At 57.8% G+C, this 115,343-nt stretch carries 102 protein-coding genes, 4 tRNA genes, 2 rRNA genes and 2 pseudogenes (2 of these 110 running past the window's edge); 83 read left to right on the forward strand and 27 right to left on the reverse strand.

The window, feature by feature from the left end:
• The 51 genes from BLR63_RS25565 to bfr all read left to right on the forward strand — a co-directional run.
• Nucleotides 1-507, forward strand: a 23S ribosomal RNA gene (locus tag BLR63_RS25565); it begins 2,385 nt to the left of the window's first position.
• A gap of 169 nt (nt 508-676) precedes the next feature.
• A 5S ribosomal RNA gene (rrf, locus tag BLR63_RS25570) occupies nt 677-792 on the forward strand.
• A 168-nt stretch (nt 793-960) separates the two neighbouring features.
• Nucleotides 961-1,920 carry a bifunctional biotin--[acetyl-CoA-carboxylase] ligase/biotin operon repressor BirA gene (birA, locus tag BLR63_RS25575; protein WP_010566862.1) on the forward strand — a complete coding sequence of 320 codons (960 nt, stop codon included), beginning with the start codon at nt 961-963 and terminating at the stop codon, nt 1,918-1,920.
• A complete protein-coding gene (locus BLR63_RS25580; RefSeq protein WP_010566861.1) occupies nt 1,910-2,659 on the forward strand; it encodes a pantothenate kinase in 750 nt (249 codons plus the stop codon). Before birA ends, BLR63_RS25580 begins: the two co-directional genes overlap by 11 nt.
• Before the next feature lie 7 nt (nt 2,660-2,666).
• Nucleotides 2,667-3,113 carry a hypothetical protein gene (locus tag BLR63_RS25585; RefSeq protein ID WP_010566860.1) on the forward strand — a complete coding sequence of 149 codons (447 nt, stop codon included), beginning with the start codon at nt 2,667-2,669 and terminating at the stop codon, nt 3,111-3,113.
• A gap of 142 nt (nt 3,114-3,255) precedes the next feature.
• A tRNA-Tyr gene (locus BLR63_RS25590) sits at nt 3,256-3,340 on the forward strand.
• 24 nt (nt 3,341-3,364) lie between these two features.
• Nucleotides 3,365-3,438: transfer RNA gene (locus BLR63_RS25595), tRNA-Gly, on the forward strand.
• A 26-nt stretch (nt 3,439-3,464) separates the two neighbouring features.
• Nucleotides 3,465-3,540 (forward strand) — tRNA-Thr (locus tag BLR63_RS25600).
• 161 nt (nt 3,541-3,701) lie between these two features.
• A tRNA-Trp gene (locus BLR63_RS25605) sits at nt 3,702-3,777 on the forward strand.
• Between the two features lie 45 nt (nt 3,778-3,822).
• The gene (gene secE, locus BLR63_RS25610; protein WP_010566859.1) at nt 3,823-4,191 is read left to right on the forward strand and encodes a preprotein translocase subunit SecE; all 369 of its coding nucleotides are present in this window, start codon (nt 3,823-3,825) and stop codon (nt 4,189-4,191) included.
• Nucleotides 4,192-4,200: 9 nt separating this feature from the next.
• Nucleotides 4,201-4,734 carry a transcription termination/antitermination protein NusG gene (gene nusG / locus BLR63_RS25615; protein ID WP_003176436.1) on the forward strand — a complete coding sequence of 178 codons (534 nt, stop codon included), beginning with the start codon at nt 4,201-4,203 and terminating at the stop codon, nt 4,732-4,734.
• 117 nt (nt 4,735-4,851) lie between these two features.
• The gene (gene rplK / locus BLR63_RS25620) at nt 4,852-5,283 is read left to right on the forward strand and encodes a 50S ribosomal protein L11 (RefSeq protein WP_003176435.1); all 432 of its coding nucleotides are present in this window, start codon (nt 4,852-4,854) and stop codon (nt 5,281-5,283) included.
• Nucleotides 5,283-5,978: a 50S ribosomal protein L1 gene (gene rplA / locus BLR63_RS25625; RefSeq protein ID WP_003232403.1), complete on the forward strand. Its 696-nt coding sequence runs from the start codon at nt 5,283-5,285 to the stop codon at nt 5,976-5,978. The genes rplK and rplA overlap by 1 nt, the downstream gene beginning before the upstream one ends.
• Before the next feature lie 198 nt (nt 5,979-6,176).
• Complete coding sequence (rplJ, locus tag BLR63_RS25630) at nt 6,177-6,677, forward strand: 50S ribosomal protein L10 (protein ID WP_010174464.1); 501 nt, start codon at nt 6,177-6,179, stop codon at nt 6,675-6,677.
• Nucleotides 6,678-6,755: 78 nt separating this feature from the next.
• On the forward strand, nt 6,756-7,121 hold the full coding sequence (gene rplL / locus BLR63_RS25635; RefSeq protein ID WP_010566858.1) for a 50S ribosomal protein L7/L12: 366 nt from the start codon (nt 6,756-6,758) through the stop codon (nt 7,119-7,121).
• Nucleotides 7,122-7,340: 219 nt separating this feature from the next.
• On the forward strand, nt 7,341-11,414 hold the full coding sequence (gene rpoB, locus BLR63_RS25640) for a DNA-directed RNA polymerase subunit beta (protein ID WP_010566857.1): 4,074 nt from the start codon (nt 7,341-7,343) through the stop codon (nt 11,412-11,414).
• 64 nt (nt 11,415-11,478) lie between these two features.
• Entirely contained in the window at nt 11,479-15,678 is a 4,200-nt protein-coding gene (rpoC, locus tag BLR63_RS25645; protein ID WP_010566856.1) for a DNA-directed RNA polymerase subunit beta', read from the forward strand.
• 217 nt (nt 15,679-15,895) lie between these two features.
• A complete protein-coding gene (gene rpsL / locus BLR63_RS25650) occupies nt 15,896-16,267 on the forward strand; it encodes a 30S ribosomal protein S12 (protein WP_002555494.1) in 372 nt (123 codons plus the stop codon).
• A 118-nt stretch (nt 16,268-16,385) separates the two neighbouring features.
• Nucleotides 16,386-16,856: a 30S ribosomal protein S7 gene (gene rpsG / locus BLR63_RS25655; RefSeq protein WP_002555493.1), complete on the forward strand. Its 471-nt coding sequence runs from the start codon at nt 16,386-16,388 to the stop codon at nt 16,854-16,856.
• Between the two features lie 30 nt (nt 16,857-16,886).
• The gene (gene fusA, locus BLR63_RS25660) at nt 16,887-18,992 is read left to right on the forward strand and encodes an elongation factor G (protein ID WP_010566855.1); all 2,106 of its coding nucleotides are present in this window, start codon (nt 16,887-16,889) and stop codon (nt 18,990-18,992) included.
• A 30-nt stretch (nt 18,993-19,022) separates the two neighbouring features.
• A complete protein-coding gene (gene tuf / locus BLR63_RS25665; RefSeq protein WP_010566854.1) occupies nt 19,023-20,216 on the forward strand; it encodes an elongation factor Tu in 1,194 nt (397 codons plus the stop codon).
• A gap of 157 nt (nt 20,217-20,373) precedes the next feature.
• Nucleotides 20,374-20,685, forward strand: a complete 312-nt coding sequence (rpsJ, locus tag BLR63_RS25670) for a 30S ribosomal protein S10 (protein WP_003186070.1) — start codon at nt 20,374-20,376, stop codon at nt 20,683-20,685.
• Between the two features lie 81 nt (nt 20,686-20,766).
• The gene (rplC, locus tag BLR63_RS25675) at nt 20,767-21,402 is read left to right on the forward strand and encodes a 50S ribosomal protein L3 (RefSeq protein ID WP_007253310.1); all 636 of its coding nucleotides are present in this window, start codon (nt 20,767-20,769) and stop codon (nt 21,400-21,402) included.
• 12 nt (nt 21,403-21,414) lie between these two features.
• Nucleotides 21,415-22,017, forward strand: a complete 603-nt coding sequence (rplD, locus tag BLR63_RS25680; protein WP_003210082.1) for a 50S ribosomal protein L4 — start codon at nt 21,415-21,417, stop codon at nt 22,015-22,017.
• Nucleotides 22,014-22,313: a 50S ribosomal protein L23 gene (rplW, locus tag BLR63_RS25685; protein WP_002555488.1), complete on the forward strand. Its 300-nt coding sequence runs from the start codon at nt 22,014-22,016 to the stop codon at nt 22,311-22,313. The genes rplD and rplW overlap by 4 nt, the downstream gene beginning before the upstream one ends.
• 14 nt (nt 22,314-22,327) lie before the next feature.
• Nucleotides 22,328-23,152, forward strand: a complete 825-nt coding sequence (gene rplB, locus BLR63_RS25690) for a 50S ribosomal protein L2 (protein ID WP_003210080.1) — start codon at nt 22,328-22,330, stop codon at nt 23,150-23,152.
• A gap of 16 nt (nt 23,153-23,168) precedes the next feature.
• Nucleotides 23,169-23,444, forward strand: a complete 276-nt coding sequence (rpsS, locus tag BLR63_RS25695; protein ID WP_002555486.1) for a 30S ribosomal protein S19 — start codon at nt 23,169-23,171, stop codon at nt 23,442-23,444.
• A gap of 11 nt (nt 23,445-23,455) precedes the next feature.
• On the forward strand, nt 23,456-23,788 hold the full coding sequence (rplV, locus tag BLR63_RS25700) for a 50S ribosomal protein L22 (RefSeq protein WP_003103908.1): 333 nt from the start codon (nt 23,456-23,458) through the stop codon (nt 23,786-23,788).
• Nucleotides 23,789-23,801: 13 nt separating this feature from the next.
• Nucleotides 23,802-24,488, forward strand: a complete 687-nt coding sequence (gene rpsC, locus BLR63_RS25705; protein WP_003176422.1) for a 30S ribosomal protein S3 — start codon at nt 23,802-23,804, stop codon at nt 24,486-24,488.
• A 12-nt stretch (nt 24,489-24,500) separates the two neighbouring features.
• Nucleotides 24,501-24,914 (forward strand): 50S ribosomal protein L16, encoded by a 414-nt coding sequence (rplP, locus tag BLR63_RS25710; RefSeq protein ID WP_003232424.1) that lies wholly within the window; start codon nt 24,501-24,503, stop codon nt 24,912-24,914.
• Nucleotides 24,914-25,105 carry a 50S ribosomal protein L29 gene (gene rpmC, locus BLR63_RS25715; RefSeq protein WP_002555481.1) on the forward strand — a complete coding sequence of 64 codons (192 nt, stop codon included), beginning with the start codon at nt 24,914-24,916 and terminating at the stop codon, nt 25,103-25,105. Before rplP ends, rpmC begins: the two co-directional genes overlap by 1 nt.
• Before the next feature lie 2 nt (nt 25,106-25,107).
• On the forward strand, nt 25,108-25,374 hold the full coding sequence (gene rpsQ / locus BLR63_RS25720) for a 30S ribosomal protein S17 (RefSeq protein ID WP_003176419.1): 267 nt from the start codon (nt 25,108-25,110) through the stop codon (nt 25,372-25,374).
• 23 nt (nt 25,375-25,397) lie between these two features.
• The gene (rplN, locus tag BLR63_RS25725) at nt 25,398-25,766 is read left to right on the forward strand and encodes a 50S ribosomal protein L14 (RefSeq protein ID WP_002555479.1); all 369 of its coding nucleotides are present in this window, start codon (nt 25,398-25,400) and stop codon (nt 25,764-25,766) included.
• Nucleotides 25,767-25,777: 11 nt separating this feature from the next.
• A complete protein-coding gene (gene rplX / locus BLR63_RS25730; RefSeq protein ID WP_007896770.1) occupies nt 25,778-26,092 on the forward strand; it encodes a 50S ribosomal protein L24 in 315 nt (104 codons plus the stop codon).
• A gap of 22 nt (nt 26,093-26,114) precedes the next feature.
• Nucleotides 26,115-26,654, forward strand: coding sequence for a 50S ribosomal protein L5 (gene rplE, locus BLR63_RS25735; protein WP_003194642.1), 540 nt, complete (start codon nt 26,115-26,117; stop codon nt 26,652-26,654).
• Between the two features lie 13 nt (nt 26,655-26,667).
• Complete coding sequence (gene rpsN / locus BLR63_RS25740) at nt 26,668-26,973, forward strand: 30S ribosomal protein S14 (protein ID WP_003176414.1); 306 nt, start codon at nt 26,668-26,670, stop codon at nt 26,971-26,973.
• A gap of 208 nt (nt 26,974-27,181) precedes the next feature.
• A complete protein-coding gene (gene rpsH, locus BLR63_RS25745; protein ID WP_010566853.1) occupies nt 27,182-27,574 on the forward strand; it encodes a 30S ribosomal protein S8 in 393 nt (130 codons plus the stop codon).
• 12 nt (nt 27,575-27,586) lie between these two features.
• The gene (rplF, locus tag BLR63_RS25750; protein ID WP_003176412.1) at nt 27,587-28,120 is read left to right on the forward strand and encodes a 50S ribosomal protein L6; all 534 of its coding nucleotides are present in this window, start codon (nt 27,587-27,589) and stop codon (nt 28,118-28,120) included.
• Between the two features lie 10 nt (nt 28,121-28,130).
• Complete coding sequence (gene rplR, locus BLR63_RS25755; protein WP_003186037.1) at nt 28,131-28,481, forward strand: 50S ribosomal protein L18; 351 nt, start codon at nt 28,131-28,133, stop codon at nt 28,479-28,481.
• A 3-nt stretch (nt 28,482-28,484) separates the two neighbouring features.
• A complete protein-coding gene (gene rpsE / locus BLR63_RS25760) occupies nt 28,485-28,985 on the forward strand; it encodes a 30S ribosomal protein S5 (RefSeq protein WP_010566852.1) in 501 nt (166 codons plus the stop codon).
• Nucleotides 28,986-28,987: 2 nt separating this feature from the next.
• A complete protein-coding gene (gene rpmD / locus BLR63_RS25765) occupies nt 28,988-29,164 on the forward strand; it encodes a 50S ribosomal protein L30 (protein ID WP_003176408.1) in 177 nt (58 codons plus the stop codon).
• A 3-nt stretch (nt 29,165-29,167) separates the two neighbouring features.
• Nucleotides 29,168-29,605 (forward strand): 50S ribosomal protein L15, encoded by a 438-nt coding sequence (gene rplO, locus BLR63_RS25770; RefSeq protein ID WP_010566851.1) that lies wholly within the window; start codon nt 29,168-29,170, stop codon nt 29,603-29,605.
• Entirely contained in the window at nt 29,606-30,934 is a 1,329-nt protein-coding gene (gene secY / locus BLR63_RS25775) for a preprotein translocase subunit SecY (RefSeq protein WP_003176406.1), read from the forward strand. It begins immediately after the preceding gene.
• A gap of 27 nt (nt 30,935-30,961) precedes the next feature.
• Entirely contained in the window at nt 30,962-31,078 is a 117-nt protein-coding gene (gene rpmJ, locus BLR63_RS25780) for a 50S ribosomal protein L36 (RefSeq protein WP_002555468.1), read from the forward strand.
• A gap of 129 nt (nt 31,079-31,207) precedes the next feature.
• On the forward strand, nt 31,208-31,564 hold the full coding sequence (rpsM, locus tag BLR63_RS25785; protein WP_010566850.1) for a 30S ribosomal protein S13: 357 nt from the start codon (nt 31,208-31,210) through the stop codon (nt 31,562-31,564).
• Nucleotides 31,565-31,594: 30 nt separating this feature from the next.
• Nucleotides 31,595-31,984: a 30S ribosomal protein S11 gene (gene rpsK / locus BLR63_RS25790; RefSeq protein WP_002555466.1), complete on the forward strand. Its 390-nt coding sequence runs from the start codon at nt 31,595-31,597 to the stop codon at nt 31,982-31,984.
• 18 nt (nt 31,985-32,002) lie between these two features.
• Nucleotides 32,003-32,623 (forward strand): 30S ribosomal protein S4, encoded by a 621-nt coding sequence (gene rpsD / locus BLR63_RS25795; protein ID WP_003176404.1) that lies wholly within the window; start codon nt 32,003-32,005, stop codon nt 32,621-32,623.
• A gap of 22 nt (nt 32,624-32,645) precedes the next feature.
• On the forward strand, nt 32,646-33,647 hold the full coding sequence (locus BLR63_RS25800) for a DNA-directed RNA polymerase subunit alpha (RefSeq protein WP_003176403.1): 1,002 nt from the start codon (nt 32,646-32,648) through the stop codon (nt 33,645-33,647).
• 41 nt (nt 33,648-33,688) lie between these two features.
• On the forward strand, nt 33,689-34,075 hold the full coding sequence (rplQ, locus tag BLR63_RS25805) for a 50S ribosomal protein L17 (protein WP_003176402.1): 387 nt from the start codon (nt 33,689-33,691) through the stop codon (nt 34,073-34,075).
• A gap of 245 nt (nt 34,076-34,320) precedes the next feature.
• Nucleotides 34,321-35,769: a catalase gene (locus BLR63_RS25810; protein WP_010566849.1), complete on the forward strand. Its 1,449-nt coding sequence runs from the start codon at nt 34,321-34,323 to the stop codon at nt 35,767-35,769.
• A 155-nt stretch (nt 35,770-35,924) separates the two neighbouring features.
• Complete coding sequence (bfr, locus tag BLR63_RS25815) at nt 35,925-36,389, forward strand: bacterioferritin (RefSeq protein ID WP_010566848.1); 465 nt, start codon at nt 35,925-35,927, stop codon at nt 36,387-36,389.
• Nucleotides 36,390-36,455: 66 nt separating this feature from the next.
• On the opposite strand, the gene uvrA is transcribed toward bfr, so the two are convergent.
• On the reverse strand, nt 36,456-39,290 hold the full coding sequence (gene uvrA / locus BLR63_RS25820) for an excinuclease ABC subunit UvrA (protein WP_010566847.1): 2,835 nt from the start codon (nt 39,288-39,290) through the stop codon (nt 36,456-36,458).
• Between the two features lie 178 nt (nt 39,291-39,468).
• Between uvrA and BLR63_RS25825 the strand changes: the two genes are divergently transcribed.
• The 3 genes from BLR63_RS25825 to tam all read left to right on the forward strand — a co-directional run bounded on the left by BLR63_RS25825 (nt 39,469) and on the right by tam (nt 42,326).
• The gene (locus tag BLR63_RS25825) at nt 39,469-40,863 is read left to right on the forward strand and encodes an MFS transporter (RefSeq protein ID WP_010566846.1); all 1,395 of its coding nucleotides are present in this window, start codon (nt 39,469-39,471) and stop codon (nt 40,861-40,863) included.
• Nucleotides 40,864-40,872: 9 nt separating this feature from the next.
• On the forward strand, nt 40,873-41,388 hold the full coding sequence (locus BLR63_RS25830) for a single-stranded DNA-binding protein (RefSeq protein WP_010566845.1): 516 nt from the start codon (nt 40,873-40,875) through the stop codon (nt 41,386-41,388).
• A gap of 176 nt (nt 41,389-41,564) precedes the next feature.
• Entirely contained in the window at nt 41,565-42,326 is a 762-nt protein-coding gene (tam, locus tag BLR63_RS25835; RefSeq protein WP_010566844.1) for a trans-aconitate 2-methyltransferase, read from the forward strand.
• A 21-nt stretch (nt 42,327-42,347) separates the two neighbouring features.
• On the opposite strand, the gene BLR63_RS25840 is transcribed toward tam, so the two are convergent.
• Complete coding sequence (locus tag BLR63_RS25840; protein WP_010566843.1) at nt 42,348-42,911, reverse strand: cysteine hydrolase family protein; 564 nt, start codon at nt 42,909-42,911, stop codon at nt 42,348-42,350.
• 96 nt (nt 42,912-43,007) lie between these two features.
• On the opposite strand from BLR63_RS25840, the gene BLR63_RS25845 reads away from it, so the two are divergent.
• Together BLR63_RS25845 and BLR63_RS25850 are read left to right on the forward strand one after the other, a co-directional pair.
• Nucleotides 43,008-43,979, forward strand: coding sequence for a GlxA family transcriptional regulator (locus BLR63_RS25845; protein ID WP_010566842.1), 972 nt, complete (start codon nt 43,008-43,010; stop codon nt 43,977-43,979).
• Between the two features lie 183 nt (nt 43,980-44,162).
• Entirely contained in the window at nt 44,163-46,268 is a 2,106-nt protein-coding gene (locus BLR63_RS25850) for a mechanosensitive ion channel family protein (protein WP_010566841.1), read from the forward strand.
• A 137-nt stretch (nt 46,269-46,405) separates the two neighbouring features.
• Here the strand turns inward: BLR63_RS25850 and BLR63_RS25855 are convergent, their stop codons facing one another.
• Entirely contained in the window at nt 46,406-50,662 is a 4,257-nt protein-coding gene (locus BLR63_RS25855) for a DEAD/DEAH box helicase (protein ID WP_010566840.1), read from the reverse strand.
• A 167-nt stretch (nt 50,663-50,829) separates the two neighbouring features.
• Between BLR63_RS25855 and BLR63_RS25860 the strand changes: the two genes are divergently transcribed.
• Entirely contained in the window at nt 50,830-51,714 is an 885-nt protein-coding gene (locus BLR63_RS25860) for a sugar nucleotide-binding protein (RefSeq protein WP_010566839.1), read from the forward strand.
• A 138-nt stretch (nt 51,715-51,852) separates the two neighbouring features.
• On the opposite strand, the gene BLR63_RS25865 is transcribed toward BLR63_RS25860, so the two are convergent.
• The 5 genes from BLR63_RS25865 to BLR63_RS25885 form a co-directional block, all read right to left on the reverse strand.
• Complete coding sequence (locus tag BLR63_RS25865; protein WP_010566838.1) at nt 51,853-52,551, reverse strand: OmpW/AlkL family protein; 699 nt, start codon at nt 52,549-52,551, stop codon at nt 51,853-51,855.
• 94 nt (nt 52,552-52,645) lie between these two features.
• Nucleotides 52,646-53,161, reverse strand: a complete 516-nt coding sequence (locus BLR63_RS25870) for a DUF3299 domain-containing protein (protein ID WP_010566837.1) — start codon at nt 53,159-53,161, stop codon at nt 52,646-52,648.
• A gap of 11 nt (nt 53,162-53,172) precedes the next feature.
• Nucleotides 53,173-54,438 carry an ABC transporter permease gene (locus tag BLR63_RS25875; protein ID WP_010566836.1) on the reverse strand — a complete coding sequence of 422 codons (1,266 nt, stop codon included), beginning with the start codon at nt 54,436-54,438 and terminating at the stop codon, nt 53,173-53,175.
• 1 nt (nt 54,439) lies between these two features.
• A complete protein-coding gene (locus BLR63_RS25880) occupies nt 54,440-55,150 on the reverse strand; it encodes an ABC transporter ATP-binding protein (RefSeq protein ID WP_010566835.1) in 711 nt (236 codons plus the stop codon).
• A gap of 6 nt (nt 55,151-55,156) precedes the next feature.
• Nucleotides 55,157-55,756: a DUF2796 domain-containing protein gene (locus tag BLR63_RS25885; RefSeq protein ID WP_010566834.1), complete on the reverse strand. Its 600-nt coding sequence runs from the start codon at nt 55,754-55,756 to the stop codon at nt 55,157-55,159.
• 131 nt (nt 55,757-55,887) lie between these two features.
• Between BLR63_RS25885 and BLR63_RS25890 the strand changes: the two genes are divergently transcribed.
• Entirely contained in the window at nt 55,888-56,238 is a 351-nt protein-coding gene (locus BLR63_RS25890) for a hypothetical protein (RefSeq protein ID WP_010566833.1), read from the forward strand.
• Nucleotides 56,239-56,339: 101 nt separating this feature from the next.
• Here BLR63_RS25890 and trxA read toward each other — a convergent pair whose 3' ends face one another.
• From trxA to BLR63_RS25905, 3 genes are read right to left on the reverse strand one after another with little or no spacing between them, the layout of a single operon-like run.
• Nucleotides 56,340-57,212: a thioredoxin gene (gene trxA / locus BLR63_RS25895; protein WP_010566832.1), complete on the reverse strand. Its 873-nt coding sequence runs from the start codon at nt 57,210-57,212 to the stop codon at nt 56,340-56,342.
• 33 nt (nt 57,213-57,245) lie between these two features.
• Nucleotides 57,246-57,908: a class I SAM-dependent methyltransferase gene (locus tag BLR63_RS25900; protein WP_010566831.1), complete on the reverse strand. Its 663-nt coding sequence runs from the start codon at nt 57,906-57,908 to the stop codon at nt 57,246-57,248.
• On the reverse strand, nt 57,905-58,360 hold the full coding sequence (locus BLR63_RS25905) for a YbaY family lipoprotein (protein ID WP_010566830.1): 456 nt from the start codon (nt 58,358-58,360) through the stop codon (nt 57,905-57,907). Before BLR63_RS25905 ends, BLR63_RS25900 begins: the two co-directional genes overlap by 4 nt.
• A 139-nt stretch (nt 58,361-58,499) precedes the next feature.
• On the opposite strand from BLR63_RS25905, the gene nrdR reads away from it, so the two are divergent.
• The 10 genes from nrdR (at nt 58,500) to BLR63_RS25955 (ending at nt 65,905) form a co-directional block, all read left to right on the forward strand.
• Complete coding sequence (gene nrdR, locus BLR63_RS25910) at nt 58,500-58,964, forward strand: transcriptional regulator NrdR (RefSeq protein ID WP_010566829.1); 465 nt, start codon at nt 58,500-58,502, stop codon at nt 58,962-58,964.
• The gene (gene ribD, locus BLR63_RS25915; RefSeq protein WP_010566828.1) at nt 58,961-60,097 is read left to right on the forward strand and encodes a bifunctional diaminohydroxyphosphoribosylaminopyrimidine deaminase/5-amino-6-(5-phosphoribosylamino)uracil reductase RibD; all 1,137 of its coding nucleotides are present in this window, start codon (nt 58,961-58,963) and stop codon (nt 60,095-60,097) included. Before nrdR ends, ribD begins: the two co-directional genes overlap by 4 nt.
• A 46-nt stretch (nt 60,098-60,143) precedes the next feature.
• The gene (locus BLR63_RS25920; protein WP_010566827.1) at nt 60,144-60,806 is read left to right on the forward strand and encodes a riboflavin synthase; all 663 of its coding nucleotides are present in this window, start codon (nt 60,144-60,146) and stop codon (nt 60,804-60,806) included.
• 15 nt (nt 60,807-60,821) lie between these two features.
• Complete coding sequence (ribBA, locus tag BLR63_RS25925) at nt 60,822-61,913, forward strand: bifunctional 3,4-dihydroxy-2-butanone-4-phosphate synthase/GTP cyclohydrolase II (RefSeq protein WP_010566826.1); 1,092 nt, start codon at nt 60,822-60,824, stop codon at nt 61,911-61,913.
• Nucleotides 61,914-62,002: 89 nt separating this feature from the next.
• A complete protein-coding gene (gene ribH / locus BLR63_RS25930) occupies nt 62,003-62,479 on the forward strand; it encodes a 6,7-dimethyl-8-ribityllumazine synthase (RefSeq protein ID WP_003209986.1) in 477 nt (158 codons plus the stop codon).
• A complete protein-coding gene (gene nusB / locus BLR63_RS25935) occupies nt 62,476-62,976 on the forward strand; it encodes a transcription antitermination factor NusB (protein ID WP_010566825.1) in 501 nt (166 codons plus the stop codon). The genes ribH and nusB overlap by 4 nt, the downstream gene beginning before the upstream one ends.
• A gap of 18 nt (nt 62,977-62,994) precedes the next feature.
• Nucleotides 62,995-63,960 carry a thiamine-phosphate kinase gene (gene thiL, locus BLR63_RS25940; RefSeq protein ID WP_010566824.1) on the forward strand — a complete coding sequence of 322 codons (966 nt, stop codon included), beginning with the start codon at nt 62,995-62,997 and terminating at the stop codon, nt 63,958-63,960.
• A 129-nt stretch (nt 63,961-64,089) separates the two neighbouring features.
• Nucleotides 64,090-64,707 carry a GTP cyclohydrolase II gene (ribA, locus tag BLR63_RS25945; protein ID WP_010566823.1) on the forward strand — a complete coding sequence of 206 codons (618 nt, stop codon included), beginning with the start codon at nt 64,090-64,092 and terminating at the stop codon, nt 64,705-64,707.
• Complete coding sequence (locus tag BLR63_RS25950; RefSeq protein WP_010566822.1) at nt 64,704-65,123, forward strand: nuclear FMR1 interacting 1 family protein; 420 nt, start codon at nt 64,704-64,706, stop codon at nt 65,121-65,123. Before ribA ends, BLR63_RS25950 begins: the two co-directional genes overlap by 4 nt.
• Nucleotides 65,120-65,905: a cobalamin-binding protein gene (locus BLR63_RS25955; RefSeq protein WP_010566821.1), complete on the forward strand. Its 786-nt coding sequence runs from the start codon at nt 65,120-65,122 to the stop codon at nt 65,903-65,905. Before BLR63_RS25950 ends, BLR63_RS25955 begins: the two co-directional genes overlap by 4 nt.
• A 90-nt stretch (nt 65,906-65,995) precedes the next feature.
• Here BLR63_RS25955 and BLR63_RS25960 read toward each other — a convergent pair whose 3' ends face one another.
• The 9 genes from BLR63_RS25960 to ycaC form a co-directional block, all read right to left on the reverse strand.
• Nucleotides 65,996-67,885 carry a TonB-dependent receptor domain-containing protein gene (locus BLR63_RS25960; protein WP_010566820.1) on the reverse strand — a complete coding sequence of 630 codons (1,890 nt, stop codon included), beginning with the start codon at nt 67,883-67,885 and terminating at the stop codon, nt 65,996-65,998.
• A gap of 132 nt (nt 67,886-68,017) precedes the next feature.
• Nucleotides 68,018-69,913, reverse strand: coding sequence for a 1-deoxy-D-xylulose-5-phosphate synthase (dxs, locus tag BLR63_RS25965; protein ID WP_010566819.1), 1,896 nt, complete (start codon nt 69,911-69,913; stop codon nt 68,018-68,020).
• A gap of 110 nt (nt 69,914-70,023) precedes the next feature.
• Nucleotides 70,024-70,911 (reverse strand): (2E,6E)-farnesyl diphosphate synthase, encoded by an 888-nt coding sequence (ispA, locus tag BLR63_RS25970; protein ID WP_010566818.1) that lies wholly within the window; start codon nt 70,909-70,911, stop codon nt 70,024-70,026.
• Nucleotides 70,908-71,150 (reverse strand): exodeoxyribonuclease VII small subunit, encoded by a 243-nt coding sequence (locus BLR63_RS25975; RefSeq protein WP_003176346.1) that lies wholly within the window; start codon nt 71,148-71,150, stop codon nt 70,908-70,910. Before BLR63_RS25975 ends, ispA begins: the two co-directional genes overlap by 4 nt.
• Before the next feature lie 364 nt (nt 71,151-71,514).
• On the reverse strand, nt 71,515-71,829 hold the full coding sequence (locus BLR63_RS25980; protein WP_010566817.1) for a hypothetical protein: 315 nt from the start codon (nt 71,827-71,829) through the stop codon (nt 71,515-71,517).
• A 1-nt stretch (nt 71,830) separates the two neighbouring features.
• Nucleotides 71,831-76,453, reverse strand: coding sequence for an RHS repeat-associated core domain-containing protein (locus tag BLR63_RS25985; protein ID WP_083365974.1), 4,623 nt, complete (start codon nt 76,451-76,453; stop codon nt 71,831-71,833).
• A 135-nt stretch (nt 76,454-76,588) separates the two neighbouring features.
• Entirely contained in the window at nt 76,589-76,969 is a 381-nt protein-coding gene (locus BLR63_RS25990; RefSeq protein WP_042946270.1) for a MerR family transcriptional regulator, read from the reverse strand.
• Nucleotides 76,908-77,552 carry an NAD(P)H-dependent oxidoreductase gene (locus tag BLR63_RS25995; RefSeq protein WP_010562346.1) on the reverse strand — a complete coding sequence of 215 codons (645 nt, stop codon included), beginning with the start codon at nt 77,550-77,552 and terminating at the stop codon, nt 76,908-76,910. Before BLR63_RS25995 ends, BLR63_RS25990 begins: the two co-directional genes overlap by 62 nt.
• Nucleotides 77,553-77,675: 123 nt before the next feature.
• Nucleotides 77,676-78,308 carry an isochorismate family cysteine hydrolase YcaC gene (gene ycaC / locus BLR63_RS26000; protein WP_010562347.1) on the reverse strand — a complete coding sequence of 211 codons (633 nt, stop codon included), beginning with the start codon at nt 78,306-78,308 and terminating at the stop codon, nt 77,676-77,678.
• A 499-nt stretch (nt 78,309-78,807) separates the two neighbouring features.
• Between ycaC and BLR63_RS26005 the strand changes: the two genes are divergently transcribed.
• Nucleotides 78,808-79,044 carry a hypothetical protein gene (locus BLR63_RS26005; protein WP_010562348.1) on the forward strand — a complete coding sequence of 79 codons (237 nt, stop codon included), beginning with the start codon at nt 78,808-78,810 and terminating at the stop codon, nt 79,042-79,044.
• Nucleotides 79,045-79,444: 400 nt separating this feature from the next.
• Here BLR63_RS26005 and darG read toward each other — a convergent pair whose 3' ends face one another.
• Genes darG through BLR63_RS32225 form a run of 5 tightly spaced genes read right to left on the reverse strand, consistent with a single transcriptional unit; the run spans nt 79,445 to nt 82,295 of the window.
• Nucleotides 79,445-80,533, reverse strand: coding sequence for a type II toxin-antitoxin system antitoxin DNA ADP-ribosyl glycohydrolase DarG (gene darG / locus BLR63_RS26010; protein WP_010562349.1), 1,089 nt, complete (start codon nt 80,531-80,533; stop codon nt 79,445-79,447).
• Nucleotides 80,530-81,174: a type II toxin-antitoxin system toxin DNA ADP-ribosyl transferase DarT gene (gene darT / locus BLR63_RS26015; RefSeq protein ID WP_010562350.1), complete on the reverse strand. Its 645-nt coding sequence runs from the start codon at nt 81,172-81,174 to the stop codon at nt 80,530-80,532. Before darT ends, darG begins: the two co-directional genes overlap by 4 nt.
• Nucleotides 81,175-81,996, reverse strand: a complete 822-nt coding sequence (locus BLR63_RS32215; protein ID WP_373419524.1) for a DarT ssDNA thymidine ADP-ribosyltransferase family protein — start codon at nt 81,994-81,996, stop codon at nt 81,175-81,177.
• Nucleotides 81,997-82,038: 42 nt separating this feature from the next.
• Complete coding sequence (locus tag BLR63_RS32220) at nt 82,039-82,152, reverse strand: integrase arm-type DNA-binding domain-containing protein (RefSeq protein WP_308700945.1); 114 nt, start codon at nt 82,150-82,152, stop codon at nt 82,039-82,041.
• Nucleotides 82,143-82,295, reverse strand: coding sequence for a DUF4102 domain-containing protein (locus BLR63_RS32225; protein WP_205884626.1), 153 nt, complete (start codon nt 82,293-82,295; stop codon nt 82,143-82,145). The genes BLR63_RS32220 and BLR63_RS32225 overlap by 10 nt, the downstream gene beginning before the upstream one ends.
• A 647-nt stretch (nt 82,296-82,942) precedes the next feature.
• On the opposite strand from BLR63_RS32225, the gene BLR63_RS26025 reads away from it, so the two are divergent.
• Complete coding sequence (locus tag BLR63_RS26025; RefSeq protein ID WP_010562353.1) at nt 82,943-84,670, forward strand: ATP-dependent nuclease; 1,728 nt, start codon at nt 82,943-82,945, stop codon at nt 84,668-84,670.
• On the forward strand, nt 84,660-86,087 hold the full coding sequence (locus tag BLR63_RS26030; RefSeq protein ID WP_010562354.1) for a UvrD-helicase domain-containing protein: 1,428 nt from the start codon (nt 84,660-84,662) through the stop codon (nt 86,085-86,087). The genes BLR63_RS26025 and BLR63_RS26030 overlap by 11 nt, the downstream gene beginning before the upstream one ends.
• Here the strand turns inward: BLR63_RS26030 and BLR63_RS31995 are convergent.
• Nucleotides 86,006-86,230, reverse strand: coding sequence for a helicase-related protein (locus BLR63_RS31995; RefSeq protein WP_231998196.1), 225 nt, complete (start codon nt 86,228-86,230; stop codon nt 86,006-86,008). The genes BLR63_RS26030 and BLR63_RS31995 overlap by 82 nt on opposite strands.
• A 51-nt stretch (nt 86,231-86,281) precedes the next feature.
• Here BLR63_RS31995 and BLR63_RS32000 point away from each other — a divergent pair.
• The 11 genes and pseudogenes from BLR63_RS32000 to BLR63_RS26085 form a co-directional block, all read left to right on the forward strand.
• Nucleotides 86,282-86,380 (forward strand): annotated as a pseudogene (locus tag BLR63_RS32000) (AlpA family transcriptional regulator); the annotation flags it as partial.
• 337 nt (nt 86,381-86,717) lie between these two features.
• Nucleotides 86,718-87,665, forward strand: a complete 948-nt coding sequence (locus BLR63_RS26040; protein ID WP_010562355.1) for a YagK/YfjJ domain-containing protein — start codon at nt 86,718-86,720, stop codon at nt 87,663-87,665.
• Nucleotides 87,666-87,826: 161 nt separating this feature from the next.
• Nucleotides 87,827-89,752 carry a type I restriction-modification system subunit M gene (locus BLR63_RS26045; RefSeq protein WP_010562356.1) on the forward strand — a complete coding sequence of 642 codons (1,926 nt, stop codon included), beginning with the start codon at nt 87,827-87,829 and terminating at the stop codon, nt 89,750-89,752.
• Nucleotides 89,749-91,083 carry a restriction endonuclease subunit S gene (locus tag BLR63_RS26050; RefSeq protein ID WP_130926027.1) on the forward strand — a complete coding sequence of 445 codons (1,335 nt, stop codon included), beginning with the start codon at nt 89,749-89,751 and terminating at the stop codon, nt 91,081-91,083. Before BLR63_RS26045 ends, BLR63_RS26050 begins: the two co-directional genes overlap by 4 nt.
• Nucleotides 91,080-92,027, forward strand: coding sequence for a GIY-YIG nuclease family protein (locus BLR63_RS26055; protein WP_010562358.1), 948 nt, complete (start codon nt 91,080-91,082; stop codon nt 92,025-92,027). Before BLR63_RS26050 ends, BLR63_RS26055 begins: the two co-directional genes overlap by 4 nt.
• 70 nt (nt 92,028-92,097) lie before the next feature.
• Nucleotides 92,098-93,564: an ATP-binding protein gene (locus tag BLR63_RS26060; RefSeq protein WP_010562359.1), complete on the forward strand. Its 1,467-nt coding sequence runs from the start codon at nt 92,098-92,100 to the stop codon at nt 93,562-93,564.
• A gap of 229 nt (nt 93,565-93,793) precedes the next feature.
• Entirely contained in the window at nt 93,794-96,982 is a 3,189-nt protein-coding gene (locus BLR63_RS26065; protein ID WP_010562360.1) for a type I restriction endonuclease subunit R, read from the forward strand.
• 68 nt (nt 96,983-97,050) lie between these two features.
• On the forward strand, nt 97,051-100,350 hold the full coding sequence (locus tag BLR63_RS26070; protein WP_010562361.1) for an STY4851/ECs_5259 family protein: 3,300 nt from the start codon (nt 97,051-97,053) through the stop codon (nt 100,348-100,350).
• Nucleotides 100,351-100,359: 9 nt separating this feature from the next.
• Nucleotides 100,360-106,623 (forward strand): DEAD/DEAH box helicase, encoded by a 6,264-nt coding sequence (locus BLR63_RS26075; protein ID WP_010562362.1) that lies wholly within the window; start codon nt 100,360-100,362, stop codon nt 106,621-106,623.
• A gap of 437 nt (nt 106,624-107,060) precedes the next feature.
• On the forward strand, nt 107,061-112,097 hold the full coding sequence (locus BLR63_RS26080) for an AAA domain-containing protein (RefSeq protein WP_010562363.1): 5,037 nt from the start codon (nt 107,061-107,063) through the stop codon (nt 112,095-112,097).
• Nucleotides 112,097-113,536 (forward strand): hypothetical protein, encoded by a 1,440-nt coding sequence (locus BLR63_RS26085; RefSeq protein ID WP_010562364.1) that lies wholly within the window; start codon nt 112,097-112,099, stop codon nt 113,534-113,536. The genes BLR63_RS26080 and BLR63_RS26085 overlap by 1 nt, the downstream gene beginning before the upstream one ends.
• Before the next feature lie 406 nt (nt 113,537-113,942).
• On the opposite strand, the pseudogene BLR63_RS26090 reads toward BLR63_RS26085, so the two are convergent.
• Nucleotides 113,943-114,206, reverse strand: a pseudogene (locus BLR63_RS26090) (ATP-binding protein); the annotation flags it as partial.
• A 156-nt stretch (nt 114,207-114,362) separates the two neighbouring features.
• On the opposite strand from BLR63_RS26090, the gene BLR63_RS31380 reads away from it, so the two are divergent.
• Nucleotides 114,363-115,343, forward strand: partial view of a tyrosine-type recombinase/integrase gene (locus BLR63_RS31380; protein WP_042946276.1) — the 5' portion only. The gene runs 252 nt beyond the window's last position; 981 of the gene's 1,233 nt are visible here — the first part of the coding sequence; its start codon is at nt 114,363-114,365; its stop codon lies beyond the right edge, outside the window.

The raw sequence follows: 115,343 nt of genomic DNA on the forward strand, positions 1-115,343 counted from the left end.
TGGTTCTGTATGGAAGGGCCATCGCTCAACGGATAAAAGGTACTCCGGGGATAACAGGCTGATACCGCCCAAGAGTTCATATCGACGGCGGTGTTTGGCACCTCGATGTCGGCTCATCACATCCTGGGGCTGAAGCCGGTCCCAAGGGTATGGCTGTTCGCCATTTAAAGTGGTACGCGAGCTGGGTTTAGAACGTCGTGAGACAGTTCGGTCCCTATCTGCCGTGGACGTTTGAGATTTGAGAGGGGCTGCTCCTAGTACGAGAGGACCGGAGTGGACGAACCTCTGGTGTTCCGGTTGTCACGCCAGTGGCATTGCCGGGTAGCTATGTTCGGAATAGATAACCGCTGAAAGCATCTAAGCGGGAAACTAGCCTCAAGATGAGATCTCACTGGGACCTTGAGTCCCCTGAAGGGCCGTCGAAGACTACGACGTTGATAGGTTGGGTGTGTAAGCGCTGTGAGGCGTTGAGCTAACCAATACTAATTGCCCGTGAGGCTTGACCATATAACACCCAAGCAATTTGCTTGCTTCGAGCTGAAAAGCGAAAGAGCACCAGATTGCGGTGTGTGAAGACGAAACGAACCGAAAGTTCGAATCTCACAAAACACCAAAGCTATCACATACCCAATTTGCTGAAGCGAGGCCATGAGGTCACGAGTCAGTACCCGAATTTCTTGACGACCATAGAGCATTGGAACCACCTGATCCCATCCCGAACTCAGTAGTGAAACGATGCATCGCCGATGGTAGTGTGGGGTTTCCCCATGTGAGAGTAGGTCATCGTCAAGATTAAATTCCAGAACCCCTGTTTGCTCACGCAGACAGGGGTTTTGTTTTGGGCGCTCGGAAAGTACGAAGAGGCTCATCGCGGCGGTCTTCAGTGCAAAGGCCCGGCGTTTCTATGCAATGACCCTAGGCATGGCTATGATGCGTGCCTCATTGTGAGGCGATACTTGCATGCTGACGTTGTTAAAACTTCTGAAAGATGGTCGATTCCACTCTGGGGAAGCGCTGGGTGCTGTCTTGGGCGTCAGTCGCAGTGCTGTATGGAAGCAGCTTCAGCATCTTGAGGCTGAGTTAAACTTGCCCATCCACAAAGTCCGTGGCAAGGGGTATCAGTTGGCATCGCCCCTGGTGTTCTTGGATGCTGAAGAAATTACGCTGAAGGCCCCTTCTTTGGCATGGCCCGTCTACATATCTGACTCTATTGACTCCACCAACGCTGAAGCGCTGCGCCTTGTCGATGCGGGGGGCGTGGCGCCATTTCTAGTGCTCGCAGAACAACAAACTGCCGGAAGAGGCCGAAGAGGGCGCAAATGGGTCAGTCCGTTCGCTCAGAATGTGTATTACAGCCTTGTGCTACGCATTGAAGGCGGTCTGCGGCAACTAGAGGGGCTTAGCCTAGTTGTGGGGCTGGCAGTCATGCAGGCCCTGCGCGAGTCGGGCGTGCCGGGGGCTGCGTTGAAATGGCCAAACGATGTCTTGGTGGGGCAAAAAAAAATTGCCGGCATCCTGCTTGAGTTGGTGGGCGATCCTGCTGATATCTGTCACGTTGTTCTTGGTATTGGCATAAACGTAAATATGCAAAAAGTTGCTGAGGTTGATCAGCAGTGGACGTCAGTGCAGTTGGTAACCGGCTCTCCTATGGATCGTAATCTACTTGTGGCGCGGCTGGGTGTGCAGCTGCAGCGTTACCTGACCCAACATGCAGCTAGCGGCTTTGCGGCGCTTCAAGAAGAGTGGGAGCGGAATCACTTATGGCAGGGTAGGGCGGCATCTCTCATTGCTGGTGTCAATCAGGTTGATGGGGTGGTTCTGGGTGTCGACCGTCAGGGTGCATTACGTTTAAGCGTCGATGGTGTTGAAAAAATATACAGTGGTGGTGAGTTAAGCCTGAGGCTGCGTGATGATTCTTGAGCTCGACTGTGGGAACAGCTTTATCAAATGGCGTGTACTTGAATCTGATCAAGCGAAAGCTTCTGCCGAAGGTGTTGTCGGTTCGGATCTCGTCTTGATTGAACGTCTGGCAGCGTTGCCTGGCCTATCGTTGACACATTGCCGTTTGGTGAGTGTTCGAGCTTCAGAGGAGACCAGTAAATTGGTCGAGGCTTTGCGGGGCGCTTTCGGTGTTACCGTATCCTGTGCTGCACCAGCGCGCGAGATGGCCGGAGTGCGCAATGGCTACCAAGACTTCGAGCGCCTTGGTCTTGACCGCTGGTTAGCGATGCTGGGTGGCTTCAAGCTGGCTTCGGGTGCGTGCCTGGTCCTCGATTTTGGTACCGCGGCCACCGCCGATTTCGTCGCCGCAGATGGCGAGCACCTGGGAGGCTTCATTTGCCCCGGCATGCCGTTAATGCGCAATCAGTTGCGCACGCATACTCGCAAGATACGCTATGACGACGCGGCGGCCGAGCTTGCTCTGGAGCGGCTCTCCCCTGGGCGTACGACTGCGGAGGCTGTCGAGCGTGGTTGTACGCTGATGCTCAGGGGGTTCGTTTTGACTCAGCTCGAGTTGGCGCGAAGCTACTGGGGTGATGATTTCACCGTATTCCTCACGGGGGGGGATGCTGATCTCGTCTTGGGTGTCATACCGCAGGCACGGCTGGTTCCTGACCTGGTTTTCGTTGGTCTGGCCATGGCGTGTCCTTTGTCCTGAGGTGTTTATGCGTTGGCTGTTTTTGCTTTTACTCGTTCTCAATGCTTTTTATTACGTTTGGCATCAACAGGAGGCTCCGTTGCGCGCCAAGGATGTCACGCCGTTGAGTCTGTATCGTGGCTCTCAGCAGGATATCCGACTGTTGAGTGAGTCCTCTGACGCGGTGGCTCGGCGTGACAAGGCAAAAGCGTCCGATGCGCAGAGTACCTGCTTATACATCGGCGGCTTTAACGACCAGCGCAAGGCTCAGGCTGTTGAGCAGCGTCTCACGAGTCTGGATATAAAGGTCAAGATTCAACTTTTGAACATGCCTGAGGCTTCCGGTTACTGGCTTCGTGTGGCTCCTGAAAGCCGCCAACTGGCTGAGGATCTGCCGTTTGAAAACCTTGCCAATGAATTCAATGAGTTAAAACATAAAATAATGCTGTGCGAAGGCATTGCAACTCTCGAATAGTTTGCATAGAATGGCGCCCGCTTCGCAGTGAAGACCTTTAAGGTCTAAAGTGCAAAGCAAAGGTCAACGCAGCTAACCTCATATTTTTAATGAGAAAATGCTTGACAGAAGGTCGGCGTGATGTAGAATGCCGGCTCGCTTAGGAGGGGTTCCCGAGCGGCCAAAGGGATCAGACTGTAAATCTGACGTCTACGACTTCGAAGGTTCGAATCCTTCCCCCTCCACCATTTTTAGCGTGAGCTGCAAGCTCCGCGGGTATAGTTTAGTGGTAGAACCTCAGCCTTCCAAGCTGATGATGCGGGTTCGATTCCCGCTACCCGCTCCAAGTTTGCAGGTTGTGCGGCGTGTTTTGCTCTTGTAGCTCAGTTGGTAGAGCACACCCTTGGTAAGGGTGAGGTCAGCGGTTCAAATCCGCTCAAGAGCTCCATATAACAAGGCAGATATGAAAATATCTGCCTTTGTTTTAACGGCTGTCTCGGCTTGATTCTGTTGTAGCTGGCTTTTTTGCCGGGTGGTATCAGGTCTCTTGGGGTTGGCTGTTGTAAAGTCTTTTTCAGGCCTGCATAATGGCCGGCCTGATTTTGTTTTAGGTCAGTAGCTCAATTGGCAGAGCGACGGTCTCCAAAACCGTAGGTTGGGGGTTCGATTCCCTCCTGACCTGCCAGATTCACGCGGTGTGTCTGGCTTTCTTTTCACAGGATCTTCATAGATGACTCCTAAGGCTGAAGCTCAAAGCTCTCGTTTCGATCTAGTCAAGTGGCTTGCTGTCGTCGCATTGGTGGTCGTAGGCGTTGTTGGCAATCAGTACTATTCTGCTTCGCCGATCCTGTACCGTGTACTCGCTTTGCTCGCCCTTGCTGCTGTAGCTGCCTTTGTAGGCCTGCAGACTGCCAAAGGCAAGTCTTTCGCGGTCCTGGTAAAGGAAGCTCGCGTCGAAATTCGTAAAGTCGTTTGGCCGACTCGCCAAGAAACCACGCAGACCACGTTGATTGTAGTGGCTGTTGTTCTGGTTATGGCGTTGCTGTTGTGGGGGCTTGATTCCCTGCTCGGCTGGCTTGTTTCCTTGATTGTTGGCTAAGGGTGTCCCGTGGCTAAGCGTTGGTACGTTGTGCATGCTTACTCGGGTTACGAGAAGCATGTTATGCGCTCTTTGCTGGAGCGCGTAAAGCTGGCAGGCATGGAAGATGGCTTCGGCGAAATTCTGGTTCCCACTGAAGAAGTGGTTGAAATGCGGAATGGTCAGAAGCGTAAGAGTGAGCGCAAGTTCTTCCCTGGCTACGTGCTGGTTCAGATGGACATGAATGAAGGTACTTGGCACTTGGTCAAGGATACCCCTCGTGTCATGGGCTTCATTGGTGGTACGGCCGATAAGCCTGCTCCGATCACCGACAAAGAAGCAGAAGCGATTCTGCGTCGTGTTGCTGACGGTAGCGACAAGCCCAAGCCGAAGACGTTGTTCGAGCCGGGAGAGGTTGTTCGTGTCACCGATGGTCCGTTTGCTGATTTTAACGGCACCGTCGAAGAAGTTAACTACGAAAAGAGCCGGATCCAAGTGGCGGTGCTCATTTTCGGACGCTCTACTCCGGTAGAGTTGGAGTTCAGCCAGGTCGAGAAGGTCTAGCTGGAAAAGTATCCCAACCCCGCAGCCTTAGGCTGTGGGGTTTTGTCGTCACTGGGATAAACGCGCAAGTAACCGGGGAGCCTTTCGAGGCGTTTGAACCCGTAATTGGAGTGCCTCATGGCCAAGAAGATTACCGCTTACATCAAGCTGCAAGTGAAGGCCGCTCAGGCCAACCCTAGCCCACCCGTCGGTCCAGCTCTGGGTCAGCACGGCGTGAACATCATGGAATTCTGCAAGGCCTTCAACGCCCGTACTCAGGGTCTTGAGCCAGGTCTGCCGACTCCAGTGATCATCACTGTATACAGCGACCGTAGCTTCACCTTCGAAACCAAGTCGACCCCGGCTTCGGTTCTGTTGAAGAAAGCTGCTGGTCTGACAAGCGGTTCCGCTCGTCCTAACACCGTTAAGGTTGGCACCGTGACTCGTGCTCAGCTGGAAGAAATCGCGAAAACCAAAAACGCGGATCTGACTGCAGCTGATATGGATGCAGCCGTGCGTACCATCGCCGGTTCTGCTCGTAGCATGGGCCTTAACGTGGAGGGTGTGTAATGGCTAAGCTGACCAAGCGCCAAAAGGCTATCGCTGGCAAAATCGAAGCAGGAAAGGCCTACAACTTTGTAGACGCTGCTGCCCTGCTGACCGAGCTGTCGACTGTCAAGTTCAGCGAGTCCGTTGACGTTGCTGTAAACCTGGGTGTTGACCCACGTAAATCCGACCAGGTCGTTCGTAGCGCTACTGTGCTGCCACACGGTACTGGCAAGACCGTACGTGTTGCTGTCTTCACCCAAGGCCCAGCAGCTGAAGCTGCTCTGGCTGCCGGCGCGGATCGCGTTGGCATGGACGACCTGGCTGCCGAAATGAAAGGCGGCGACTTGAACTATGACGTCGTTATTGCTTCCCCGGATGCAATGCGCGTTGTGGGTCAGTTGGGTCAGATCCTCGGTCCACGTGGCCTGATGCCTAACCCGAAAGTCGGCACCGTAACTCCAGACGTCGCTACTGCGGTTAAAAACGCCAAAGCTGGTCAGGTTCGTTATCGCACCGACAAAAACGGCATCATTCACACTTCCGTTGGCAAAGTCGGCTTCGATGCCGTCAAGCTGAAGGAAAACGTTGAAGCCCTGATCGCTGATCTGAAGCGTATCAAGCCAGCTTCTTCGAAAGGTATCTACGTCAAGCGCGTTACCCTGAGCACCACTATGGGCCCAGGTCTGGTCATCGACCAAGGCTCGCTGGACGTATAAGACACAAATTGGCGTGAGCGATCACGCCAATTGAAAAATTGGGGTCCCTGCCTGGCGGGGGCTATCCAAGACCGTAGGCGACGTAAGTCTTAAACCTCAAGCCTACGCAGATGGTGCTCCCGGTTCCTTACCGAATCAGACACCAAAACGACATCCGGCTTCGGCCAGATGAAACGGTAACAAGCAGGAGTTAAACCCGTGGCAATTAATCTCGAAGACAAGAAGGCCATCGTCGCTGAAGTCAACGAGGCTGCCAAAGCTGCTCTGTCCGCTGTCGTGGCTGATGCCCGTGGTGTGACAGTTGGCGCTATGACCGGACTCCGTAAAGAGGCTCGTGAAGCTGGCGTATACGTACGTGTTGTACGTAACACCCTGCTCAAGCGCGCTGTTGCTGACACTGAATACAGTGTCCTCAACGACGTGTTCACCGGCCCGACTCTCATCGCGTTCTCCAAAGAACATCCAGGTGCTGCTGCCCGTTTGTTCAAAGAATTCGCCAAGAGTCAGGATAAGTTCGAGATCAAGGCAGCTGCGTTCGAGGGCAAGTTCCTCGCAGCTAACCAAATCGACGTACTGGCAACACTGCCGACCCGTAACGAAGCTATTTCGCAGTTGATGAGCGTGATTCAAGGCGCCACCAGCAAGCTGGCTCGTACTCTGGCTGCAGTTCGCGAGCAAAAAGAAGCTGCCGCAGCCTAAGGCTGAGCATTTTCTCTCGCGTATTTTTGTTTATTTCGATGGCCGCGTAGGCCGTCCCCCAATTCAGGAAATACAGTAATGTCTATCTCCCAAGAAGATATCCTCAACGCCGTAGCTGAAATGTCGGTTCTGCAGGTTGTTGAGCTGATCAAAGCTTTCGAAGAAAAATTCGGCGTTTCTGCTGCCGCTGCTTCTGCTGGTCCAGCTGTTGCTGCTGTTGCTGCTGAAGAGCAAACCGAATTCAACGTCATGCTGTTGGAAGCTGGCGAGAAGAAAGTAAACGTGATCAAGGCAGTTCGTGAACTGACCGGTCTGGGCCTGAAAGAAGCCAAGGCTGTAGTTGACGGTGCTCCAGCCCAGGTTCTGGAAGCTGTGTCGAAAGACGCTGCTGACAAAGCCAAAGCTGTTCTGGAAGAAGCAGGCGCTAAAGTCGAGCTGAAGTAAGCATCGACTTTGCGTCTCCAGCCCAAGCGTTAAGCTGAAGGCTGATGGCTGGTGGCTCTTGCCACCGGCCTTTTTCCGTTCTTGGCTGCCGACTCGGTCGCCGCCATTGACGCGCTGTAACCACCCGGTGTGGTGGTGCAAACCAAGGGGTTTGCAAGATTTTCTGGCTGCTCCCGTCGGGAGGGCCAAACAAGCAGGTGACCAAGCTGGGGAACGCTGATGGCTTACTCATATACTGAGAAAAAACGTATCCGCAAGGACTTTAGCAAGTTGCCGGACGTCATGGATGTCCCGTACCTTCTGGCTATCCAGCTGGATTCGTATCGTGAATTCTTGCAGGCGGGAGCGACCAAAGATCAGTTCCGCGACGTGGGCCTGCATGCGGCCTTCAAATCCGTTTTCCCGATCATCAGCTACTCTGGCAATGCTGCGCTGGAGTACGTCGGTTATCGCCTGGGCGAACCGGCATTTGATGTCAAAGAATGCGTGTTGCGCGGTGTTACGTACGCCGTACCTTTACGGGTAAAAGTCCGTCTGATCATTTTCGACAAAGAATCGTCGAACAAGGCGATCAAGGACATCAAAGAGCAAGAAGTCTACATGGGCGAAATCCCACTGATGACGGAAAACGGTACCTTCGTTATCAACGGTACCGAGCGTGTTATCGTTTCCCAGCTGCACCGTTCCCCGGGCGTGTTCTTCGACCACGACCGAGGCAAGACGCACAGCTCCGGCAAGCTCCTGTACTCCGCGCGGATCATTCCGTACCGTGGTTCGTGGTTGGACTTCGAGTTCGACCCGAAAGACTGCGTGTTCGTGCGTATTGACCGTCGTCGCAAGCTGCCGGCCTCGGTACTGCTGCGCGCGCTCGGCTATACCACTGAGCAAGTGCTTGATGCTTTCTACACCACCAACGTGTTCAGCCTGAAGGATGAAACCCTCAGTCTGGAGCTTATTGCTTCGCGTCTGCGTGGTGAAATTGCTGTCCTGGATATCCAGGACGAAAATGGCAAGGTCATCGTTGAAGCCGGTCGCCGTATCACCGCGCGCCACATCAACCAGATCGAAAAAGCCGGTATCAAGTCGCTGGAAGTGCCTCTGGACTACGTCCTGGGTCGCACTACCGCCAAGGTCATCGTTCACCCGGCCACAGGCGAAATCCTGGCAGAGTGCAACACCGAGCTGAATACCGAAATCCTGGCAAAAATCGCCAAGGCCCAGGTTGTTCGCATCGAGACCCTGTACACCAACGATATCGACTGCGGTCCGTTCGTCTCCGACACCTTGAAGATCGACTCCACCAGCAACCAATTGGAAGCGCTGGTCGAGATCTATCGCATGATGCGTCCTGGCGAGCCACCGACCAAAGACGCTGCGGAAACCCTGTTCAACAACCTGTTCTTCAGTCCTGAGCGCTATGACCTGTCTGCGGTCGGCCGGATGAAGTTCAACCGTCGTATCGGTCGTACCGAGATCGAAGGTTCGGGCGTGCTGTGCAAGGAAGACATCGTTGCGGTCCTGAAGACCCTGGTCGACATCCGTAACGGCAAAGGCATCGTCGATGACATCGACCACCTGGGTAACCGTCGTGTTCGCTGCGTAGGCGAAATGGCCGAGAACCAGTTCCGCGTTGGCCTGGTACGTGTTGAGCGTGCGGTCAAAGAGCGTCTGTCGATGGCTGAAAGCGAAGGCCTGATGCCGCAAGACCTGATCAACGCCAAGCCAGTGGCTGCGGCGGTGAAAGAGTTCTTCGGTTCCAGCCAGCTCTCTCAGTTCATGGACCAGAACAACCCGCTCTCCGAGATCACCCACAAACGCCGTGTATCCGCACTGGGCCCGGGCGGTCTGACCCGTGAGCGTGCAGGCTTCGAAGTTCGTGACGTACACCCAACGCACTACGGTCGTGTTTGCCCGATCGAAACGCCGGAAGGTCCGAACATCGGTCTGATCAACTCCTTGGCCGCTTATGCGCGCACCAACCAGTATGGCTTCCTTGAGAGCCCGTACCGTGTGGTGAAAGATGCTCTGGTCACCGACGAGATCGTGTTCCTGTCTGCCATCGAAGAAGCCGATCATGTGATCGCTCAGGCTTCGGCCACGATGAACGAGAAGAAAGTCCTTGTCGACGAGCTGGTAGCTGTTCGTCACTTGAACGAGTTCACTGTCAAGGCGCCGGAAGACGTTACCTTGATGGACGTATCGCCCAAGCAGGTAGTTTCGGTCGCTGCGTCGCTGATCCCGTTCCTGGAGCACGATGACGCCAACCGTGCGTTGATGGGTTCCAACATGCAGCGTCAAGCTGTACCGACCCTGCGTGCTGACAAGCCGCTGGTAGGTACCGGCATGGAGCGTAACGTAGCCCGTGACTCCGGCGTTTGCGTCGTGGCTCGTCGTGGCGGCGTGATCGACTCCGTTGATGCCAGCCGTATCGTGGTACGTGTTGCTGATGACGAAGTTGAAACTGGCGAAGCCGGTGTCGACATCTACAACCTGACCAAATACACCCGCTCGAACCAGAACACCTGCATCAACCAGCGTCCGCTGGTGCGTAAGGGTGATCGCGTTCAGCGCAGCGACATCATGGCTGACGGCCCGTCCACCGACATGGGTGAGCTGGCGCTGGGCCAGAACATGCGTATCGCGTTCATGGCGTGGAACGGCTTCAACTTCGAAGACTCCATCTGCCTGTCCGAGCGTGTGGTTCAAGAAGATCGCTTCACCACGATCCACATCCAGGAACTGACCTGTGTGGCGCGTGACACCAAGCTTGGGCCAGAGGAAATCACTGCGGACATCCCGAACGTGGGTGAGGCTGCACTGAACAAGCTGGACGAAGCCGGTATCGTTTACGTAGGTGCTGAAGTTGGCGCAGGCGACATCCTGGTCGGTAAGGTCACTCCGAAAGGCGAGACCCAACTGACTCCGGAAGAGAAGCTGTTGCGTGCCATCTTCGGTGAAAAAGCCAGCGACGTTAAAGACACCTCCCTGCGCGTACCGACTGGTACCAAAGGTACTGTCATCGACGTACAGGTCTTCACTCGTGACGGGGTTGAGCGTGATGCTCGTGCACTGTCGATCGAGAAGACCCAGCTCGACGAGATCCGCAAGGACCTGAACGAAGAGTTCCGTATCGTTGAAGGTGCGACCTTCGAGCGTCTGCGTTCCGCTCTGGTAGGCCATAAGGCCGAAGGCGGCGCCGGCCTGAAGAAAGGTCAGGACATCACCGACGAAGTACTCGACGGTCTTGAGCACGGCCAGTGGTTCAAGCTGCGCATGGCTGAAGACGCTCTGAACGAGCAGCTCGAGAAGGCTCAGGCCTACATCGTTGATCGCCGCCGTCTGCTGGACGATAAGTTCGAAGACAAGAAGCGCAAGCTGCAGCAGGGCGATGACCTGGCTCCAGGCGTGCTGAAAATCGTCAAGGTTTACCTGGCAATCCGTCGCCGCATCCAACCGGGCGACAAGATGGCCGGTCGTCACGGTAACAAGGGTGTGGTCTCCGTGATCATGCCGGTTGAAGACATGCCGCACGATGCCAATGGCACCCCGGTCGATGTCGTTCTCAACCCGTTGGGCGTACCTTCGCGTATGAACGTTGGTCAGATCCTTGAAACCCACCTGGGCCTCGCGGCCAAAGGTCTGGGCGAGAAGATCAACCGTATGATCGAAGAGCAGCGCAAGGTTGCTGACCTGCGCAAGTTCCTGCACGAGATCTACAACGAAATCGGCGGCCGCAAAGAAGAGCTGGATACCTTCACCGACCAGGAAATCCTGGATCTGGCGAAGAACCTGCGCGGCGGCGTTCCAATGGCTACCCCGGTGTTCGACGGTGCCAAGGAAAGCGAAATCAAGGCCATGCTGAAACTGGCAGACTTGCCGGAAAGCGGCCAGATGCAGCTGTTCGACGGCCGTACCGGCAACAAGTTCGAGCGTCCGGTTACGGTTGGCTACATGTACATGCTGAAGCTGAACCACTTGGTAGACGACAAGATGCACGCTCGTTCTACCGGTTCGTACAGCCTGGTTACCCAGCAGCCGCTGGGTGGTAAGGCTCAGTTCGGTGGTCAGCGTTTCGGGGAGATGGAGGTCTGGGCACTGGAGGCATACGGTGCTGCTTACACTCTGCAAGAAATGCTCACAGTGAAGTCGGACGATGTGAACGGTCGTACCAAGATGTACAAAAACATCGTGGACGGCGATCACCGTATGGAGCCGGGCATGCCCGAGTCCTTCAACGTGTTGATCAAAGAAATTCGTTCCCTCGGCATCGATATCGATCTGGAAACCGAATAACACGTGACGCGAATCGAGAGCGGGGCTGTTTGGCCCGCTCTCTGCTCCGCCAGGAGGAAAGGCCTTGAAAGACCTACTGAATTTGCTGAAAAACCAGGGTCAAGTCGAAGAGTTCGACGCCATCCGTATTGGGTTGGCATCGCCTGAGATGATCCGTTCGTGGTCGTTCGGTGAAGTTAAAAAGCCGGAAACCATCAACTACCGTACGTTCAAACCTGAGCGTGACGGCCTGTTCTGCGCCAAGATCTTTGGCCCGGTAAAGGATTACGAGTGCCTGTGCGGTAAGTACAAGCGCTTGAAGCACCGTGGTGTTATCTGCGAGAAGTGCGGCGTTGAAGTTGCACTGGCCAAGGTTCGTCGTGAGCGCATGGCGCACATCGAACTGGCTTCGCCGGTTGCCCATATCTGGTTCCTGAAGTCGCTGCCGTCCCGTATCGGCTTGCTGATGGATATGACCCTGCGTGATATCGAACGCGTTCTCTACTTCGAGAGCTATGTCGTTATCGATCCAGGCATGACCACCCTTGAAAAAGGTCAGTTGCTGAACGACGAGCAATACTTCGAAGCGCTGGAAGAGTTCGGCGACGATTTCGATGCCCGCATGGGTGCTGAAGCTGTCCGCGAACTGCTGCACGCTATCGATCTGGAACATGAGATTGGCCGCCTGCGTGAAGAGATTCCGCAAACCAACTCTGAAACCAAAATCAAGAAGCTGTCCAAGCGTCTGAAGTTGATGGAGGCCTTCCAAGGTTCCGGCAACTTGCCTGAGTGGATGGTGCTGACCGTTCTGCCGGTTCTGCCGCCAGACCTGCGTCCGCTGGTACCGTTGGATGGTGGTCGTTTCGCGACGTCCGACCTCAACGACCTGTACCGCCGCGTGATCAACCGTAACAACCGCTTGAAGCGCCTGCTCGATCTGTCCGCTCCGGACATCATCGTGCGCAACGAAAAGCGTATGTTGCAAGAAGCCGTCGATGCCCTGCTCGACAACGGCCGTCGTGGCCGCGCTATCACCGGTTCGAACAAGCGTCCTCTGAAATCCTTGGCTGACATGATCAAGGGTAAGCAAGGTCGTTTCCGTCAGAACTTGCTCGGTAAGCGCGTTGACTACTCCGGTCGTTCGGTAATTACCGTAGGCCCGACCCTGCGTCTGCACCAGTGCGGTCTGCCTAAGAAGATGGCCCTTGAGCTGTTCAAGCCGTTCATCTTCGGCAAGCTGGAAATGCGCGGTCTCGCGACCACCATCAAAGCGGCCAAGAAAATGGTCGAGCGCGAACTGCCAGAGGTTTGGGACGTTCTCGCCGAAGTGATTCGTGAACACCCGGTTCTCCTCAACCGTGCACCGACCCTTCACCGTCTGGGTATCCAGGCGTTTGAACCGGTACTGATCGAAGGTAAGGCTATCCAGCTGCATCCTCTGGTCTGTGCTGCGTACAACGCCGACTTCGACGGCGACCAAATGGCCGTGCACGTTCCGCTGACACTGGAAGCCCAGTTGGAAGCGCGTGCGTTGATGATGTCGACCAACAACATCCTGTCGCCAGCTAACGGTGAGCCAATCATCGTTCCGTCCCAGGACGTTGTATTGGGTCTATACTACATGACCCGTGAAGCGATCAACGCCAAGGGCGAAGGTCGTGTGTTCGCTGACCTGCAGGAAGTTGACCGTGTGTTCCGTGCCGGCGAAGCCGCACTGCACGCCAAGGTCAAAGTGCGGATTCACGAGACCGTGAACGACCGTGACGGCGGCAGCGTGAGCAATGTCCGTATCGTCGACACCACTGTCGGCCGTGCGCTGTTGTATCAGGTTGTGCCAAAAGGTTTGTCTTACGACGTCGTCAACCTGCCGATGAAGAAAAAGGCGATCTCCAAGCTGATCAACCAGTGCTACCGCGTGGTTGGTCTGAAAGAGACCGTGATCTTCGCTGACCAGTTGATGTACACCGGTTTTGCCTATTCGACCATTTCCGGCGTTTCCATTGGTGTTAACGACTTCGTTATCCCGGATGAAAAAGCCCGCATCATCAGCGCTGCTACTGATGAAGTGAAAGAGATCGAAAGCCAGTACGCCTCCGGCCTGGTAACCCAGGGCGAGAAGTACAACAAAGTGATCGACCTTTGGTCCAAGGCCAACGACGAAGTGTCGAAGGCGATGATGGCTAACCTCTCGAAAGAGAAGGTTATCGACCGTCATGGCGTAGAAGTCGATCAAGAGTCTTTCAACTCGATGTACATGATGGCCGACTCGGGCGCGCGGGGTTCTGCTGCGCAGATCCGTCAGCTCGCCGGTATGCGTGGCCTGATGGCCAAGCCGGACGGTTCCATCATCGAAACGCCGATTACTGCGAACTTCCGTGAAGGTTTGAGCGTACTTCAGTACTTCATCTCCACTCACGGTGCACGTAAAGGTCTGGCGGATACCGCGTTGAAAACCGCTAACTCCGGTTACCTGACTCGTCGTCTGGTAGACGTTGCACAAGATCTGGTTGTAACCGAGATCGATTGCGGCACCGAGCACGGTCTATTGATGACGCCGCACATTGAAGGCGGTGACGTTGTAGAGCCGCTGGGTGAGCGCGTATTGGGTCGTGTTATTGCCCGTGACGTATTCAAGCCAGGTACCGAGGAAATTATCGTTCCTGCTGGCACTTTGGTTGACGAAAAGTGGGTCGAGTTCATCGAGCTCAACAGCATCGACGAAGTGATCGTTCGCTCGCCGATCAGCTGCGAAACCCGCTACGGTATTTGCGCCAAGTGCTATGGTCGTGATTTGGCTCGTGGTCACCAGGTGAACATCGGTGAAGCGGTCGGCGTTATCGCTGCCCAGTCCATCGGTGAGCCGGGTACCCAGCTGACCATGCGTACATTCCACATTGGTGGTGCGGCAAGCCGGACCTCCGCAGCTGACAGTGTTCAGGTGAAGAATGGCGGTACTGTCCGCCTGCACAACCTGAAGCACGTTGAGCGAGTGGATGGTTGCCTGGTTGCTGTGTCCCGTTCCGGTGAGCTGGCAATCGCTGATGACTACGGTCGTGAGCGTGAGCGCTACAAGCTGCCGTATGGTGCTGTGATTTCGGTTAAAGAAGGTGACAAGGTCGACGCTGGCGCAATCGTGGCCAAGTGGGATCCGCACACTCACCCAATCGTTACCGAAATGAAAGGTACCGTGACCTACGTGGGCATGGAAGAAGGCATCACGATCAAGCGTCAGACTGACGAATTGACCGGTATGACCAACATTGAAGTCCTCGACGCGAAAGATCGTCCAGCTGCCGGTAAGGACATCCGTCCTGCGGTGAAGATGGTCGATGACAACGGCAAGGATCTGTTGCTGCCAGGCACTGACGTAATCGCTCAGTACTTCCTGCCAGCCAACGCCCTGGTCGGTGTAGCGGATGGTGCGAAGATCGCGATCGGTGACGTTATCGCGCGTATCCCGCAAGAGACTTCGAAGACCCGTGACATCACTGGTGGTCTGCCGCGTGTTGCCGACTTGTTCGAGGCTCGTCGTCCGAAAGAAGCGTCGATTCTGGCTGAAGTCAGCGGCACCATCGCGTTCGGTAAAGAGACCAAGGGCAAACGCCGTCTGGTCATTACTCCGAACGACGGTAGCGATCCGTATGAAGAGCTGATTCCGAAGTGGCGTCACCTGAACGTGTTCGAAGGCGAACAGGTAAACCGCGGCGAAGTTATCTCCGACGGTCCGAGCGATCCACATGACATCCTGCGTCTGCTGGGTGTGAGTGCGCTGGCCAAGTACATTGTTAACGAGATCCAGGACGTTTACCGTCTGCAAGGCGTGAAAATCAACGATAAGCACATCGAGACCATCCTGCGTCAGATGCTGCGTAAAGTTGAGATCGCTGAATCCGGCGATTCCAGTTTCATCAAGGGCGACCAGATGGAACTGACTCACGTGCTGGTAGAAAACGAACGTCTGGCAGCGGACGAGAAATTTGTTTCCAAGTTCACTCGTGTGCTGTTGGGTATCACCAAGGCGTCGTTGTCCACTGAGTCGTTCATCTCGGCGGCCTCCTTCCAGGAGACCACTCGCGTACTGACCGAAGCAGCGGTAACCGGCAAGCGCGATTATCTGCGCGGCCTGAAAGAAAACGTGGTTGTGGGTCGTCTGATCCCAGCCGGTACCGGTTTGGCTTACCACAGCGAGCGTAAGCGCCGCCGTGATGCTGACAAGCCGTTGCGCGTAAGCGCCAGTGAAGTGGAAGCTGCACTGACCGAAGCGCTGAACTCAAGCGGTAACTGAGTTCTGCGATAAATAAGTCCGGGCCCTGGCAGCCCCCATTCGTCGGATCGAGGCAGTTTTGCCCCGGTTCGTTGAGAGGGGAGGTCGGGGCCTTGCCTTGACTGGGGGCAAGATCCTCTTTAGACTCTTGTACCCCTAAATTTGGCGGGAATTCGTTCCTGCCATTTTGCTTTTCTTGCAAGACAATAGCGTCGCAAGACAACAGTGGAGCTAGTAGATGGCAACTATCAACCAGCTGGTACGTCAGCCGCGTAAGCGTATCGTCGAGAAATCCGACGTACCTGCGCTGCAGAACTGCCCGCAACGTCGTGGCGTATGCACTCGCGTGTATACCACTACGCCGAAAAAACCTAACTCGGCACTGCGTAAAGTATGCCGTGTGCGTCTGACCAACGGTTTCGAGGTTTCCTCGTACATCGGCGGTGAAGGCCACAACCTGCAAGAACACAGCGTGGTACTGATCCGCGGCGGTCGTGTAAAAGACTTGCCGGGTGTTCGTTACCACACCGTACGCGGCTCCTTGGATACTTCCGGCGTTAAAGGTCGTAACCAGGGTCGTTCGAAGTACGGTACCAAGAAGCCTAAGTAGTAGCGGCTTTTTGTAAAACTGAATCATCTTATTTTCTGAGTCGATAAGAGTAAGGTCGGAGGCGTCCCGAAAGGGCACCGATTCCGAGCGAACCTGAAGACCGTTTGAGGGCTTATCCATGCCAAGAAGACGCGTAGCAGCCAAGCGCGAAGTGCTTGACGATCCAAAATACGGAAGCCAAATCCTGGCCAAGTTCATGAACCACGTGATGGAAAGCGGTAAAAAAGCCGTTGCCGAGCGTATCGTTTATGGCGCGCTGGAAAAGGTTAAAGAACGCAAGAACAGCGACCCCCTGGAAATCTTCGAGAAAGCTCTCGACGCCATCGCTCCGCTGGTCGAAGTGAAGTCGCGCCGTGTAGGCGGTGCTACTTACCAGGTTCCGGTTGAAGTTCGTCCGTCCCGTCGTAACGCCCTGGCAATGCGCTGGTTGGTAGACTTCGCCCGTAAGCGTGGCGAGAAGTCTATGGCTCTGCGTTTGGCTGGCGAACTGTTGGACGCTGCTGAAGGTAAAGGCGCTGCTGTTAAGAAGCGTGAAGACGTGCACCGTATGGCTGAAGCTAACAAGGCTTTCTCGCACTACCGCTTCTAAATCCAGCGTCACTCAATTTGCGAGGGCTTTATGGCTCGTACTACACCGATTAATCGCTACCGTAACATTGGTATCGTTGCTCACGTGGATGCTGGTAAAACCACGACCACCGAGCGCGTCCTTTTTTACACCGGCAAAAGTCACAAGATGGGCGAGGTGCATGACGGCGCCGCGACCACAGACTGGATGGTTCAGGAGCAGGAGCGTGGTATTACCATTACTTCTGCTGCTATTACCGCCTTCTGGAAAGGTTCCGAGAAGCAGTACAAGGACGAGCACCGCTTCAACGTTATCGATACCCCGGGCCACGTAGACTTCACTATTGAAGTTGAGCGTTCCCTGCGTGTGCTCGACGGCGCTGTCGTTGTGTTCTGCGGTACCTCGGGTGTTGAGCCTCAGTCGGAAACCGTATGGCGCCAAGCCAACAAATACGGCGTTCCGCGTCTTGTTTACGTAAACAAGATGGACCGTGCTGGTGCCAACTTCCTGCGCGTGATCGGTCAGATCAAGCAGCGTTTGGGTCATACTCCGGTGCCAATTCAATTGGCAATCGGTTCCGAAGATAACTTCCAGGGTCAGATCGATCTGATCGCTATGGAAGCTGTCTACTGGAATGACGCCGACAAAGGTATGGTTCCTGTTCGTAAGCCTATCCCTGCTGAGCTGCAGGAACTGGCTGACGAGTGGCGCAACAATATGGTCGAGGCTGCTGCCGAAGCCAGCGAAGAGCTGATGAACAAGTACCTCGAAGGTGAAGAGCTCACCAACGCGGAAATCAAGGCTGCTCTGCGTCAGCGTACTATCGCTGGTGAGATCGTCTTGGCTGTTTGTGGTTCTTCCTTCAAGAACAAGGGTGTTCCCCTGGTTCTCGACGCCGTTATCGACTACCTGCCTGCTCCAACCGACATTCCTGCTATCAAGGGTACCAACCCTGATAACGAGGAAGAAGAGATGGAGCGTCACGCCGATGATGGCGAGCCGTTCTCGGCTCTGGCGTTCAAGATCGCTACCGACCCATTCGTGGGTACCTTGACTTTCGTCCGCGTTTACTCGGGCGTGTTGGCTTCCGGTGACGGTGTGGTCAACTCGGTTAAGGGTAAGAAAGAGCGTGTGGGTCGTATGGTGCAAATGCACGCAAACGCCCGTGAAGAGATCAAGGAAGTGCGCGCTGGTGACATCGCGGCCCTGATCGGCATGAAGGATGTCACCACTGGTGAGACTTTGTGCGACGCTGCTAAGCCAATCATCCTGGTTCGCATGGACTTCCCGGAACCGGTTATTTCGGTTGCCGTAGAGCCTAAGACCAAGGATGACCAGGAAAAAATGGGTATCGCTCTGGGCAAACTCGCTCAGGAAGATCCATCTTTCCGCGTCAAGACTGATGAAGAGACTGGTCAAACGATCATCTCCGGCATGGGCGAGTTGCACCTGGACATCCTGGTTGACCGGATGCGCCGTGAGTTCAACGTCGAAGCCAACATCGGTAAGCCTCAGGTTTCCTATCGTGAGCGCATCACGAAGAACTGTGAAATCGAAGGCAAGTTCGTTCGTCAGTCCGGCGGTCGTGGTCAGTTCGGTCACTGCTGGATCCGTTTTGCTCCTGCTGACGAAGGTCAGGAAGGTCTGCAATTCGTGAACGAAGTAGTGGGTGGTGTTGTTCCTAAGGAATACATCCCTGCTATCCAGAAGGGTATCGAAGAGCAGATGAAGAACGGTGTTGTTGCCGGCTATCCGCTGATCGGCCTGAAAGCAACCGTTTTTGACGGTTCTTACCATGACGTCGACTCCAACGAGATGGCGTTCAAGGTGGCTGCTTCCATGGCAACCAAGCAACTGGCCCAGAAGGGCGGTGGTGAGTTGCTTGAGCCAATCATGGCGGTAGAGGTTGTTACACCTGAAGACTATATGGGTGATGTCATGGGCGACCTTAACCGTCGTCGCGGCATGATCTTGGGTATGGAAGACACGGTTTCCGGCAAAGTGATTCGCGCCGAGGTTCCGTTGGGTGAGATGTTCGGTTATGCGACCGACGTTCGCTCCATGTCCCAGGGTCGCGCAAGCTACTCTATGGAATTCAAAAAATACAACACAGCTCCGGCGCACATCGCTGAAACTGTATCCAAAAAACAAGGCTGATTCAGTCCTTTAGGCAAGGAGTTAATTGTCGTGGCTAAAGAAAAATTTGATCGTTCCCTACCGCACGTCAACGTTGGCACCATCGGTCACGTTGACCACGGTAAAACCACTCTGACTGCTGCTCTGACTCGCGTTTGCTCCGAAGTATTCGGTTCCGCAATCGTTGATTTCGATAAGATCGACAGCGCACCAGAAGAAAAAGCTCGTGGTATCACCATCAACACCGCGCACGTTGAGTACAACTCTTCGATCCGTCACTACGCTCACGTTGACTGCCCAGGTCACGCTGACTATGTGAAGAACATGATCACCGGTGCTGCCCAGATGGACGGCGCGATCCTGGTTTGCTCGGCCGCTGATGGTCCGATGCCACAAACCCGTGAGCACATCCTGCTGTCCCGTCAGGTTGGCGTTCCGTACATCGTGGTTTACCTGAACAAGGCTGACCTGGTAGACGACGCTGAACTGCTGGAACTGGTTGAGATGGAAGTGCGCGATCTGCTGAGCACTTACGACTTCCCAGGCGACGACACTCCGATCATCATCGGTTCTGCTCGTATGGCTCTGGAAGGCAAAGACGACAACGAAATGGGCACCACGTCCGTTAAGAAACTGGTTGAGACTCTGGACAGCTACATCCCAGATCCAGTTCGCGTTATCGACAAGCCGTTCCTGATGCCAATCGAAGACGTATTCTCGATCTCCGGTCGTGGTACTGTTGTTACCGGTCGTATCGAGCGCGGTATCGTTAAGGTTCAAGATCCACTGGAAATCGTTGGTCTGCGTGACACTACCGTCACCACCTGCACCGGTGTTGAAATGTTCCGTAAGCTGCTCGACGAAGGTCGTGCTGGCGAGAACTGCGGCGTTCTGCTGCGTGGTACCAAGCGTGACGACGTTGAGCGTGGCCAGGTTCTGGTTAAGCCAGGTTCGGTTAAGCCGCACACCAAGTTCGAAGCTGAAGTGTACGTGCTGAGCAAAGAAGAAGGCGGTCGTCACACTCCGTTCTTCAAAGGCTACCGTCCACAGTTCTACTTCCGTACTACTGACGTGACTGGTAACTGCGAACTGCCGGAAGGCGTTGAAATGGTAATGCCAGGCGACAACATCAAGATGGTTGTCACCCTGATCAAGACCATCGCAATGGAAGACGGTCTGCGCTTCGCTATTCGTGAAGGCGGCCGTACCGTTGGTGCTGGTGTTGTAGCTAAAATCATCGAGTAAGCTCTTTTTGAGTTAGCTTCGAGGTTTTGAAAAAGCCCCCGCTCAGCGGGGGCTTTTTTTATTGGGTTGACACCTATCTGGGGCGTCTATAGAATTGCGCCTCCTTTTAACGGGCGTATTGCGCTCGCTGGGAATAGCAGCCGGAGTCTGAAATCCAATGCAAAATCAGCAAATCCGTATCAGGTTGAAGGCTTTTGACCATCGCCTGATCGACCAATCCACCCAGGAAATCGTGGAAACCGCGAAACGTACTGGTGCTCAAGTGCGTGGTCCAATTCCACTGCCTACCCGTAAAGAACGGTTTACCGTTCTGGTCTCCCCGCACGTCAACAAAGACGCGCGTGACCAGTACGAGATCCGTACTCATAAGCGCGTACTGGACATCGTCCAGCCAACGGATAAAACCGTTGATGCTCTTATGAAGCTTGATCTGGCGGCCGGTGTGGAAGTACAGATCAGCCTCGGCTAAGACTTGGGTCTTAGTCGTGTAACGCTCTGAAATGGGCGGCCATAGCGGGTGAAAGCCCCGTACACTCATGAGGTTTACAACATGACTATTGGTGTAGTCGGTCGTAAATGCGGTATGACCCGTATTTTCACCGAAGAAGGTGTCTCCATTCCGGTCACGGTCATTGAGATCGAGCCGAATCGCGTCACCCAGTTCAAAACTGAAGAAACCGATGGCTATCGTGCAGTGCAAGTCACTGTCGGCGAGCGTCGTGCTTCGCGTGTGACTGCTGCTCAAGCAGGTCACTTCGCTAAAGCAAACGTTGCAGCTGGTCGCACTGTTATGGAGTTCCGTCTTGAAGAAGGCGACTACCAGGCTGGCGATCTGATCAACGCTGAAATCTTCGCCGCTGGTCAACTGGTTGATGTAACCGGTCAGTCCAAGGGTAAAGGCTTTCAGGGTACGATCAAGCGTTGGAATTTCCGTGGCCAAGACAACACTCACGGTAACTCCGTTTCCCACCGCGTCCCGGGCTCTATTGGCCAGTGCCAGACTCCTGGTCGTGTATTCAAGGGCAAAAAAATGTCCGGTCATATGGGCGCTGAGCGCGTGACCGTGCAGTCCCTCGAAGTAGTGCGCGTCGACGCTGAACGCAATCTGTTGTTGGTCAAGGGTGCTGTTCCTGGCGCTACTGGCGGCAACCTGGTTGTACGTCCAGCGGCCAAGGCTCGCGGTTAAGGGGAAGCTGACATGCAATTAAATGTAAATGACGCTCAAGCGATCGAAGTTTCCGAACTGACATTTGGCGGCGAATTCAACGAGACGCTCGTTCACCAAGCAGTCGTGGCCTACATGGCCGGCGGCCGTCAAGGTAGCAAGCAGCAAAAGACCCGTTCCGACGTTCGTGGTGGCGGTAAGCGCCCTTGGCGTCAGAAAGGTACTGGCCGTGCTCGTGCCGGTACTATCCGTAGCCCAATCTGGCGTGGCGGCGGTACCACTTTCGCAGCTCGTCCACAGGATCACACTCAGAAGCTCAACAAGAAGATGTATCGCGCAGCACTGCGCTCCATCCTTGCTGAGCTCGTGCGTACTGATCGTCTGGTCGTGGTTCAGGACTTCGCTGTTGAAGCACCGAAAACCAAAGATCTGCTGAACAAGCTGAACGGCATGGGCCTGACTGATGTCTTGATCGTGTCTGAAGCTGTTGATCAGAACCTGTACCTGGCTGCTCGCAACCTGCCACACGTTGATGTACGTGACGTGCAAGGTTCCGATCCAGTTAGTCTGATCGCATACGACAAGGTGTTGATCACCGTGTCGGCCGTGAAGAAATTCGAGGAGCTGCTGGGATGAACCAGGAACGCGTATTTAAAGTTCTGCTTGGCCCGCACGTTTCCGAAAAGGCTACGGTTCTGGCTGACAAGAAAGGCCAGTTCGTTTTCAAGGTTGCAACTGACGCAACCAAGCTGGAAATCAAGAAGGCCGTCGAAAGCCTGTTCAGCGTGAAAGTAGAGCGTGTTACTACCCTGAATGTTCTGGGTAAGAGCAAGCGCACTGCTCGCGGTCTGGGCAAGCGTAATGACTGGAAGAAGGCGGTTATCTCCCTTCAGCCAGGCCAAGATCTCGATTTCAGCAGCAGTGCTGAGTAAGGAAGGGGTGCATCATGGCAATCGTTAAATGCAAACCGACTTCCCCTGGCCGCCGTTTTGTGGTCAAGGTGGTCAACCAGGAGCTGCATAAAGGCGCTCCTCACGCACCGCTGCTCGAGAAGAAATCGAAGACTGGTGGTCGTAACAACAATGGTCGCATTACCACTCGTCACATCGGTGGTGGCCATAAGCAGCATTATCGTCTGGTCGACTTCCGTCGCAACGACAAAGATGGCATCGCTGCCACTGTCGAGCGTATCGAATACGATCCAAACCGTACTGCTCACATCGCTCTGCTGCTGTACGCAGATGGCGAGCGTCGCTACATCATCGCCCCTAAAGGCGTGAGTGCTGGTGACCAGCTGATCGCAGGTGCTCTGGCACCGATCAAGCCGGGCAACGCTCTGCAACTACGTAACATTCCAGTTGGTAGCACCGTACACGGCATCGAATTGAAGCCAGGTAAAGGCGCGCAAATCGCTCGTTCCGCTGGTGCTTCGGCTCAGCTGATCGCTCGTGAAGGTGTCTACGTGACCCTGCGTCTGCGTTCTGGTGAGATGCGTAAAGTGCTGGCTGAATGCCGCGCGACCCTGGGTGAAGTCTCGAACTCCGAGCACAGCCTGCGTTCGCTGGGTAAAGCTGGTGCCAAACGCTGGCGTGGCGTTCGCCCAACCGTTCGTGGTGTTGCCATGAACCCGGTTGACCACCCACATGGTGGTGGTGAAGGTCGTACCTCTGGTGGTCGTCATCCGGTATCGCCATGGGGCTTCCCGACTAAGGGCGCGAAGACTCGTGGTAATAAGCGTACCGACAAAATGATCGTCCGTCGTCGCAAGTAAATAGAGGGATACGACAGTGCCACGTTCTCTGAAAAAAGGTCCTTTTATTGATCTTCACCTACTGAAGAAGATCGAAGTGGCGGCGGAAAAGAACGATCGCAAACCAGTTAAGACCTGGTCGCGTCGTTCCATGATCCTGCCACAAATGGTCGGTCTGACCATCGCAGTACACAACGGTCGTCAACACGTCCCGGTTCTCGTTAACGAAGACATGGTCGGCCACAAACTAGGCGAGTTTGCCGGTACCCGCACTTATCGTGGGCACGTGGCAGACAAGAAAGCCAAGCGTTAAGGGGTAAGGAAATGGAAGTAGCCGCTAAGTTGTCGGGCGCTCGAATCTCCGCCCAGAAAGCCCGCTTGGTCGCCGACCAGATCCGCGGGAAGAAGGTGGGCGAAGCGCTCAACCTGTTGGCTTTCAGCAGTAAGAAAGCCGCCGAGATCATGAAGAAAGTGCTGGAGTCGGCCGTAGCCAACGCCGAGCATAACGAAGGCGCAGACGTTGATGACCTGAAGGTCAGCACCGTTTTCGTCAACGAAGGGCGTTCGCTGAAGCGTATCATGCCGCGTGCCAAAGGCCGTGCTGATCGCATCGTCAAGCGGTCTTGCCATATCACTGTCAAGGTTGCTGACAAGTAACGGAGTCGAAGAGATGGGTCAGAAAGTACATCCCATTGGCATTCGCCTGGGAATCGTCAAGGAGCACACCTCCGTCTGGTACGCAGACGGTCGGACTTATGCGGACTATTTGTTCGCTGATCTGAAGGTGCGTGAGTATCTCCAAGACAAACTAAAAAGCGCGTCCGTAAGCCGTATCGATATCCATCGTCCGGCACAAACTGCACGTATCACCATCCACACCGCTCGTCCAGGTATCGTTATCGGGAAGAAAGGTGAAGATGTTGAGAAACTGCGTCAGGACCTGACCAAGCAAATGGGTGTGCCTGTGCACATCAATATCGAAGAGATCCGCAAGCCGGAGCTCGACGGTATGCTGGTTGCGCAGAGCGTAGCTCAGCAGCTGGAGCGTCGCGTCATGTTCCGTCGCGCTATGAAGCGCGCCGTACAGAACGCCATGCGCATTGGTGCCAAAGGCATCAAAATCCAAGTGAGCGGTCGTCTCGGCGGTGCTGAAATCGCACGTACTGAATGGTATCGCGAAGGTCGTGTGCCATTGCACACCCTGCGTGCCGACATCGACTATGCCAACTACGAAGCTCACACCACTTACGGTGTGATCGGTGTAAAGGTTTGGATCTTCAAAGGCGAAGTAATTGGTGGTCGCCAAGAAGAACTGAAACCACAAGCACCAGCGCCTCGTAAAAAAGCTGCTAAGTAAGGGGTACGCCAAATGTTGCAACCAAAGCGTACGAAGTTCCGCAAGCAGATGACAGGCCACAACCGTGGTCTGGCTCAGCGCGGTAGCAAAGTCAGCTTCGGCGAGTTCGCGCTGAAGTCTGTAGCTCGTGGTCGTCTCACCGCTCGTCAGATCGAGTCAGCGCGTCGTGCTCTGACCCGTCACGTAAAACGTGGCGGCAAGATCTGGATCCGTGTATTCCCGGACAAGCCTATCTCCAAAAAGCCCCTCGAAGTTCGGATGGGTAAAGGTAAGGGTAACGTGGAATACTGGGTTGCCCAGATTCAGCCAGGTAAAGTCCTGTATGAAATCGAGGGTGTAACTGAAGAGCTGGCGCGTGAGGCTTTTGCCCTGGCTGCTGCAAAGCTGCCGCTCGCCACCGCCTTTGTTAAACGGACGGTGATGTGATGAAAGCGAATGAACTTCGTGAAAAATCCGCACAGCAGCTGAACGAGCAACTGCTCGGCCTGCTGCGCGACCAGTTCAATCTGCGTATGCAGAAAGCAACTGGCCAGTTGGGGCAGTCTCATCTGCTCTCGCAAGTTAAGCGTGACATCGCTCGCGTGAAGACTGTGCTCAACCAGCAGGCAGGTAAGTGATCATGGCTGAAGCCGAAAAGACTGTCCGTACGCTGACTGGCCGTGTTGTCAGCGACAAGATGGACAAAACCATCACCGTTCTGATCGAGCGTCGCGTTAAGCACCCGATCTACGGTAAATATGTTAAGCGTTCGACTAAGCTGCACGCGCACGACGAAACCAATCAGTGCCACATCGGCGACAAAGTCACTATTCGTGAAACTCGTCCGTTGGCCAAGACTAAGTCTTGGGCATTGGTTGATGTTCTCGAACGCGCTGTGGAAGTCTAAGGACTAGGGGTCGGAGAAATTATATGATTCAGACTCAATCCATGCTCGATGTGGCCGATAACAGCGGCGCTCGCCGTGTTATGTGCATCAAGGTGCTGGGTGGCTCCCATCGTCGTTACGCTGGTATCGGTGACATCATCAAAGTTACCGTGAAGGAAGCAATTCCTCGCGGTAAAGTGAAAAAAGGCCAAGTGATGACTGCTGTTGTAGTCCGCACTCGTCACGGCGTTCGCCGTGCAGATGGCTCCATTATCCGCTTTGATGGCAACGCTGCTGTTCTTCTGAACAACAAGCAAGAGCCTATCGGCACCCGTATCTTTGGGCCAGTGACCCGTGAGCTTCGTACTGAGAAGTTCATGAAGATCGTCTCGCTCGCCCCAGAAGTGCTGTAAGGAGATCCGACATGCAAAAGATTCGTCGTGACGACGAGATCATCGTGATCGCCGGCAAAGACAAAGGTAAGCGCGGTAAGGTGCTGAAGGTTCTCGCTGACGACCGTCTGGTCGTGGGTGGTCTGAACCTGGTCAAGCGTCATACCAAGCCTAACCCTATGTCGGGCGTACAAGGCGGTATCGTCGAGAAAGAAGCGCCACTGCACGCTTCTAACGTCGCCATCTTCAACGGCGAAACCAACAAGGCTGACCGCGTTGGTTTCAAAGTAGAAGACGGTAAGAAAATTCGTGTCTTCAAGTCGACCCAAAAAGCGGTTGATGCTTGAACACTGCTAGGTAGATAAGACCATGGCACGACTACAAGAGATTTACCGGAAGGAAATCGCCCCCAAGCTTAAGGAAGAACTTAAGCTCGGGAACGTGATGGAAGTTCCGCGCGTTACCAAAATCACCCTGAACATGGGTCTGGGCGAAGCGATCGGCGACAAAAAAGTCATCGAGCACGCTGTTGCTGACCTGGAAAAGATCACCGGTCAAAAAGTCGTTGTGACTTACGCTCGGAAATCCATCGCTGGCTTTAAAGTTCGCGAAGGCTGGCCGATTGGCGTCAAAGTGACTCTGCGCCGTGAGCGTATGTACGAATTCCTGGATCGTCTGCTGTCGATCTCCCTGCCTCGGGTGCGCGACTTCCGCGGCCTGAATGCCAAGTCCTTTGATGGTCGTGGTAACTACAGCATGGGCGTGAAAGAGCAGATCATCTTCCCGGAAATCGACTACGACAAGATCGATGCTCTCCGCGGTCTGGATATCACCCTGACCACCACTGCCAAGAACGATGATGAAGGTCGCGCCCTGCTGCGTGCTTTCAAATTCCCGTTCCGCAACTGATTGGAGTAGGACCATGGCCAAGATGAGCATGAAAAACCGCGAGCTGAAGCGTCAGCTCACGGTTGCCAAGTACGCCAAGAAGCGTGCAGCACTGAAAGCAATCATCGTTGATCTGAACGCAAGTCCAGAAGCGCGTTGGGAAGCTACAGTTGCTCTGCAGAAGCAGCCCCGTGATGCAAGCGCTTCGCGCATGCGTAACCGCTGCCGCCTGACTGGTCGTCCACACGGCGTTTACCGCAAGTTCGGCCTCGGCCGTAACAAACTGCGTGAAGCGGCAATGCGTGGTGACGTACCAGGTCTGGTTAAAGCCAGCTGGTAAGTACTATCAAAGTCCGGGTGGCTGGTATTGCAAAATACTGACCGCCGGTGACCTTGAATCTGGAACAAGCCCCTTTTGGGGCTTGTTTCATTTCCGGAGTGTGTCTAGAATACCCGGCTCGCCTGAGCCCGTGTTTTCTACGCTCGGAGATTCTCGGCGACATATGTAGCCGCAAGGCTAATTTTTTTGTATTAGGAGCGTCTAGCCCATGAGTATGCAGGACCCGTTAGCGGACATGCTAACTCGTATCCGTAATGCCCAGATGGCTGAAAAGTCCGTCGTAAGCATGCCATCTTCCAAGTTGAAGGTAGCTGTTGCCAAAGTCCTGAAAGACGAAGGCTACATTGCGGGTTATCAGATCAGCAGCGAAACCAAGCCACTGCTGTCCATCGAGCTGAAGTACTTCGAAGGCCGTTCGGTCATCGAGGAAGTGAAGCGCGTTAGCCGTCCAGGCCTGCGTCAGTACAAGTCCGCTGAAGATCTGCCGAAAGTTCGTGGCGGTCTTGGCGTGTCTATCGTCTCCACCAACAAAGGTGTGATGACGGATCGTGCTGCGCGCGCTGCCGGTGTCGGCGGCGAAGTTCTTTGCACTGTGTTCTAAGGGGGGATAAGCATGTCTCGCGTCGCTAAGAACCCCGTTAAGCTGCCAGCCGGTGTCGAAGTCAAATTCGCAGGCCAACAGCTTTCGGTGAAGGGTGCCAAGGGTACTCTTGAACTGAACATCCATTCGTCCGTTGAGATCGTTGAAGAAGCTGGTGAGCTGCGTTTCGCTGCTCGCAATGGCGATCAACAAACTCGCGCAATGGCCGGTACCACGCGTGCGTTGGTAAACAACATGGTCCAAGGCGTAAGCCAAGGCTTCGAGCGTAAGCTCCAGCTGGTCGGTGTTGGTTACAAAGCGCAAGCAAAAGGCACGGTTTTGAACCTTGCCCTTGGCTTCTCGCACCCAGTGGATTACGAACTGCCGGAAGGCATCACCGCTGAGACTCCTAGCCAGACCGATATCCTGATCAAGGGCATCGATAAGCAACTGGTAGGTCAAGTGGCTGCTGAGATCCGCGACTTCCGTCCACCAGAGCCGTACAAAGGCAAAGGTGTGCGCTACGCGGACGAAGTCGTCCGTCGTAAAGAAGCCAAGAAGAAGTAGGGCATAGCAAATGACCGACAAAAAAGTTACTCGACTGCGTCGCGCTCGCAAAGCACGCCTGAAAATGCACGAACTCGAAGTCGTGCGTCTCTGCGTGTTCCGCTCGTCGCAGCACATCTACGCCCAGGTCATCTCGGCCGACGGCAACAAAGTCCTGGCAAGCGCCTCGACTTTGGATAAAGAACTGCGTGATGGTGCCACTGGCAACATCGACGCGGCCACTAAGGTTGGCCAGCTGGTCGCTACGCGTGCAAAAGCCGCTGGCGTCTCGCAGGTGGCTTTCGACCGCTCTGGCTTCAAGTATCACGGTCGCGTCAAGGCGCTGGCTGATGCTGCTCGTGAAGCTGGGCTGGAGTTCTAAGTTATGTCAAATAACGACCAAAAGCGCGACGAAGGCTACATTGAGAAGCTGGTTCAAGTTAACCGCGTAGCCAAAACCGTTAAAGGCGGCCGTATCTTCACTTTCACCGCGTTGACCGTGGTTGGTGATGGTAAAGGGCGTGTTGGCTTCGGCCGTGGCAAGTCACGTGAAGTGCCTGCTGCGATCCAGAAGGCAATGGAAGCTGCTCGCCGCAACATGATCCAAGTTGACCTGAACGGCACCACCCTGCAATACGCAATGAAGTCCGCTCACGGCGCTTCGAAGGTGTACATGCAGCCGGCTTCTGAGGGTACCGGTATCATCGCTGGCGGCGCTATGCGTGCTGTCCTCGAAGTTGCTGGTGTTCAGAACGTTCTGGCCAAGTGCTATGGCTCGACTAACCCGGTAAACGTGGTTCACGCCACTTTCAAAGGTTTGAAGGCTATGCAGTCCCCTGAATCCATTGCCGCTAAGCGTGGCAAAAGCGTCCAGGAGATTTTCTGATCATGGCTACCGTTAAAGTAACGCTGATCAAAAGCATGACCGGCCGCATCCCTAACCACAAACTGTGCGTTAAGGGTCTGGGTCTGCGTCGCATCGGTCACACTGTAGAAGTCCAAGATACTCCCGAGAATCGCGGGATGATCAACAAGGCTTACTACATGCTGCGTGTCGAGGGTTAATCGATGAAACTCAATGATCTGAGTCCAGCGCCGGGTTCCCGTCGCGAAAAGCATCGTCCGGGCCGTGGTATCGGTAGCGGTTTGGGTAAGACTGGTGGCCGTGGCCACAAAGGTCAAACCTCCCGCTCCGGTGGCACCATCGCTCCAGGCTTTGAAGGCGGTCAACAGCCGCTGCATCGTCGCCTGCCTAAGTTCGGTTTCGTTTCGCTGAAAGCTATGGATCGCGCAGAAGTGCGTCTGTCCGAGCTGGCTAAAGTGGAAGGCGACGTCGTTACTGTGCAGACCCTGAAAGATGCCAACGTGATCAACGTCAACGTACAGCGTGTGAAAATCATGTTGTCCGGTGAAGTGACTCGCGCTGTCACTATCGGCAAGGGAATCGGCGCCACCAAAGGTGCGCGTTCGGCTATCGAAGCAGCTGGCGGCAAGTTCGAGGAATAAATGGCTAAGCAAGGTGCTCTCTCAGCGCTCGGCAAAGGCGGTATGTCTGAACTTTGGGCTCGTCTGCGTTTTCTGTTCCTGGCGATTATCGTCTACCGAATAGGCGCACACATCCCGGTTCCAGGTATCAACCCGGACCGACTCGCAGACCTGTTTCGACAGAATGAGGGGACCATTCTTAGCTTGTTCAACATGTTTTCCGGTGGTGCGCTGGAACGGATGAGCATCTTTGCGCTGGGGATCATGCCGTACATTTCGGCATCGATCATCATGCAATTGATGACCGCCGTCAGCCCGCAGCTGGAGCAGTTGAAGAAGGAAGGTGAAGCTGGCCGTCGCAAGATTAGCCAGTACACCCGCTACGGCACTGTCATCCTCGCCCTGGTTCAAGCTATCGGCATGTCCGTTGGCCTGGCGGGGCAGGGTGTTGCGTTCACTGGTGACTTTGGCTTCCATTTCGTCGCGGTATCCACATTTGTGGCTGGTGCGATGTTCATGATGTGGCTGGGTGAGCAGATTACTGAGCGTGGTGTTGGCAATGGTATCTCGATGTTGATTTTCGCAGGTATCGTCGCCGGTCTTCCGAGAGCGATCGGGCAGTCTTTCGAGTCTGCGCGTCAGGGTGATATCAATATCTTCGCCTTGGTTGCCATCGGTTTGCTGGCAGTAGCGATTATCGGCTTTGTGGTGTTCATTGAGCGTGGTCAGCGTCGTATCGCTGTTCACTACGCCAAGCGTCAGCAGGGCCGTAAGGTTTTTGCTGCGCAGACCAGCCACTTGCCGCTGAAAGTGAATATGGCCGGTGTTATTCCGGCAATTTTCGCGAGCAGCATTTTGCTGTTTCCGGCTTCGTTGGGTACCTGGTTTGGTCAGTCTGAAAATATGGGCTGGCTGCAGGACCTCTCTCAGTCGATCGCTCCTGGTCAGCCGTTGAATATTCTGCTGTTTAGTGCAGGGATTATTTTCTTCTGCTTCTTCTACACGGCGTTGATGTTCAATCCGAAAGACGTAGCGGAAAACCTGAAGAAGTCCGGTGCCTTTATTCCGGGTATCCGTCCAGGTGAGCAGTCTGCACGCTACATTGATGGCGTGCTGACTCGTTTGACCCTGTTCGGTGCTCTATATATGACGGCCGTGTGCTTGTTGCCCCAGTTCCTGGTGGTTGCAGCAAACGTTCCGTTCTACCTTGGCGGGACCTCGTTGCTGATCGTGGTCGTGGTTGTGATGGACTTCATGTCCCAAGTACAATCGCACCTCGTTTCGCACCAGTACGAATCCCTGATGAAGAAAGCCAACCTGAAGGGTTACGGCAGCGGCATGTTGCGCTGAGTACCCATAAGGTTCGAGGAGTTGGTGATGAAAGTTCGTGCATCGGTGAAAAAACTGTGCCGTAACTGCAAGATTATTCGCCGCGAAGGTGTTGTTCGAGTAATTTGCAGCGCGGAACCGCGTCACAAACAGCGCCAAGGCTGAGTGTGATCCGCTTGAAGCCCGGCAGCTAGTGCGCTGCCGGGTTGATTATTTGTTATTACAGCGATATTATCTCGCGCCCTATTTCTTGGCTTCCGGGGCGTAGGTAGCTGTCAATTGGAGTCCCACTGAATGGCCCGTATTGCAGGCGTTAACATTCCAGATAACAAGCACACTGTTATCTCGCTGACCTACATCTATGGTGTTGGTCGCACTACTGCGCAGAAAATTTGCGCAGTCGCTGGGGTAAACCCAGCCGCTAAGATCAAGGATCTGAGCGACGAGCAGATTGAACAGCTGCGTGGCGAAGTGGCGAAGGTCACCACTGAAGGTGATCTGCGTCGCGAAATCAACATGAAAATCAAGCGTTTGATGGACCTCGGTTGCTATCGCGGTCTGCGTCATCGTCGTGGTCTTCCAGTACGCGGTCAGCGTACCAAGACTAACGCGCGTACCCGTAAAGGTCCGCGTAAGCCGATCCGCAAGTAATCGCCCCCGCGAATCGACAGGAAAATTATCATGGCAAAACCTGCTGCTCGTCCTCGTAAAAAAGTTAAAAAGACAGTGGTTGATGGCATCGCCCACATCCATGCTTCTTTTAACAACACCATCGTGACCATCACCGACCGTCAAGGTAATGCGCTTTCTTGGGCTACCTCCGGTGGTTCGGGTTTCCGCGGTTCCCGCAAGTCCACCCCGTTCGCTGCTCAAGTAGCTGCTGAACGTGCTGGTCAAGCTGCGCTGGAATACGGCCTGAAAAACCTCGACGTTAACGTCAAAGGTCCAGGTCCAGGTCGTGAGTCCGCTGTCCGTGCTTTGAACGGCTGTGGCTATAAGATCGCCAGCATCACCGACGTGACGCCAATCCCGCACAACGGGTGCCGTCCGCCGAAGAAGCGCCGCGTGTAATCCAGGAGATTGTAAAGAATGGCTCGTTACATTGGTCCAAAATGCAAACTCGCTCGTCGCGAAGGCACCGATCTCTTCCTGAAGAGCGGCGTGCGCGCGATCGAATCGAAGTGCAACATCGAAGCTGCACCTGGTATCCACGGCCAACGCCGCGGTCGCCAGTCCGATTACGGCACCCAACTGCGTGAAAAGCAGAAGGTCCGTCGTATCTACGGCGTTCTCGAGCGTCAGTTCAGCGGCTACTACAAAGAAGCTGCTGGCAAGAAAGGTGCAACCGGTGAAAACCTGCTGCAACTGCTCGAATGCCGTCTGGACAACGTTGTATACCGTATGGGCTTTGGTTCGACTCGTGCCGAATCCCGTCAGCTGGTATCGCACAAATCGATCAGCGTTAACGGCCAGACCGTAAACGTTCCGTCCTACCAGGTTCGTGCTGGTGACGTGGTCGCTGTTCGCGAGAAGGCAAAAAACCAACTTCGCATTGTCCAAGCTCTCGATCTGTGTGCCCAACGTGGCCGCGTAGAATGGGTAGAAGTAGACACTGAGAAGAAGTCGGGCGTTTTCAAGAACGTTCCAGCTCGCAGTGATCTGTCCGCCGACATCAACGAAAGCCTGATTGTCGAGCTCTACTCCAAGTAAGGGCTAGAAAATAGGTGCATCCATGCAGATTTCGGTAAATGAGTTCCTGACACCCCGCCACATTGATGTGCAGGTTGTCAGTCCAACCCGCGCCAAGATCACTCTCGAGCCTCTCGAGCGTGGTTTTGGCCACACCCTGGGCAACGCGCTGCGCCGCATCCTGTTGTCCTCAATGCCCGGCTGTGCAGTAGTCGAGGCCGAGATTGACGGTGTGCTCCACGAGTACAGCGCCATCGAAGGTGTACAGGAAGACGTAATTGAAATCCTGTTGAACCTTAAAGGTCTGGCTATCAAGCTGCACGGCCGTGACGAAGTTACGCTGACCTTGTCGAAGAAGGGTTCGGGGGTGGTTACCGCTGCCGATATTCAGCTGGATCATGATGTCGAGATCGTTAACCCCGATCACGTAATCGCTAACCTGGCGTCTAACGGCGCCCTGAACATGAAGCTCACTGTAGCTCGTGGTCGTGGTTATGAACCGGCCGACTCGCGTCAGAGCGATGAAGACGAAAGCCGCAGCATTGGTCGCTTGCAGCTTGACTCTTCGTTCAGCCCGGTTCGCCGTATCGCATACGTGGTGGAAAACGCCCGTGTCGAGCAGCGTACTAACCTGGATAAGCTGGTTATTGATCTGGAAACCAACGGTACTCTGGACCCTGAAGAGGCTATCCGTCGCGCTGCAACCATTCTGCAACAGCAGTTGGCTGCGTTCGTGGACCTCAAAGGTGACAGCGAACCAGTGGTAATCGAGCAGGAAGACGAGATCGATCCGATCCTGCTTCGCCCGGTTGACGATCTGGAACTGACTGTACGTTCGGCTAACTGCCTTAAGGCGGAAAACATTTACTACATCGGCGACCTGATTCAGCGTACCGAAGTAGAACTGTTGAAGACTCCGAACCTGGGCAAGAAATCCTTGACCGAAATCAAGGACGTTCTGGCCTCCCGCGGTCTGTCCCTCGGCATGCGCCTCGACAACTGGCCGCCTGCAAGTCTTAAGAAGGACGACAAGGCGACTGCCTGATCGTCGTAATCACCGAACGTGAGTTTGGTAAGGAATGAACCATGCGTCATCGTAAAAGTGGACGTCACCTGAGCCGTACCAGCTCGCACCGTAAGGCCATGTTCCAAAACATGGCGGTGTCGCTGTTCGAGCACGAGCTGATCAAAACTACACTGCCGAAAGCTAAAGAGCTGCGTCGCGTTGCTGAGCCGCTGATCACTTTGGCTAAGACAGACAGCCTGGCTAACCGCCGTCTGGCTTTCGACCGCACTCGCTCGAAAGCTATCGTTGGTAAGCTCTTCAACGACCTGGGCAAGCGTTACGCTACCCGTGAGGGTGGCTACCTGCGCATCCTCAAGTGCGGTTTCCGCGCTGGCGACAACGCGCCTATGGCGTATGTCGAGTTGGTTGATCGTGCTACTGCTGGCGAAGCTGTAAGCGCCGAGTAAGACGACAGTCTGTAACGAAGAACCGGGCCTAGTGCCCGGTTTTTTGTGTGCGCAATAAACATTGTCTATATTGATTGAGGCACTGCTGCGGCCAGGATTTTTCAACACATATGCGTTCTGATGGACAGTTAGTTATTTTCTATCAAAGACCATGAATTAATGAATTTGATGGTGTCATCTTGATGGTCAATACTCCCTCAAAGCCGATTAGCCGGCAGCTCCAGGACTGACTGAGGAATATGAGTATGAGCCAGAACAAAATCCTTACCACTGCCAGCGGCGCTCCAGTCGCTGACAATCAAAACTCCCGTTCCGCCGGCCCACGCGGCCCGTTGCTGCTCGACGACTTTCACCTGATCGAGAAGCTCGCTCACTTCAATCGGGAAAACATTCCTGAGCGTCGCGTGCACGCTAAAGGTTCGGGTGCTTACGGTACCTTCACCGTCACTAAAGACATCACCCACTACACCAGCGCCAAGCTGTTTGAGTCGGTTGGCAAGCAAACTCCGACCTTCCTGCGCTTCTCCACTGTAGGCGGTGAGCGTGGCTCTGCCGACACTGAGCGCGACCCACGGGGCTTCGCCTTGAAGTTCTACACCGAAGAGGGCAACTGGGACATCGTCGGTAATAACACGCCGGTGTTCTTCATTCGTGATCCTCTGAAGTTTCCGGATTTTATCCACACCCAGAAGCGTCTGCCGCAGAGCAATCTGAAAAGCGCGCAGATGATGTGGGACTTCTGGTCGCACTCTCCAGAAGCGCTGCACCAGGTCACTATCTTGTTTTCGGATCGTGGTATTCCTGACGGCTACCGTCACATGCATGGCTTTGGCAGCCACACCTACAGTTTGATCAACGCCAAGGGTGAGCGTCACTGGGTGAAGTGGCACTACAAAACCAAGCAAGGTATCAAGAACCTGGCGCCCGCAGAGGCCGCGCGACTGGCTGGCACGGACCCAGACTACGCCCAGCGCGACCTGTTTGGTGCAATCGAGCGCGGTGACTTTCCGAAGTGGCGCGTCTGTATCCAGGTCATGACCGAGGCCCAGGCGAATGCTCATTACGAGAACCCCTTTGACGTGACCAAAACTTGGTCGCAGAAGGAGTTCCCATTGATCGAAGTGGGAGAGCTGGAGCTCAACCGCAACCCGCAGAACTACTTCGCTGAAGTAGAGCAAGCTGCGTTCGGTCCGAGCAACATGGTTCCAGGCGTTGGCCTGTCGCCCGATCGCATGCTGCAAGGTCGCGTTTTCGCTTATGCAGATGCTCACCGCTATCGTGTTGGTACCAACCACCAGCAACTGCCGGTGAATGCACCACGGTGTCCTGTGAACAGCTACCAGCGTGACGGTTCGATGGCATTTGGCAGCAACGGCGGTGGGACTCCGAACTACGAGCCAAACAGCTATGCCGATGCGCCGAAGCAAGCGCCACAGTACGCTGAACCGGCGTTGGCCCTCAGCGGCGCGGCTGATCGTTACGATCACCGCGAGGACACTGATTACTACAGCCACGCCGGTGCTCTGTTCCGCCTCATGAGCGATGAGCAAAAAGCGCTGCTCACCAATAACATCGCTGGTGCAATGGCGGGGGTTTCGAGTGATGTTGTACAGCGTCAATTGCAGCACTTCTACAAGGCAGATCCTGCTTATGGAGAGGCCATCGCAAAGGCTTTGGGTGTATCGCGCAACTGACTCTAAACGATAAGCAGAACCGCCCTCATTTGGGCGGTTTTTGCGTTATTTAAACTGATTTTCTCCGGTAATCTCCACTTTTCTGTCGTTAGTCCCGTGACCTGCGAGTCATCATGGTTCAAACTACAGGCTTTCAAGCAGGGAGAAGTAGGGCTATGCAAGGTCACCCCGACGTAATCGATTACCTCAACACGTTGCTGACGGGCGAACTGGCTGCTCGTGACCAATATTTCATCCATTCGCGTATGTACGAAGACTGGGGCTTTACCGAGCTCTACGAGCGTATCAACCACGAGATGGAAGAAGAGACGCAGCATGCCGACGCACTGATGCGCCGTATCCTGATGCTCGAAGGCACGCCTCGTATGCGTCCCGACGACTTGGATGTGGGCACCACGGTACCTGACATGCTCGCAGCCGATCTTCGTCTTGAGAACAAGGTCCGTGCCGCGCTTTGCAAGGGCATTGAACTCTGTGAGCAGCACAACGACTATGTCACCCGGGAAATCCTGCGGGTGCAGTTGAATGACACTGAAGAAGATCACACTTACTGGCTGGAAAAGCAGTTGGGCCTGATCAAGTTGGTGGGGCTGGAGAATTATCTGCAATCGCAGTTCTGACGCCAGTCATAAAGAAGCCCCTGTCACCTCAACGGTAACAGGGGCTTTTTATTGGACTCGATAAACTCAGGCTCGGTCGCGTGCCAACAACGGTTTCAAGTAATACCCCGTGTGAGACTGCGGCATTTCGGCGACCTGCTCAGGTGTGCCCACAGCAATGATCTGGCCGCCTTTGGAGCCACCTTCCGGCCCAAGGTCCACCAGCCAGTCGGCGGTCTTGATCACATCCAGGTTGTGCTCGATCACCACCACGGTGTTGCCGTGGTCGCGCAGGCGGTGCAACACATCCAGCAATTGCTGAATATCCGCGAAGTGCAGGCCCGTGGTGGGTTCGTCGAGGATATACAGGGTCTTGCCCGTATCCCGCTTGGACAACTCGCGAGACAGCTTCACCCGCTGCGCCTCGCCACCCGACAGCGTGGTCGCCGATTGCCCCAGCTTGATGTACGACAAACCTACATCCATCAGTGTCTGCAGCTTGCGCGCCAACGCCGGAACCGCGTCGAAGAACACCCGCGCTTCTTCGATGGTCATCTCCAGGGTTTCGTGGATGTTCTTGCCCTTGTATTTGATCTCTAGGGTTTCGCGGTTGTAGCGCTTGCTCTTGCACACATCGCACGGCACGTAGATGTCCGGGAGGAAGTGCATTTCTACCTTGATCAAGCCATCGCCCTGGCACGCCTCGCAGCGCCCGCCCTTGACGTTGAACGAGAACCGGCCCGGCCCGTAGCCCCGCGAGCGGGATTCTGGAACCCCGGCGAACAGCTCGCGAATCGGCGTGAACAGCCCGGTATAGGTCGCCGGGTTGGAGCGCGGTGTACGGCCAATCGGACTCTGGTCGATATCGACCACTTTATCCAGGAGTTCAAGGCCCTTGATGCTGTCGTGCCCAGCCGCTTCCAGAGTGGTCGCGCCGTTCAGGGCGGTGGCGCTCAATGGGAACAGCGTGTTGTTGATCAACGTCGACTTGCCCGAACCGGAAACACCGGTCACGCAGGTCAGCAGACCCAACGGAATCTCCAGGTCGACATTGCGCAGGTTGTTACCGCGCGCGCCCTTGAGATGCAACGCCATCTTCTTGTTGCGTGGCGTGCGCTTGGACGGCACTTCAATCTTCACACGACCGGACAGGTACTTGCCTGTCAGCGAGTCTGGATGGGCCATTACCTCGGCAGGCGTACCTTGGGCGACGATATGGCCTCCATGCACGCCGGCACCCGGGCCGATATCGACTACATAGTCCGCCAGGCGAATTGCGTCTTCATCGTGCTCGACCACAATCACGGTGTTGCCGATATCCCGCAGGTGTTTCAGCGTACCCAGCAGGCGATCGTTGTCCCGCTGGTGTAAGCCAATCGACGGCTCATCGAGGATGTACAGCACGCCTACGAGGCCAGCACCGATCTGGCTGGCCAGGCGTATCCGCTGGGCCTCGCCGCCGGACAAGGTGTCTGCGCTCCGGTCCAGCGACAGGTAATCCAGGCCAACGTTGACCAGGAACTGCAAGCGTTCGCGAATTTCCTTGAGGATCTTGTCGGCAATTTCCCCGCGACGGCCAGTCAGCTTGAGTTCGCCGAAGTATTCGCAGGCATCGCCGATCGGCAGGTTGGTCACCGCCGGCAGGGTCTTCTCGCCCACCCACACGTGGCGTGCCTCGCGGCGCAGGCGAGTGCCGCGGCAATCGGGGCATGGTTGGGTGCTGAGGAATTTCGCCAGCTCTTCACGTACGCTCGCCGACTCGGTCTCGCGGTAGCGACGTTCCAGGTTCGGCACGATGCCTTCGAACGGGTGGGAGCGTTTGACGATGTCGCCACGGTCATTCAGGTACTTGAAGTCGACGTTCTGCGAGCCGCTGCCGTTGAGAATGACCTTCTGCTGATCCGCCGGCAGCTGGTTGAACGGCACTTCCAGGCTGAATTTGTAGTGAGATGCCAACGACCCCAGCATCTGGAAGTAGTAGACGTTACGCCTGTCCCAGCCGCGTATCGCCCCTTCAGCCAATGTCAGTTCGCCATTGACCAGACGCTTGATGTCGAAGAACTGCTTCACGCCAAGGCCATCGCAGGTCGGGCATGCGCCGGCCGGGTTGTTGAAGGAAAACAGCTTGGGTTCCAGTTCGCTGATGGCGTGGCCACAGATCGGGCAGGCAAAGCGCGCGGAGAAGATGATTTCTTCGCCCGGCTCGTCATCCATCGGCGCGACCAGCGCAATACCATCGGCCAGCTTCAGCGCTGTCTCGAACGATTCCGCCAGCCGCTGCTGCAGGTCCGCGCGGACCTTGAAACGGTCGACCACGACATCGATGGAGTGCTTCTTCTGCTTGTCGAGCTTCGGCGCTTCGTCCAGCTCATAGAGCTTGCCGTTGATGCGGGCCCGTACAAAACCCTGGGCGCGCAGCTCTTCGAATACCGACAGGTGTTCACCCTTGCGCTCACGAATCACCGGGGCCAGCAGCATCAGCTTGGCGCCTTCCGGCTGGGCCAGCACCAGGTCGACCATCTGGCTGACGGTCTGGGCTTCCAGCGGAATGTCGTGATCCGGGCAGCGGGGGATGCCTACGCGGGCATAAAGCAGGCGCAGGTAGTCGTAGATTTCGGTGATGGTACCCACGGTGGAGCGCGGGTTATGGGAAGTCGACTTCTGTTCGATGGAAATCGCCGGCGACAGGCCTTCAATGGTGTCGACGTCTGGTTTTTCCATCATCGACAGGAACTGGCGGGCATAGGCCGACAGGGATTCCACATAGCGACGCTGGCCTTCGGCATACAGCGTGTCGAACGCCAGGGACGATTTGCCGGAGCCGGACAAGCCGGTGATGACGATCAGCTTGTCCCGGGGCAGGGTCAGGTCGATATTCTTCAGGTTGTGGGTTCTAGCCCCACGAATCAGGATCTTGTCCAAGATGGCCTCGCACGGCGGGCGTAAATAATGCCGGAGTATACGGCTAAAGACTGGATGAATATACACTGTCAAAAGGCCGCTTGCAGCCTTACATGAAAGCTGCGCGGCAAACCGCCGCATATACCCTCTCAATCGATGGGACTGGTAGAATCGCCGCCGGTTCACACGAGGTTTTTCCATGCACGATCCCCACAGCGAACGCATGAGTAGCGGCGAGACCCGAGCGGCAAGCGGTCTGGCCCTGGTGTTCGCCTTCCGTATGCTTGGTATGTTCATGGTGTTGCCGGTGCTGGCGACCTATGGGATGGATCTCGCCGGTGCGACTCCCGCGTTGATCGGCCTGGCGATTGGCGCCTATGGGCTGACCCAGGCGATTTTCCAGATTCCGTTCGGGATCATTTCCGACCGCATCGGCCGCCGCCCGGTGATCTATCTGGGGCTGGTCGTATTCGCGCTCGGCAGTGTGCTCGCGGCTCAGTCGGACTCGATCTGGGGCGTGATCGCCGGTCGTGTCCTGCAGGGGGCCGGGGCGATTTCCGCGGCGGTCATGGCCTTGCTGTCGGACCTGACTCGCGAACAACACCGTACCAAGGCCATGGCCATGATCGGCATGACCATCGGTCTGTCGTTTGCCGTCGCGATGGTGGTCGGTCCCTTACTGACCCGCGCCTTCGGTTTGCACGGGCTGTTCCTGGCCACCGGCGGCATGGCGTTGTTCGGTATCGTGATCGTGGCCTTTATGGTGCCGCGCTCTACCGGCACCTTGCAGCACCGGGAGTCCGGCGTCGCACGCCAGGCGCTGTTGCCGACCCTCAAACACCCGGACCTGCTACGCCTGGATTTAGGTATCTTCGTGTTGCACGCGATGCTGATGTGTAGCTTCGTCGCTTTACCCCTGGCCCTGGTGCAAAAGGCCGGACTGCCCAAGGAGCAGCACTGGTGGGTCTACCTCACCGCCTTGCTGATCTCGTTCTTCGCCATGATCCCGTTCATCATCTATGGCGAGAAGAAACGCAAAATGAAACGAGTTTTGCTCGGCGCCGTCGTGACGCTGATGCTCACTGAACTATTCTTCTGGCAGTTCGGCGATAGTCTGCGGGCGCTGGTAGTCGGTACGGTGGTGTTCTTCACCGCGTTCAACCTGCTGGAGGCTTCGCTGCCTTCGCTGATCAGTAAAGTTTCACCGGCCGGCGGCAAGGGCACGGCGATGGGGGTGTATTCCACCAGCCAGTTCCTGGGCTCTGCGCTGGGCGGCATCATGGGTGGCTGGATGTTCCAGCACGGCGGTTTGTCGGTTGTGTTCCTGGGATGCGCGGGGCTGGCTGCACTTTGGCTGGCCTTTGCTGTTACCATGCGCGAACCTCCCTACGTCACAAGTCTGCGTTTGCCGCTATCGCCTGAGGCGATCCGCGAAAGCGGTCTGGCAGAGCGCCTGAAGGCCGTCGTAGGGGTAACAGATGCAGTCGTCGTCGCTGAAGAGTCGGCCATTTACATCAAATTGGACACCGAATTATTGGATCGCGCGACGCTCGAGCAACTGGTCAACCCAGTGCCGACAGCGCGCCCAGCTTAGGAGAACGTTATGGCCCGTGGGGTTAACAAAGTCATATTGGTCGGTACGTGCGGCCAGGATCCCGAAGTTCGCTTCTTGCCTAACGGTAACGCTGTGACCAACCTGAGTCTGGCGACCAGCGAACAGTGGACCGACAAGCAGACTGGCCAGAAGGTCGAGAAAACCGAATGGCACCGCGTGGTGATGTTCGGCAAGGTTGCGGAGATCGCCGGCGAATACGTGCGCAAAGGTTCGCAGGTCTACATCGAAGGCAAACTGCAGACCCGCGAGTGGGAAAAAGACGGTATCAAGCGTTACACCACTGAAATCGTGGTCGACATGCAAGGCACCATGCAACTGCTCGGCGGCCGTCCACAGGGCGACCAACAGGGCCAGGGCGGCATGTCCAATTCGGCGCCGCGTCCACAGCAGTCCCGTCCGCAGCCAACCCAGCAGCCGCAGCGTGAGTCGCGCCCAGCGCCACAGCAGGCCGCTCCGCAACCGGCTCCGGATTTCGACAGTTTTGATGACGATATTCCGTTCTGAGGCCATAGCTCGAACCCGCATTACCCAAAAGCCCCTGAAGCATTGCGTCAGGGGCTTTTTATTTGTCTGGGGCAACGTGAATCTGCAAGCCAGCCTCGGCTGTATGAACAGGCATTTGTCCTCTCTGGACACAGGATTTAGGCTACTCATCCCTTCAACGAGCGAGGAAAGCCGTGATGACTTGGTCGGCCAAGCAGTACACGATGTTCGAACAGCAGCGCACACGCCCCGTCCGCGACCTGGTGGCAGCCATTCCCAATACCGATGTACGCACGGCCGTCGATCTGGGCTGTGGCCCCGGTAATTCCACGCAAGTGTTGGCCGAGCGTTTCCCCCAGGCGCAGGTTTTTGGCCTGGACAGCTCCGACGATATGTTGGCCGATGCGCGTAGGCGCCTGCCGGCGTTGAGCTTTGAGCGGGCGGATATCGGCGCCTGGAACCCCACGCAAAAATTCGATGTGATTCTGGCCAATGCTTCGCTGCAATGGCTGCCGGATCACGCCACGCTTTACCCGCACCTGATCAACCAACTGACACCCGGCGGTACGCTGGCGGTGCAGACGCCGGACAACCTCGATGAGCCGGCCCATCGACTGGCCCGCGAGGTCGCGGCCGATGGGCCGTGGTCCGCCAAGATCGGCGCGGTCAAACACAATGATCGGCATTCCGCGCGCTACTACTACGAACTGTTGAGCCCGCACTGCAGCACCGTGGACGTATGGCGCACCACCTACCAACACCCGCTGGCCGATCACGCCGCGGTGGTGGAATGGTTCAAGGCTTCGGGATTGCGGCCTTTCCTCGCGCCGTTGACCGACGCCGAGAAAGCCGATTTCCTGCGCGAGTATCAGGCGCGGATTACCCAGGGTTATCCCGCCCTGGCCGATGGCACCGTGTTGCTGCCATTTCCGCGCCTGTTCATCGTCGCTACGCGCTAAGGCCCCTGGCAGACATGGCGGTCACGCGGCCGCCGTTTGCGCCTGCAAGTATTCCTGCGTCGACACCACGCCCGCGTAGCCAAATGCCAGCGATGCCATATAGGCGTCATGCACTTGCGCCGCCGGTATGACCTTGCCATTGAATTCCAGATTCCGTGTGGCGCAGGCGTCATGGAGTACCGTGACCTTGTAACCCAGGTCCGCCGCCGCACGTACCACGGCGTCGATGCACATATGGCTCATGCTGCCGACCACCACCAACTCGGTGATGCTGCGTTGCTCCAGCAGGGCGCGCAGGTTGGTTTCGCGAAACGCATTCACAAAGTGTTTGAGCACCACCGGCTCACTGTCTTCGTTCAGCACCTTGGGATGCAAGTGCGCGCCTTCGGAGCCAGGGGTGAAGAACGGCGCATCTTCCGAGGTGAATTCATGGCGCACATGGATCACCGCATCGCCTGTCTGGCGAAACGCCTTGAGCACCCGCGCGGCGTTGTCTGCGGCGGCTTCCACGCCGTCGAGCGGCCACTTGCCTTGAGGGAAGTAGTCATTCTGGATATCGATTAGGATGAGCGCTTGCTTGGCCATGGGTGTTGCCTCGTGATGGGTTGAGGGGGCCAGTATCTTAGCGGGCGCCGCGACTGGGGATTGGCTGCACCGACAATAACAGGGGGAAAACTGACAATGGCCGTGGAGCGCTCGACTGTCGAGCTGGGTGTGTTGATTTACCAGGGGGCGCAACTGGCGGCGGTGCATGGCTTGACCGATTTGTTCGGTGTGGCCAACCGCATCGCCGCGGAGCATCAGTCTATGCAATTGCCACTGCTGCGGGTCAGCCATTGGCAAGTGGACGCCCATGGTATCCCCGCGCGAGTGTTCGACAGTCACCCTGGCGTGGACCAGCCGATGATGGCTGTGCTGGTGCCGCCGTCGATCGACGAGTTCGGCGAAGAACAAGCGCCACCGGCGTTGCTTGAGTGGATACGCCAGCAACACGCCGCAGGCACCGTGCTTGGCGGCGTGTGCATCGGCTCGATCATGCTGGCGCGCAGCGGCCTGCTGGACGGGCGCAGCGCCACCACCCATTGGTCTTCGGCCAAATCCTTCGCGATCCGTTACCCGGAGGTACGTCTGGAGGCGGATAAACCCATCGTCGATGACGGTGACCTGATCACCACCGCCGGGTTGATGGCCTGGTCCGAGCTAGGCCTGCGCCTGGTCGACCGCCTGATGGGCCCGAGCATCGCCGCTGACACTGCACGTTTCCTGGTGATCGAGCACAGCGACAGCGCGAGCCAGTGCGGTAGCAACTTTGCGCCGATTCTCGGCCACGGCGACGCGGCGATCCTCAAGGTCCAGCATTGGCTGCAAGCCAGTGGCGCGGTGGATGTGTCGGTGGCGGCGATGGCCCAGGAGGCGGGTCTGGAGGAGCGCACGTTCCTGCGGCGCTTTCGCAACGCCACTGGTTTGAAACCCACCGAATACTGCCAGCACCTGCGGGTGGGCAAGGCGCGGCAGATGCTGGAGTTCACCAACGGCACCATCGACCATATCGCCTGGACCGTGGGCTACCAGGACCCCAGCGCATTTCGCGCCATCTTCAAGAAAATCACCGGGCTGGCCCCCAGTGACTACCGCAGCCGTTTTGGGGTGTGAAGCGCGCCGAACGCGGTGGGTTTGAGGCCGAGATGGAACACCAGAAAACCCACGGTCAAGCGCCAGTGCCACAGGCGCGGCTTGCGGTTTTCCGGCAAGGTCTGTCAATGAGGCGATACAGGGGAACGATCCCGTCTCAAACCCGTCAGTTCCTTACAGAACCTTCTGAAGGAGCCCGCTGCTTTGCTGAATCTCAAGACTGCATCACTGCTCGGCGCGCTACTGTTTTGCGGCAGCGGCGCCGTGCACGCCGCGGCCACCGCGCCGGAACCCGACGCCGCGGCCAAACCAGAGCTGTTGGTGGAAGGCGGTCTGCTCGGGGCCATCAGTTCCAGCATCGATGATGTGCAGCAGAAGCTGGACCTCAATCAGAACCTGATCGATGAATGGCGCCTGCGGGCGGACCGGGCGGCGGATGAAGTCGGGCGGCTGGTCGACCAGACGGCACAGCGTTCGCCGTGGAGTGTGGCCGGGGACTTCCTGTTGCTGTCCGGGGTGTGGATCGGCGCCTTTGCGCTGCTGACGATGTTCGGGCGCTTGGGCGTACAACGCCTGAGTCGACGCTCGTTCATCAAATCGCGCAAACGCCTGCAAGGGGTGCTGGGGTATGTGCTGCCTTATACGGTCCCGGCCCTTATCTGTCTGCCGCTGACCCTTTACGTCCGCCACTTTTTACCCTCATCCATCGGCCGTGCGCTGGCGCTGTGTTTTGCCTACGCCACCAGTAGCGGCATCTTTTCCACCTCGATGCTGCTGTGCGTGATCGTCATGTTCAACATCGGACATAAACGGCCCGCCGTGCAGATCATTCGCGATTACTGCCCAAAACCCTTGTTTCTGATCGGCTTCCTCGCCGCCCTCAGCGACGCCCTGACCAGCCCGCAGATCGCCCGTCAGTTCGGCGGCAATATCACCAGCAGCGTCGCGGTGTTTACCGGCCTGCTCGCGGCGGTGATCTTCGGTGTGGTGGTGATTCGCCTGCGTCGCCCGGTGGCGCACTTGATCCGCAATCGACCGTTGGCCCCGCGCCTCAAGCATCCGGCGCTGCAGCAGTCGCTGCGAGTGTTTTCCGGCCTGTGGTACTGGCCGATTCTGTTGATGGTGTTGGTCTCGGCGATCAACCTGATTGGCGCCGGCGACGACAACCAAAAAGCCCTGCGCTGCGCGCTGTTCACCACGATCCTGCTGATCGGTACGGTGTTCCTGAGTACCGTGCTGCAATACCTGTTCAAGTCCCGCAGCCAGGCGGCGGTCCAGCGCAGCAGTGCCTACAAGGAACGTTTCCTCAGCTTGCTGCACGCGCTGCTGCGCATCGTCATGGCCATCGCCTTTATCGAAATTCTGGGGCGGATCTGGGGGGTGTCGCTGTTCGAGTTCGCCCAGCGTAACTCGGTGGGCCGCGCGATCAGCGATTCCCTCAGCAGCATCGGCCTGATTCTGTTGATGACCTGGCTGTTCTGGGTGGTGCTCGACACGGCGATCCAGGAAGCACTGAAACCGCCGGTGAACAAGCGCTCCAGCCGCCAGCCCAGCACCCGGGTGAAAACCATCCTGCCGCTGCTGCGCAATGCGGTGAAGATCATCCTGGTGGTGATCTGTGCGATCACCACCATGGCCAACCTGGGCATCAACGTCGCGCCGTTGCTGGCCGGTGCCGGTGTGGTCGGCCTGGCGATCGGTTTCGGTTCCCAGCAACTGGTGCAGGACGTGATCACCGGCCTGTTCATCATCATCGAAGACACGCTGTCGATCGGCGACTGGGTGGTGCTCGACTCCGGCCACGCCGGCACCGTCGAAGGCCTGACCATCCGTACCCTGCGCCTGCGCGACGGTAAGGGCTTTGTGCACTCGGTACCGTTCGGGCAGATCAAGGCGGTCACCAACCAGTCGCGACAATTTGCCTATGCGTTCTTCTCGGTGCAGTTCACCTACGACACCGACGTGGACAAGGCCGTGGAGCTGATTCGCGAGGCGGGGCAGTCGATCCGTGACGATGTGTTCCTCAAGTACAACCTGCAAGGGCCGCTGGAGGTGTTTGGCGTCGACAAGATGGACCTCAACGGCGTGGTGCTCACGGCGCAATTCCGTACCGTGTCGGGTGGGCAATATGCGGTGAGCCGCGCGTTCAACCAGCGCCTGAAAAAGCTTGTGGATAACTGTGATGAGGTGCACTTCGCGCAGACTTATCCACAGCAGGTTTGGTTGCCCAAGCGCGCAAGCGCGGTGGATGAGCCGGATGAAGACGTGCCGGTTGCGGTGGTGTCGACCGAGCAGCCGCGCCCGCAATGATCGGCGCAAATCCCCCCCTGTAGGAGCGAGCTTGCTCGCGAAAGACGTCAACGATAACGCACGCATCTTGGATAAACGCGGTGTCCTTGAGTCTTTCGCGAGCAAGCTCGCTCCTACAAAAAGCTGTCACAAGGGGCTTAGTGTTTGATCAGTTTCTCTCTGACGGAACTGGTTGTTTGCTGATCCAGCTCCAACAGTACCTGCGGTTTGCCACCGATCATCACCGCCGCCGGCACCCCATCGCGGTAAACAATCCGGTTACCGCTCACTGCCGGCACCTTGCTGCCTGGCAATAGCGTGCCCACCAGGTTCAGCGGATCGGCCCCGCACACTGCAATCAAACTGCCATCACGGGGTCGACGCCTGACTTCGCGCAGCAGCGGGATCGCCTCCGGTAAGGCAAACTGTTCACCCGCCAAGCCGCTGACGAACCGCCCGCCGCGAATCTCGCCCCGGGCCTCCAGCCGATGGAAGGTGCGCAGCAGTTCGCGCCAACTCGGCAGCCAATCCGCCTCACGCTCGAGCAAGCGCCAGAACACCACGCCGTAGCGGCGCAGCAAGGTCATCGCCACATGTTCCAGGGTCTCGGCCGAGTGCGGGCGGGCGGCGTCCGGCGCGCGCCGAACCAGTGCCCAGCGTCCGGCATCGTCCATGCCGCCGATAAACGCACCGCGCCCGCGCCGGCTGCTGCGTGCCTGGCGTTTGCTCGCTGGCGTGGTCAGTGCGCGCAGCCCGGCAAAGCTGTCGGCATTCACCAGGCCGGCGCCCACTAGTTCTTGCAGGGCGTTTTCCAGTTCGCTGGGCAGCAGATGAGCTTCGTGCACCAGCTCATCGAAAAACAGCGCGCCGTGTTCGCGCAGGGTCAGGTGGACTTTCTGCGCCTTGGGCGACAGGGTCGTACTGTCCGTCTGTTCAGTCAGCCCGCTCCACAGCGCGACCTGGCTGCGCGGCAGCAGCACCACCGGGGTGCTGCGCAGGGCGGTGGCGCTGGAGGTGTTGCTCAAGCGCATCCACACCCGTTTGCCGCTGCGGCACAGTTCATCGAGCCAGGTGGCGGTGTAATCCTTGATCCGCGCGCTGAGCACATCACTGTCCCAGGCCGAAGTGGCGGCTGCGTAGCCTTCGAGCTGGCCGACAATTTCCCCCAGCACGGCGCTGCCCTGGCCGCGAGTGCTTTCGGACAGGTGCTGCCAATCGAACAGAAAGCGCATGAAGTCCTGCAACGCCACCGGCTCGATTTCCCGGCGCAGGCGCTTGACCGTGTAGCGATGAATCCGCGCCAGCAGGTGGCGTTCGCACCATTGTTCATCCACGGCGCCGGGGCTGAAGCGACCGCGCAGCACGTAGCCTTCCTGCTCCAGCCGGGCCAGGGCCTGGGTGATGTCGGTCACCGGCAGCGCCAGGGGCGCGGCGATTTCGATCACAGTCAACGGGCCGAATCCCCCCAGGCGCGCGCGCAGGACTTCCACCAGTGCCTCATCGACGGTCCAGGGCTCATCGAAGCCCGGTAGCAGTGGCAAGCCGTTGGGATAGAGCGCCTGCAAACAACTCAAGCGCTCGACGGCCACCCACAGACCGTTCTGCAAACGGTAGGCGCGTCCACCCTTGGCCAGAGCATTGAGCCACACGGCCCATTGCGGCGTGACCTCATGCTCGGCGATGCACGCCAGGCTCATCAACGCCTCGTGCATTTCATCCAACCCATGGGGCGCCGGCCAGGCTTCTTCGCGCACGCCGGCGATAGCCTCGGCGTCCAGCGCACCGAGGTCGTCGGTGCTGTGCGGGTCGCTCCAGCGCCGGTTGAGCACGGCCTGGGTGCGACGTTCTTCCAGCGGCGCATCGTCGAGAAAGGTGTAGGGGCGCGCGTTGAGAATCTCGGCGGCCATGGGCGAGGGCGCGGGCAGGTCGCGGCTGATCAGGCGCACTTCGCCGCGCTCCATGCGCCGCAGCAGGGCCAGCCAGGCGTCGCTGTCCATGGCTTCGTGCAGGCAGTCGTCGAGGGTTTGCTCCACCAGCGGGTGGTCAGGCACTTCGCGCTCGCCGGCGAGGTTTTCCAGGCAGGCGATCTGGTCGGGAAACACACTGGCGATCAGGTCTTCGCTCTTCATGCGCTGGATCTGCGGCGCCACTTTGCGCCCGCCGACATAGCGCGGCAACGCCAGGGCCACCCCGGCATTCCAGCGCCAGCGCACGCCGAACAGCGGCGCATCGAGCACGGCCTGGATCAGCAGATGTTCGGCGCTGGCGCTGTTGAGATAACGCCACACCTCGTCCAGCGCGAAACTGTGGCTGGTGGACAGCGACAGCACGATCGCGTTCTCGCTGGCCGCCGCTTGCAACTCGAAGTTGAAGGTGCGGCAAAAGCGCTTACGCAGCGCCAGGCCCCAGGCGCGGTTGAGACGGCTGCCGAAGGGCGTGTGGATGATCAATTGGGTGCCGCCGGACTCATCGAAAAAGCGCTCCATGATCAACGTGTCCTGGGACGGCAACGCGCTGAGGGCCAGACGCGTGCGCGCCAGGTAATCGACGATCTGTTCGGCGCTGGCGCGGTTCAGGCCCAGGGTGGCGGTGAGCCAGTCCTGGGCAGGTTGCAGGTCGCCGGGCGTGGCGCTGAGCAGGGCGTCCAGATGCCCCTGCAAGCGCGCCACGGCGGCCGACAATTCGTGGCTGCGCCCTGGTGCTTCGCCGAGCCAGAATGGAATGGTCGGTGGCTGGCCATGGGCGTCCTCGACCCGCACCTTGCCGGCTTCGACCCGCAGGATGCGGTAGGAGGTATTCCCCAGCTGGAAGATGTCCCCCGCGATGCTTTCCACCGCGAAGTCTTCGTTGACGCTGCCGATGTTCAGGCCCTGGGGTTCGAGCAACACGCTGTAGTCGGCGTTGTCGGGGATGGTACCGCCGCTGGTCACGGCGGTGAGCCGGGCACCACGGCGGCCGCGCAGGGTGCGGGTCAGCGCATCGCGGTGCAGGTAGGCGCTGCGGATGCCCTGGCGACCGTTATAGCCATCGGTGAGCATCTGCAACAGCGCCTGGAAGTGGTGTTCATCCAGCGCGGCATAGGGTGCGGCGCGGTGGATGAGCGCCAGCAGCGCCTGCTCCGACCATTCCTGGGCGCTGACTTCGGCGATGAGCTGCTGGGCCAGCACGTCCAGCGGGGCCACGGGAATATGCAGGGTGTCCAGTTCGCCCCGGCGCACGCAGTCGAGCAGGGCAGCGCATTCGATCAGGTCGTCGCGGGTGATGGCGAACAGGCGCCCCTTGGGTGTGCCGCCGACCTGATGCCCGGAGCGGCCGACCCGTTGCAGAAAACCGTTGATGGAACCGGGCGAGCCGATCTGGCACACGAGGTCGACCTCACCGATATCGATGCCCAGTTCCAGCGAGGCGGTGGCGATCAGCACTTGCAGCGCGCCGCCCTTGAGCCGTTGTTCGGCGTCCAGGCGCAGCTCTTTGGCCAGGCTGCCATGGTGGGCGGCCACGGCGGTCTTGCCCAGGCGCTCGCTCAAGTGCCGCGCCAAGCGTTCGGCCAGGCGCCGGGTGTTGACGAAAATCAGCGTGGTGCGGTGTTCGCGGGCGAGGGTGGCGAGGCGGTCGTAGACCAGTTCCCACACATCGTTGGCCATCACGGCTGAAAGCGGCACCGGCGGCACTTCGATGTCCAGGTCCCGGGGGCGGGCGTGGCCGATGTCGACGATGTCGCACGCTCGCCCGGTGCCGACCAGAAAGCGCGACACCGCTTCGATGGGTTTTTGCGTGGCCGACAAGCCGATACGGGTCAACGGCTCGGCGCACAAGCCTTGCAGGCGCTCCAGGCTCAGGGCCAGGTGGCTGCCGCGTTTGCTGGATGCGATGGCGTGGATCTCGTCGACGATCACCGTGCGCGTGCTCGCCAGCATCTGTCGGCCGGAGTCGGAGCCGAGCAGCACATAGAGCGATTCCGGCGTGGTCACGAGGATATGCGGCGGGCGCTTGCGCATCTGTGCGCGGTCTTTTTGCGGCGTGTCGCCGGTGCGCACGGCGGTGCGTATCGCCAAGGGCGGCAGGCCCAGTTGCTGCAAATGCTCGGTGATCCCGGCGAGCGGGGTTTGCAGGTTGATCTGGATGTCATTGGACAGCGCCTTGAGCGGCGACACATACACCACCAGGGTCTCGTCCGGCAGTTGCCCGTCGTGGGCCAGGCCCTGGCGGACCAGATCGTCCAGCACCGCCAGGAACGCGGTCAGTGTCTTGCCAGAGCCGGTGGGCGCGGCGATCAGGGTCGAGCGGCGCTGGCGGATCAGCGGCCATGCCTGGGCCTGGGCGTCTGTCACCGAAGGGAAGGTGCTGCGGAACCAGGTGCTGACGGCGGGGTGGAAGCCGTTCAATACCGTGTCCGTTGATTCAGGAAGGTTCATCGCTCTTATATGCAACCCATGAGGTCAAGTTGCAAGCCCCGCACTTTATCCGTGACGGTTGCGCTACAAACCCGCAAAATGCAACGATTCTGGCAAATGCAAACGGCAAGGCTCACGAGCTTGCCGACACTAACCATCGTTCCAAACAGACCGGGCCTGCTCAATCTATGCGAATGCGCCTTATGTTACTGGGCGGCGGGAATGCCCTCGGGCAGGCGCTGATTCGCCTCGGTGCGGAGGAAGACATTGGTTTCCTCGCCCCCAAACCGCCCACAGACGGCTGGGATGCCGCGAGCCTCACCCAATTGCTCGACGACACCCGTCCCGATGCATTGATCAACCTCGCCTACTATTTCGACTGGTTCCAGGCGGAGACCGTCAGCGAAACCCGACTGGCCGCCCAGGAATCCGCCATCGAACGCCTGGCCGAACTGTGTCAGCACCACGGCATCACGTTGCTGCAACCGTCCAGCTACCGCGTGTTCGATGGCTCCCGCGCCACCGCCTACAGCGAAAAGGACGAGCCGGTACCCCTGGGGCTGCGCGGCCAAGCGTTGTGGCGCATCGAGCAGAGCGTGCGCGCCACGTGCCCGCATCACATACTGTTGCGCTTTGGCTGGCTGCTCGATGACAGCGTCGATGGCACTCTCGGGCGCTTCCTGGCCCGGGCCGAACACCCGGATGAGTTGCTGATGGCGGATGACCGTCGCGGCAACCCGACACCGGTGGACGATGCCGCGCGGGTGATCATCTCGGTGCTCAAGCAACTCGATTGCGCGGCGCCGCTGTGGGGCACCTATCACTACGCCGGGCATGAGGCGACCACGCCGCTGGCCCTGGGCCAGGCGATCCTTACCGAAGCGCGCAGCTTCCATCCGCTGGCTGTCGAAGCACCGACGCCCCAGGCCCATGCGGCGCGGCCGGATGCCGGCGAGGAACCGCAACACGCGGTGCTGGCCTGCAAGAAAATCCTCCACACCTTCGGCATCAAGCCGCGGGCGTGGCGGGCGGGGTTGCCGGCGTTGCTGGATCGGTTCTACCGGCGCGGCTGATACTGCACAAAACACAAATGTGGAAGGGGGCTTGCTCCCGATAGCGGTGGGTCAGTCAACGAATCCGTTGACTGACACCGTGCTATCGGGAGCAAGCCCCCTCCCACACTGGGTGTTGCGGCGCGTGTGAACGATCGCTTAGAACTTGTAGCCGATACCGACCATGTACACGAATGGATCAACGTCCACATTGACCTTGGCGCGAGTGCCTTGGCCCAGAGCGTTGTTATCCACAGTGGCCGTGGTGCTGATGTCGATGTAACGTACCTGGCCGTTGATCATCCAGTTGTCGTTGATCATATAGTCGGCACCGACCTGCGCGGCCCAGCCCCAAGAGTTATCGGCCTTGAAGTTGCTGAAACCGTTTTGTTTCGCGGTGCCGCTGAGGCTCTCGTCATAGATCCAGGTGTAGTTGATACCGGCACCTACATACGGTTGGAACTTCGACGCGCTGTCCAGCGGGTAGTACACGACGCTCAGGGTTGGCGGCAGTTGTTTCAGGGAGCCGAGCTTACCGTTGGCTGCGCCCACGGAAGTGCCCTTGAGTTTCACGTCATGGGAGAACGGGGTGGCCGCCAGCAGTTCGATACCCCAGTGGCTGGTGAACATGTAAGCGAAGTTCAGACCCAGTTGCGTGTCGCTGCTCAAGGTCGCTTTGCCGCCCAGGTTGGCACCGGACAATGGACCCTGATCAACCTTGACGCTACCGCTGTCGGTGTTCGGGTTCACGGTAATTGCACCGGCACGCACCAGAATGTCACCGGCCTCATAAGCGTGGGCGATGGGGGCAGCGAGGGCGAGCGCGAAGAGGGATGCGCCGAGCAGGGACTTGTTCATGGGAGCTCCAGAGGACGTTTAAAAGTTGTACGTCCAATGGTAGAGATCGTTCCGTTAAGTCTTTTGACTCAGCTCAATGAAAGAGCGATCAGCGTTATTCGGGCAGTTCGTAGATGTAAATTTTCTCGGCATCCATCTGATAACCGGCGTCGGCCAGCTCGCTGGAGGACGGTTTGACCTGCATCTTCCCCTCGATCCAGTACGGCTGATACAGCTCATCGAGCTTCACCCCGACTTCGCTTTTCACGTGCACGATCTGGTTCGACGGCGGTGGCGGCACATGGATGCATGCGCCGAAATATGGCACCAGCAGAAACTCGATGGTGCGCCCAGACTCGCTGACTTCCAGCGGTACGATATAGCCCGGCAAACGGACGTGCTGGCCATCGAGGCTCTGGACTACGGGCGCGTGGGGCATCTCCTGCTTGGCCGCTGGCGCCGATTCCAGCGCACCCGCTATGCCCGACAGGTTGTGCAATGGCTGCATATTGGGCACTTCCGGCATGGCATCCGGCGGGATCAGTTCCGACCAAGTCAGTTCTTTAGGCGCCTGGGCGGCCCAGACGGGCGAGGCCGCCAGCAGCAACAGCGCAAACAGGGCACGACGCATTGAAGCCTTCCTCATAAACGTATGGACAGGCCATCGGCCAGAGATTGTCGATAGGCACGCCAGGCCGGCACGCAGCCCATCAACAGCGCGGCTGCGAGGATACCCGCCAGCAGCGTCCATTCATATTCGCTCGGCCATGACATCGGCAAGTCCAGGCCGTAATTGGCCTGCAGATACCCGCGCGACGCGGCGATGCACACATATAGCAGACCCACGCCGGCCACCACGCCGGACAGCGCCAGGGCGAACGCTTCGAAGATCAGCAGGGTTGCGATATGCCAGGGCCGCGCGCCCACCGACCGCAAGATCGCCATTTCGCGGCGGCGTTCGTTGAGGCTGGTGAGGATCGCCGTGAGCATGCCGATCAAGCCGGTCAGCACCACGAACAGCGAGATCACGAACAACGCTTTTTCGGCGGTGCCCATCATGCTCCACAGCTCTTGCAGGGCCACGCCGGGCAGGATCGCCAGCATCGGCTCGCCACGGAATTCATTGATCTCGCGTTGCAGGGCGAAGGTGGAAATCTTGTTGTTCAGGCCGAGCATGAAGGCGGTGATCGCTTGCGGCGTGAGGTCCATGTTGCGTGCCTGATCGGCACTGATGCGCCCTTTGCCCTGGGCCGGCACGCCGTTGTGCCAGTCGATGTGGATCGCTTCCATGCCGCCCAGGCTGATATGCAGCGTGCGGTCCACCGGGGTGCCGGTGCGTTTGAGGATACCGACCACGGTGAAGGGTTTGTCGTCGTGCTTGACCAGGCTGACCGCCGCCACGCCATGGGCCAGCACCAGCTTGTCGCCGAGCGTGTAGTGCAGCGCGTCAGCCACTTCGGCGCCGAGCACCACTTCGAACGGATCGGTGGCGAAGGCGCGGCCGCTGGCCAGTTCGAGGTTCTGCTTGCGGCCGTACTGGTAGTGCTCGAAGTACGACGCATTGGTGCCCATCACCCGGTAGCCGCGATGGGAGTCGCCGAGGGAAATCGGAATCGCCCATTTCACCTGGGGGTTGGCGGCGAAGTGCTCGTAGCTGTCCCAGCGGATGTTATTGGTGGCGTTGCCGATGCGGAACACCGAATACAGCAGCAGGTTCACCGAGCCGGAACGCGCGCCGACGATCAGGTCGGTGCCGCTGATGGTGCTGGCGAAACTGTTGCGTGCCTCGACGCGCACGCGTTCCACCGCCAGCAGCAGGCATACCGACAGGGCGATGGCGAAAGCGGTGAGGATCGCGGTAAAACGGCGGTTAGCCAGGCTGGCCATGGCTAGACGGAACAAATACATCTCAAACCTCTGCGGGCATGGCGGCGCGATTGAGTTCGGCCAGCGACAGGTGGCGGTCGAACAGCGGGGCCAGGCTCTGATCGTGGCTGACAAACAACAGGCTGGCGCCTGCTTCGCGGCATTCGGCGAACAACAGCTGAAGGAAGGCTTCGCGGGCGTCGTAGTCCAGGGCCGAGGTGGGTTCGTCGGCGATCACCAGTTCCGGTTGGCCGATCAACGCGCGGGCGGCGGCCACCCGTTGTTGTTGGCCGATGGACAGCGAGTCGGCACGTCGCTCCAGCAGGTCTTTGTCTTTCAAGCCCAGGTGCGCGAGCAAGGCGGCGGCGGCCTTGTCGACACTGCCGTGGCGTTGGGTCGCCCGTTGTGCGCGCACCTTGGAAAAGTGGCAGGGCAGCTCGACGTTCTCGCGCACCGACAGGAACGGCAGCAGGTTGAACTGCTGGAAGATATAGCCGGTGTGGTCGACGCGAAAACGATCACGGGCGCCGGCCGAGAGGTCGGTCAGTTCCTGACCGAGCAGGCGGATGCTGCCTCGGCTGGGTTTCTGCACGCCGCCGAGCAGGCCGAGCAAGGTGGTCTTGCCACTGCCGCTGGGGCCCTTGAGAAACAGGGTTTGCCCCGCTTCCAGGCGGAACGCGGGGATGTCCAGCAACTGTGGGTGACCGGGCCAGTTGAAGCCCAGGTCGGACAGTTCGATCAATGCATGGGTCATGTGAAATCAGAACTTCAGGGTGGCTGCGGTGGCGGAGGCGTCGACGCCTTGCTGGCCGCTTGGGCCGATCAGTTGTACCTGAATTTTCTGGGTGGCGGGGAAGGTCTTGAACACGTGGCTCAGGTCGAGGTTGCTCAGGGCCGTCGGCGTGGCGCAGGTGAACTGGTAGTGGGCGTGGATTTCGCTGTGGTCGTGATGATGCTCGTGGGCGCCGTCTTTGGCGTCGTGATCATCGTCGTCGTCATGATCGGCTTCCGGCTTGTCACCGAACAATGGGCTGTTGAGTTCCTGGGTGCTGACCACGCAACCGGCGGCCGTGGGCAGGTTGAACAGGGCGGCGGGGTTTTCCAGCTGTTTGCGCACGGCGGCGACCTTGGCTTTATCGGCGGCGGTGGTTGCCATGTGTTCGAAACCCACCAGGTTCATCGCCGGGCTGTCCAGTTCAAGCTCCAGGGCTTGGCCGTCGAGCACTGCATTGAGACGGCCAACGCCGTGTTCATGGGCGCCGAGGCTGGCATGTTCGTGATCGTGATCATGCTCGTCGGCGGCATGGGCGATAGCCAGTGGCAGCAGGGCAAACGGCAAAGCGAGCAACAGACGGCGCATGGACGGGCTCCAGAAAATGAAAGTTTTGTTATGTGATCTTATAACAATAGTTCGGCGAGTTTGACCGCCCGCTTGGCGTTGCGCAAGTCACATGGGAGCATGCCCGTCAGAAAAATGCGGGAGTAAGGACGATGTTGCGAATTCGTGGAACCGTCGGCGACCTGCCGGTGGACTTGACCCTGGAGCTGGATGAGGACGATTGGGCGCGACTCGGCGCGCGCTTGCAGGCCACGCCAGAGGCCAGTGTGGCCGTTGCGTCGGTTGCATCGGTCAAACCCAATGATGACCTGTGGCAGAGAGCCCAGGACCTGCTGCGCAACGCCGGTCAGCTCAGCGGGTTGGAACTGCTCGATCAGTTGGAAGGATTGGCCGGCGATGCCGCGGCGGCCAAGCGCCTGCTGGTGCGCCTGCGCCATAGTGCCCAGGTCAAGGTCAGCAGCGGCGCTGATACGCCGCTCTATACCTGGATCGCCCCCTTGTAGGAGCGAGCTTGCTCGCGAAGAACGCCAACGATAACGCGGACTGTCTGGAGGAGCGCGGCGCTCTCAGGTTTTTCGCGAGCAAGCTCGCTCCTACAGGGTGATCAGTACAGTGCGGCGAACAGCTTGCGGCGGTACACGGTCACCAGAGGGTGATCGTTGCCCAGCAGTTCGAACACCTGCAGCAAGGTCTTGTGCGGCAGGCCTTCGCTGTAGCTGCGGTTGCGGATGAACAGTTTGAGCAAGCCTTCCAGCGCTGCGTCGTACTGCTGGCGTGCCAGTTGCTGAATGGCCAACTGATAGGCCGCTTCATCGTCCTGCGGGTTTTGCGCCAGGCGGCTTTTCAACTCGGCGGCGTCCGGCAGATCGGCAGCCTGGCGCAGAAAGGTGATTTGCGCCTTGGCCCCGGCGAGCGCGGCCTTGTGCTCGTCGCTCTTGACCGCATCCAGCACGGTCTGGGCTTCACCCAATTCGCCGCGCTCGGCCAGGCAGCGTGCATACAGGATCAGCGCACCAGCGTTGGTGTTGTCCTCGCCCAGCAAGGCCACCAGCAGCGCTTCGGCCTCGCTGATGCGTCCCTCGGCAAACAACGCCTCGGCCTGCTTGAGCGGGTCTGCGGCAGCCGGTGGCGGCATCTGTACATGGGGCTCCAGCATCGCCCGCACCGCCGACTCCGGCTGCGCGCCGGCAAACCCGTCCACCGGTTGGCCATCCTTGAACAGCACCACGGTCGGCAGGCTGCGAATGCCAAACCGCGCCACGATGTCCTGTTCGGCCTCGCAATCGACCTTGGCCAGCAGCAACTCGCCCTGATAACTCTCGGCGATCTGCGCCAGCATTGGCATCAACGCCTTGCACGGCGCGCACCACTCGGCCCAGAAATCCACGAGCACGGGTTTGTGGAACGAATTCTCGATCACCGCCTGATCGAACGTGGCGGTGGTAGCGTCGAAGATGTACGGCGTGGGCTCACTCATGGGGCGTCTCGAATAAAGCGGGAATGGGGGCAACTATAAGGGCTGGCGCCGCGAATGGTACAGGCTCACCTTGCGAAACTCCCAAGGCTCGGCCAGGTCTGGCAGGGTCAGCGCGTCGAGTATCCCCAGGCGTCGATAGGCCGGGTGCTGGAAGTCCCGCACCCGCGAATCCGCCACCAGCGCTTCGCGGCCGCGACTGAGGAAGTGATCCAGCAACGGCAGGTTGGCGCGGTCATAGAGCACGTCGGCCACCAGGATCAGGTCGAAGCGGTCGGCTTCGGCGAAAAAGTCCGCCGAATATCCAAGCTCGACATCATTGAGCTCAGCATTCGCCCGGCAGGCCGCCAAGGCCAGCGGATCAAGGTCGCAGGCCACCACTTCCAGCGCGCCGGCCTTGACCGCGGCGATCCCCGCCACGCCGGAGCCGGCACCAAAGTCCAGCACGCGCTTGCCGGCGACCCACTGCGGGTTGGCCGCCAGGTAGCGTGCCAGCGCCAGGCCGCTGGCCCAGCAAAAGCTCCAGTAGGGCGGCTCATGCAGGATGCGTCGGGTTTCCTCGGGGCTGAAGGCGCGGTCCATGTTGTCGGCATCGAGCAACCACAACGACAGCGCGGTGTCCGGCAACGGGCAGGGCACCAGGTGCGCGTCGCCGATCAGTTCGCTCAGGGCGCGTTGCAGGGCCAGCGGTGGCGTCATGGGGCTTTGACGAGTTGCAGGGGGCCGGTGGTCTGGGTGATCGGCTGGGTGATGCGCACCGCCGGCAGATGCAGGATCAACTGGCCGGATTGGCTGGCGCGACCGCGCAATTCAACCCGCGCACCGGCCGGGAAGGCCTCGGGGTTGTAGCGCAGGCGGAAGGCCAGGGGCTTGCCGTTGCCGGTGAGCACGCTGCTGGCGAGCAATTGTTGTGGGCGCGAACGGTCGTCGATCACCAGCAGGGCCATCTCGACTTCGGCGCCGGCGGGCACGTTGCTCAGGCTGCCGTTGATTTCGCGCTGATAGGCCGGCAGCGGGCCGAGGTCTTCAAGGCCGGGGACTTTTTTCTCTTGTGCCGGTTGCGGTTGCGGCGTCGACGGTTTCGGGGCTGGGCTGCTGCAGGCGACCAGAAAACCGAACAAGGTGAGTAAAACAAGTGGTCGTAACTGCATGTACGGCTCCCAAAAGGACAATATCCGTGGCTTAAAAAACATGAAACATAATCGTCAGCCTATATACCGCAAAGGCTTTGGCTTGTCTTGCCACGGGGATGCGCTACCATGGCCCTCCCTTTTTTTGTTGCCTGCCACCATGCACTGTCCCTTCTGCGGTGCCAACGACACCAAGGTCATTGACTCGCGTCTGGTCGCCGAGGGCGATCAAGTGCGTCGCCGGCGCGAATGCCTGGCCTGCGGTGAACGTTTCACCACCTTCGAAACCGCCGAACTGGTGTTGCCGCGCCTGATCAAATCCGACGGCAGCCGCCAGCCTTTCGATGAAGACAAACTGCGCGCCGGTATGCAGCGCGCCCTGGAAAAACGCCCGGTGAGTGTCGAGCGGCTGGAGGCGGCGCTGGCGCATATCAAGCACAAGCTACGCGCGACCGGCGAGCGCGAGGTCAAGTCCCTGGTGGTTGGAGAGCTGGTGATGGGCGAGCTGCAAAAGCTCGACGAAGTCGCCTATATCCGTTTCGCTTCGGTGTATCGACGCTTCCAGGACCTCAATGAGTTCCGCGAAGAGATCGACCGCCTGGCCCGTGAGCCGGTCAAAAAATGAACCCACCTTCTGCTGAGCAGGCCGTCCTCGACGCCCATTACATGGCCCGCGCCCTCGAACTGGCGCGCAACGGCCTGTACACCACCCATCCCAACCCACGTGTAGGCTGCGTGATTGTGCGCGATGGGCAGATCGTCGGCGAAGGCTGGCATGTGCGTACCGGCGAGCCCCATGCCGAAGTGCATGCCTTGCGCGCTGCCGGCGACAAAGCCCGAGGCGCCACCGCCTACGTCACGCTCGAACCGTGCAGCCACTACGGCCATACCCCGCCGTGCGCGGATGCGCTGGTGAGTGCCGGGGTGGCGCGGGTGGTCGCGGCGATGCAGGACTCCAACCCGGACGTCGCCGGGCGCGGTATGCAGCGTCTGGCCCAGGCCGGCATCGACGTGTACAGCGGTGTGCTCGAAGGGGAAGCGCGGGCCCTCAATAAAGGGTTCCTCAAGCGCATGGAACACGGCCTGCCGTTTGTGCGGGTCAAGCTGGCGATGAGCCTGGACGGTCGCACCGCGATGGCCAGCGGCGAAAGCCAATGGATCACCGGCCCTGCCGCCCGCGCCGCCGTGCAGCGCCTGCGCGCCGAGGCCAGCGTGGTGCTGACCGGCGCCGACACGGTGCTGGCCGACGGCGCTCGCCTGACCGTGCGCGCCGCCGAACTTGGCCTGAACGCCGAAACCACCGCCCTGGCCATGTCGCGCCCGCCGCTGCGCGTCTTGATCGACGGCCGCTTGCGGGTGCCGCTCAACGCACCGTTCTTCAAGGCCGGCCCGGCGCTGGTCATCACCTGCGTCACTGCTGAAAACCAATTTCCCCGTGGCCCCGAGTGCCTGGTGGTGCCCGGTGTCGATGGCCAGGTCGACCTGCGCTCGGCGCTGGTGGCGCTGGCCGCCCGTGGCGTCAACGATGTCCTGGTGGAAGCCGGCCCAAGCCTGGCGGGCGCGTTCGCCCAGCAGGGCCTGGTGGACGAATACGTGATTTTCGTCGCCGGCAAGTTTCTCGGCTCCGCAGCCCGGCCGTTGCTGGACTGGCCGCTTGAGAAACTGGCCGACGCCCCCCAACTCAAGATCACTGAAATGCGCGCTGTGGGCGATGACTGGCGAGTCACTGCCATCCCTGTGCCAGCAGCGAGCGTATAATTTCCGGCTTGCGCCCAGCGCGGCCCCGTTTTTCCAGGAGAAGGCCATGTTCACCGGCATTATCGAATCCATCGGCAGCATCCGTGCCATGACCCCCAAGGGCGGCGACGTGCGCCTGCTGGTCGACACCGGCAAGCTCGACCTCGGCGACGTCAAGCTGGGCGACAGCATCGCCGTCAGCGGCGTGTGCCTGACCGTCGTCGACTTGCCGGGCAATGGCTTTGCCGCCGATGTCAGCCGGGAAACCCTGGACTGCACCGCGATGAGCGACCTCAAGGCCGGCAGCCCGGTCAACCTGGAAAAAGCCCTGACCCCCACCACCCGCCTGGGCGGTCATCTGGTCAGCGGTCACGTCGACGGTGTCGGCGAAGTGGTGTCGCGCAGCGAAAACGCGCGTGCCGTGGAATTCCGCATCCGCGCGCCCAAAGAGCTGGCCAAGTACATCGCCCACAAAGGCTCGATCACCGTCGATGGCACCAGCCTGACCGTGAACGCCGTCAATGGCGCCGAATTCGCGTTGACCATCATTCCCCACACCCTGAGCGAAACGATCATGGCCTCCTACCAGCCAGGTCGCCGGGTGAACCTGGAAGTCGACTTGCTTGCCCGTTACCTGGAGCGCCTGTTGCTGGGCGACAAGGCCGCAGAGCCTGCGCCCGGTAACATCACCGAAAGTTTTCTGGCCGCTAACGGCTACCTGAAATCCTGACCAAGGGGGTGCCCTGTGGCGCTCAATAGCATCGAAGAACTGGTTGAAGATATCCGCCAAGGCAAGATGGTCATCCTGATGGATGACGAAGACCGCGAAAACGAAGGCGACATCATCATGGCCGCCGAGATGTGCAAGGCCGAGCACATCAACTTCATGGCCAAGCACGCCCGTGGGCTGATCTGCATGCCCATGAGCCGCGAGCGCTGCGAATTGCTCAAGCTGCCTTTGATGTCGCCGCGCAATGGCTCGGGTTTCGGCACCAAGTTCACCGTTTCGATCGAAGCGACCACCGGCGTCACCACCGGTATCTCCGCCGCCGACCGCGCGCGCACCGTGCAAGCCGCCGCCGCCAAGGACGCCAAGGCTGAAGATATCGTCAGCCCGGGCCATATCTTCCCGCTGATGGCCCAGCCGGGCGGCACCCTGGCCCGCGCCGGCCACACCGAAGCCGCCTGCGACCTGGCGCGCATGGCCGGTTTCGAGCCGAGCGGCGTGATCTGCGAAGTGATGAACGATGACGGCACCATGGCCCGTCGTAGCGAACTCGAAACCTTTGCCGCCGAACACAACCTCAAGATCGGCACCATCGCCGACCTGATTCACTACCGCATGATCCACGAACGTACCGTTCAGCGGATTGCCGAGCAGCCGCTGGACAGCGAACTGGGCCAATTCAACCTGGTGACCTACCGTGATTCGGTGGAAGGCGACGTGCACATGGCGCTGACCCTGGGCACTATCTGTGCCGACGAACCGACCCTGGTGCGCGTGCACAACATGGACCCACTGCGCGACCTGCTGATGGTCAAGCAACCGGGCCGCTGGAGCCTGCGCGCCGCCATGGCTGCGGTTTCCGCGGCCGGCAGCGGCGTGGTGCTGTTGCTGGGCAACCCGGTGGATGGCGACGTATTGCTCGCGCATATTCGCGAATCCGCCGAGAACACCCAGGTCAAAACGCCGACCACCTACAGCATCGTCGGCGCCGGTTCGCAGATCCTGCGCGACCTCGGTGTACGCAAAATGCGCCTGATGAGTGCACCGATGAAATTTAATGCGATATCCGGTTTCGACCTGGAAGTTGTAGAATACGTGCCCTCCGAATAAAGGCCGGCGATTCCTGCCCCCTTGTTCGCGGTTAAATCATCACTGAGGGACGCACTTTTCGCGTCCCGGCTCTTTAAGAGATTTGTCGAATGACCCTGAAGACCATCGAAGGTACCTTCATCGCCCCCAAAGGCCGCTATGCCCTGGTGGTTGGCCGCTTCAACAGCTTCGTGGTTGAAAGCCTGGTAAGCGGTGCCGTGGACGCCCTGGTTCGCCACGGTGTGAGCGAGAGCGACATCACCATCATCCGTGCCCCTGGCGCCTTCGAAATTCCACTGGTTGCGCAAAAAGTTGCCCAGCAGGGTGAATACGCGGCGATCATCGCCCTGGGCGCGGTCATTCGTGGCGGTACTCCGCACTTCGAATACGTGGCCGGCGAATGCACCAAGGGCCTGGCCCAGGTGTCCATGGAGTTCGGCGTACCGGTTGCGTTCGGCGTGCTGACCGTGGATTCCATCGAGCAAGCCATCGAACGTTCCGGCACCAAGGCCGGTAACAAAGGTGCCGAAGCTGCCCTCTCCGCCCTGGAAATGGTCAGCCTGCTGGCGCAGTTGGAGGCCAAGTGATTTCCGACGAGAGCGATCGTTTCAACCCCCGCGACCCGCGCCCTGCAGACGCGGGCAAGCCGTCCAAGAGCGTCAAGCGTCGCGAAGCGCGTCAGCTTGCGACCCAGGCGCTGTATCAGTGGCACATGGCGAAAACCTCGCTGAACGAAATCGAAGCGCAATTTCGCGTCGACAACGATTTCAGCGACGTCGATGCCAGCTACTTCCACGACATCCTGCACGGCGTCCCGGCCCACAAGACCGAGATCGACATCGCGCTGGCACCCTGCCTGGACCTGACCCTCGAAGAGCTGGACCCGGTTGAACTGGCCGTACTGCGCCTGTCCACCTGGGAACTGCTCAAGCGCGTCGACGTGCCGTACCGCGTGGTGATCAACGAAGGCATCGAACTGGCGAAAGTCTACGGTTCGACCGACGGCCACAAGTTCGTCAACGGCGTGCTCGACAAGCTGGCCCCGCGCCTGCGCGAAGCCGAAGTGAAGGAACACAAGCGCTGATCCGCGCTTGAGTTCCCGATGGGCGAGTTTGAGCTGATCCGCAAATACTTCGCCGCCGCGCCCTGTGCGCAGGGCGGCGAAGGCATCGCCCTGGGGATCGGCGACGACTGCGCCTTGCTGGCGCTCCCCGCCGGGGAGCAGTTGGCGATCTCCACCGATACCCTGGTGGCCGGCGTGCATTTTGCCGACCCCTGCGATCCGTTCCTGCTCGGCCAGCGCTCGCTGGCCGTGGCGGTGAGCGACCTGGCGGCCATGGGCGCCAACCCCCTCGCGTTTACCCTTGCCCTGACCACGCCGACGGTCGATGCCGACTGGCTGCAACGCTATGCCCAGGGTTTGAACGCCATGGCGCAAAACTGCGGCGTGGGATTGGTGGGCGGCGACACTACGCGTGGGCCGCTGAGCCTGACCATGACCGTGTTTGGCCGTGTACCGGCCGGACAGGCGTTGACGCGCGGTGGCGCACGGCCGGGGGACCTGCTGTGTGTCGGTGGCGAACTGGGCAACGCCGCCGGGGCTTTGCCGCTGGTATTGGGGCAATGCACTGCCGACGCGACCATCGCCCATCCGCTGCTGGCCCATTACTGGTCGCCGCAGCCGCAACTGGCCTTGGGCCTGGCGCTTCGGAGCAAGGCCACTGCGGCGATGGATATTTCCGATGGGCTTTTGGCCGATTGCGGGCATATCGCCAAGGCATCGGCTGTCCGCCTGCTGATCGAGCGCGAGAAGCTGCCGTTGTCCGAGGCGCTGCTGGCGTTTGTCGGCGAGGACGACGCGCGGGTGGCCGCCTTGAGTGGCGGCGACGACTACGTGCTGGTGTTTACCTTGCCGCCTGTCGAATTGGCACCCTTGCTGGCCGCAGGCTGGCCGATCCATGTGATCGGCCGGGTCGAGGCGGGGCAGGGCGTAACCCTGCTCGACAGCCATGGAGAGGACATCACCCCGGCTGTTCATGGCTATCAACATTTCCGCGAGACGCCCTGACCTGCATAGAACCAGGAAGAAGGCCAATCGAACCGATTGATCTTTGTCAGCGATAATTCAGCTTAAGCGTCCGTTGGAACCTGCTGTTACAATGGCCGCCTTTGTAAAAACTGAAATCAGGAGCACCCGGTGCCCGTCGTTTTCGTTGCTGCTTCCAAGCTGCCTACCCCTTTCGCCACGTTCACCATGCATGGCTTTCTCGAAGAAGCTAACGGGCGCGAGCACGTTGTGCTCAGCCTGGGCGATATCGCTGATGGCGCGCCGGTGCTTGGCCGCATCCACTCCGAGTGCCTGACCGGCGATGCGCTGTTCAGTCAGCGCTGCGACTGCGGTTCGCAACTGGAAGCCGCCATGCAGGCCATCGCCCGTGAAGGCCGTGGCGTGCTGCTGTATCTGCGCCAGGAAGGCCGTGGCATCGGCCTGCTGAACAAGATCCGCGCCTACGAGCTGCAGGATGGCGGCGCCGATACCGTCGAAGCCAACGAGCGCCTGGGTTTCGCCGCCGACCAGCGCGACTATGGCATCTGCCTGCCGATGCTGCAGCACCTGGGGGTCAAATCCCTGCGCCTGATGACCAACAACCCGCGCAAGGTCAAAGCCTTGACCGAGATGGGCATCACCGTGGCCGAGCGTGTGCCGCTGCACACCGGGCACAACCCGCATAACAAACTCTACCTGGCCACCAAGGCCAGCAAGCTCGACCACATGATGGGCAACGAGCACCAGGGCGAGGTCGACCGCGCGTGACCCGTGGCCAGGTGAAACGGCGACTGTCCTTCAATTGGTGGCAGTACCTGGCCTTGGCGCTGCTCCCGCTGTTCGTGATCAACCTGGTGTTTGGCCAGGCCGAACCCTTGCTGCCGGTGCTGGCCATGCCGTTCTTTATCGCCGGCGTGGCCTCGATGTTCCTCAGCCTGCGGTATTTCCATGGCTATAAGCACGCGCTGATCGCTACTTCAAAAGCCCTCGACACCCCTGAAGAACCGGCGGCCTGGATCACCCTGGCGGCCCGTCGACGCACGGCGTTGCTGGTGGCTGCCGTGCCGGCGTGGATCGGTGCGCTGGCGGTGTTCGTCGGTCTGGAAGCCGTGCCGCTGTGCTTGCTGGCGCTGTCGACCCTGGTGCTGTTTTACCTCTACCGCATCCCGCGTCAGTTGGGATGAAGCGTCGCTGGCTGGCGCTCCTGCTGCTGGCGTACTGCGCCCAGGCCCTGGCGGTCGGGCGGGTGGTCAGCCTGGCGCCGTCGCTGTCTGAAATGGTGGTCGAACTGGGCGCTGCCGACCTGCTGGTGGGTGTGCTCGATGGCGGTGAGCGCCCGGCGGCGTTGGCCCAGGTGGCGTCGGTGGGGCATTACGGCCAACTGGACATGGAGCGTCTGCTCAGCCTCAACCCCGACCTGATCCTGCTCTGGCCCGGCAGCGTCGGCCCCGCCCAGCGCGAGCAGCTGCAGCGCTTGAATATCCCGGTGTACGTCGCCGAACCCCACAGCCTTGAACAGCTCACCACCCAGGTGCAGGCCATCGCCGAGCAATTGGGGCGTGCCGATGCCGGCCGGCAATTGGCCGCGCAGTTGCGCCAGCGCCTGGCCGACCTGCGCCAGCGCTATCGACGTGCCGAGCCGTTGCGAGTGTTTTACCAGGTGTGGAACCAGCCGCTGTACACCGTGGGTGGCGGGCAGATCATCAGTGATGCGTTGACGGTATGCGGTGCACGCAATGTGTTCGACGACCTGAATCTGCCCGCGCCGCAGGTCAGTATCGAATCGGTATTGCAGCGTAATCCCCAGATGATCCTGGTGGGGGATCAGGCTCAGTTGCAGGCTTGGAAGGCTTGGCCCTCGATGGCTGCGCGGGTGCGCCTGGTGCCGGATAAGGGCCTGGAGCGGCCCAGCGGGCAAATGCTCGAAGCCGTGGCGCGGTTATGTGAAGTGATTCAGCCCTTGTAGGAGCGAGCTTGCTCGCGAAAATCGCAAGAACGCCGCGCTCGTCCGGAATGCCCGCGTTATCGTTCACCCTCTTCGCGAGCAAGCTCGCTCCTACGGGGTCCAGGTGATGCCGAGCATCCAGGTGCGGCCTTCTTCGCGATAGTCCTGGTTGTTCAGGAAGTCCGGGTCGTTGTAGCTGTAGCGGGCCCGCGCATACGTCTTGTCCAGCAGGTTGTCGACCTTCAGCGACAGCGACACTTCACGCGTCACCGCCCAACTGCTGCGCAGCCCGAGCAAGGCATAGCCACCCAGGCGTTGGGCGTTGTCTTCATCGTCATAGCTGTTGCTGATCGCCTGCCAGCTCGCACCAAGTGCGAATTGATCGAATTGTCGATCCAGGTCCAGGCTCAACGTGCGCCTCGCCCGGCGGGCCAGGGTATGGCCGCTGTCGCGGTCGCGCGGGTCGATGATTGAAAGCCCCAGGTTGCCTTGCCAGCCAAACAGCTCCTGCTTGAGCGCCGCTTCAAACCCATTGATTCGCGCGGACGCCACGTTCTGCGGCTTGCCACTGCGGTCGAGGATGATCGCGTCGTTCAAATCGGTGCGGTACAGCGAAGCTTCCAGGCGCGTGCTGTCGCTCAGTTGGCTGCGCCATTGCAGCTCGTAGCTCTTGGAGGTTTCGGGCTGCAGATTGGGGTTGCTGTACTTCGTGTCCGGGTAATAGAGATCGTTGAAGGTCGGCGCGCGAAAGCCTTCGCTGTAGGTCAGCAGCACATCGTTATCGGGATTGATCGGCACGGTGAGGGTGCCGCTCCAGCTGTTCTGGCCGCCAAACTGTTGGTTCTGGTCATGGCGCAGGCCCAGTTCGGTGGAAAACCATTCGCTGTGGAAACGATGCTGGATAAACGCGGCGCGGTTCCAGCGGCTGTTTTCGGTGAAGGTAGTGGAGCCGTGGAAGCGGTCTTCGTACCAGTCGCCGCCGAGGATCAGGCTGTTGCGGTCATTCAGGGTCAGGTCGTTCTGCCAGTTGAGCGAGTCGCGGTAAGTGTTGAACACGCTGAAGTCATCGCTGAGGGTGTCGCGCTTGGTATCGAGGTTCTCGCTGTGGCCCAGCTCCAGGCGCGATTGCCAGCCTTCGCTGAGGCGGGCGTCGACGTAGCCGCTGGCGCTGCTGACGGTGTAGTCGGTGTAGGGTTTCTGGCCGACGGTCTGCCCGGTGGCGACGACGTAGCGACCGAAGCTGTTGTCGTACTCCGACTTGCCGCGACTATCCAACAGGTTGAATCCCACCTCCAGCGCGTCGCTGAACGAATGGCTGAGGTTCAGGCTGACGGACTGGTTGCGGTAGGCATCGTGGTCGCCATCGCTGGGGAACGAGGTGCGTGTCGAATTGATGCCGGCGGTTTCATCCAGGCTCGCGCCCAGGTTGAAGCGCGTGTGTTGATCGCCGCCGGAGAGGCCAAGGCTGCGCTCCCAAGTCTGGTGGCTGCCGAAGCCGAGCTTCAGGCGCGGCTGCAGGCCCTGTTCGGCGTTGCGTCGGGTAAAGACCTGGATCACCCCGCCGATCGCATCGCTGCCGTAGATCACCGAGCGCGAGCCGCGCAGCACTTCCACCCGTTCGATCTGGTCGACGTTGAGGTATTGCAGGCCGCTGTCGCCGGAGGTGGTGTTGGCGATGCGTTGGCCATCCACCAGCACCAGGCTTTGTGCGGATTTGGTGCCGCGAATATAGATCCCGGGCAAGCTGCCACGACCGCCGGTGGGCACGACTTGCACGCCGGGCACACGGCTTAGCAGGTCGGTGAGGCTGGTGGGTTGCAGGCGGTCGATGTCGTCGCGGGTAAACACGGTGTTGGCGGCGCTGCTGTCATTGCGCGCCTGGACCTGGCGGTTGGCACTGATGACCACATCGGGGAGTTTCAGCGCGGCGTCGCGGGAGTCGGCGAGCAGGTGGGGGGTTGGCAGAAGCAGCAAGGGCAGGGCAAGGCGAAGGTGATTCATAGAGCTGTCCATAGCTTTTTGTAGGAGCGAGCTTGCTCGCGAAAAACGTCAACGATAACGCGTGCATCCTGGATGTACGCGTTGCCTGTGAGGTCTTCGCGAGCAAGCTTGCTCCTACAGAAGTCTCGGGGGTTATAAGCCCAGTAGGGTCATGCGTTCGCGAACCGACGCCTCAATGCCCGCCTCGTCGAGCCCGCACTCCGCGAGCATCTGCGCTGGCTTGGCATGTTCGACGTACACATCCGGCAAGCCCAGGTGCAGCACCGACTTGAGGATGTTCTCCCGCGCCAGGAACTCGCTGACTGCCGCACCGGCGCCGCCCATGATGGCGTTTTCTTCGACCGTCACCAGCAACTCATGGCGGGCGGCGATCTCGCGCACCAGCGCTTCGTCCAGCGGTTTGACAAAACGCATGTCGACCACGGTGGCGTCGATCTTCTCGGCGACTTTCAGCGCTTCGGCCAGTTGCACGCCGAACACCAGGAACGCCGTCTTGCTGCCTTGGCGCCGCACGATGCCCTTGCCGATCTCGATCGGTGCCAGGTCTTTTTCGATCACCGCGTTCGGGCCGTTGCCACGTGGGTAGCGCACGGCGGCCGGGCCGTTGTACAGGTGTCCGGTGCTGAGCATCTTGCGCAGTTCGTTTTCGTCGCTGGGGGTCATCACCAGCATGCCGGGGATGCAGCGCAGGTACGACAGGTCGAAGCTGCCGGCGTGGGTCGGGCCGTCTTCGCCCACCAGGCCGGCGCGGTCGATGGCGAACAATACGTCGAGGTTCTGCACCGCGACGTCATGCACCAACTGGTCATAAGCCCGTTGCAGGAAGGTGGAATAGATCGCGACGACCGGTTTGGCGCCTTCGCAGGCCATGCCGGCGGCGAACGTCACCGCGTGCTGCTCAGCGATGGCGACGTCGAAGTAGCGCAGGGGGAAACGTTCGCTGAACGCCACCAGGTCCGAGCCTTCCTTCATCGCCGGGGTAATGCCCACCAGGCGCGGGTCGGCGGCGGCCATGTCGCACAGCCATTCGCCGAACACGCCGGAATACTTCGGCCCGCTGGCCTTTTTCGGCGCGGCGGGGGCGTCCAGGGGTTCGAGCTTGGTGATCGCGTGGTAACCGATCGGGTCGACTTCCGCCGGGGCGAAGCCTTTGCCTTTCTTGGTGACGATATGCAGGAACTGCGGGCCCTTGAGGTCACGCATGTTGCGCAGCGTGGCGATCAGGGTCGGCAGGTCGTGGCCGTCGATCGGGCCGATGTAGTTCCAGCCCAGCTCTTCGAACAGCGTGCCGGGTACCAGCATGCCCTTGGCATATTCTTCGGTGCGGCGGGCTATTTCCCACGCGCCAGGCAGACGCGACAGCACTTTCTTGCTGCCTTCGCGCATGCTGGCGTAGGTACGGCTGGAGAGGATTTTTGCCAGGTAATTCGACAGGCCACCGACATTGCGCGAGATCGACATGTCGTTGTCGTTGAGGATCACCAGCATGTTGGCGTCCACTTCCGGCGCATGGTTCAGCGCTTCGAAGGCCATGCCTGCGGTCAGCGCGCCATCACCGATCACCGCAATCGCCTTGCGATCGCTGCCTTGCAGGCGGGAGGCAATCGCCATACCCAGCGCGGCACTGATCGAGGTGCTGGAGTGGCCGACGCCAAAGGTGTCGTACTCGCTCTCGGAGCGACGCGGAAAGGCGGCGATACCGCCCTTCTGGCGCAGGGTGCTCATGCGCTCACGACGGCCAGTGAGGATTTTATGCGGATACGCCTGATGGCCCACGTCCCACACCAGCCGGTCGTCCGGGGTGTCGAACACGTAATGCAGCGCGATGGTCAGCTCGATGACGCCCAGGCCGGCACCGAAATGCCCACCGGTCTGGCCGACCGTGTAGAGCAATTCCAGGCGCAATTCATCGGCCAGGGTTTCCAGCTCGGCTTCACCCAGACGACGCAGGCCGTCCGGCGTGGCAGCACGGTCGAGCAGAGGCGTGGACGGGCGTTTGCGGGGAATCTCTTGAAACGTCGTGGGCATCAGGCGAATCGTTATAGGTAAAGAAGAGGCGGCAGTTTACCTCAAGCATCGCAAACTGCCCACGCAGAGCGCCGAACTTGGCTGATATGCGGCTGCAATGGCCGCGGTTATCAGTGGCGGCGTTCGACGATATACCGCGCGAGGTCCCGCAATGGCTCGGCCGCTGCGTCGAAAGGTCGCAGGGCGGCCAGGGCCTGGTCGCGTAGTTCAATGGCATATGCCTTGGCCGCCGCAAGCCCGAGCAGCGCCGGATACGTCGGCTTGTCCCGTGCGATATCGGCACCTTGGCGCTTGCCTAGGGTGGCGGTGTCACTTTCCACATCGAGAATGTCGTCCTGCACCTGGAACGCCAGGCCGATGGCCAATGCGTAAGTCTTCAGCGCCGCCAATTGAGTGGCCTCGGCACGTCCGCTGGCCAGGGCGCCCAGGTGAACGGCGGCTTCGATCAAGGCGCCGGTCTTGTGGCGGTGCATGTATTCTAGCGCGTGTCGATCAAGCTTCTGGCCCACCGAGCCGAGGTCGATGGCCTGACCGCCGACCATGCCGGCCGGCCCCGCAGCCACGGCCAGGGCGGTGACCATGCGCAAACGGATCTCGGCATTGACGCTGCTCAGCGCCGGGTCCAGCAAGGCGCTGAACGCCAGGCTTTGCAGGCCATCGCCGGCGAGGATCGCGCAGGCTTCATCAAAGGCTTTATGGGTGGTGGGCTGGCCGCGGCGCAAATCATCGTCGTCCATTGCCGGCAAATCGTCATGCACCAGGGAATAGGCGTGGATCAACTCCACCGCGCACGCCGCACCGTTGGCCTGCTCGGCCGGCGCGCCCAGGGCTTCGCAGGCCGCATAGGCCAGCAGCGGGCGCACGCGCTTGCCGCCATTCATTACGCTGTAGCGCATGGCTTCGTAAAGACGCTTGAGTTCGGGGCTTGGCGCAACAAACAAGGGTTCCAATGCCGCATTGACCCGGGCTTGGCTACTGGCCTGATACGCATCGATCATTCGGGCTGTTCCGCATCGAAAGGTTCTTCGGCCAACTCCCCGTCACGCTCCAGCAACACCTGCACCTTCTGCTCCGCCTGCGCCAACGCGCTCTGGCAATCACGGGTCAGGCCGATGCCTTGCTCAAACGCCGTCAGCGAGTCTTCCAGCGACAACTCGCCGTTCTCCAGACGCTCGACCAGGGTTTGCAGGTCGGCGAGGGATTGTTCGAAATCGAGTGCAACTTTTTTGCGGGCCATGGCGGCTATTCCGGTAGACGGTAAACCGGCGCGACACTAGCAGACATGGGGGATGGGGGCAAATGAGCGGGGGCGTCACTTGCCCGCTGTGTTGACCTGATATCGCGTGCTGCGGCCGCCTGCGGGGAGGCGGATCAGGCAGTTCTGAGCATATGTATTGGTTCATTCCCCCCTCAATGCTCGACGTTGGACGCCTGCGCGGCGACCGGCGCTTGCGCCGCTGAGAACGGCAAGTGATGCCAATTCAATAGGTGAGCGAGATGGTGGAGTCCCTGGTACGTGAGGCGGTTGTGCTTCGGGTTCGGCTCAGGAGCCAGTCGGGTGGTTGGTGTTTTCAGTTGCTCTGGTGATATGAAGTTTTGACTTAGATCTTCTGGGCGCTATAGCTACCAGCAATCACTTGAAAAATGACCTCTCCGCCATTGCTCGCTGTAAAGCAGTAGCTTTTTCCCGTTTCACTGGGGTCGAGTCTAGTGGCCTCTTGTGAAAGGCTTGAGTTTTCTTCCTCGTACATATCGCATATTTCAGATCCGACGGCGCCTATCCCTTGAAAGGCAACTAGATCGTTGAATGTGATCTCCCAAGATGCTTCTTGCCAGTCTGTGAACTCCATAATCAATGTGTTTCGGTTACAAGTTACTTTTTCAATTGTTCCATCAGAAACGGGGAAGGTCGTCATGTCAGATTCCTGGATGTTTTTCGCCCGGTAGAAAGCCGGTTCCGTGCCCTTCTTTGTAGTTTTCGGGCTTCACCTTGATTATTAATTTGTTTTTCTCAGCCTTTTTCCAACTCAAATCATTTGGTTTGAGCTCTATATGGTAGTGCTCGCCGTGATGTCTCGGTACGAATAGGCCTGCATCGCCTGGATGGCTCTCAAACCTTATTCGGGTATCACTATTGGGGCTCCACTCCATTCGTTGAGTATCATGTTTTGTCTTAGATACTTTGGGGGGCACTCCTAAAACGTTGGTTAAGTCATTTGGGTCTTTTGGGAAGTGGGTGTGGGCATCGGGTTGGGCTGGCACACCTTCATTAACCTGGTGTTGTAGTGTTGGCTCCTCAACAGAAATTGATGGTTTACACCCGCCCCCTCCGGGGCAGTTATTCAACCCCAGCGGATCCACCCACCCCGTAGGATTGGGCACGTACTGGTACGCGTTGATCCCACCCGCCAACCTCACCGGATCCGGCGTCAGGTAGCGACCGATGTCCGGATTGTAGTAGCGATGGCGGTTGTAGTGCAGTCCGCTTTCTTGATCGAAGTATTGGCCCTGGAAGCGCAGGGGGTTGTCGATTTTTCCGCTGTCGAGGCGGGCGATTTCGCCGTAGGCGCGGTAGTGGGCGGACCAGACGATGTCGCCGTCGGCGGCGGTGAGTTCCTGTGGGGTGCCGAGGTGGTCGAGTTGGTAGTGGTAGGGCGTTGTTTTGTCTGGACCAAAGCCTTCCAGCAGTGCCAGCGGGCGGAAACTGTCCGGTTCGTAGAGATAGCTGCGATGGCGATCTGCATGGTGTTCGGCGATGAGTTTGTCGCCTTGCCAGAAAAACTCCGTCGTTACCTCATCAACGGTCTTGCTGATGCGCCGCCCGAACGGGTCGTAGCGATAACTGGCGGTTTGGCCATTGGGCTGGGTAATGCCGATCAGCCGGTGCTGACAGTCATAACGGTATTCGGTGACTAACGCATGCCCACGTCCGCGCCGCTCGCGGATCAGGTTGCCGAAGGCGTCGTAGTCGTAGGAGCGATCGCCCTGGCTCGTCAGGCGGTTGCCGGCGACGATGTCGGGGCCGGGGCGGTTTTGCATCAGCAGGTTGCCGGCCGGGTCGTGGGCAAAACGTTCCTGGACGTCTTGGGAGTGGTCGGCACGGGTCAGGCGGTTGAGTGGGTCGTAGTGGTAGCGGTGTTCGCCCTTGCGGGTGTCGAGCAGGCGGGTGAGGTTGCCGGATTGGTCGTAGTCGTATTGGCGTTGGTAGTGAGGGTGGGCTTGTTGGGTGACGGTGTGGGCGCGCAGGCGTTGCTGGTCGTCGTAGTGATAGTGGCTGAGCAGTTGGCCCTGCTGGCGTTGATGCTCCTGGCCAGCTTTGAATAGATGAGAGGTCAGCAGGGCGCCATTCAGTTCGACGGTGGCGAGGTGGCCGCCTTTACCGTGGTTGAACACCAAACGGTTGTTGTCCGGCAGGCGCAGGTGTTGAAGCTGGCCGCAGGCGTCGTAGCCATAGCGTAAGGTGCCCCAGCCTTGGTGTTCGGCGGTAAGGCGGTTTTGGCGGTCGTATTCGTAGGCCAGCGCCCAGTGGCCGTCGTCGACGCTGAGGAGGTTGCCCTGGCGGTCGTAGGCATAGTCCACAGTGCTGCCATCGGGCAGGGTTTTTCTTACGAGGCGGCCGGCGTGATCGCGCTCGTAGCGGGTAACCAGCTGACTGCCGTCGTCGCCGTGTTCGGTCTTTTCCTGCAGGTTGCCATTGAGGTCGTAGGCATAGGCGGTGCGCTGGCCGTCAAAGCCGGTTTCCTGCTGGATCAGGCCGTTGGGGTGGTAGTCGAGTGTGTAGGTCTCGCCGACTTCGTTTTCGATCTCGGTCAGCAATAACCGGACGTTGTCATAGCGATACTTGACCTGGGTGCCATCGGCATTGATGCGGCGGCTGATCAGGTGCAGGCCGTCGGCGTATTCGTAGCGGGTGACGTGGCCGCGTTCATCGCGTTCGGCGCTGATTTTTCCGTAGGGGTTGTAGCTGTATTCGCGCTCGGCGCCGCCTGGCAACACGACGCGAATCAGCCGACCGACGCTGTCCCACTGATACCCGGTCAGCGCACCATGCTCATCCTCGCGCGCCACTTGCCGGCCAAGCTCGTCATAGCGATAACGCTTGATCCCGCCATTGGGCAACTGCTCCTCAAGCAATTGCCCGCGTTCATTCCACACCAGCCGATGGCAACTGTGATCCGGGTACCACACCCCCACCAGTTGCCCATATCTGTTGTAGCTGTAGTCGGTAATGTGGCCATCGGGATCGGTCCTGCGCGTGACGTCGCCCTGGTCATTGCGCTCGTACTTCCAGACCGCTTCACCACGCCGCACAACCCGTACGAAACCGTTGTCATGCTCGTAGGTCGTCGGCTCGTCGTCCCCCGGAAACAGCGCCACCAAGCGTCCAGCTTCGTCGTATTGATAGGCCGTCACCGCCCCGAGCGGGTCCTGCTCAACCGTCAGCCGGCCTTTATCGTCGTAGGATTTGAAGTGCGTGGCGCCATCTGGATCGATGCGCTGCACCAGCCGCGCACGTTGATCGTGGACATACACTTCCTGGCTGCCATCGGCGTTGTGCAGCGTGACGCGACCGTTGTCGTCCCAGGCATAACGCGTGTCCATTTGCGAAAAACTGGCCCAATGCCGGACACATCTGGCCGCCTTGCCAGCGTGTTCCCACGCCCAGAAGAAACTCGCCCCACCGGCCAGCCCGCGTTCGAGAATGACGTGCTGCTCGTCGTACCGATAAACCTCGCGTTCACCAACGGCATTGGTCGCCGAGATCAGTCGGCCCGCTTCGTCGTAGGTGTAGGAAACGACGTTTTGTTCAGTCACCCACTCGAACGGTTCAGGCCCCTTGGCGCGCTGAATCTGGTAGTCCACGGCCACGATACGGCCCGTCGCGTAGCGCAAGCACAGCGAGCGGCCCACACCGTTATCCAGTCGTTCGATGCGCCCCAGGGCATCCCGGAAAATCCGCAGTCGGTTGTCATACGCGTCGCTGATCGCCGTCAGCACGCCGTCGCGAAAGTGGAAGAAGCGTGAAGCCTGCGCCAGCACCAGTTCATCCGGCGAAGCGCCCAGATAGATCGCCGCTTCGGCCAGGCTGTTGGTGATTGCCGGTCGAGAGTCGGACGGCAACGGAAACGCCGTAGTCCGATTCTCATGGTCGGTCCACACCACCGAATCGCCCGACACAGACAGCCGCTGTGCCAGCGCGTGACTCCAGCCAAAGCCCAAGCCGCAATCCACGTCCACCGCACTGGTGCGGTACACACGCGTCCACTCGAACGGCAAGATCCCGTCTAGCGCCCCATCGGTCAGGGTCAGCAGTTCCTCGCCGGTGACCATCGACACCGGGCAGCCGTGGGTGACGGTCTTGTCCGACGCCGCCACCGCATCGCCGTTGGGATTTTTCGCCGAGGTCGGCGCGTCATCCACATGCTCTTTCCGCTTCAGTACCGCGTTCTGCCGTGCCCGCCAGCGCATCTGCAGCGTGCCTCGCTTCACCCCGCCAACAACGCCGCGAATCGCCACCGCCTTGTAGCGATTCACCGCCTGCATAAATCTGGTCAGAATCTCCAACATGCCCTTAACAAAGCCAACCGAGGCTTCCAGAATGCGCGCGCCATACCTGACCACCCGCATACTCAGGAATGCCACACCTGCCGCCGGCAGGGCGATGGTCAACACCGCACCAATCACCAGATCAATCAGCAGCGACACTACAAACCCTGCCGCAGTCTCGGCGATCTGGCCGGGCGGCAATGCGTCCAGCCACACCATCGCCGTGCGCATCAACAGGAACAGCGCCGCCTCGTCGCTGGCGAGCAACATCGCCTGTTCCATAACCTTGGGCGCGTCGGTAGCGATTTGCGCCAACCTGGCCGCCTGATCGCCGAGCTGTTCGATGTGCTTCAACGGGTCTTCAAGGATTGTCTGTACCTGCTTGATGCTGTCCCATACGTCCATGATCGCGGCCCAGCTGCCCGCCAGTCCGCCGCTGCCAATCGCGCTGGCTGTGGCCAACTCCCAATGAGGTTTGAAACCTGCCCATTGCAAGCGAAGCCACTGCTCCAGATCCGCTGTCAGCCCGGAGTAGGAGGCAAATAGCGCGTCCACTTGCTGCGCCGAAACACCGCCCTGCACCCGCACCTGATAGCGGTCACCGGCGGTGCAGTGGTGCGAGCCCTTGCCGTGTTCATCGAGCATGACCACGGTGGCGCTGCCATCATCCAGCCCGATCACTTCAACCGGGATGTCGCCGATCGGCACGTCATACACCGACTCGAAGGTGCTCTCGATCGTCAGCTTGCCGCCCAACGAACACACGGCAACACTGCCGATAAAGTCTGGGTCGCTCATGCTCACCGTAGTCTGCGAATCCCCCACCCGCAGCACACGATCCATCCCCAGCAGCGACGGCATATCCGCCGCATCGCTCACAGAATCCAGCGCACGCACATACCACGCCCTCATCTGCTGGCGATACATCGTCAGGCTCTGATGAAAGCCATCCAGCTCATGTTCGATAAGGGCAATGTGGGAAGTGTTGGTCATCCGTGACGTCTCGGCTGCGGGCAAGGCGTCCGAGTCTGCCGCAGCAAAAAACGCTTGGATGAACGGTTTTGAAAATCAGAATGGGCTTACGAAGAGCGCATCATAGTCAGCGCAAAGTCACGGCTGAGGGCTACTTCAAATGGCGATTTTGCTCATTGACGAACACTGGCCTTGTGCTTCTTTGAGTTGGGTTTCAAGCGCAATCAGCCCCGTCTGCATCCTCTGCAATGCGGCAATTTGCGTGGATAGATCTCGTTTCTTACTGGCAATAGCCTGTTCCGCCCGCTCCCAAGGCAATCCATCGCCTTGGTGGTCTCCAAGGATCTCCTGCAACTCCTTAAGCTTGAAACCCAACTGCTGCGCGCACTTGATCAACATCAGCCGCTCAACGCTCTGTTGCGAATAAACCCGGTATTGTCCCTGGCGCTGGGGCATGGGCAACAGACCGATGGCTTCATAGTGACGAATCGCCTTGACGGTCGTGCCCGATAGTCGTGCGGCTGTGCCGATGTACATGAAAACTCCCTTTCTCAACGAGTGCGCCTGCCTGTTTCAGCCATGTGCTGCGCTGCGCCGGTGTCGACCCCAGTACCGGCCCGAACAGCAGGGTCTTGATCGGCTGGATGCCACAAAACGCCAGGGTGGTCTTGCGCATCTGATGGATGCCCGGCATGCGATAGAACCAGCGGTAATACCACGGCGGCGTGTCCAGGGTCACTAACAAGTGTGCCGTTCGGCCTTGCAGCAGTTTGTCGGGGAAAGCCTTGCCAGCGCGGTATTTAAAGGCAAAACCAGGTAGGAAAATACGGTCGATAAACCCCTTCAGCAACGCCGGAATACCTCCCCACCAGATCGGGAAAACGAAGGTCAGGTGGGTGGCCCAGAGAATGTCCGACTGCGCGCTGAGCAGATCGGGCTCAAGCGGCTGGATCTGCTGGTAGCCGTCGTGAAGGATGGGGTCGAACGTCAAGTCACCCAAGCGTAGGACGCGCACCTCATGGCCGGCGATTTTTGCGGCGTGGGTGTAGGTGTCAGCGAGGGTCGAACAGAGGCTGGCGTTGGACGGATGGCCGAGGATCACCAGAATGCGTTGGGTCATGGGGCGGGCGCCTGAAGAATGGGGCTTTCAGGGTAGGGTGTGCCGTATAGGGGAGAGTCAAGATATGTCTGAAACAACGAAAGCCTGCTTTTAAGGGCAGGCTTATTGCGAATCTTGGCTGGCTTACTTCTGATGAGCCGTCAGCGCCGCGTAACCATTCATCAAGTTGCGATAGTTGGGAATGCGCTGGGACAACAGATTGCCCAGGCCTTCGATATCGTTGCGCCAGTCGCGGTGCAGCTCACACGCCACCGAGAACCAGTTCATCATCTGCGCACCGGCCTGGGTCATCCGGTTCCACGCCGCCTGCTGCACCGTAGTATTGAAGGTGCCTGATGCATCGGTCACCACGAACACATCAAAGCCTTCTGCCAGTGCCGACAAGGTCGGGAACGCCACGCACACATCCGTCACTACACCGGCAATGATGATCTGCTTACGCCCGGTTGCCTTGATCGCCTTGACGAAGTCTTCGTTGTCCCACGCGTTGATCTGGCCAGGGCGAGCGATGTATGGCGCGTCCGGGAACATCTCTTTCAGCTCTGGCACCAGCGGGCCATTGGGGCCTTGTTCGAAGCTGGTGGTGAGGATGGTCGGCAGATTGAAGAACTTGGCCAGGTCCGCCAGGGCCAGCACGTTGTTCTTGAACTCGTTGGGCGAGAAGTCCTGCACCAGGGAAATCAGGCCGGTCTGGTGGTCGACCAGCAGGACTACGGCATCGTCTTTGTTCAAGCGGTTGTAGGTTGGCGTGCTCATGGTTGAATCCTTTTTGTTTGGTTGGGTTGGGCGTTGCGTTCAACGTGGGCACAGATTAATGGGTGGGCTGCGGGTGATAAATCGGCTGGCGCGTGTCTTACCGTCAACTCAAGGGTGACAATGTAGGCATGGTTTTTTTTGTCCGCTCGGTGGACCAAAAAGACCATTCAATTGTGTAGTGCCAGCAGGCCCCATCCCTTTCATTGGCGGGACGTTTCCGAGAGAATCCCAACCGCATTGCGCCAGCGGGAATGCGTGACTAGGCTGCGGATCGTCACTGCACATTCAGTGATCGGGTTTAGTCGCCCGAATCCCGCTAGGCGTATACGCCATCCCAAAGACAGGTGTCTCTCACCTGCACTTTATGGTGGCTGTGCGCAGGGCACCTTTGGGTGCGCCGGTGCCTAGCGGCCGGTCGACTAACCTGCGTACAGCCGCCACCTCTACTCGTTTAGTCGCGAAAGGACGGTGGTAATCACTTACTGCTAGGAGTTTTGCTATGGATAACGTTGTTTCGAATTCGCCGTCATCGGCTGCCACGAATCCATTTACCGTCAATGAAGAACTCAGCTTCGAGGATGGCTGGGTGCGTGTGGCGGAGTTGCTGCAGTGCGCGGTGGCGACGTCGCAAGTGCTTGGGGAGCCGCAAGATGTGCCACAGAGAGCGGTGATGCATTTGGTGAAGATGGCAAAGATGGTTGCGGATCGGGCGGTGGAATGCTTGCAGCCTGAATAACGCGAGCGGAGAGGCGGGCAGGGCGGGATGCGGCCCGCTGATATTATTCTTACATGCATTAAAAAGCCGGCTTGTGGTTAGCTTTTTGTCGATATAGGTATTTGAAAATCAAGAACTTATCGTTTTTATAAATCTTTCAGCTCCCCCATTTGTTCCCCCACTTTTTACGATTTTTACCTGATTTTTTTCCGGTTAAAGACCGGCTTTTTTAGCAGGATTTGCTCCGTATTTTCTTTCCGTTTTTGCATTGAACTGTCATCGGAAAAATATCGGGTACTTTGAGTTATTCAGTGCCTATCCGTTTCTTCGAATCGTACGGATTTATGCTTGGAGGCTACAGCAGCTGAAACAAGACCCTTGTGCAGACTGTTTCCAGCCTGCACAAAAAAGCTGACATCCCCTAGCAGGTAGCCATCTCAGGCCTGAAACTACTGGAGGTAAGGCGTTTGAGCGCAATGTCAAGCGCCTGATCGTCGAACAGCTTGCTTTTGCGAGCGGCAGCACCGGCTCCGCCATCCCAATGCCTCAACGATTCGCGTATGGCAGGAACAGTCGGGGAAACCCCTCCCTGGCTCAGCAACCAATCAACCGTTGCCAATAACTCCATGCCAAAGGGCGACTCAAAGCCATCGATCAGCTCAACGGTGCGTTCCAACGCTTGGGAATACTCCTTGGCTTCTGTTTTGAGATAGGTTTGCAGAAAGGATTTACGTTCTTCGTCAAACCAGATCACATCACTGATCCCTGCATCACTGATGCGTTTGTCGCAATGCAGATAGCTACCATCAAGATTATTGAGCAGATGCTCCAATCGATTGGCATACGGACCGTATTTATGAGCTACAAACTTAAGGTTCAAAGGGTTCTCGGTGTCCGGCAGCTTTTCTATGGCGCGCTCCAGGAACCAGGCCAGCTTCTGAATCTCAAGCAGGCTGCATTCCATACCTAAAACCCAATAGCGTCGAACCAATTCGGCAATGAGCGCGCGAGCAGGCGTGAGCTTTTCCACTCCGCTACGTTTGGCGACATTCAGATACTGGCTGGAAGGTTCGAACACTAAGACATCCACATCCAGATCACTCAACACAGCAATAATCTGTTCGCGGACTTCAGGCCATTTCAAGCCACCGTTACCGGCGCCCAGCGGTGGGACGGCCACAGACTTGACCTGATTTTCAATCAAAAAACGGCGCAGATCATGCAGGCCTTCCGTCACCCAAGCCATCTGCGAAGGTGATCGCCAGTGACGTTTGGTAGGGAAGTTTACGATCCAGCGGGGGCCTTCCAGTTCGTTGACTGCAGTTACGTGAACTTTGCCTGTCTCCACTTCGCCAGCCTTGCAGGCAGCTGAGTACAGACGGTAATTCTCCGCGAAGCGCTCTTTGAACATCAGCGCGATACCTTTACCCATCACGCCAACGGTATTCACCGTGTTGACGAGGGCTTCGGTCTTGGCTTCCAGAAGGTTACCTTGGGTAAATCTGATCATTGGAAATACCATCCCGGACGCGCATGAACAGACAACGTCAGACCTCTAGCGGCCACGTCCTGCTCTATGCGTTCTTTCATTGCATCGGTGTAGCACATGATGCCAAGGAGTCCTGTAATCGGTAGGTGATGGTGAATCAGCGCTTCGGCCTGATAACGCTCCATCTTTCGAGGGTCATCAGGATCACGTTTGAAGTCGCGCCGTTGAAGGATAGGCCAATCGATCTCGCCGAGACTCGCCAGATCACTGTAATAGTTTGTCCAATCCGGGTAGGCATGTGCGTTTGTGAAGACGAACGGTAGGCCAAGCTGTTCGACGCGGTACAGGCTGGAGACCAGAATTACGATCTCGTCGTTGCTGCGCTGCTGGACACTCCACCCAGAATGAATGTTTTTCATCATCACAGAGAAGGGAGTGAAATAGAAGGGTACGTAGTCGGCCAGTACCCCCTCCGGTGCTATCGGGACGTGCCGGGATCGGCGCTTGTCGATCAAGTCAGCGTTGCCAATGTTCACGTACTGCGGTGCCTGCACGTCCGAATTTGCGCAGTGCAGACCGTTGTCCAAAATCCAAGGCAGGTTATCGCGATGGACGATACGCCAAATCAGAGCCTTCTCTGGATTCAGTCTGCTGTAGTTCATTTATAAGAACATTCCGGAATTCACACTGATTGGGACCTTGAGATTGGCCTCGTGCATTTTAGCCACACAAAGCTGCTCGACCTCATTGGTTGGGACATAAATCCTGGAAAAATCTTTGGGAAGCACCACGGAGGGGGAGAGACATTCAGCCATGCAAACGCTTTTGCACTCGGAATCCTGATAATTCCGAGTGTTCATGAGCTCCCAGTCTATGGTTTCGAAACCTTCGTGATAGTCGAGTAGCTCGATCGCATCATTAGCAAGGGGATGACGAGGGATGATCTTCCAATGGTTTTGCCTGGCAAGAGACCATCGACCCGACTCCAAGTCAAACTCATCCCAGCATGCGAATCGGACCATATGCGAACGGGCACCGGTCAGGATCAGCAGCTGAGCCGCGACTGATACGTGGCTGGAATCCTTGTGCAAGGCCTCCATCAGCTTTGGCAGGTCCTGCCATTTCAATGCCGGGTGATGCTGACGTTTGCGCGCTTTCTTTTTTTCATGGCGGCTGAGGAGGTTTTCCAGATGGCCGCGCCAGCGAGCCGGATTCTCGCCATTCCTGAGGCCGCGGGCTCTGGCGGCATCGAGGATCTGTTCGATTTGCCCACGAACTTCATCCGCTGTCCGCGTCTTGGTTGACCAGAGTGGCTGCAGAACTTTGATCAAATGCTTGGTATCGATTTGATCGGCTGACAGCTTCCCGAGTGTCGGGAACGCATAGAGCTCGAGTTTCCTCAGCCAGCCCTTGCGCCATTTCTCCGACCAGCTCGATCCATGAGCATCCCGATAGTCGTTGGCTAATTTTTCGAAGGGGATCAGCTGCGCGAGCTCCCGGCGTTCAGCTTCGCGTTGGGCGGCTTGCTAGGCCTGTCGCTTGGCGAGTGGGTCAGTGCCGCTGAGGATCTGGGATTTATTTTCGTAGGCCGCTGCACGCGCTTTTTTGAGGTCGAACTGAGGGTAGCCACCTAACCCCATTTCGCGCCGCTTGCCATTGAGTTGGAAGCGCACACCCAAAATTTCCGGCCTGAGTCTTTGATAACCAACCGTAGTCCACCGCCGTCTTCGTAGGTGCCTGGGTCGGTCAAATTTTCGACTTGTTTAGCGGTGAGCTTGCTCATTTTTTGCTCCTCAGTTCCCCCACCGGTTCCCCCACTTAGTCGTGGAACGCGGAGGATCAAAGCAGAAGTCACAGGAACAAAAGTAGGCTGAAACCCTTGATCTAGCAAAGTTCTCGCGATTTTCAGTAGACAAGGGTGGCTTTCAAAAAGACATTAAAAAGCCGGCTTGTGGGCGGCTTTTTATGTTTGTTAAGTTATTAATTTGTATAGTATTTTTATTTTTTATTTTGTTTGTCCCCTCATCTGTCCCCCCATGCCTGCGACGCGTGACATTGAATGCTCAAGCTTTGGCTCGTGGTCGCAAACGGACATAGGCTTCTCTCGGTCAGATGAGCCTGGATGCAGCTTCAATGATCTCTGCCATACGCTTTAGGCAAAAATCGGCCAAGAGCACCGTTCAAGGGTAGTTGCTTAAACGGCTGCTTGGGTTTTTTCAAGTTCCAGCCCAGGATGATAGTGGTGGTCAAAAAAACAGTCACCACTTGATTGAAGTACCCTGCACCTTGATGAAGAGGCGGCATACTATCGACTATGGCTATGGCTATGGCTATGGCTATGGCTATGGCTATGGCTATGGCTATGGCTATGGCTCTGGCTCTGGCTCTGTCGCTAGAGCACTGACCGCCGTTAACCTTTGAGGAGTCACTGTGGCACGCATTCGCCGACTGAAAATCAGCAACTTCAGGTCTATCCAAGCGCTGGATTGGGTGCCTTCCCCCGGCATTAACTGCCTCATAGGCCCTGGCGACAGCGGAAAATCCACCATCCTCGACGCGATTGACCTCTGCCTTGGCGCTCGCCGAAGCAGCTCATTCGGCGATATGGATTTCTTCGCTCTGAACGTCGAAGTGCCCATCACCATCAGCGTGACGCTTGGCGATCTCCCTACATCGCTGATGGACATTGACCTGTACGGCGACTTCCTGCGTGGATTCAATCCCGAAACGGGAGCGGTCGAAGATGAACCGCGGGTGGGTATTGAGACTGTCATCACATTGCTTCTGCAGGTTGGTGCCGATTTGGAGCCTTCTTGGACGCTTTTCTCTGAGCGCGCGGAACTGCAGCAGCTTGAGCGCACCCTTCCCTGGAAAGAGCGAGCGGCAATAGCTCCCGCCCGCATTGGTAGCTTTGCGAGTTCGAACCTGTCATGGAGTCGTGGTTCGGTGCTCAATCGACTTACTGATGAACGAGCGGAGCTTGGTGCCGAACTAGCGCGCGCCGCCAGGCAGGCAAGAGCGAACTTTGGCAATCAAGCGGCCTCACATCTAATCCAGACGCTTGAGGTCGTGCAGCAGACAGCGCAGCATCTCGGCGTTTCGGTCGGGGCGATGCCACTGGCACTCCTTGATGCACACTCTGTGTCGATTGGCGAGGGGGCCATCGCGTTGCACAGCGAGACAGGCATTCCGCTACGCTCCCTTGGTACGGGTTCGTCACGCCTGCTAGTGGCTGGGCTTCAGAGGGCTGCGGCCAGCGCCGCGCCAATTGCTCTAGTCGATGAGGTGGAATATGGACTCGAACCTCATCGGCTAATGCGTTTCCTAGATTCTCTCGGCGCGAAGGACGCTGTAGCTCCGCTGCAGGTCTTCATGACGACGCATTCGCCGGTCGCGCTTCGCGAGCTGTCCGGCAGCCAGCTGTTCGTTGTTCGATCAGGGCCTGAACGCCACAGCGTTATGACGGCAGGGGGAGCCAATGAAGTACAGAGCACTCTTCGGACCGACCCGGAGGCGTTCCTCGCCAAATCCATCATCGTCTGCGAGGGGGCTAGTGAGGTAGGTTTCGCGCGTGGCCTTGACCAATGGTGGGTCAGCCTTGGGGCCACCTCGTTTCTGGCTCATGGAGGTGCTTACGTGAACGCTGGCGGGGGAAGTCCTGATAATAGCCTTATCCGCGGAACCGCACTTCGGAACCTAGGCTATCGCGTGTTGGTTTTTGTGGACGCCGACAAGCCGTCTACCGCAGGACTTGCGGAAGCATTCTTGGCCGCAGGTGGGCAAATTCTTACCTGGCGTCCGGGTCTTACTTTGGAGGATGAGATCTTCCGCCATCTCAGTGACCAAGCACTTGATGCCCTTCTGGCGAAAGCCGAAGCGATAGTGGGTGTCGAACTGATGAACGAGCATATTCAGACTAGGTCCCAAGGGCGCGTGACGCTGAACGACATCCAGGGTGAAAGACTCGTGGATGGCTACTCACCCGCGAAGCGAGAGCTACTGGGTACCGCATCCCGTATCCGCAACAGCGGGTGGTTCAAGTCGTTGACAACCTACCAGGAAGTCGCGAGGGACATCGTTGGCCCGTCTCTGCAGACGGCCGAAGCGGGCTTCATGGCCGTCACGAACCAGCTCTGGACGTTCACAAGTGCCCCTTGAAATCGACATCTTCGCCATCGAGCGTGGCTCAATAACAGCCCCCGCAGGTTGTGGGAAGACGCAGCTGATTGCTGACACGCTCATCGCGCATACGCAGAGCAAGCCCATCCTTGTCCTAACGCACACGAACGCTGGTGTTGCGGCTTTGCGCGCACGCCTGAGACGTGCAGGCGTTCCTAGCTCCGCGTATCGGGTCTCCACCATCGACGGGTTCTCGATGCGTCTCATCGCCAGGTTCCCGGCGCGAAGCGGCCACAACCCGCAAATCTTGGAGCTCCATCAGCCCAACGCGGACTACCCTGCAATTCGAGAGGCCGCCGGGCAGTTGTTGCACGCTGGCCACCTTGCCCAGCCTCTCCGTGCCAGCTACGCACGGTTGCTTGTCGACGAGTACCAAGACTGCAATGTCGTCCAGCATGCCATCGTGTCAGGTTTGGCCCAGGTGCTTCCGACCTGCGTGCTTGGTGACCCCATGCAAGCCATCTTCGGTTTCCGTGGCAATCGACTGGTGCATTGGGCGAACGAAGTTCAGCCCCAATTCCCGGCGGCGGGTGAACTGAGGATTCCGTGGCGCTGGCGACTGGCCGGTGCTGAAAACCTTGGGCAGTGGTTACTCGCCATCCGGCAACAACTTCAGGCTGGCCAGCCGGTGGACCTACGCACGGCTCCGGCAGAAGTACGTTGGGCTCAGCTGAACGCTGGAACCGAAGTCCAGCAGCGCCTAGTGGCCGCGAGAACTGAGGCCCCCAACGCTCAGGGCAGCGTCCTCATCATCGGGGACGCTATGAACGTGCAAGGCCGCCATCAGCTCACGAGCCAGACACCAGGGGCCATGGCCGTCGAAGCTGTCGACCTACGAGATCTAGTCAACTTCGCAAGGCAGTTCGACCTGCAAGGCGTCAATCCTCTGGCTCAGCTCGCCGAATTCGCTTCAAACGTGATGACCGGGGTTGGTGCCGCAAACCTACGAACGCGTGTCGAGTCTCTTCGTGGAGGACGGGCCCGAACGCCTCCGACCCCGGCTGAGGCCGAGGCCGTTGCATTCGTCGCGGAGCCAACGCTTGACAGAGCGCATCGTGTGCTCAATGCCCTCGCTGACCAGCCTGACTCACGCGTGTTCCGACCAGAAGTCCTGCACTGCTGTCGCTCTGCCATGCAAGCAGTGGCAGGAGGGGCATCCGACTTTCTGACTGCAGCGATTCAAGCTCGCGAACGCAATCGACATCTTGGTCGACCGATTGCACGACGTTCGGTTGGCAGCACTTTACTTCTCAAGGGCCTGGAGGCGGACGTCTCGGTGGTTCTGTATCCTGAGTTGATGACAGCCCAAAACCTTTATGTCGCCCTCACACGGGGCGCAAGGCAAGTAGTTGTGTGCTCTCCCACGGCCATACTCACGCCGGTGCGAAACGGCTGAGTTGTCTCGTGATCAGGGCGTAATTGGCAGGAGACTGGTATGCGTTGCTTAAGCTTGGTCGGGTTCCATGGATGGTCAACGTTGATTAGCACGCCCAGCGTCTGCAGGTGCAGTCCCTCACAGGCTGCATCGGTGGCGACCATTAGCCGAAGCTTACGATCTGGCACGATGCGCTTGAGGGTTTCACGGTCGATGAACGCGAGGTGCACGACTGGATACTGGCAAGAATTGAAGAGCGCGGCCTAGCAGAGAGCTCTTCAGCCCGATCTGGTCGTCTGAATGTGGCCAGCTAAAAATTAATCACTGCGCCATGACCGGCCTGTAGCTGGTCATGGCGTTTATGCCGCTTTGGGAAAGCCTGTCTTCTCAGCTAACTCCCCCAAAAGGTGGTTTGGAAAATCTCTTGGTAGGCTTGGGAATGTTGCTCCTCATCTCCCCGTCTGGCCGTGAGGAGCCATCTGAGACGGTGCTGCTTCTAGTTATATAGTTATTAACTATCGATACATAAAATTCAATAGGCAGTATGATCCAGCTACACAGCACCTACTGCTCAGACTAGCGATACGTCTTCGGTTAAAAAGTACACAGAGCACGTACCTGATATGCGAACAACCAATCAGGTACACCACCATGACCAAGCGCAACACCTACACCTACCTTTCCCAGTCCGACATCGCCATTCAGATTGAACGACTCGTCCAGGCCATCGAGCAGCATGACAGCCCAGCCTTTCGGTTCAGGCAAACCCGCACAGGTTATGAGCGAGTTGAGGAGACCAGGCTCTCCAGATACTTCACTCACATCCGGCAGATGATGGATCTGTTCGATGACCGAGTTGAATACCGCTACAGCGAGCACCTGCGAGCGTTTTGGGAAGCATGCCAGGACATTGGACTGGAGCGTCATCCTGATGGTCCTGTCTGCTTGAATGAAAGGGGTACGGCTTGGCTCGACCACCACCACAGCATGAACGTCTTGGTTGCTCGGATCCGTCAGTTGACTCGTGAGCGATGGTATCTCCGCAGGAAGGATGACCTCCGCCTCCAGGCTAAGAAGCAGGAGGGAAGCGTCACCGATTACGTTGATGCTGTGCTTGATCGTTACTCTCGCACCACAATAGTCAGGGTCAATCTGTACTACCTCTCGGAAGCGCAGGCAAGGTTACGTGTCGAGCATGTATTCGACGACCTGGATCGGCTGATTGCTGAGCGTGAGCGCAATCCGATCTTCGACCTTGAGACTGGTTACATCTGCAGTGTTGAACAGGGTGAAGACCGGGGATACCACATCCATGCGGCTTTCTTCTTCAACGGTAATGAAGTGCGCGGAGACATCTATAAAGCCAAGCAGATTGGTGAGCTGTGGGAGCGGATTACGCGGGGGCAGGGCTACTTCAATAGCTGCAATCACGACAAGGAAAAGTACGGAGACAAGTGTGGTATCGGCATGATCCTGCGGAGCGATCGAACGATTCGGCGCAATGTTCATAAAACGGTGCGTTACCTGGTCAAGGACGCTCAGCAATTACGGTTGAAGCCGCTCCGTGGCAAGTGCCTGCGCAAAGGATTGCGACGGTAGCTATCTACCTGAAATCTTTACAAGTCGCAGCCCTCGTGCTGGTTCTCAGCTCCCTGACCGGTTAAGGTTCTGCCATCAGCAACACCACCACCGCAAGGAGGCTCCGGGGCGATCATCGCCTGACAAACCTCCCTGCGTTCACCCGTTTAAAGGATTCCTGCGTGAACCAGCAACAGCAAAATCTCGCCGATTTCATCTGGAACGTGGCCGATGTGCTACGTGGCGATTTCAGGCAGTCCGAGTTCGGTCGCATCATCCTGCCTTTTACTGTGCTGCGTCGTCTGGAGTGCGTGCTGGAACCTACCCGCGACAAGGTGCGCAGCCAGTTTCTGGCAATGCACGCCAGCGGCGTGGATATGGATTTGATTCTGCCTACCACCGCCGGGGCTACCTTCTATAACGTCTCGCAGTTTGCTTTGGAAAGCGTCGGCTCCACCAGCACCCGCGCCAATCTGGAAAATTACATCGCCAAATTTTCGGCCAATGCCCATCAGGTATTTCAGCACTTCAATTTTGCTGATTGGCTTAGCCGACTGGAAACCGCCAACCTGCTGTACCTATTGACGCAGAAGTTCGCTAGCATCGATTTGCATCCCAGCGTTATCAGCAACCACGAAATGGGTCTGGTGTTCGAGCATCTGATCCGAAAGTTCGCTGAGTCCGCCAACGACACCGCCGGAGAGTTCTTCACCCCGCGTGACGTGGTGCGTCTTGCAACTACGTTGATCTTCGCACCCGACCATCAGGCGCTGAATGGCGAAGGCGTGGTGCGCACCGTGTATGACTGCGCTGCTGGTACGGGCGGCTTCCTCTCCTCAGCCATCGAGCAGGTGGCTGAGTGGAACCCCAATGCCCGCCTGGTGCCTTACGCTCAGGAATTGAACCCGGAAACCTACGCCATCTCGGTGGCGGACAAGTTGATTCAGGGTTATGACACCAAGAACATCAAGCTAGGTAACACCCTTTCCAGCGACCTGTTGCCCCATGAGCAGTTCGACTACTGCCTGGCTAACCCGCCGTTCGGCGTGAAGTGGGAGAAGGTGCAGAAGCAGGTGCAGGACGAGCAGGCCAGTCTTGGTTTCGCCGGGCGCTTCGGTGCCGGCCTGCCACGAGTGGGCGATGGCTCACTGCTGTTCCTTATGCACCTACTGTCCAAGCGCAAGCCGGCAGAGCAGGGTGGCACACGGATCGGTATCGTCTTGTCCGGCTCTCCGCTGTTCAATGGCGGTGCGGGCTCCGGCGAATCGGAGATCCGTCGCTGGATTCTGGAGAATGACTGGCTGGAGGCGATCATCGCCCTGCCCAACGACCTGTTCTACAACACAGGCATCGGCACCTATATCTGGGTGCTGTCCAACCATAAGGAAGCCGCGCGCAAAGGCCAGGTGCAACTGATCGACGCCACCGCCATGCACGCGCCCATGCGTAAAAGCCTGGGCAGCAAGCGTAAGTTTCTCGCTGAGGAGCAGATCGCAGAAATTGCCAAGCTGCATGAGGCCGGTAAGAACGGTTCGAACAGCAAGGTGTTTGCCACCACCGACTTCGGCTACCGGCGCATCACCGTCGAGCGCCCGCTGCGCCTGCGCTTCTCGGTCACGCCGGACAAGCTCGCCGCTTACCAGGCCACCAAGGGTGCCGATCAGGTTGAAGAGTTCGCTAACGTTTCCGGCAGCTTCGATAACTTGCCGGCCTTCCTCAACGCCGCTGGCATCAAGAAACTCAGCAAAGGCGCGCTGAAAGCCGCATTGGCCTGCTTCGGCGAGCGTGCTGCCGAAGCCCAACCGGTACTGGACGACAAAGGCAATATGCAGGCGGACAGCGACCTACGCGAGTTCGAGAACGTGCCGCTCAACCAGTCCATCGACGAATACTTCGCCCGTGAAGTGCTGCCGCACGTGTCGGATGCCTGGATCGATACCGGCAAGCTTGATGCGAAGGACGGCCAGGTCGGCATCGTCGGCTACGAGATCAACTTCAACCGCTACTTCTACGTCTACCAGCCACCGCGTGCGCTGGCTGAGATCGATGCCGACTTGAAGGCAGTGGAGGCGGAGATTGCCGCGCTGCTGGGTGAGGTGACGGCGTGAGTCATTACAAGCCGTACCCGGTGTACAAGGATTCCGGGGTGGAGTGGTTGGGGCAGGTGCCGGGGCATTGGGCTGTCTCGCCACTCAAGTACGTCGTGACTTTCCGTAGCGGAGGCACTCCCAGCAAAGACAAGCAGGAATTTTGGGATGGCGATATCCCTTGGGCCTCGGCCAAAGACCTCAAAAAGGAACAGCTTGAGGACACGCAAGATCATCTGACAGAGCTGGCGGTTACATCTGGTGCTGCATCTCTGGTTCCTGCAGGAAGCGTTTTGGTTGTGGTCAGGGGAATGATTCTGGCGCGGATATTTCCGGTGGCTGAAGCCATGGTGCCGATGGCAATCAATCAAGATTTGAAGGCTCTGCATGCGTCGTCGAAGCTGGATGGGAGATTTCTGGCTCATTTGCTCAGAGGCTTGGCAGATGAGTCGCTGTGCCGTCTTGAGGAGGCCGGGCATGGAACAAAGGCTCTCCGTATGGAGGCATGGACATCCATGCAGCTCACAATTCCACCCAGCGAGGAGCAATGCGCAATTCTTTCCCACCTCGATCGCGAAACCGTCCGCATCGACGCGTTGGTGGAGAAGAAAGCCCGCTTTATCGAACTGCTGCGCGAAAAGCGCCAGGCGCTGATCACCCATGCCGTCACGAAGGGTTTCGATCCGAATGTGAAGATGAAAGACTCCGGCGTAGAGTGGCTGGGAGAGGTGCCTGAGCATTGGGCCGTCTGCAAGCTGAGTTTCCGATACTCAGTTGAGCTAGGGAAAATGCTCGACGAGAAAAAGCTCACCAAGACTAGCCTGGTTCCTTACCTTAGAAATCAGGATGTGCAATGGGGGGCCATCAATATCCAAAATCTTCCTGAAATGGATATTCATCCGGCGGAGATTGAACGTTATACCGTCATGGATGGGGATTTGATGGTCTGCGAAGGTGGGGATGTAGGGCGTGCAGCTATCTGGAGGGGTGAAAGCTCTGTTTTCGGCTACCAGAAAGCTCTACATCGTTTGCGTCCGCGCTTACAAAACACGGATACGGCAGAATTTTTCTTCTTTTCACTTCTTACCGCAAAAAAGCGCGGGGTTTTTGAGGAATCGGATTCCAAGGCAACTATTGCGCATCTGCCAGCTGAGAAGTTTCGCCAATACCGGTTTGCTTTTCCGCCAAAGCGTGAGCAGCGAGAAATTGCAGATCATGTTCGCATTGAGTCCGATAGCCTTGATGTTTTGCTAACTAAAACCGCGCGCAGCATTGCTCTACTCAAAGAACGCCGCTCCGCCCTAATCACGGCCGCCGTCACCGGCCAAATCGACCTGCGGGAGGCCACATGAACCCAGGCCGCAGCATCCGTTTGTTTCTGGTGGACGGTACGCCCAATGGACTTCTTACTGCCGAGATCATGAACTGGACCGGCCATGTTCTCACCGGCCCGCGCAGCAAGCTGGCCGAGCTGGTGCAGCGTCCCGAGTGCGGGCGAACCGGCGTGTATTTTCTGGTCGGCCCCGACCCGGATAACAATCTGCGCTCCAAGGTGTATATCGGCGAGTCGGATGACGTGGCCAAGCGCCTCAAACAGCACAACCGCCCGGAGGCCTCCGAGGGTACGGCGGGCGGCAAAGACTTCTGGGAAAAGGTTTGTCTGGTCACCAGCAAGGACCAGAACTTGACCAAGACCCATGTGAAGTATCTGGAAAGCCTGCTGATCAGCATCGCTAACCAAGTCGGCCGCTGCGAGCTGCTTAATGGCACTGCGCATGATTATGGCAGTCTGCCGGAGTCCGACCGCGCTGATATGGCCTTCTTCCTAGAGCAGATCCGTACCGTGCTGCCGGTGCTGGGCTTCGACTTTCTGCGTGAGCTGACCAAGCCTTCCGCTGCCGTCAGTACCAGCCCGGCCATTCCAGTCAGCCACTCGCCGCGCTTCAATCTGGAGGTGCCGCGTTACAGCATCAGCGCGCAAGGGCAGGAAATCGACGGCGAGTTCTTTGTGCTCAAGGGCTCTAAGGCCCGCGCCGAGTGGGTGGGTACCGAGCGTGGCTACCAGGGATTATTCAAGCAACTGGTCGGCGAAGGCGTCATGGTCGCACAAGGCAGCAATAACCTGGTGTTTAGCGACGACTATGCCTTCAGCAGCCCCAGCGCTGCCGCCGCCGTGGTGTGTGGCCGTTCCGCCAATGGGCGCACCTCCTGGGTGGTTGAGGGCACGGGGCAAACCTACGCAGCCTGGCAGGATCAGCAGTTAAACAGCGTTACCCCCGAACCGGAGGCAGAATGAGCAAGCCAGACACTTTTCTGTGCAGCTCAGCGAGTCAGTTGTCGGGCACCCATAATTTTAGGAGGGCGTCATGACCTTGGAACGTAATGCCGATTACCTGATCAGCTTGGTCAGGGAGCTGTGTAAGCTCCCGGCCGAAACCCCGTGGCTGGAGTTCAAACACAACAACGCCGATCCACAGGAAATTGGTGAGTACCTAGCTGCTTTATCCAATGCGGCAGCTCTGGACGGCAAGAGCAATGCCTATCTGGTCTGGGGTGTGAGTGACAAGACCCATGAGATTGTCGGTACTACTTTCAAACCGCACAGCGCGAAGAAAGGTAACGAGGAGCTCGAAAGCTGGCTGCTGCGACTGCTGAGTCCTCGGCTGCATTTTCGTTTTCATGCCTTCGAAGTCGACGGCAAACCTTTGGTTTTGTTGGAAATCCCCAGCGCACACAGTAAGCCGACGACCTTTGAGGGGCGTGAGCTAATCCGGATTGGCTCGAACAAGAAACCGTTGAAAGACTTCCCTGAACAAGAGCGTGCGCTCTGGCGAGTATTCGACCGAACCCCCTTCGAGGAGCTGTCGGCGGCAAGCAATCTGGATGCTTCTGAGGCTTTGGCCTTACTTGATTACCCTGCTTATTTCCAATTGCTGGGGCTTCCACTGCCTACGGATCAGAGCGGTATTCTCAGCCGTCTGCAAGAAGATGGCATGCTGCGTTGTGATGCGGCCAAGCGCTGGGAGATCACCAACCTCGGCGCGATTTTGTTTGCCCGTGAGTTGCAGAAATTCAAAGGGCTAGCGCGCAAGGCGGTGCGGCTGATTGTTTATGAAGGCAAGGGGCGTCTGAAAACCGTACGTGAGCAGCAGGGGCACAAGGGCTATGCCAGCGGTTTCGAGGGGTTGATTGATTTTCTCAGTGCACTGCTACCTCGAAATGAGGTAATTGGAAAGGCCCTGCGCAAGGATGTGCCGATGTACCCGGACTTGGCAGTGCGTGAGCTGATTGCCAATGCCCTGATCCATCAGGATTTCTCTGTGTCGGGTGCAGGCCCTATGGTGGAGATTTTTGATGACCGCCTTGAGATCACCAATCCCGGTGAGCCTCTGGTCGATGTTGATCGTTTTCTCGATAGTCCGCCTCGCTCACGCAATGAGGCGCTGGCCTCTTTTATGCGACGCGTCGGCATCTGTGAAGAACGGGGTAGCGGCGTGGACAAGGTGGTTTCCGATACGGAACTCTATCAATTACCACCGCCGCGCTGGGAGCGCCCTGATGGCTCTCTACGGGTCGTACTGTTCGCTCACCGAGCACTCAAGGACATGGACAAGCAGGAGCGGGTATATGCCTGCTATCTGCATGCTTGCCTGCGTTATGTGCTGCGTGACCCGATGACTAATACGACGCTGCGTGAACGCTTTGGAATCGATGCCAAAAACAGTGCGATGGCATCGCGGATTATTCGGGACGCAAAAGAGGTACAGGTTATCAAGCCCTATGAAGAGGGACAGTCCAACAAAAACTCACGCTATCTGCCCTACTGGGCTTGAGTGGCGTTGTATTTGACGGGTATTTGATTCGTCGTCTGTTGGGCGGCATATTTTCAAGGCTAAAGCCTCTAAATCATTACGCTTGCGGCGTTAGCCTGATGTTTTTTGTATTTGATGGGTATTTGACTGGTGGCTCAGCTTGTCGGCACCGAGCATTAGACGAACTCAAGACCAACTTTAGACAAACTGCCTCTCTCAGATAGGGGCGGGCCAGACGAAGGATCGCCCCATGAGCCACATCCACCACGAATGCGAACTCGAACGCCATATCGTCGAGCAACTGGCTGCTGCTGGTTGGTTGGTCGGCAAGTCCGCCGACTATGACGCGGCGCGGGCGCTGTTCCCTGATGATGTGCTCGGTTGGCTGGAGGAAAGCCAGCCGCAGGCCATGGCCAAGTTGCATGCCATGAACGGTACTGGCACTCGCGATGTGGTGCTGGATCGGCTGGTTAAACAACTGGAAAACAAGGTCGATGGCGGAACGGTGAATGTGCTGCGTTACGGCTTCGCCGTGGCCGGTGGCGGCACCTTAGCCATGAGCCAGGGGTTACCGGAGGATGATCGCAACGAGACGGTGATTCAGCGCTATGCGAGCAACCGCCTGCGCGTGGTACCGCAGCTGCGTTTCTCGTTGGACAAGACCGACGAGATCGACCTGGCCTTCTTTATCAATGGTATTCCCGTGGCTACGGTGGAGCTTAAGACCGACTTCACCCAGTCGGTGCAGGCTGCCATGCAGCAGTACCGGATGGACCGCAAGCCGGAGCGCAAGAGTGGCGGGTTTGAACCGCTGCTGACCTTCAAGCGTGGTGCAGTGGTGCACTTCGCCATGAGCGACAGCGATATCCGCATGACCACCAAACTGGCCGGGGATTCGACTTTCTTTCTGCCGTTTAACCGGGGAAACGATGGCGCGGCGGGTAATCCACCCGGCGACAATGACAGCTACCCGGTGAGCTACCTTTGGAAGCGGGTGCTGCAGAAGGATAATTGGCTGCACATCTTCCATCGCTACGTGCTTCAGGAGCGCAAGGAAGCCCAGGATTTGAACGGCAAGACCTACTTCAAGGAAGGTTTGATTTTCCCGCGCTTCCATCAGTGGGAAGGCGTAACCAAGATGATCGACGCGGTGCGCATCGAGGGTGCCGGGCAGCCTTATCTGATCCAACACAGCGCTGGCTCGGGCAAGACCAATACCATTGCCTGGACGGCGCATTCGTTGATCCGCGTGCGTCGCCCGGATGGCGAGCCGTATTTCCATAGCGTGATCGTGGTCACTGACCGCCAGGTGCTGGATCAGCAGTTGCAGGATGCCATCCAGCAGATCGAGCACCAGGCAGGGGTGGTGTGCGCCATCGACCGTCAGCAATCCAGCCTCCCCAAGAGCCAGCAGTTGGCCAAGGCAATGCTAGACGGCGTGCCGATCATCGTCTGTACCCTGCAGACTTTTCCCTATGCACAGAAGGCCATTCTAGGTGAAACCAGCCTGCGTGACCGTCGTTTCGCCATCATTATCGACGAGGCGCACAGCTCCACTGGCGGCAGTACCGCCGATGACCTGCGCTATGTGCTGACCGGGCAGAGTGAGGACGAGTGGGACAGACTGAGCAAAGAGGAGCGTTTATCGGTATGGCAGTCATCGCGTAGCCGACCGGGCAATGCCAGCTACTTTGCCTTTACCGCCACGCCCAAGCATTCGACTCTAAGTTTGTTTGGCCGCCCGCGAAATGCGGCGCAGCCGGTGAACCAGGAAAATCCTCCGGCACCGTTTCACCTTTACACCATGCAGCAGGCCATCGAGGAAGGCTTTATCCTTGATGTGCTGAAGAACTACACCGGCTATAACGTGGCGTTCAAAATCGGCAGCGAGTTTGTCGACGACAAACGTGTGGACGAGAAGAGTGCCCGGCGCAAGCTGGCCAAGTGGCTGTCACTGAATCCGGTGAACGTGGGGCAGAAGGTCGAGCTGATCGTCGAGCACTTCCGCAAGAACGTTGCACACTTGCTCGGTGGTCAGGCCAAGGCCATGGTGGTGACCAGCTCGCGTGCCGCTGCGGTGAAGTACCACTTGGCGCTGCTGGACTACTGCCAGCGCAAGGGCTACGACAACGTGCAGGCGATGGTGGCGTTCTCCGGTGAGGTGCCCAATAGCGATGTGCAGGAAACCGGCCTGCCTGCGGATCACCAGTTCAGCGAGACCAACTTAAACCCCGGCCTCAATGGCCGCGATATGCGAAAGGTGTTCGACACCCCGGATTACCGGGTGATGATCGTTGCCAACAAGTACCAGACCGGCTTCGACCAACCCAAGCTGGTGGCAATGTACCTGGACAAAAAAATCTCGGGTGTGGAGGCAGTGCAGACGCTGTCGCGGTTGAATCGAACCTTCCCCGGCAAGGACAAGACCTACGTCATCGACTTTGCTAACGAGGCAGAAGAGATCCTGGCAGCGTTCAAGACCTTCTACCGTGATGCTCAAGTGGCAGATATTCAGGACCCGAACATTGTCTACGACATCAAGCAGCGCTTGGATGGCATGTTCATCTATGAAGCCGCTGAGGTCGAGGCGTTTGGCGAAGCCATCGTGAATCGCAATGTCACTCACCAGAAGCTTTATTCGCTGACTCAATCAGCCACCGACCGTTTCAATGGCAAGCTAAAGACCCTCAACGATGGCATCGACCAGTGGGAAAAGGCCTGGGAGGCCGCTCACGACAACGGTGACGAAAAGGGGATGGAGTACTCCGACGTACAACGGGCGGAGTACTGCATGGGTCGTGATGAATTGATGATCTTCAGCGAGAGCCTGACCAAGTTCGTCCGCACCTATGAGTACATTGCTCAACTGGTGGAGTTCGGCGACCCTGCGCTGGAAGCTTTCGCCAGCTACGCTCGGCTGCTGCGTAAACGCTTGAAGGGCGTCAGCGCCGAACAGGTGGATCTGGATGATCTCAAACTCAGCCACTACAAGATCAAAAAAGGAGAGGGGCTGGCAGGGCTTTCAGCCGTGGGTGAGGCACCTGAGCTATATGGCATCACCGATAACGGCTTGCGCGACGCCCGCGACCGGGAGAAAAAATACCTCACCGAGCTGATCGAAAAGCTCAATAACGCTTTCGGCAAAGACATCACCGATACAGATCAAGTGGCATTCGCGGTGCATGTGTCCGAAAAGCTGCGTGGCGATACCGTGGTCATGGCTCAGGTGCAGAACAACACCATGGACCAGGCGATGAAGGCTGACCTGCCGAGCAAAGCCATCCAGGCCATTGCCAGTGCAATGAGCAGTCACACTAGCATGGCGACCAAGCTGCTGAGCGACGAATCCACGCGAGATGTGTTCCTGACGGTCGTGTATGAGCTGCTGAAGAAGGATGCGGGAATAGAGTTGTTGAGCTCGACTAGAACGAGCATTTAACCAAAAAAGTTATGGCAGGACCTGGCATGCAGTCTGCGTAGAGCCAGAGAACATAAAAGGAGTTTTCGATGGAATTGAACGCACCTGCCACCACTGCTGCTAAGGCATGGCTAAGTGAACTCCTGTTCATCCGGACTATGTTTAAAGGTCCTGACGGTAAGCCACTCTACAGCTATCACGTTACTGAGTCTGAGTATCGGTCACTAATTGAAATGTTGAGCAGCTACTTTAGAAGAGGCTCAGTACAAAACTACTCAACTCACCTGGCTGCTTGCTTTTGCCTGTTTGTCAGTGAGCAGTATCGGCGCGACTACAACAGCTCATGGTCATGGTCGGGGCCGGAAACAATACTTGGGATCTCCTTGTCCCCGCAGCAGCATGCCAGCCTGACAAGTAGCGGGCTGGCGTACTGGAGTAGACCGATACGCTTTCGTGAGAATAGTCGCGACTGGCTCGGCTCTCTATTTGCCGAAGGCGGCCTTCCTTGGCCACTGGTGCAAAGTGAGTCGCACGGATTTGGACGGGCTGTGCGCAGGGGGATCAAGCACTTCTATCGCACTGAAGGTAACCGCAGAACAACAGCGGATTTGATGGCGGACTTCGAAAATGAGCTACCGCTCATCTTCCGCAACTTGGAAACGCGACGGCTGCTGGCGGGCATCGTTGATCAGCTCATGTATCTGGTCGAGCACTACCCCTTGAAGGATCAACAGGATCCAGCCAACTACCTAGATAAGGTCGCACCAGGCTGGACGGATGCCTTCCCAATTCCGCTGGATGAAAGCAACTCCCGCACGCTGCTCAATGATTGGCTACGCGATGCAGGACAGAAACGTCAGGAGCGCAAGGAGGCCTTAGAGAAGGCCAGGGTCTTCACTTGCGAGCATTTTCTGTATGGCACATTGCCTCAGTGGTTGATCCGCACCGAATTGATCCTGCCTCAGGAGGCAACATTCGTAGTCGATCCGACGAGTCTGGGCAGTACCCGCCTTGAGTTGGCTTATTACGAAGGTGAAAGGCTCTTGGCCAGAGGTCCCGCCGTTTACGGCCAGCTCACTGAACAAGGCTTCAAGGTCCGCTTCTCCAACCCTCAGGTCACACTCGAACGTCGCAGACTTGACGAGCCGCTGAGCCTTCGGTTGCTGGATAACGGGCGAATGGTTCATTGCCAGTTCTTCGATGGTAGTGCCCTCGACTACCACGACATACCCTTGATTTTCGAGAATCGCTCCGAACGCTGGCAACTGGTCGCTTCGTCCAGTTGCTCGCTGTCATCCGGATTGGTTCGACTCCGAGTCCCCCCGGGCTTTGCCACCAATTGCGAAGGTGGCGCTGCAAATTTTCTGCTCGAGGATCAGGAGAACGGCCTCTGGCTGGAGGCAAACGTCAACCTATCTCTGGTAAGGGGGGATGACCACTATCAGGTCGAGCTGAATCAGGCAGACAACGATGACGCTAAACCAACTCTCACGGGTATATTTGCACTTTACGAAAGCTCTCCTGCGATGGTCTACCTTGGCTGGCCCAACCTAGAACTGCCTGAAGGCTACCCTCATGCCAGAGAGGACTTGCTTGAGTTCGTCAATGGCGAGCTACTGGACCGTCAACGTAGCAGCCGTTGTGGCTCAGCTCGTTATACCTTACGCACCCGCTCGGGCAAGACACTATTGCAGCGCCGTTTCGGTGTCCTACCCAGAGATTTCAATCTTTCGCTATTCCCGGGAGTACGAGAACAGCCTGCACGTCTCCAGATCAAAGGGGTTGCACAACTAGATTTACACGTCGTCAGCAATGCTCTGGTAGTGGAACGGGACGAAAATTCACTTTACATGCGCCACCAAGGTGAGGCCCCCCCTTCGACCTTTGTTCTCGAATTAGGCCAAGGACTGCCGTCTCTCCAGCTTCACCTGCCCTATCCTTACCAGGGGGCACGCCTGCTGGATCAATATGGCAATCCGTCGCGAGCCAGGGAGTTGATATTGGCCGATCTGATGGGCCATCGCATTTCACTGACCTCAGGTCTTACCCAGGGACAGAACTTCCATATGCAGCTGGAGCTGATATGCGCGGAACAGCCGCATCCGCAGCGGACATACAGCATCCGGGTAGGCTCAGCACCTGTAATGCTCAACCTGTTCAGCTACTTAGGCGACATGCAGAACATGTTGGGGGCAGTGGATGAACAGGATGCCTACATCAGATTTTCTCTGGAAACCGAACAACCGCTGCTGAAGCTCGATATACGCCGCTATGGTGGCCAGCTGCAGTGGGAGGGACGGCATGCCTTCTACGTGAGTGGCGTTTCTAATACCTCCGTACTGGATGGCGTGCAGGCTGAAGCCATGCTCCTATCCGACCCCAAGCGTACCCCGTTGCAATTGACCGAGAGGACCAGCGAAGCCGTTGGCATCGGCAGCTTTGAGATACCGCAAGCCATGCAGCCCCGTGGACCGTGGCTGATCTACCCGGCAGAATCCTCAAGCATTCGCTTTCGCCCGGCTTTATACGTGGTACCTGTCAATGGCTTGGATACCGCCGCTGAAATATGCTCACTGCACCGTGCTGCAGAGGTTTTTCACCCTGAGCACAATCCGCATGCCATCGACCAACAGATTGCAGCCATGGCGTACGATTTCAACCACAGCGGCTGGCAGTACTTGGCTGACTTGAAGCAGAACTACCGCCACCTGCCACTCTCTTCCTTCGAAACCTGGAAGGCTCTTTCGCGCAATCAAGAGGCGTTGAGTTTCTCGGTGTTTCGCCTTGAGATGGATGAGTCGTTCTGCGCACGCATCCGCGATGAACTCTCCGTCATCTGGGAAACCATCCCGCTTCCACTGTGGGCACAGGCCTATCGACTGTTCCACGACTATATGCGACTGACCGGACTTCCTGACGCACTGGTCAATACTCTCGTCTCGAAGCGCGCCGAGGCACTGCGTTGCATCGTTTCCGGCTTCGATTACCTTGGGGACTACCTAAGCACTGGCAATTGCAGCTCATTAAAGAAGCTACCTCTGGAGCAGGTTCTGCCGGCTTGGTATCAGGGCCTAAGGCACCTGCATGAAGCCAATCGGAACTGGCCTACCTTGCTGGGCAGCGAACTTTCCAGCTGGATTGACAGGCAGTTGCTGCCGCCTCTGGTGAAAGCTCTTTCGCTGGCGGAGTTCACCGATGCAGTGGCCTATCTACCGATCTTCATGGCTTTTGTCACCGCTGGACGGGCCAAAATCACCGACTTGCCAGCAACGCCGGCCTATTTGAAATTTGCTATCCGTCTGGTTGCCGACTTCGACCGCCAAGGCTGGTTCATACCGGTACATGCCTTGGTGGTGTCCTATTTACTCGCCTCGCAGAACGAGGCATAAGGAGTTGCAATGCATTTTTTTAGGGATTTGATTCAGCAAAGCCTTGAACGTACCCGCGAGGCGACGCTGGGTGTTCTGGGCATCAATCATCCGGGCCTTCGTCAGCATCTGAGTCAAAGTATGGTGAACGAGCTTGGGGCCGACGGTTGTTTCCTGGCCCCACCAGTGTTCGAGCACACTTTTGGCTGGAAGGAGTCCAAGCTGCGCCTGCAGGATCTGCAGGATGAGCAGCTACTGTCATCCTGCCTGCTTGATACATTGGAGAATGCGCCGGCTTACCAGTTCCCGAGAACTGCACATCCCTACGTTCACCAAGTGCAGGCTTGGCGTACCCTGCGCGACGAAAAACCGCGCTCGGCCGTCATCACTACCGGCACCGGCTCGGGCAAGACCGAATGTTTCATGGTGCCGATCCTAGAAGATCTGGTTCGCGAGCATGAGTGCAGTGCGGCAGCCCTGGTGGGCGTCCGCGCTCTATTCCTCTACCCACTCAATGCCCTGATCAACTCCCAGCAGGAGCGCCTTGACGCCTGGACTCGCAAGTACAGCGATAACATCCGCTTCTGCCTTTACAACGGCAAGACCGAAGAGCGCGCCGACAAAGTCCGCAAGGAACAGCAACAGAAGCCCAATCAGATCCTGTCGCGGGAACTGCTACGCAGGGAGCCCGCTCCCATCCTGATGACCAACGCCACTATGCTGGAGTACATGCTGGTACGCCAGGTCGACAGCCCGATTCTGGAGATCTCGAAGCAGCAACAGTCACTACGCTGGATCGTCCTCGACGAGGCTCATACCTACGTGGGTTCCCAAGCAGCCGAACTGTCCCTATTGCTTCGCCGGGTAGTCCAGGCTTTTGGAATGCAGTCCGAGCAAATTCGTTTCATCGCTACCTCGGCCACTATAGCTGGCGCTGATGCCGAAGAGCGACTGAAACACTATCTGGCAAACCTTGCAGGTGTTGCACTTGATCAGGTTGAGGTCATAGGCGGCTCGCGCTTTTGGCCAGATCTTGCGTTCGACTCGCCAGGCGAAGACATCGCCCTTACGACCATCTGCGATATCGATCCGGACGCCGAAGTATCTCCTACGCGCTTTGAGGCATTGTGCCAGAGCAACATTGCTCGGCGCCTGCGTCACGTCGTGATCACCGCTCTCACGCCACTTGACCTTAACGACCTGATAGCTGAGGTTGCTGGGCATTTGCAGGGAGGCACCCGGCTCGAACAGCAGCGGGAGGTGCTCGACTGGCTCGACACCATGACCGGTACTCACCCGGATAAAAGCCAGCCTCCGTTTCTCAAGCTTCGGGTTCACCTGTTCCAGCGCATGCTTCATGGCCTCTGGGCTTGTGTCGACCCACAGTGCAGAGCGAAATCCAGTCATCTGCAGGACTGGTTGTTCGGTAACGTATATGTGAACCAGCGAGCACGCTGCGAGTGCCATGCCCCGGTGTATGAGTTGGGTTTCTGTGATGACTGCAAGACACCTCACCTTCTGGCCGAGGATCGCAACGGTGAGTTGCACCAGCCTAGTCCCTATGCGGGTGACGAGTTCGCTCTCAACCACGAACAGGGCGGCGAGGACTCACCTGCCGAAGTGGCAAGAATCGACGCCGGCAGTAAGGGGCTGATCATTGCTGGGATGCAGGCAGCACACGACCCCTATTTCTCGTACAACTTGGACCTCGAAAGTCAGAAGTTGGGTGGCGTGAACGCTACCCGCAATATCGGCATCGTGTTGGTAGAGGAGGCAAACTCCTGCTGCAGCAATTGCGATCACTCATCATTTGGCACCAACGATTTTATACGCAAGGCATACCTCGGTGCGCCCTTCTATGTTGCCAACGCCGTACCGACGGTTCTGGAATTCTGCCCCGATCCTGACAAGGAAGATTGCAATGGCCGTTCCCCCGAGGAACTGCCGGGGCGCGGACGCAAGCTGATCACCTTCACTGACAGCCGCCAGGGCACGGCGCGAATGGCAGTCAGAATGCAGCAGGAGGCAGAGCGTTCACGGCTACGGGGGCTGGTGTTCGAAAGTCTGCGAAATGAGCAAGCCAAGGTCGACGCCGCTCCCAAAGACACTCCTAGCGGCAGTCCTGCAGAAATGCTCGTTCTAGCAGACAGCCTGGAAAAACAGGGCTTGGCCGGTACGGCGGCAGATCTGCGTAAAAAAGCTGAGCTTTTGCAGAGCGGCGCCTCTCTGGTAAGCCCGGCCAGAGTTATTCCCTGGCAGCAGATGGCCCAAACCATTGCAGCAGCGAAGGATATTGACCAATTCATTTTGCGCTACAACCGCTATGCCAATCCGGCGTTATTTGATGGCTATGAAGGCGGTCTGACTATGGCGCGTTTACTGCTGGCGCGCGAATACGCCCGGCGGCCCAAGAATCAAAACAGTACAGAAACGCTGGGGCTAGTCAAGGTTGGCTACCAGGGGTTGAACAAGGTTTCGGCGCCTCCGCCGCTGTGGGTCGATACTCGGGCCACTCTCGCAGAAGGCGATGCTAATGATCCCAGAAGCTCTCTGACACCGGAAGACTGGCGCGATTTCCTGAAAGTGGCCCTCGATTTCTACGTCCGGGAAAACACGTTCATCCCAATGGAAACCAAAATGCGTCGCTGGATGGGCAGCCGCTTCAGCCCAAAGGCGCTCTATTCGCCTAAGAGGGAGGACGTGCAGGAAAGCAACACCATCAGAAAATGGCCACAGATCAAGCCTGGGACGCCGAATCGTCTGATCAAGCTGCTCGAGCTGGCAACCGGCCTTGATCGCAACCTGAGTGCGGATGCCGACAAGATCAACAGCTGGCTAGAGGCGGCATGGACGGCACTAGTCAGTGCAGGCATTCTGGAGGCCTCCGATACTGGCCATCGTCTGCGCCTGGAAACTCTTACCTTCTCGCTGCCTACCGAGGGCTGGGTCTGCCCGCTGACTCGGCGTATCTTCGACACCACCTTCCGTGGTCTGACGCCCTATCTGCCGCAAAAAATACAGAGCCAGGATTACCGTTGCCAAAAGATCCAGCTACCAGCTTTTAGTAGTCTCAAGGACGATGGCAGCCCATTGCGCAAGCAAATGCAGATCCGTCAATTGGTCGCAAAAGATCCAATAATTGCCCAGTTACGTCAGGAGTCACTGTGGACTGATATCAGCGACCGTACAGTCGAGGGTGGTTTTTACTATCGGACAGCTGAACACTCGGCCCAACAGTCGGCAAAACGGCTGGATAACTATGTTGAGGAGTTCAAGCGTGGCGACATCAACGCGCTGAATTGCTCCACCACCATGGAGATGGGGGTGGATATCGGCGGCATTTCCGCCGTGGTGATGAATAACCTACCGCCACATCCAGCCAACTATCTGCAGCGCGCCGGCCGGGCCGGACGACGCAAGGAAGCGCGGGCTATTGCCTATACGCTTTGCAAGGCCGACCCACATAATCAGCGAGCCTTCGCCAATCCTAAGTGGCCGTTCGTAACCGCCATTCCGGCCCCAATCATTACGCTCAGCTCAGCGCGTATTGTGCAGCGGCATGTCAACTCTATGTTGCTGGCGTTATTCCTGCGCATGCACAGCAGCAATGATGGCGATCGTACCAAGCTTACCCTGCACTGGTTTTTCGCCCCGGACGACTCGCCCTGCCAACACTTCAAGGCCTGGCTAACGGCGAGCGCCGAGGAATATGGTAGTCCGGTGAAGCAACTGGTGCGTGGCACCTGTTTGGAGGGCCGCTCGCTCAGCTCAATCACTGGTGGAGCCCGACTGGCGTTGCACGATCTCGAGGAACGCTGGTTAGGTGAGTATCGTAATATTAATCAGAAGCTTCAGGCCGCCAGCGACGGGCCTTACAAGAAGGCACTGGCACTGGAAAAACAGCGCCACGAGAATGAGTACCTGCTTCGCTATCTGGCGTCCTCTGCATTCCTGCCTGGATATGGCTTTCCTACGGATGTAGTGAGCCTCAAAACTTACAATGTCGAAGACTTCTTGCATCAACATAGAAAAGAGGATGCTAGTCGCGAAGACAGCATCTTCGACAACAAGGAAATGCCATCACGCAGCTTGAATATCGCAATTCGTGAATATGCTCCCGGCGCACAGGTAGTGATCGATGGACGCGTCTATCGTTCCGCCGGTGTCAGCCTGCAGTGGCATGCTGATGGACAGGTCAACGAGGCACAAAAGTTCGATATCGCCTGGCGCTGCTCGGAGTGCGGTAGCACTGGGGTGATCGAAAACGCCTATGCAAACGACGCAGGGCTGTGCTGCTCGCATTGCACGACGCCGATTCCATCCAGCGAGCGCCGCATGGTGCTTCGTCCGGGCGGCTTCGTAACCGACTTTTACGAGGAAACCACCAACGACGTCACTTCGCAAAAGTTCATCCGCGTCGAGCGACCGCGCATCCAGCTGATTGGAGAAAGCATTGCGCTGCCTGATGAACGCTGCGGCTTTGTGCGCTTTGGTCATGAAGGCAGTGTTTTCCATCACTCATCCGGCGAACATGAAAAAGGTTATGCCGTCTGCATGACCTGTGGACGTGCCGAGTCCATCCTCGCCTCGGGCGAAGTGCCTAAGGATTTGCAGCCCGATAAAGCCCACCGCCCGGTTGGCGGAGTTGCCGGCAGCCGCAAGGAGAGAGATTGTTCGGGCGAAGCGGTCAAGGCTGGTCTGCATCTTGGTTATCAGATTCGCACCGATGTATTGGAAATATTCCTCAGGAACCCACTCACTGGAGAATGGCTACTTGACTCAATCAAGGGGCGTCTGATCGCCGCGACTATCGGCGTCGCCATGCGCGATGTGATCGCCGACCGACTCGGTATTGCCAGCGGAGAGATGGGTTTCAGCTATCGTTTGGATCGCGACAGAGACAGCAGGCAAGGGCGCTCCGTCATCCAGTTGTTCGATGAAGTCAGCGGTGGTGCCGGTTTCGTTCTGGCCGGCCTGAGCGATCTCGCTCTGCTACTGAATAAGGCGCTGGAGCGCCTGCGCTGCCCAGTCGACTGCGAGAATGTCTGCTCGCATTGCCTAGCCAGCCAAGATAGCCGTGTCGAGCGCGAGGAACTGGACCGCAAACTGGCGCTGCAATGGCTGAGTGAGTCTCAACTGGTTGAACACCTTGGGCTTCCAGATGTATTCGTAAACATCCATGGCGCTCGCCACTGCTCCGTTGGCCCGCTGCGTGAGCTGAGTTTCGCCGTTAGTTCGTTGGATCGCCGTGATCAAACAGGATCGATCCTAGTGTGTCTACACGGCGACCATGTGAACTGGGATCTCGACCATCCACGTTTTAGGGAGCAGGTGCTTACCTGGGCAATCGCCGAGCGGCTCAAAGTCAGGATCGGCATTACCGATTCCGCTTTGTTGAGTGCCGAGCAAAAGGAAACCCTAGCATTGCTTGCACGTTTGGGCGTTGAGCTACTCGAGCTGGATGCTACAAATCTGCAAGCTCCCCACCTGATTGCCCAGTTGTCATCTCAAGCAGGCGTCGGAAGCCTGTATAGCAGCATGAACAGTGTTGGAGTTCCCGGGGGCGATTGGCTACAAGGTCATTCTGATGTGGTCTGGGTCACCAGCAGACTGATGGCAGCAGTGCCAGGAAATACCATCGACAGCAGTGGCTGGAACCAACGCAAGCAGGGAGCGCGCATTGTTGAAATCACCTCGCAGCTCGATGGCCCAGTCAACACTCTGAGAAGACGCCTAACTACCCTGATCGACGCCCAGATGCCGGAGCTGGCCACCCTGATTACCAATGATCAGGCAGTGTCCATCAGCTACTCGGATCGCTACCTGAAGTCGCCGTGGTCTCTGATGCTGCTAAGCGGCTTCCTGGAACTGTTCCGTAGTGATTATCTGCAATCGTTATCAGTACAAACTCTGGCGCCGAGCGGTAACCAGCCAAGTTATCTGCTCAGCCATGATTGGATGCGGGCGGATAATCAGCAGGCCATTCTCGAGCTCTGGCTCAAGAGCCAGTTTGATATCGTCCCGAACATCAACATCAACATCATGAGCAGCCCCCGTGACTTGCTTCACTGCCGGGTTATCACGGTGAGCTGGGCGTCGGGTAGGGTCAGCAAGATTTTGCTGGATCAGGGTATGGGCTACTGGAGAGGCCGCATGCCATATAGGGATCAAATGAATTTCGACTTCGGTACCTCACACCACGAACAGGCCAGGCAGATGATTGAAAAATATTCAAATGCGCATATGCATCAGGGGGGAGAGTGGCCGACTTATATCAGTTGCGTCATTGATTGATTGTTACTAAATATCTGCGCGGTCGGAATTGTGGGTAATTGCATGGACTTGACCACCCTTTTGCATTCGACTTGACCAGTGCGCATGATCTCCTTACTGGCTGGAATCGACCCAAAGCAAACGGTGGCGAAAGGCAAAAGTCAGCCAAGAGCAGACGGCCCTAGGGATGGTCAGTTGCCGGATCTAGCGATCGCTTAGCCCGTCAGTGGGGAGTGAAGGGATCGTGGCGCAGTTAGCCGTTGACATCGTCAAGACGCCGAGCTTTGAGCGCGGGTTAAGTTGAAGTGAGTCGCAAGAAAGCGAAGACTGTAGGTTGGGCGGATCCCAAAAAAACGGATCCCAAATCGCTAAATCACCCGATCTTACATTTCAGTGCGCCGCCATTTCCATTAACGTATGGCAGATTGACTCCATCATAAAAACGTTTCGGGGATTGCATGGACGTACGCTATTGGGAAGGAGGTCTCCTTTCTTTTGAGATCGACGCTATCGACAAGATGGCCAAAGCATTTGGGCCCAAAGAGCTTCCTCCGGAACCGGTGGCAGGCTCTACGAAAGGGAAGTCGTTTGACGTTCTGAAACAATTGAAGAAGCCTGAGGCAGGCCATGGCGTATGGCCTTGGCGCGGCTACGCAGGTTTTCGTTTCGCGAACTCGCGGGGGGCAGACGGGGAGTTCGACCTCGTCATCGTTACCCACAGCCTCGTTCTTGTTGTCGAACTTAAGCACTGGCGCGGTGAGATCACCAACCACGGCGGTAAATGGCACCAGGACGGGAAGGAAACAGAAGTATCCCCGGTAGACAAAACCCGTAGGAAAACATATGAGTTGAGGAAACGAATCAAGGGTCTCAAGTCTCGGCTGCCTGGCGGGAAAGAGCCTTGGATCGACTTCTGCGTTGTGCTCACCGGAAAATGCACTTTGAATCTTCCCGAGGTCGAGATGCAGCACGTCATGGTGCTGGACGACTTTCTGGAAATGGCCGATCCTAAGCGGTTTAAAGACCGATTCAACGCGCGCTCGAATATCGGCTTGAACGAGCATTTCGGCTTCTTCGACGGCATCATCAATGAAGGAACGGTAAAGCCCAAAGAGCTTGTTGTCGACGACTACCGTGCGCAGTCGCAAGCGGTATTCACGCACCCAACAGACGTCTACCGAGAGTACGACGCGGTCAATATCCACAACAAGGATGACCGTGCGATGGTCCGTCTATGGGACTTTTCGAAGCTCGATGACACCCGTGCTCGAACGGCTGAAGGACGATACCGAATCCTCTCGCGCGAGAGGGATGTAATGGTCCACCTGCGTCGGCGAGATCAGGAATTGATGAATCGCTGCGCTCGCCCGAAGCGTAATACCAGCCCCGACAGTGTCACCGAGCAATATGCCGAGTTGCTTGAAATGCCCGACGGGCATTACCGTCTAAACGAGTTCATAAACCGTTTTGTAGAGCGGATGACTGCGCATGAGCGCGTCCAGCTTTTTAAAATCCTTCTGGCTCAATTTGCTGGGCTGCATGGATTCAAAATTGCTCACCGTGATCTGGGTGACCACAGCGTGTGGTTCTCTCCATCGTCATCGATCGCTCTTTCCAACTTCATCAGCGCCTACTATCAGCCTGTAGGTACTCTCGGCGATTTGCGTACTTTGCTGAGCATCGGTGCTATCGCGCTCCCTGAAGACCAGAACACCGCGATGGAAGGCAGCACGCCATTTCGTCGTGATGTCTTCGCGCTCGGGCTGATGGGTTGGCATCTGCTTCAGGCCAGGCCAATGCCTCTGAAGCTCGACGTCGCCTACGTTGCGGGTGTTCAAGCTCAGGTTGAGTCATCAGAAGACTGGCCTGCCAAGGTGCTCGTACAAGCGTTGCAGAATGATCCGAAGGAGCGATTCGATCACGCCAGCGCATTTCAGCAGGCATTGAGCGACTCCACACCGGATAACTCCGCAAGCTTTGAATTTGATAACCGGCGACTTGACGTTTTCTCTACCGATCTACGACTGAGCTCCGCGTACCGGGAGGACGACGAGCCTATCACCGACACGGCTGAGAAACTGATCTACCGATCGGGCCCCTTGGTCGTGAAATCGTGGCCGTCAATCAACGCCCGGGATCCCAAGGACGGTCAAGGGCCGATGTTGATGGCTTTCTTCGAAGTCCTGGAGCAACTGAAGGGCAGCGGTTTTACCTTTTTGCCAAAAATTGAACACTTTGGTTACGATCGCAGCGGCAACCCATTCCTGGCTCAGGAGCATATCGACGGTGAGCACTGGGATGAGCTGAAGGGGTTGTCGGTTGAGACCCGTATCGTCGTCGCCCATGGGCTAATCGACGCAGTTGATGGTTTGCATGGCCAGCAATTGAGTCACGGCGATCTGCATCCACACAACGTTAAAGTAAATGTCGGTTCGGCCCCTGAAAACACCCAGGTCTACCTGCTCGACTGTCCAGATTTCTCGGCTTCAGGTACATCACCGGTCAACACCCGCTACAGCCCCGTATTGGAAAACTGCACACCAGCAGAGCGAGACAACTTCGCTGTGATGCGAATGGTGTTTGAGCTCCTGGACATGGACTGGGACGCGCCGTCGCAGAAGGATATTCCCGTCCTGAGAGCAGCCGTTGCGCACGAAATGGATACAGAATCGGGCTTTCTTTCTTTGGACCGTTTTAAGGACGCTTTGGAGGCCGCTTTCGCACCTGCAAAAACGATCGAAACCGTCTCTGTCGTTCTACGCAACAGAAGTGGCGAGGCATTTGAGATCCTGCCGGACAACGGGAAAGTATTTGTTGTCGTGAAGCCCTACCAAAGAGCCCCCACCAAAGCCCTTGAGGTGACGTTCGCGGGTGTCGGAGGGCAATTGACGGCTGAGTTCGATCCTGCTTCCAGGCATTTTGTAAATGCGTTCAAAGCCAATCAGGAGATGCGCGTTCCGGCTTATCTGGCGCGTCAGGCAAACCACCACATAGAGGCTCGGTTCAGCGTCTCGGGCGGTACCAGCGTCAATGTCTATGAGCTGACCAAGCTTCTGGCCAAAGACGAGGCATTTCTAAGCTTAGCCGCACAGGTGCATGACGCCGAAGTGCGTAAGCAAGCGGCGATTGAGGACGGTGAAAGTGTTGCGGACTCGATTACCGGTGAGGACGAGGACAACGGGCTTGCCATAGATGAGGCGCAGCTAGAAGCTGTAAAGTTGCGCAGTTTCCCTGTCAGTCAAATATGGAAAACCATCACCTCCACCGAGCTTGAGGCCCAGCCTTCTTTCCGTGTTTCCGAAGAGCCGCACTTTCACAAGGATGGCGTAGGCCTTTTGATTCCCTACTCTATGGATGCAAAGGCCCTTGAGGGGTTTGAAGCGGGAGACAACATCCGGCTGATCCTCCGGGACGGGGAGAAGGACATTGATATCGGTGAGATCAACCTGGGCATGAGCGTGCGTGATGCAGTCTATGTCCCTGCCTCCAGTCGTTCAAAACGCGTACAGGCAGGCTCCCAGTTGTTCATCCAAAGTCAGCAGAACAAGACATCAATGACGCGTCGTCGTGGTGCGATGGAGCGGATCCTGAACCGGCAGTCAGTGCTGCCTGATTTGATGGATTACTTCGACGAGAAATGCAAGCTGGCACCAAGGGGGTATGCTGAAGAGCCTACCGTTTCGGACTTTGCAGTGTACGAACGCACCACAGCGAGTGGTACGGTCATCGGGCTGAACGAAGCCCAGCGCGCCGCGTTCACGCAGCTCATCACTACAGGGCCAGTAGGCCTTTTGCAGGGACCTCCAGGGACAGGTAAAACTGAGTTCATCGCGGCCTTCATCCATTACCTGATCAGCAAGGTCGGAGTGCGAAACATCCTTCTTGTCAGCCAGTCTCATGAGGCTGTGAATACTGCAGCAGAACGGATCCGCGCGCACTGCCGTCGACTGAACACCGAGCTCAACGTTGTACGCTTCAGCAACCGCGACCAGGTTGTTTCTGAGGAGCTCCTGGACGTTTATTCTCGCAACATTGTCGACCGTCAGAGAAATGGGTTTAGCGCTGAGCTGAAGGAACGCGTGGGTTCCATGGCTTCGTCGTTGGGTTTGGGCAAAGCTTTCGTCCAGACGATGGTGGATGTGAATCAGCGAGTGTTCCACTTGGTTCGGTCGTTGAAAAAGCTGGACGAGGAAATTCAGCGTGCACAAAAGGGCAACGGGGCAGATCGAAGGGCGTTGCAGACGCTGAAGTCCTCTCTGATGGGCGAGCTGAATCTGAATGCCACCTTGTTTCTTGGCGAACTGGTTGAGGGCGAAAGCACTCCCCAAGAATTACTGGAGCGCGTCTATGACCATGTCCAAACCGTTCATGGAGTTAGGCCCCCAGAGTTTAAACACTGCCTTGACCTGATTCAGCTTTCTCAGGAGTACGTTGAGCGTCTGTCGAGCAACAGGGCCAATTATGATGAGTTCCTGATGCGGTCCAGGACATTGGTTTGCGGAACGTGCGTGGGTATTGGGCTGCAACATCTCAAGCTTTCAGAAACCCACTTCGACTGGGTCATCATCGACGAAGCTGCTCGATCGGCGCCGAGTGAATTGGCGATCGCCATGCAGGTGGGCTCTCGGGTCCTGCTAGTCGGCGACCACAACCAGCTGCGCCCTACGTATGAGGAAGAACATAAGGCAGCCATTGCCCGTTCCCTGGGTGTCACCACGAGCTCAGCCGAATTCCAGCAGGTCATGCGAAGCGACTTCGAGCGAGTGTTCCAATCCCCGTATGGTCGTGCCACACGGGCGACGCTCAATACGCAGTATCGAATGCTCCCAGCGATTGGCGATCTAGTTAACGAGATCTTCTACGACATTGACCTTGAGAACGGCTACAGACCAAGTCCTGCCTATTTTTCGCAAAACGTGCCCGAGTGCCTGTCACATGTGGTCACTTGGGTCGACACCAGCGAGTTAGGCAAAAAAGCCTACGACAGCGGCACGCTGAGCCTGTCCAACAGTGCTGAAGCGGACGCGATCATCCGACTGCTGGAAGAAATCGCAGAGGACACCGAATTTTGTGCGGGCATGGCTAAGGAGATGGCCGAATCGCAAGAGCCCCCAATCGGGGTCATCTGCATGTATCTCGACCAGAGGAAACTGGTGAGAAAGAGGTTTGCCGAGAAAAACTGGTCGGAGGAGTTCCGCAAGCTCGTAAAAATCGAGACCGTCGACAGTTATCAGGGTAAAGAAAACAACATAATCATCGTCTCACTGACCCGGGCCAAAGCGGATCAATCACCTGGCTTTCTGGCGACCCCGAATCGTATCAACGTCGCGATGTCACGCGCGATGGAGCGGTTGGTCATCGTAGGCAGTTTGAAAATGTGGAGCGGTAGGAACGCGAGGCTTCCATTAGGTCACGTAGCCAGCTTTATCCAGACGAAACAGGACACGATCAACTATTGCATCAAACCAGTGACGCCGGCCAGGAGGGTTGTCTGATGGAGCTTAACCCAGTTGTTCTATTCGAGCTGGACGTCGTGGTCCCTGCGCAACAGTTCCGTATCGAGTACACCCTTGTGGACAAAGGGGGGTTACCGGTTGTACCGGAATTTCTTCTGCGACTGCTCAAGATTTCAGCGCTGCTGCCAGCTGAAATCGGCAATTATTTTGGGTTTACAGCTCAAGAGCTGAGTTTTGCAATCACACCTTTTTTACAAACGGGCGAGCTTAAAACGCGCCCGGATGGACGAATAGAGTTGACGGATAAGGGCCGTAGCTTGTTCGCAGGCAACCATGAGTCACCGATTGTGAAACGCAAGGAAGAGCGCGAGCAGATGTTCGTGTTTGATCTCCTAACGTTTACATGCCTGGGGAAAAGTCTAGGGGATGCAGATTCTAAAAGGTGCCTGGAATTGCAGGCACCCAGCGATACGCTCTCTGAGTCAGGTACGAAGGCCGTCGGTGCCTTCATGCGGCAAATCTACGACATTCATCGGGCTGGACACCTGGGTGGGCAGTCGCAGGATGCTGGGCCGCCGGAGCTCTACAAAGTTGCGGGTGTGCAAAAAGTAAGAGACGGTTGGGAGAAAATAGAAGAGCGCGTCAGCCTTGATGCCGACTCTCGGCTGGTACGCTTTGTCGCGAAGGAAGGGCTGCGGGAAAACGAGATCTACATGCGTCAGCGTACGGAGCAGTTGAGCCGAATGCTGGGCAGAGAAAACCTCGATCAGGTTCTGCAGCTCGCCGACATCCTGGGCGATTCGGACGCCTACGACTTCGTGTCTTCAAATGGTCTGGACCTTTCTGCCCTGTACTACAGCGCGAGTGCCGTTGCACAGGTTAGAGAGTCTTCCGGGCTGCGACTTTTTGGATCGCTACAGCTGCAGCAAAACTGGGACAGAGTTTTTTCCGTGCTGCGCAAACATCAGAAAGCAGTTCAGAGTGAATCCCACGCTGCTCCGATCAGCCTGTCCTGGATGGCTCCGGCTTCACATGAGCTCTGGGGACGCTCGGCCAGGCATGAGCAGATGTGCAGTGCATTTTCTGATTTATCAAAAACAAAAAGCAAGGGAGGCGCGAATGATGGAAAACTTGTATTCGACGCCAAAATGCTTATCCCGGTTTCTGCCAGTGACGATTGGCCGGCGATCAAGCGCGCAAAAGCAGATTGCAATAAGGCTAGACTGCTGCTTTGTGGCTTTGTTGAGTCAGAGCAACTGGCGCCGCTTGAGGCAATCGTCATTCACGGCAAATGCGCGGTCGTGGTTTACCATTTAATTTTGCCGGCGTTGTCCCCAGTGCCGATACCCTTTGGTTTCATCACCGAGGATCCCGCCAAGATCCTTAATGTTGAAAACCTCATCAACCGCACGATGGGCGAGTACGTCACAGGTAATACACCGCGTTTCCTCGGCAGCTTCGAACCACCTGCGACCTGAGCGCTACGAACGTAGAGACACTGGCAGTAGTGGAGGGTAGAGGCGTCGATCTTTCGACCCGTGGGTCGGCTGCTTTTGCGTACACCAGATGATTGCGAACATTTTGTTAGCCCCCTCGCCGCGATGGCTTGGGGTCGGCGCTCAGGACTTGGGGATGGATGTGCATCATTGATGGCACACCCCAGGTAGTGCCCACCCCCGTAGCGCTGCTGTAGTCCTCCAATAACTCGCTAAGCGGGTGGTCAAGTCGAACGCAAATGCCTGGTCAAGTGGTGTGCAATTTCCCAAATTGCGGTCTTGCATGGGCATTCCACGCCATCCGGCCACTCAGTCCACCAACATCCGGCCACCTATTCCACGGTCATCCGGCCGGGCAGTCGGAGCGCAGCGACGCAGGTTTGCATTGTTAGTCTGAAGTCTCTGTCGCCGTCAATTTCGTTGCGCGTCTGCGCATCGATTCGCCCTTCAGTTCGATCCGATAAGCGTTGTGCACCAGCCGGTCGAGGATCGCATCGCCCAAGGTCGGATCGCCGATCAGCGCATGCCATTTGTCCACCGGCATTTGGCTGGTCACCAGCGTCGAGCGGTTGCCGTAGCGGTCGTCCAGCAGTTCAAGCATGTCGCGCCGTTGCGCAGCGGTAAACGGCGCCAGGCCCCAGTCGTCCAATAATGTTGAGCTCAACATTACTGGACTTATGTTACGCACCTCGTTATGTGGAGTAGCGGCTTTCAGCCCGCCATTGGTCTGACTTTGGAGTGTCCGTACTCAACATAACGAGTCCCAGGGGTAACGTGGATTTCTCCATCGAACGCAATGGAGAACATCATGCTCTCTCGAATCTTCCCCAAGACACATCGACGCTATGTCGAATCGCCCGCTGGCTGCTGGTTCGAAGGCTTTGCGGACTGGCTAACGTCCGTCGGCTACGCACGCGGTCCCACTTGCCATCACGTTCACAGACTTAAACTGGTGCTTGAACGCATCGAATCGATCGCACCGGATGCCAATTTCTCGGTACACCAACTCGATACGATATTCACTTCGGTGCGAACTCGACCTCAATACCGTGCAACCCGGTGTGCCTTTGAACGCTTTCTGGCTGCTCGCAGGCTTCTGACCATAGAACCCGATGTCGATCGGTTTGTCCCGCTACTCAAGGTATACCGCCATCACCTCATTGAGGTTCGCGGCTTGGCGCCGCCAACGGTAAGTCAACATATCTCGACCATTGCCGAATTTCTGACGCAGTCCGTGCCACATGAGGCGGCGCTTCTGGATCTGTCGGCGCCAGCCGTAGAACAGTTTGTCATTACCAAGGGCCAACTGATGAAGCGCCAGAGCCTGCAGCATCCTATCGCCAGATTGCGTGCCTTTCTCCGCTACTGTTTCGACCACGGCTATATTCAGGAACGTCTCTATATGATCGACACGCCGCGCACCTATCGCGATGAAGCCCCGCCGCGTGCTATTGCCTGGCATTTGGTGCAGCAACTATTGCAGTCAGTCGATCGCAACAGCAAAGCCGGTTGGCGCGACTACGCCATCCTGCACTTGATGGCTTACTACGGATTGCGGCCATCGGAGATCGTGGCGCTCACCGTGGCATCGATAGATTGGACAGCCCGGACGTTGCGTGTCGATCAGCGTAAGACCCGCTCGATCTTGATCCTGCCGCTATCCGATCCAACGCTGAGCCTGCTCAAGCGATATTTGCATTGCGGTCGGCCTAGCAGCACTTGGCCGGAATTGTTCCTGCGGGTAAGAACACCGCTGGCTCCGATACAGCATTATGCGGTCTGCGAACTC

The organism is Pseudomonas extremaustralis (assembly GCF_900102035.1).
GTDB classification, from domain to species: domain Bacteria; phylum Pseudomonadota; class Gammaproteobacteria; order Pseudomonadales; family Pseudomonadaceae; genus Aquipseudomonas; species Aquipseudomonas extremaustralis.

What these genes read in the sequence shown, in the direction of transcription:
- birA (WP_010566862.1), top strand. Translation starts at nt 961, where the DNA reads ATGCTGACGTTGTTAAAACTTCTGAAAGATGGTCGATTCCACTCTGGG.
- BLR63_RS25580 (WP_010566861.1), top strand. Translation starts at nt 1,910, where the DNA reads ATGATTCTTGAGCTCGACTGTGGGAACAGCTTTATCAAATGGCGTGTA.
- BLR63_RS25585 (WP_010566860.1), top strand. Translation starts at nt 2,667, where the DNA reads ATGCGTTGGCTGTTTTTGCTTTTACTCGTTCTCAATGCTTTTTATTAC.
- secE (WP_010566859.1), top strand. Translation starts at nt 3,823, where the DNA reads ATGACTCCTAAGGCTGAAGCTCAAAGCTCTCGTTTCGATCTAGTCAAG.
- rplK (WP_003176435.1), top strand. Translation starts at nt 4,852, where the DNA reads ATGGCCAAGAAGATTACCGCTTACATCAAGCTGCAAGTGAAGGCCGCT.
- rplA (WP_003232403.1), top strand. Translation starts at nt 5,283, where the DNA reads ATGGCTAAGCTGACCAAGCGCCAAAAGGCTATCGCTGGCAAAATCGAA.
- rplL (WP_010566858.1), top strand. Translation starts at nt 6,756, where the DNA reads ATGTCTATCTCCCAAGAAGATATCCTCAACGCCGTAGCTGAAATGTCG.
- rpoB (WP_010566857.1), top strand. Translation starts at nt 7,341, where the DNA reads ATGGCTTACTCATATACTGAGAAAAAACGTATCCGCAAGGACTTTAGC.
- rpsL (WP_002555494.1), top strand. Translation starts at nt 15,896, where the DNA reads ATGGCAACTATCAACCAGCTGGTACGTCAGCCGCGTAAGCGTATCGTC.
- rpsG (WP_002555493.1), top strand. Translation starts at nt 16,386, where the DNA reads ATGCCAAGAAGACGCGTAGCAGCCAAGCGCGAAGTGCTTGACGATCCA.
- fusA (WP_010566855.1), top strand. Translation starts at nt 16,887, where the DNA reads ATGGCTCGTACTACACCGATTAATCGCTACCGTAACATTGGTATCGTT.
- rpsJ (WP_003186070.1), top strand. Translation starts at nt 20,374, where the DNA reads ATGCAAAATCAGCAAATCCGTATCAGGTTGAAGGCTTTTGACCATCGC.
- rplC (WP_007253310.1), top strand. Translation starts at nt 20,767, where the DNA reads ATGACTATTGGTGTAGTCGGTCGTAAATGCGGTATGACCCGTATTTTC.
- rplD (WP_003210082.1), top strand. Translation starts at nt 21,415, where the DNA reads ATGCAATTAAATGTAAATGACGCTCAAGCGATCGAAGTTTCCGAACTG.
- rplW (WP_002555488.1), top strand. Translation starts at nt 22,014, where the DNA reads ATGAACCAGGAACGCGTATTTAAAGTTCTGCTTGGCCCGCACGTTTCC.
- rplB (WP_003210080.1), top strand. Translation starts at nt 22,328, where the DNA reads ATGGCAATCGTTAAATGCAAACCGACTTCCCCTGGCCGCCGTTTTGTG.
- rplV (WP_003103908.1), top strand. Translation starts at nt 23,456, where the DNA reads ATGGAAGTAGCCGCTAAGTTGTCGGGCGCTCGAATCTCCGCCCAGAAA.
- rpsC (WP_003176422.1), top strand. Translation starts at nt 23,802, where the DNA reads ATGGGTCAGAAAGTACATCCCATTGGCATTCGCCTGGGAATCGTCAAG.
- rplP (WP_003232424.1), top strand. Translation starts at nt 24,501, where the DNA reads ATGTTGCAACCAAAGCGTACGAAGTTCCGCAAGCAGATGACAGGCCAC.
- rpmC (WP_002555481.1), top strand. Translation starts at nt 24,914, where the DNA reads ATGAAAGCGAATGAACTTCGTGAAAAATCCGCACAGCAGCTGAACGAG.
- rpsQ (WP_003176419.1), top strand. Translation starts at nt 25,108, where the DNA reads ATGGCTGAAGCCGAAAAGACTGTCCGTACGCTGACTGGCCGTGTTGTC.
- rplN (WP_002555479.1), top strand. Translation starts at nt 25,398, where the DNA reads ATGATTCAGACTCAATCCATGCTCGATGTGGCCGATAACAGCGGCGCT.
- rplX (WP_007896770.1), top strand. Translation starts at nt 25,778, where the DNA reads ATGCAAAAGATTCGTCGTGACGACGAGATCATCGTGATCGCCGGCAAA.
- rplE (WP_003194642.1), top strand. Translation starts at nt 26,115, where the DNA reads ATGGCACGACTACAAGAGATTTACCGGAAGGAAATCGCCCCCAAGCTT.
- rpsN (WP_003176414.1), top strand. Translation starts at nt 26,668, where the DNA reads ATGGCCAAGATGAGCATGAAAAACCGCGAGCTGAAGCGTCAGCTCACG.
- rpsH (WP_010566853.1), top strand. Translation starts at nt 27,182, where the DNA reads ATGAGTATGCAGGACCCGTTAGCGGACATGCTAACTCGTATCCGTAAT.
- rplF (WP_003176412.1), top strand. Translation starts at nt 27,587, where the DNA reads ATGTCTCGCGTCGCTAAGAACCCCGTTAAGCTGCCAGCCGGTGTCGAA.
- rplR (WP_003186037.1), top strand. Translation starts at nt 28,131, where the DNA reads ATGACCGACAAAAAAGTTACTCGACTGCGTCGCGCTCGCAAAGCACGC.
- rpsE (WP_010566852.1), top strand. Translation starts at nt 28,485, where the DNA reads ATGTCAAATAACGACCAAAAGCGCGACGAAGGCTACATTGAGAAGCTG.
- rpmD (WP_003176408.1), top strand. Translation starts at nt 28,988, where the DNA reads ATGGCTACCGTTAAAGTAACGCTGATCAAAAGCATGACCGGCCGCATC.
- rplO (WP_010566851.1), top strand. Translation starts at nt 29,168, where the DNA reads ATGAAACTCAATGATCTGAGTCCAGCGCCGGGTTCCCGTCGCGAAAAG.
- secY (WP_003176406.1), top strand. Translation starts at nt 29,606, where the DNA reads ATGGCTAAGCAAGGTGCTCTCTCAGCGCTCGGCAAAGGCGGTATGTCT.
- rpmJ (WP_002555468.1), top strand. Translation starts at nt 30,962, where the DNA reads ATGAAAGTTCGTGCATCGGTGAAAAAACTGTGCCGTAACTGCAAGATT.
- rpsM (WP_010566850.1), top strand. Translation starts at nt 31,208, where the DNA reads ATGGCCCGTATTGCAGGCGTTAACATTCCAGATAACAAGCACACTGTT.
- rpsK (WP_002555466.1), top strand. Translation starts at nt 31,595, where the DNA reads ATGGCAAAACCTGCTGCTCGTCCTCGTAAAAAAGTTAAAAAGACAGTG.
- rpsD (WP_003176404.1), top strand. Translation starts at nt 32,003, where the DNA reads ATGGCTCGTTACATTGGTCCAAAATGCAAACTCGCTCGTCGCGAAGGC.
- BLR63_RS25800 (WP_003176403.1), top strand. Translation starts at nt 32,646, where the DNA reads ATGCAGATTTCGGTAAATGAGTTCCTGACACCCCGCCACATTGATGTG.
- rplQ (WP_003176402.1), top strand. Translation starts at nt 33,689, where the DNA reads ATGCGTCATCGTAAAAGTGGACGTCACCTGAGCCGTACCAGCTCGCAC.
- BLR63_RS25810 (WP_010566849.1), top strand. Translation starts at nt 34,321, where the DNA reads ATGAGCCAGAACAAAATCCTTACCACTGCCAGCGGCGCTCCAGTCGCT.
- bfr (WP_010566848.1), top strand. Translation starts at nt 35,925, where the DNA reads ATGCAAGGTCACCCCGACGTAATCGATTACCTCAACACGTTGCTGACG.
- BLR63_RS25825 (WP_010566846.1), top strand. Translation starts at nt 39,469, where the DNA reads ATGCACGATCCCCACAGCGAACGCATGAGTAGCGGCGAGACCCGAGCG.
- BLR63_RS25830 (WP_010566845.1), top strand. Translation starts at nt 40,873, where the DNA reads ATGGCCCGTGGGGTTAACAAAGTCATATTGGTCGGTACGTGCGGCCAG.
- tam (WP_010566844.1), top strand. Translation starts at nt 41,565, where the DNA reads ATGACTTGGTCGGCCAAGCAGTACACGATGTTCGAACAGCAGCGCACA.
- BLR63_RS25840 (WP_010566843.1), bottom strand. Translation starts at nt 42,911, where the DNA reads ATGGCCAAGCAAGCGCTCATCCTAATCGATATCCAGAATGACTACTTC.
- BLR63_RS25845 (WP_010566842.1), top strand. Translation starts at nt 43,008, where the DNA reads ATGGCCGTGGAGCGCTCGACTGTCGAGCTGGGTGTGTTGATTTACCAG.
- BLR63_RS25855 (WP_010566840.1), bottom strand. Translation starts at nt 50,662, where the DNA reads ATGAACCTTCCTGAATCAACGGACACGGTATTGAACGGCTTCCACCCC.
- BLR63_RS25860 (WP_010566839.1), top strand. Translation starts at nt 50,830, where the DNA reads ATGCGAATGCGCCTTATGTTACTGGGCGGCGGGAATGCCCTCGGGCAG.
- BLR63_RS25865 (WP_010566838.1), bottom strand. Translation starts at nt 52,551, where the DNA reads ATGAACAAGTCCCTGCTCGGCGCATCCCTCTTCGCGCTCGCCCTCGCT.
- BLR63_RS25870 (WP_010566837.1), bottom strand. Translation starts at nt 53,161, where the DNA reads ATGCGTCGTGCCCTGTTTGCGCTGTTGCTGCTGGCGGCCTCGCCCGTC.
- BLR63_RS25875 (WP_010566836.1), bottom strand. Translation starts at nt 54,438, where the DNA reads ATGTATTTGTTCCGTCTAGCCATGGCCAGCCTGGCTAACCGCCGTTTT.
- BLR63_RS25880 (WP_010566835.1), bottom strand. Translation starts at nt 55,150, where the DNA reads ATGACCCATGCATTGATCGAACTGTCCGACCTGGGCTTCAACTGGCCC.
- BLR63_RS25885 (WP_010566834.1), bottom strand. Translation starts at nt 55,756, where the DNA reads ATGCGCCGTCTGTTGCTCGCTTTGCCGTTTGCCCTGCTGCCACTGGCT.
- BLR63_RS25890 (WP_010566833.1), top strand. Translation starts at nt 55,888, where the DNA reads ATGTTGCGAATTCGTGGAACCGTCGGCGACCTGCCGGTGGACTTGACC.
- trxA (WP_010566832.1), bottom strand. Translation starts at nt 57,212, where the DNA reads ATGAGTGAGCCCACGCCGTACATCTTCGACGCTACCACCGCCACGTTC.
- BLR63_RS25900 (WP_010566831.1), bottom strand. Translation starts at nt 57,908, where the DNA reads ATGACGCCACCGCTGGCCCTGCAACGCGCCCTGAGCGAACTGATCGGC.
- BLR63_RS25905 (WP_010566830.1), bottom strand. Translation starts at nt 58,360, where the DNA reads ATGCAGTTACGACCACTTGTTTTACTCACCTTGTTCGGTTTTCTGGTC.
- nrdR (WP_010566829.1), top strand. Translation starts at nt 58,500, where the DNA reads ATGCACTGTCCCTTCTGCGGTGCCAACGACACCAAGGTCATTGACTCG.
- ribD (WP_010566828.1), top strand. Translation starts at nt 58,961, where the DNA reads ATGAACCCACCTTCTGCTGAGCAGGCCGTCCTCGACGCCCATTACATG.
- BLR63_RS25920 (WP_010566827.1), top strand. Translation starts at nt 60,144, where the DNA reads ATGTTCACCGGCATTATCGAATCCATCGGCAGCATCCGTGCCATGACC.
- ribH (WP_003209986.1), top strand. Translation starts at nt 62,003, where the DNA reads ATGACCCTGAAGACCATCGAAGGTACCTTCATCGCCCCCAAAGGCCGC.
- thiL (WP_010566824.1), top strand. Translation starts at nt 62,995, where the DNA reads ATGGGCGAGTTTGAGCTGATCCGCAAATACTTCGCCGCCGCGCCCTGT.
- BLR63_RS25955 (WP_010566821.1), top strand. Translation starts at nt 65,120, where the DNA reads ATGAAGCGTCGCTGGCTGGCGCTCCTGCTGCTGGCGTACTGCGCCCAG.
- BLR63_RS25960 (WP_010566820.1), bottom strand. Translation starts at nt 67,885, where the DNA reads ATGAATCACCTTCGCCTTGCCCTGCCCTTGCTGCTTCTGCCAACCCCC.
- dxs (WP_010566819.1), bottom strand. Translation starts at nt 69,913, where the DNA reads ATGCCCACGACGTTTCAAGAGATTCCCCGCAAACGCCCGTCCACGCCT.
- ispA (WP_010566818.1), bottom strand. Translation starts at nt 70,911, where the DNA reads ATGATCGATGCGTATCAGGCCAGTAGCCAAGCCCGGGTCAATGCGGCA.
- BLR63_RS25975 (WP_003176346.1), bottom strand. Translation starts at nt 71,150, where the DNA reads ATGGCCCGCAAAAAAGTTGCACTCGATTTCGAACAATCCCTCGCCGAC.
- BLR63_RS25980 (WP_010566817.1), bottom strand. Translation starts at nt 71,829, where the DNA reads ATGACGACCTTCCCCGTTTCTGATGGAACAATTGAAAAAGTAACTTGT.
- BLR63_RS25985 (WP_083365974.1), bottom strand. Translation starts at nt 76,453, where the DNA reads ATGACCAACACTTCCCACATTGCCCTTATCGAACATGAGCTGGATGGC.
- BLR63_RS25990 (WP_042946270.1), bottom strand. Translation starts at nt 76,969, where the DNA reads ATGTACATCGGCACAGCCGCACGACTATCGGGCACGACCGTCAAGGCG.
- BLR63_RS25995 (WP_010562346.1), bottom strand. Translation starts at nt 77,552, where the DNA reads ATGACCCAACGCATTCTGGTGATCCTCGGCCATCCGTCCAACGCCAGC.
- ycaC (WP_010562347.1), bottom strand. Translation starts at nt 78,308, where the DNA reads ATGAGCACGCCAACCTACAACCGCTTGAACAAAGACGATGCCGTAGTC.
- BLR63_RS26005 (WP_010562348.1), top strand. Translation starts at nt 78,808, where the DNA reads ATGGATAACGTTGTTTCGAATTCGCCGTCATCGGCTGCCACGAATCCA.
- darG (WP_010562349.1), bottom strand. Translation starts at nt 80,533, where the DNA reads ATGATCAGATTTACCCAAGGTAACCTTCTGGAAGCCAAGACCGAAGCC.
- darT (WP_010562350.1), bottom strand. Translation starts at nt 81,174, where the DNA reads ATGAACTACAGCAGACTGAATCCAGAGAAGGCTCTGATTTGGCGTATC.
- BLR63_RS32220 (WP_308700945.1), bottom strand. Translation starts at nt 82,152, where the DNA reads ATGGGGTTAGGTGGCTACCCTCAGTTCGACCTCAAAAAAGCGCGTGCA.
- BLR63_RS32225 (WP_205884626.1), bottom strand. Translation starts at nt 82,295, where the DNA reads ATGAGCAAGCTCACCGCTAAACAAGTCGAAAATTTGACCGACCCAGGC.
- BLR63_RS31995 (WP_231998196.1), bottom strand. Translation starts at nt 86,230, where the DNA reads ATGGTCGCCACCGATGCAGCCTGTGAGGGACTGCACCTGCAGACGCTG.
- BLR63_RS26040 (WP_010562355.1), top strand. Translation starts at nt 86,718, where the DNA reads ATGACCAAGCGCAACACCTACACCTACCTTTCCCAGTCCGACATCGCC.
- BLR63_RS26055 (WP_010562358.1), top strand. Translation starts at nt 91,080, where the DNA reads ATGAACCCAGGCCGCAGCATCCGTTTGTTTCTGGTGGACGGTACGCCC.
- BLR63_RS26060 (WP_010562359.1), top strand. Translation starts at nt 92,098, where the DNA reads ATGACCTTGGAACGTAATGCCGATTACCTGATCAGCTTGGTCAGGGAG.
- BLR63_RS26065 (WP_010562360.1), top strand. Translation starts at nt 93,794, where the DNA reads ATGAGCCACATCCACCACGAATGCGAACTCGAACGCCATATCGTCGAG.
- BLR63_RS26070 (WP_010562361.1), top strand. Translation starts at nt 97,051, where the DNA reads ATGGAATTGAACGCACCTGCCACCACTGCTGCTAAGGCATGGCTAAGT.
- BLR63_RS26075 (WP_010562362.1), top strand. Translation starts at nt 100,360, where the DNA reads ATGCATTTTTTTAGGGATTTGATTCAGCAAAGCCTTGAACGTACCCGC.
- BLR63_RS26080 (WP_010562363.1), top strand. Translation starts at nt 107,061, where the DNA reads ATGGACGTACGCTATTGGGAAGGAGGTCTCCTTTCTTTTGAGATCGAC.
- BLR63_RS26085 (WP_010562364.1), top strand. Translation starts at nt 112,097, where the DNA reads ATGGAGCTTAACCCAGTTGTTCTATTCGAGCTGGACGTCGTGGTCCCT.